Source organism: Variovorax sp. GW821-FHT09A10, from assembly GCF_059418385.1.
Genome location: NZ_JBWKPT010000009.1, coordinates 1 through 114,806, shown reverse-complemented (window position 1 = coordinate 114,806; position 114,806 = coordinate 1). Strand labels below are relative to the sequence as shown.

The 114,806-nt window shown below is 68.4% G+C and carries 99 protein-coding genes, 2 tRNA genes and 2 pseudogenes (1 of these 103 running past the window's edge); 41 read left to right on the top strand and 62 right to left on the bottom strand.

The annotated features are described in order from the left end of the window. The 9 genes in view from AC07Q9_RS26335 to AC07Q9_RS26295 are tightly spaced (at most 54 nt apart) and all read left to right on the top strand, a layout consistent with a single transcriptional unit that may run on beyond the window. On the top strand, positions 1-187 hold the 3' end of the coding sequence (locus AC07Q9_RS26335) for a DMT family transporter (RefSeq protein ID WP_495312329.1). The gene continues 764 nt to the left of window position 1, outside the view; only the last 187 of its 951 coding nucleotides appear in the window; its start codon lies off the left edge, out of view; it ends in the stop codon at positions 185-187. 11 nt (positions 188-198) lie between these two features. Beyond that, positions 199-606: a VOC family protein gene (locus AC07Q9_RS26330; RefSeq protein WP_492679788.1), complete on the top strand. Its 408-nt coding sequence runs from the start codon at positions 199-201 to the stop codon at positions 604-606. 54 nt (positions 607-660) lie between these two features. Beyond that, on the top strand, positions 661-1,848 hold the full coding sequence (locus tag AC07Q9_RS26325) for an aminotransferase-like domain-containing protein (RefSeq protein WP_489060957.1): 1,188 nt from the start codon (positions 661-663) through the stop codon (positions 1,846-1,848). Between the two features lie 14 nt (positions 1,849-1,862). Further along, a complete protein-coding gene (locus AC07Q9_RS26320) occupies positions 1,863-2,498 on the top strand; it encodes a DJ-1/PfpI family protein (RefSeq protein ID WP_495312328.1) in 636 nt (211 codons plus the stop codon). A 4-nt stretch (positions 2,499-2,502) separates the two neighbouring features. Beyond that, complete coding sequence (locus tag AC07Q9_RS26315) at positions 2,503-3,144, top strand: glutathione S-transferase family protein (RefSeq protein ID WP_095949485.1); 642 nt, start codon at positions 2,503-2,505, stop codon at positions 3,142-3,144. A 5-nt stretch (positions 3,145-3,149) separates the two neighbouring features. Beyond that, complete coding sequence (locus AC07Q9_RS26310) at positions 3,150-4,073, top strand: PhzF family phenazine biosynthesis protein (RefSeq protein WP_172438398.1); 924 nt, start codon at positions 3,150-3,152, stop codon at positions 4,071-4,073. Between the two features lie 14 nt (positions 4,074-4,087). Next, positions 4,088-4,783: a VOC family protein gene (locus tag AC07Q9_RS26305; protein WP_495312327.1), complete on the top strand. Its 696-nt coding sequence runs from the start codon at positions 4,088-4,090 to the stop codon at positions 4,781-4,783. Between the two features lie 4 nt (positions 4,784-4,787). Beyond that, positions 4,788-5,420: a LysE family translocator gene (locus AC07Q9_RS26300; protein ID WP_495312326.1), complete on the top strand. Its 633-nt coding sequence runs from the start codon at positions 4,788-4,790 to the stop codon at positions 5,418-5,420. Positions 5,421-5,438: 18 nt separating this feature from the next. Then, positions 5,439-6,407, top strand: a complete 969-nt coding sequence (locus AC07Q9_RS26295) for a threonine dehydratase (RefSeq protein WP_492679009.1) — start codon at positions 5,439-5,441, stop codon at positions 6,405-6,407. A gap of 7 nt (positions 6,408-6,414) precedes the next feature. Here AC07Q9_RS26295 and AC07Q9_RS26290 read toward each other — a convergent pair whose 3' ends face one another. Beyond that, positions 6,415-7,242: a creatininase family protein gene (locus AC07Q9_RS26290; protein ID WP_495312325.1), complete on the bottom strand. Its 828-nt coding sequence runs from the start codon at positions 7,240-7,242 to the stop codon at positions 6,415-6,417. Positions 7,243-7,657: 415 nt separating this feature from the next. On the opposite strand from AC07Q9_RS26290, the gene pgaA reads away from it, so the two are divergent. The 5 genes from pgaA to AC07Q9_RS26265 all read left to right on the top strand — a co-directional run bounded on the left by pgaA (position 7,658) and on the right by AC07Q9_RS26265 (position 14,924). Continuing rightward, positions 7,658-10,096 (top strand): poly-beta-1,6 N-acetyl-D-glucosamine export porin PgaA, encoded by a 2,439-nt coding sequence (gene pgaA / locus AC07Q9_RS26285; RefSeq protein ID WP_495312324.1) that lies wholly within the window; start codon positions 7,658-7,660, stop codon positions 10,094-10,096. Between the two features lie 8 nt (positions 10,097-10,104). Further along, the gene (gene pgaB / locus AC07Q9_RS26280; protein ID WP_495312323.1) at positions 10,105-12,171 is read left to right on the top strand and encodes a poly-beta-1,6-N-acetyl-D-glucosamine N-deacetylase PgaB; all 2,067 of its coding nucleotides are present in this window, start codon (positions 10,105-10,107) and stop codon (positions 12,169-12,171) included. After that, positions 12,168-13,448 (top strand): poly-beta-1,6-N-acetyl-D-glucosamine synthase, encoded by a 1,281-nt coding sequence (gene pgaC / locus AC07Q9_RS26275; RefSeq protein ID WP_082818283.1) that lies wholly within the window; start codon positions 12,168-12,170, stop codon positions 13,446-13,448. Before pgaB ends, pgaC begins: the two co-directional genes overlap by 4 nt. Further along, positions 13,438-14,004, top strand: coding sequence for a poly-beta-1,6-N-acetyl-D-glucosamine biosynthesis protein PgaD (gene pgaD / locus AC07Q9_RS26270; protein WP_495312322.1), 567 nt, complete (start codon positions 13,438-13,440; stop codon positions 14,002-14,004). Before pgaC ends, pgaD begins: the two co-directional genes overlap by 11 nt. Positions 14,005-14,126: 122 nt before the next feature. Then, positions 14,127-14,924 (top strand): SDR family oxidoreductase, encoded by a 798-nt coding sequence (locus tag AC07Q9_RS26265; RefSeq protein WP_095743489.1) that lies wholly within the window; start codon positions 14,127-14,129, stop codon positions 14,922-14,924. A 76-nt stretch (positions 14,925-15,000) separates the two neighbouring features. Here the strand turns inward: AC07Q9_RS26265 and AC07Q9_RS26260 are convergent, their stop codons facing one another. The 6 genes from AC07Q9_RS26260 to AC07Q9_RS26235 form a co-directional block, all read right to left on the bottom strand. Next, positions 15,001-15,288, bottom strand: coding sequence for a hypothetical protein (locus tag AC07Q9_RS26260; protein WP_495312321.1), 288 nt, complete (start codon positions 15,286-15,288; stop codon positions 15,001-15,003). A 26-nt stretch (positions 15,289-15,314) separates the two neighbouring features. Continuing rightward, the gene (locus AC07Q9_RS26255; protein ID WP_495312320.1) at positions 15,315-17,018 is read right to left on the bottom strand and encodes a PA0049 C-terminal domain-containing protein; all 1,704 of its coding nucleotides are present in this window, start codon (positions 17,016-17,018) and stop codon (positions 15,315-15,317) included. Positions 17,019-17,143: 125 nt separating this feature from the next. After that, the gene (locus AC07Q9_RS26250) at positions 17,144-18,457 is read right to left on the bottom strand and encodes a TRAP transporter large permease (protein ID WP_495312319.1); all 1,314 of its coding nucleotides are present in this window, start codon (positions 18,455-18,457) and stop codon (positions 17,144-17,146) included. A 9-nt stretch (positions 18,458-18,466) separates the two neighbouring features. After that, positions 18,467-19,000: a TRAP transporter small permease gene (locus tag AC07Q9_RS26245; RefSeq protein ID WP_095747225.1), complete on the bottom strand. Its 534-nt coding sequence runs from the start codon at positions 18,998-19,000 to the stop codon at positions 18,467-18,469. Between the two features lie 3 nt (positions 19,001-19,003). Continuing rightward, complete coding sequence (locus AC07Q9_RS26240; RefSeq protein WP_495312318.1) at positions 19,004-19,972, bottom strand: TRAP transporter substrate-binding protein; 969 nt, start codon at positions 19,970-19,972, stop codon at positions 19,004-19,006. Between the two features lie 257 nt (positions 19,973-20,229). Next, positions 20,230-21,135, bottom strand: a complete 906-nt coding sequence (locus AC07Q9_RS26235; RefSeq protein WP_495312317.1) for a LysR family transcriptional regulator — start codon at positions 21,133-21,135, stop codon at positions 20,230-20,232. Positions 21,136-21,224: 89 nt separating this feature from the next. Between AC07Q9_RS26235 and AC07Q9_RS26230 the strand changes: the two genes are divergently transcribed. Next, the gene (locus AC07Q9_RS26230; RefSeq protein ID WP_495312316.1) at positions 21,225-22,235 is read left to right on the top strand and encodes a zinc-binding alcohol dehydrogenase family protein; all 1,011 of its coding nucleotides are present in this window, start codon (positions 21,225-21,227) and stop codon (positions 22,233-22,235) included. 19 nt (positions 22,236-22,254) lie between these two features. Further along, positions 22,255-22,854 (top strand): GNAT family N-acetyltransferase, encoded by a 600-nt coding sequence (locus AC07Q9_RS26225; RefSeq protein ID WP_495312315.1) that lies wholly within the window; start codon positions 22,255-22,257, stop codon positions 22,852-22,854. Here the strand turns inward: AC07Q9_RS26225 and AC07Q9_RS26220 are convergent. Genes AC07Q9_RS26220 through AC07Q9_RS26210 form a run of 3 tightly spaced genes read right to left on the bottom strand, consistent with a single transcriptional unit; the run spans position 22,846 to position 26,383 of the window. Further along, positions 22,846-23,559 (bottom strand): sulfite exporter TauE/SafE family protein, encoded by a 714-nt coding sequence (locus tag AC07Q9_RS26220; RefSeq protein ID WP_062480617.1) that lies wholly within the window; start codon positions 23,557-23,559, stop codon positions 22,846-22,848. The two genes, AC07Q9_RS26225 and AC07Q9_RS26220, sit on opposite strands and share 9 nt — an antisense overlap. Beyond that, a complete protein-coding gene (locus AC07Q9_RS26215) occupies positions 23,556-24,968 on the bottom strand; it encodes an amidohydrolase family protein (protein WP_495312314.1) in 1,413 nt (470 codons plus the stop codon). Before AC07Q9_RS26215 ends, AC07Q9_RS26220 begins: the two co-directional genes overlap by 4 nt. Positions 24,969-25,006: 38 nt before the next feature. After that, positions 25,007-26,383, bottom strand: a complete 1,377-nt coding sequence (locus AC07Q9_RS26210) for a uracil-xanthine permease family protein (RefSeq protein ID WP_495312313.1) — start codon at positions 26,381-26,383, stop codon at positions 25,007-25,009. A 147-nt stretch (positions 26,384-26,530) separates the two neighbouring features. Between AC07Q9_RS26210 and AC07Q9_RS26205 the strand changes: the two genes are divergently transcribed. Next, the gene (locus tag AC07Q9_RS26205; protein ID WP_495312312.1) at positions 26,531-27,571 is read left to right on the top strand and encodes a LacI family DNA-binding transcriptional regulator; all 1,041 of its coding nucleotides are present in this window, start codon (positions 26,531-26,533) and stop codon (positions 27,569-27,571) included. Positions 27,572-27,578: 7 nt separating this feature from the next. Here AC07Q9_RS26205 and AC07Q9_RS26200 read toward each other — a convergent pair whose 3' ends face one another. Beyond that, the gene (locus AC07Q9_RS26200; protein ID WP_495312311.1) at positions 27,579-28,937 is read right to left on the bottom strand and encodes a PQQ-dependent sugar dehydrogenase; all 1,359 of its coding nucleotides are present in this window, start codon (positions 28,935-28,937) and stop codon (positions 27,579-27,581) included. Positions 28,938-29,067: 130 nt separating this feature from the next. On the opposite strand from AC07Q9_RS26200, the gene AC07Q9_RS26195 reads away from it, so the two are divergent. The 5 genes from AC07Q9_RS26195 (at position 29,068) to AC07Q9_RS26175 (ending at position 35,519) form a co-directional block, all read left to right on the top strand. Then, positions 29,068-29,841, top strand: a complete 774-nt coding sequence (locus AC07Q9_RS26195; RefSeq protein WP_495312310.1) for an alanyl-tRNA editing protein — start codon at positions 29,068-29,070, stop codon at positions 29,839-29,841. A gap of 61 nt (positions 29,842-29,902) precedes the next feature. After that, a complete protein-coding gene (locus tag AC07Q9_RS26190) occupies positions 29,903-32,131 on the top strand; it encodes a protein-disulfide reductase DsbD family protein (protein WP_495312309.1) in 2,229 nt (742 codons plus the stop codon). A 126-nt stretch (positions 32,132-32,257) separates the two neighbouring features. Further along, positions 32,258-32,950: a redoxin domain-containing protein gene (locus tag AC07Q9_RS26185; protein ID WP_495312308.1), complete on the top strand. Its 693-nt coding sequence runs from the start codon at positions 32,258-32,260 to the stop codon at positions 32,948-32,950. A 128-nt stretch (positions 32,951-33,078) separates the two neighbouring features. Beyond that, positions 33,079-34,386, top strand: coding sequence for an MFS transporter (locus tag AC07Q9_RS26180; RefSeq protein WP_495312307.1), 1,308 nt, complete (start codon positions 33,079-33,081; stop codon positions 34,384-34,386). A gap of 152 nt (positions 34,387-34,538) precedes the next feature. Then, positions 34,539-35,519, top strand: coding sequence for an AraC-like ligand-binding domain-containing protein (locus AC07Q9_RS26175; RefSeq protein WP_492678977.1), 981 nt, complete (start codon positions 34,539-34,541; stop codon positions 35,517-35,519). A 63-nt stretch (positions 35,520-35,582) separates the two neighbouring features. Here the strand turns inward: AC07Q9_RS26175 and AC07Q9_RS26170 are convergent, their stop codons facing one another. From AC07Q9_RS26170 to AC07Q9_RS26115, 12 genes are all read right to left on the bottom strand, one after another. After that, a complete protein-coding gene (locus AC07Q9_RS26170) occupies positions 35,583-36,881 on the bottom strand; it encodes an amidohydrolase (protein ID WP_495312398.1) in 1,299 nt (432 codons plus the stop codon). A gap of 148 nt (positions 36,882-37,029) precedes the next feature. Beyond that, positions 37,030-38,439: an amino acid permease gene (locus tag AC07Q9_RS26165; protein WP_495312306.1), complete on the bottom strand. Its 1,410-nt coding sequence runs from the start codon at positions 38,437-38,439 to the stop codon at positions 37,030-37,032. 77 nt (positions 38,440-38,516) lie between these two features. Next, complete coding sequence (locus AC07Q9_RS26160) at positions 38,517-39,275, bottom strand: maleate cis-trans isomerase family protein (protein ID WP_495312305.1); 759 nt, start codon at positions 39,273-39,275, stop codon at positions 38,517-38,519. Continuing rightward, the gene (locus AC07Q9_RS26155) at positions 39,272-40,318 is read right to left on the bottom strand and encodes a carbon-nitrogen hydrolase family protein (protein WP_495312304.1); all 1,047 of its coding nucleotides are present in this window, start codon (positions 40,316-40,318) and stop codon (positions 39,272-39,274) included. The genes AC07Q9_RS26160 and AC07Q9_RS26155 overlap by 4 nt, the downstream gene beginning before the upstream one ends. A 72-nt stretch (positions 40,319-40,390) precedes the next feature. Further along, a complete protein-coding gene (locus AC07Q9_RS26150; RefSeq protein ID WP_495312303.1) occupies positions 40,391-41,785 on the bottom strand; it encodes an FAD-binding oxidoreductase in 1,395 nt (464 codons plus the stop codon). Continuing rightward, entirely contained in the window at positions 41,782-42,768 is a 987-nt protein-coding gene (locus tag AC07Q9_RS26145; protein ID WP_495312302.1) for a tripartite tricarboxylate transporter substrate-binding protein, read from the bottom strand. Before AC07Q9_RS26145 ends, AC07Q9_RS26150 begins: the two co-directional genes overlap by 4 nt. Positions 42,769-42,838: 70 nt before the next feature. Continuing rightward, on the bottom strand, positions 42,839-44,032 hold the full coding sequence (locus AC07Q9_RS26140; protein WP_495312301.1) for an amino acid aminotransferase: 1,194 nt from the start codon (positions 44,030-44,032) through the stop codon (positions 42,839-42,841). Between the two features lie 21 nt (positions 44,033-44,053). Next, positions 44,054-44,965: a fumarylacetoacetate hydrolase family protein gene (locus AC07Q9_RS26135; protein WP_495312300.1), complete on the bottom strand. Its 912-nt coding sequence runs from the start codon at positions 44,963-44,965 to the stop codon at positions 44,054-44,056. A gap of 109 nt (positions 44,966-45,074) precedes the next feature. After that, a complete protein-coding gene (locus AC07Q9_RS26130) occupies positions 45,075-46,196 on the bottom strand; it encodes a cupin domain-containing protein (RefSeq protein WP_495312299.1) in 1,122 nt (373 codons plus the stop codon). Between the two features lie 41 nt (positions 46,197-46,237). Beyond that, positions 46,238-47,467 carry a kynureninase gene (gene kynU / locus AC07Q9_RS26125; protein WP_495312298.1) on the bottom strand — a complete coding sequence of 410 codons (1,230 nt, stop codon included), beginning with the start codon at positions 47,465-47,467 and terminating at the stop codon, positions 46,238-46,240. Between the two features lie 3 nt (positions 47,468-47,470). Next, complete coding sequence (locus AC07Q9_RS26120; protein ID WP_495312297.1) at positions 47,471-48,412, bottom strand: tryptophan 2,3-dioxygenase; 942 nt, start codon at positions 48,410-48,412, stop codon at positions 47,471-47,473. Beyond that, positions 48,409-49,248: an alpha/beta hydrolase gene (locus AC07Q9_RS26115; protein WP_495312296.1), complete on the bottom strand. Its 840-nt coding sequence runs from the start codon at positions 49,246-49,248 to the stop codon at positions 48,409-48,411. The genes AC07Q9_RS26120 and AC07Q9_RS26115 overlap by 4 nt, the downstream gene beginning before the upstream one ends. 153 nt (positions 49,249-49,401) lie before the next feature. Between AC07Q9_RS26115 and AC07Q9_RS26110 the strand changes: the two genes are divergently transcribed. Next, on the top strand, positions 49,402-49,893 hold the full coding sequence (locus AC07Q9_RS26110) for an Lrp/AsnC family transcriptional regulator (RefSeq protein WP_495312295.1): 492 nt from the start codon (positions 49,402-49,404) through the stop codon (positions 49,891-49,893). Positions 49,894-49,914: 21 nt separating this feature from the next. On the opposite strand, the gene AC07Q9_RS26105 is transcribed toward AC07Q9_RS26110, so the two are convergent. Next, positions 49,915-51,207 (bottom strand): hypothetical protein, encoded by a 1,293-nt coding sequence (locus AC07Q9_RS26105; RefSeq protein WP_495312294.1) that lies wholly within the window; start codon positions 51,205-51,207, stop codon positions 49,915-49,917. A gap of 4 nt (positions 51,208-51,211) precedes the next feature. Beyond that, a complete protein-coding gene (locus AC07Q9_RS26100; RefSeq protein WP_495312293.1) occupies positions 51,212-52,201 on the bottom strand; it encodes a tripartite tricarboxylate transporter substrate binding protein in 990 nt (329 codons plus the stop codon). 155 nt (positions 52,202-52,356) lie between these two features. On the opposite strand from AC07Q9_RS26100, the gene AC07Q9_RS26095 reads away from it, so the two are divergent. Further along, positions 52,357-53,280 carry a LysR substrate-binding domain-containing protein gene (locus AC07Q9_RS26095; protein WP_495312292.1) on the top strand — a complete coding sequence of 308 codons (924 nt, stop codon included), beginning with the start codon at positions 52,357-52,359 and terminating at the stop codon, positions 53,278-53,280. On the opposite strand, the gene AC07Q9_RS26090 is transcribed toward AC07Q9_RS26095, so the two are convergent. Continuing rightward, positions 53,277-54,191, bottom strand: coding sequence for a LysR family transcriptional regulator (locus tag AC07Q9_RS26090; RefSeq protein WP_495312291.1), 915 nt, complete (start codon positions 54,189-54,191; stop codon positions 53,277-53,279). The two genes, AC07Q9_RS26095 and AC07Q9_RS26090, sit on opposite strands and share 4 nt — an antisense overlap. 73 nt (positions 54,192-54,264) lie before the next feature. On the opposite strand from AC07Q9_RS26090, the gene AC07Q9_RS26085 reads away from it, so the two are divergent. After that, entirely contained in the window at positions 54,265-54,702 is a 438-nt protein-coding gene (locus tag AC07Q9_RS26085; protein ID WP_495312290.1) for a RidA family protein, read from the top strand. A gap of 7 nt (positions 54,703-54,709) precedes the next feature. Then, entirely contained in the window at positions 54,710-55,618 is a 909-nt protein-coding gene (locus AC07Q9_RS26080; protein WP_495312289.1) for a PhzF family isomerase, read from the top strand. A 31-nt stretch (positions 55,619-55,649) separates the two neighbouring features. Here the strand turns inward: AC07Q9_RS26080 and AC07Q9_RS26075 are convergent, their stop codons facing one another. The 10 genes and pseudogenes from AC07Q9_RS26075 to AC07Q9_RS26030 all read right to left on the bottom strand — a co-directional run. Further along, on the bottom strand, positions 55,650-56,357 hold the full coding sequence (locus AC07Q9_RS26075; protein WP_489060913.1) for an ABC transporter ATP-binding protein: 708 nt from the start codon (positions 56,355-56,357) through the stop codon (positions 55,650-55,652). A 7-nt stretch (positions 56,358-56,364) separates the two neighbouring features. Further along, a complete protein-coding gene (locus tag AC07Q9_RS26070) occupies positions 56,365-57,072 on the bottom strand; it encodes an ABC transporter ATP-binding protein (RefSeq protein WP_495312288.1) in 708 nt (235 codons plus the stop codon). After that, on the bottom strand, positions 57,069-58,139 hold the full coding sequence (locus AC07Q9_RS26065; RefSeq protein WP_495312287.1) for a branched-chain amino acid ABC transporter permease: 1,071 nt from the start codon (positions 58,137-58,139) through the stop codon (positions 57,069-57,071). The genes AC07Q9_RS26070 and AC07Q9_RS26065 overlap by 4 nt, the downstream gene beginning before the upstream one ends. Then, positions 58,136-59,005: a branched-chain amino acid ABC transporter permease gene (locus AC07Q9_RS26060; RefSeq protein ID WP_062476232.1), complete on the bottom strand. Its 870-nt coding sequence runs from the start codon at positions 59,003-59,005 to the stop codon at positions 58,136-58,138. The genes AC07Q9_RS26065 and AC07Q9_RS26060 overlap by 4 nt, the downstream gene beginning before the upstream one ends. A 12-nt stretch (positions 59,006-59,017) precedes the next feature. Continuing rightward, positions 59,018-60,283, bottom strand: coding sequence for an ABC transporter substrate-binding protein (locus AC07Q9_RS26055; protein ID WP_495312286.1), 1,266 nt, complete (start codon positions 60,281-60,283; stop codon positions 59,018-59,020). A 42-nt stretch (positions 60,284-60,325) separates the two neighbouring features. Then, complete coding sequence (locus AC07Q9_RS26050; protein WP_495312285.1) at positions 60,326-61,828, bottom strand: aldehyde dehydrogenase family protein; 1,503 nt, start codon at positions 61,826-61,828, stop codon at positions 60,326-60,328. A 37-nt stretch (positions 61,829-61,865) separates the two neighbouring features. Continuing rightward, positions 61,866-62,258, bottom strand: a complete 393-nt coding sequence (locus AC07Q9_RS26045) for a nuclear transport factor 2 family protein (protein WP_099794882.1) — start codon at positions 62,256-62,258, stop codon at positions 61,866-61,868. A gap of 26 nt (positions 62,259-62,284) precedes the next feature. Further along, positions 62,285-63,085, bottom strand: a complete 801-nt coding sequence (locus tag AC07Q9_RS26040) for a MoaF C-terminal domain-containing protein (RefSeq protein WP_495312284.1) — start codon at positions 63,083-63,085, stop codon at positions 62,285-62,287. A gap of 15 nt (positions 63,086-63,100) precedes the next feature. Then, positions 63,101-63,907 (bottom strand): SDR family NAD(P)-dependent oxidoreductase, encoded by an 807-nt coding sequence (locus AC07Q9_RS26035; RefSeq protein ID WP_495312283.1) that lies wholly within the window; start codon positions 63,905-63,907, stop codon positions 63,101-63,103. A gap of 79 nt (positions 63,908-63,986) precedes the next feature. Further along, a pseudogene (locus tag AC07Q9_RS26030) lies at positions 63,987-65,579 on the bottom strand (GMC family oxidoreductase); the annotation flags it as partial. A gap of 143 nt (positions 65,580-65,722) precedes the next feature. On the opposite strand from AC07Q9_RS26030, the gene hemE reads away from it, so the two are divergent. Next, complete coding sequence (gene hemE / locus AC07Q9_RS26025; protein WP_495312282.1) at positions 65,723-66,832, top strand: uroporphyrinogen decarboxylase; 1,110 nt, start codon at positions 65,723-65,725, stop codon at positions 66,830-66,832. Between the two features lie 509 nt (positions 66,833-67,341). Then, positions 67,342-69,393 (top strand): replication restart helicase PriA, encoded by a 2,052-nt coding sequence (gene priA, locus AC07Q9_RS26020; protein ID WP_495312397.1) that lies wholly within the window; start codon positions 67,342-67,344, stop codon positions 69,391-69,393. A gap of 26 nt (positions 69,394-69,419) precedes the next feature. Here the strand turns inward: priA and AC07Q9_RS26015 are convergent, their stop codons facing one another. Then, positions 69,420-71,057, bottom strand: coding sequence for a S41 family peptidase (locus AC07Q9_RS26015; RefSeq protein WP_495312281.1), 1,638 nt, complete (start codon positions 71,055-71,057; stop codon positions 69,420-69,422). A 106-nt stretch (positions 71,058-71,163) separates the two neighbouring features. Then, positions 71,164-71,373 (bottom strand): hypothetical protein, encoded by a 210-nt coding sequence (locus tag AC07Q9_RS26010; protein WP_489060899.1) that lies wholly within the window; start codon positions 71,371-71,373, stop codon positions 71,164-71,166. Positions 71,374-71,607: 234 nt separating this feature from the next. On the opposite strand from AC07Q9_RS26010, the gene AC07Q9_RS26005 reads away from it, so the two are divergent. Continuing rightward, the gene (locus tag AC07Q9_RS26005) at positions 71,608-72,297 is read left to right on the top strand and encodes a hypothetical protein (protein WP_489060897.1); all 690 of its coding nucleotides are present in this window, start codon (positions 71,608-71,610) and stop codon (positions 72,295-72,297) included. A gap of 9 nt (positions 72,298-72,306) precedes the next feature. Here AC07Q9_RS26005 and AC07Q9_RS26000 read toward each other — a convergent pair whose 3' ends face one another. Then, positions 72,307-73,326, bottom strand: coding sequence for an AEC family transporter (locus AC07Q9_RS26000; RefSeq protein ID WP_495312280.1), 1,020 nt, complete (start codon positions 73,324-73,326; stop codon positions 72,307-72,309). 149 nt (positions 73,327-73,475) lie between these two features. Here AC07Q9_RS26000 and AC07Q9_RS25995 point away from each other — a divergent pair, with 149 nt between their 5' ends. From AC07Q9_RS25995 to AC07Q9_RS25965, 7 genes are all read left to right on the top strand, one after another. Beyond that, complete coding sequence (locus AC07Q9_RS25995) at positions 73,476-75,572, top strand: ATP-dependent helicase (RefSeq protein ID WP_489060894.1); 2,097 nt, start codon at positions 73,476-73,478, stop codon at positions 75,570-75,572. Then, a complete protein-coding gene (locus tag AC07Q9_RS25990) occupies positions 75,569-76,027 on the top strand; it encodes a hypothetical protein (protein WP_369631110.1) in 459 nt (152 codons plus the stop codon). The genes AC07Q9_RS25995 and AC07Q9_RS25990 overlap by 4 nt, the downstream gene beginning before the upstream one ends. After that, positions 76,024-77,205, top strand: coding sequence for a phospholipase A (locus AC07Q9_RS25985; RefSeq protein WP_495312279.1), 1,182 nt, complete (start codon positions 76,024-76,026; stop codon positions 77,203-77,205). The genes AC07Q9_RS25990 and AC07Q9_RS25985 overlap by 4 nt, the downstream gene beginning before the upstream one ends. 26 nt (positions 77,206-77,231) lie before the next feature. Continuing rightward, positions 77,232-78,080, top strand: coding sequence for an NAD(+) synthase (nadE, locus tag AC07Q9_RS25980; RefSeq protein ID WP_495312278.1), 849 nt, complete (start codon positions 77,232-77,234; stop codon positions 78,078-78,080). Between the two features lie 198 nt (positions 78,081-78,278). After that, positions 78,279-79,016, top strand: coding sequence for a response regulator (locus AC07Q9_RS25975; protein WP_495312277.1), 738 nt, complete (start codon positions 78,279-78,281; stop codon positions 79,014-79,016). Between the two features lie 22 nt (positions 79,017-79,038). Beyond that, the gene (locus AC07Q9_RS25970; protein WP_495312276.1) at positions 79,039-81,651 is read left to right on the top strand and encodes a hybrid sensor histidine kinase/response regulator; all 2,613 of its coding nucleotides are present in this window, start codon (positions 79,039-79,041) and stop codon (positions 81,649-81,651) included. Positions 81,652-81,966: 315 nt separating this feature from the next. Beyond that, on the top strand, positions 81,967-82,944 hold the full coding sequence (locus AC07Q9_RS25965; protein ID WP_495312275.1) for a cupin domain-containing protein: 978 nt from the start codon (positions 81,967-81,969) through the stop codon (positions 82,942-82,944). Here the strand turns inward: AC07Q9_RS25965 and AC07Q9_RS25960 are convergent. The 5 genes from AC07Q9_RS25960 to AC07Q9_RS25940 form a co-directional block, all read right to left on the bottom strand. Then, positions 82,935-83,390: a hypothetical protein gene (locus AC07Q9_RS25960; RefSeq protein ID WP_495312274.1), complete on the bottom strand. Its 456-nt coding sequence runs from the start codon at positions 83,388-83,390 to the stop codon at positions 82,935-82,937. The two genes, AC07Q9_RS25965 and AC07Q9_RS25960, sit on opposite strands and share 10 nt — an antisense overlap. Positions 83,391-83,593: 203 nt before the next feature. After that, on the bottom strand, positions 83,594-84,742 hold the full coding sequence (locus AC07Q9_RS25955; protein WP_495312273.1) for a fimbrial protein: 1,149 nt from the start codon (positions 84,740-84,742) through the stop codon (positions 83,594-83,596). 49 nt (positions 84,743-84,791) lie between these two features. After that, complete coding sequence (locus AC07Q9_RS25950; protein WP_495312272.1) at positions 84,792-87,416, bottom strand: fimbria/pilus outer membrane usher protein; 2,625 nt, start codon at positions 87,414-87,416, stop codon at positions 84,792-84,794. 13 nt (positions 87,417-87,429) lie between these two features. Continuing rightward, positions 87,430-88,200: a fimbrial biogenesis chaperone gene (locus AC07Q9_RS25945; RefSeq protein WP_495312271.1), complete on the bottom strand. Its 771-nt coding sequence runs from the start codon at positions 88,198-88,200 to the stop codon at positions 87,430-87,432. Between the two features lie 65 nt (positions 88,201-88,265). After that, on the bottom strand, positions 88,266-88,802 hold the full coding sequence (locus tag AC07Q9_RS25940) for a fimbrial protein (RefSeq protein WP_495312270.1): 537 nt from the start codon (positions 88,800-88,802) through the stop codon (positions 88,266-88,268). Positions 88,803-89,385: 583 nt separating this feature from the next. On the opposite strand from AC07Q9_RS25940, the gene AC07Q9_RS25935 reads away from it, so the two are divergent. The 5 genes from AC07Q9_RS25935 (at position 89,386) to AC07Q9_RS25915 (ending at position 95,593) form a co-directional block, all read left to right on the top strand. Then, the gene (locus AC07Q9_RS25935) at positions 89,386-89,943 is read left to right on the top strand and encodes a fimbrial protein (RefSeq protein ID WP_495312269.1); all 558 of its coding nucleotides are present in this window, start codon (positions 89,386-89,388) and stop codon (positions 89,941-89,943) included. A gap of 219 nt (positions 89,944-90,162) precedes the next feature. Further along, positions 90,163-90,948 carry a fimbrial biogenesis chaperone gene (locus tag AC07Q9_RS25930; protein WP_495312268.1) on the top strand — a complete coding sequence of 262 codons (786 nt, stop codon included), beginning with the start codon at positions 90,163-90,165 and terminating at the stop codon, positions 90,946-90,948. A gap of 77 nt (positions 90,949-91,025) precedes the next feature. Beyond that, positions 91,026-93,638 carry a fimbria/pilus outer membrane usher protein gene (locus AC07Q9_RS25925; RefSeq protein WP_495312267.1) on the top strand — a complete coding sequence of 871 codons (2,613 nt, stop codon included), beginning with the start codon at positions 91,026-91,028 and terminating at the stop codon, positions 93,636-93,638. Further along, on the top strand, positions 93,635-94,630 hold the full coding sequence (locus AC07Q9_RS25920) for a fimbrial protein (RefSeq protein ID WP_495312266.1): 996 nt from the start codon (positions 93,635-93,637) through the stop codon (positions 94,628-94,630). The genes AC07Q9_RS25925 and AC07Q9_RS25920 overlap by 4 nt, the downstream gene beginning before the upstream one ends. A 210-nt stretch (positions 94,631-94,840) precedes the next feature. Then, positions 94,841-95,593, top strand: a complete 753-nt coding sequence (locus tag AC07Q9_RS25915; RefSeq protein WP_492678901.1) for a winged helix-turn-helix domain-containing protein — start codon at positions 94,841-94,843, stop codon at positions 95,591-95,593. 26 nt (positions 95,594-95,619) lie between these two features. Here AC07Q9_RS25915 and AC07Q9_RS25910 read toward each other — a convergent pair whose 3' ends face one another. From AC07Q9_RS25910 to AC07Q9_RS25825, 18 genes and pseudogenes are all read right to left on the bottom strand, one after another. Continuing rightward, a complete protein-coding gene (locus AC07Q9_RS25910; protein WP_495312265.1) occupies positions 95,620-95,844 on the bottom strand; it encodes a hypothetical protein in 225 nt (74 codons plus the stop codon). Next, positions 95,832-96,017 (bottom strand): annotated as a pseudogene (locus tag AC07Q9_RS25905) (electron transfer flavoprotein subunit beta/FixA family protein); the annotation flags it as partial. The gene AC07Q9_RS25910 and the pseudogene AC07Q9_RS25905, both read right to left, overlap by 13 nt. A 281-nt stretch (positions 96,018-96,298) precedes the next feature. Beyond that, a tRNA-Phe gene (locus AC07Q9_RS25900) sits at positions 96,299-96,374 on the bottom strand. Positions 96,375-96,392: 18 nt separating this feature from the next. After that, complete coding sequence (locus AC07Q9_RS25895; protein WP_062480363.1) at positions 96,393-97,094, bottom strand: response regulator; 702 nt, start codon at positions 97,092-97,094, stop codon at positions 96,393-96,395. Positions 97,095-97,171: 77 nt separating this feature from the next. Beyond that, positions 97,172-99,502, bottom strand: coding sequence for a sensor histidine kinase (locus tag AC07Q9_RS25890; protein ID WP_495312264.1), 2,331 nt, complete (start codon positions 99,500-99,502; stop codon positions 97,172-97,174). Further along, a complete protein-coding gene (locus AC07Q9_RS25885; RefSeq protein WP_489060766.1) occupies positions 99,499-100,143 on the bottom strand; it encodes a DUF4390 domain-containing protein in 645 nt (214 codons plus the stop codon). Before AC07Q9_RS25885 ends, AC07Q9_RS25890 begins: the two co-directional genes overlap by 4 nt. Further along, on the bottom strand, positions 100,121-101,509 hold the full coding sequence (rsmB, locus tag AC07Q9_RS25880) for a 16S rRNA (cytosine(967)-C(5))-methyltransferase RsmB (RefSeq protein ID WP_495312263.1): 1,389 nt from the start codon (positions 101,507-101,509) through the stop codon (positions 100,121-100,123). The genes AC07Q9_RS25885 and rsmB overlap by 23 nt, the downstream gene beginning before the upstream one ends. 94 nt (positions 101,510-101,603) lie before the next feature. After that, positions 101,604-102,203, bottom strand: coding sequence for a LemA family protein (locus AC07Q9_RS25875; protein ID WP_139701540.1), 600 nt, complete (start codon positions 102,201-102,203; stop codon positions 101,604-101,606). 115 nt (positions 102,204-102,318) lie between these two features. Continuing rightward, entirely contained in the window at positions 102,319-106,554 is a 4,236-nt protein-coding gene (gene rpoC / locus AC07Q9_RS25870) for a DNA-directed RNA polymerase subunit beta' (RefSeq protein WP_489060759.1), read from the bottom strand. A gap of 21 nt (positions 106,555-106,575) precedes the next feature. Next, the gene (gene rpoB, locus AC07Q9_RS25865; protein ID WP_489060757.1) at positions 106,576-110,700 is read right to left on the bottom strand and encodes a DNA-directed RNA polymerase subunit beta; all 4,125 of its coding nucleotides are present in this window, start codon (positions 110,698-110,700) and stop codon (positions 106,576-106,578) included. A 301-nt stretch (positions 110,701-111,001) separates the two neighbouring features. Beyond that, positions 111,002-111,376, bottom strand: coding sequence for a 50S ribosomal protein L7/L12 (gene rplL, locus AC07Q9_RS25860; RefSeq protein ID WP_489060755.1), 375 nt, complete (start codon positions 111,374-111,376; stop codon positions 111,002-111,004). Positions 111,377-111,423: 47 nt separating this feature from the next. Then, positions 111,424-111,963, bottom strand: a complete 540-nt coding sequence (gene rplJ / locus AC07Q9_RS25855) for a 50S ribosomal protein L10 (RefSeq protein WP_056584633.1) — start codon at positions 111,961-111,963, stop codon at positions 111,424-111,426. A gap of 246 nt (positions 111,964-112,209) precedes the next feature. After that, positions 112,210-112,908: a 50S ribosomal protein L1 gene (gene rplA, locus AC07Q9_RS25850; RefSeq protein WP_056584630.1), complete on the bottom strand. Its 699-nt coding sequence runs from the start codon at positions 112,906-112,908 to the stop codon at positions 112,210-112,212. Continuing rightward, positions 112,909-113,340: a 50S ribosomal protein L11 gene (gene rplK, locus AC07Q9_RS25845; protein ID WP_056584627.1), complete on the bottom strand. Its 432-nt coding sequence runs from the start codon at positions 113,338-113,340 to the stop codon at positions 112,909-112,911. It abuts the gene before it with no gap. Between the two features lie 141 nt (positions 113,341-113,481). Continuing rightward, positions 113,482-114,102: a transcription termination/antitermination protein NusG gene (gene nusG, locus AC07Q9_RS25840; protein WP_495312262.1), complete on the bottom strand. Its 621-nt coding sequence runs from the start codon at positions 114,100-114,102 to the stop codon at positions 113,482-113,484. Then, complete coding sequence (secE, locus tag AC07Q9_RS25835; RefSeq protein WP_062479313.1) at positions 114,102-114,485, bottom strand: preprotein translocase subunit SecE; 384 nt, start codon at positions 114,483-114,485, stop codon at positions 114,102-114,104. The genes nusG and secE overlap by 1 nt, the downstream gene beginning before the upstream one ends. Before the next feature lie 101 nt (positions 114,486-114,586). Continuing rightward, a tRNA-Trp gene (locus tag AC07Q9_RS25830) sits at positions 114,587-114,662 on the bottom strand. A gap of 21 nt (positions 114,663-114,683) precedes the next feature. After that, a partial coding sequence (locus AC07Q9_RS25825; protein WP_455342413.1) for an EF-Tu C-terminal domain-related protein occupies positions 114,684-114,806 on the bottom strand: 123 nt, incomplete at its 5' end.

Below are 114,806 nucleotides of genomic sequence, written 5' to 3'. Positions count from 1 at the left end.
GACGCAGCTGCTGCAGCCCTTTTTGTCGATCCTCGCGTCGATCCCGCTGCTGGGCGAACCGCTCGACCTCGTGACGCTGGGCTTCGCCGCCGCCGTGGTCGCCACGGTGGTCGTGGGCAAGCGGCTGTCGCAACCGCAGGCCGCGCCTGCCGTTCCGCGCGGCGCCGAGCCGCAGGCCAGGAGCTGACGACCATGACGCTGTTCAGCCATGTCACCGTCGGCTGCACCGACCTGTCGCGCGCCGCCGCCTTCTACGACGCGGTGCTGGCGCCGCTCGGCCTGATCCGCCGCCCCGTGACGCCCGACGGCGGCCCCGACGCCGCCTGCTGGATCGTGCCGGGCCAGACGCTGCCGCGCTTCTACGTGTACATCCCGCTGGACGGCGAACCCGCCAGCGCCGGCAACGGCAGCATGGTCGCGTTCTGCGCGCCCTCGCCGCAGGCCGTTCATGCCGCCCACGAGGCGGCCCTGCGCCACGGTGGCCGCGACGAAGGCGCGCCCGGTCCCCGCCCCCGCTACGGGCAGGGCTATTACGGCGCCTACCTGCGCGACCCGGACGGCAACAAAATCCATGTCGTGCACCGTGGCGACATCCCGCCGCCCTGACCCCACACTCAGACTCACCTCACCTCTCATCCGCCAGAAAGAAGAAAGCCTCCCATGAACTGGAAACTCGCCGCCCGCGCCGCCAAGATGAACCCTTCGGTGCTGCGTGAAATCCTCAAGGTCACCGAGCGCCCCGGCATCATCAGCCTGGCCGGCGGCCTGCCTTCGCCCAAGACCTTCCCGATCCAGGAATTCGCCGACGCCTGCGCCGAAGTGCTGCACAACGACGGTGCCGCCGCGCTGCAGTACGCCGCCAGCGAAGGCTATGCGCCGCTGCGCCAGGCCGTGGCCGACATGCTGCCCTGGGACGTCGACGCGTCGCAGGTGCTCATCACCACCGGCTCGCAGCAGGGCCTCGACCTCGTGGCCAAGGTGCTGATCGATCCGGGCAGCAAGGTGCTCGTCGAGACGCCCACCTACCTGGGCGCGCTGCAGGCCTTCGGCCCGATGGAGCCGCACCCCGTGGGCGTGGCCAGTGACGACGACGGCGTGATCGTCGACGACCTCGTGGCCAAGGCGGCCGACGCGCGCTTCGTCTACCTGCTGCCCAACTTCCAGAACCCCACCGGCCGCACCATGACCGAGGCGCGCCGCGCCGCCGTGTCGGCCGCCGCAGCCGCCGCCAACCTGCCGATCGTCGAAGACAACCCCTACGGCGAACTCTGGTTCGACGAAGCCCCGCCGCTGCCGCTGGCCGCGCGCAACCCCGAGGGCGTGATCTACCTGGGCTCGTTCTCCAAGGTGCTGGCCCCGGGCCTGCGCCTGGGCTTCCTGGTGGCGCCGAAGGCCATCTTCCCCAAGCTGCTGCAGGCCAAGCAGGCGGTCGACCTGCACACGCCGATCTTCACGCAGCGCATGGTCTCGGCCGTGATGAAGGACGGCTTCCTGGACCGCCACGTGCCCACCATCCGCGCGCTGTACAAGCGCCAGCGCGACGCCATGATGGCCGCGCTCACGCGCGAGATGGCCGGCCTGGACGTGAAGTTCAACGCGCCCAAGGGCGGCATGTTCCTGTGGGCGCGCCTGCCCGAGGGCATCGACACCGTGACCCTGCTGCCCAAGGCGGTCGAGCGCAACGTGGCCTTCGTGCCCGGCGCGCCGTTCTACGCGGGCGAAGGCGATCCGCGCACGCTGCGCCTGTCGTTCGTGACCGCCAGCGTCGAAGAGATCGACACCGCCATCGCCGCGCTGGCCGTCACGCTGCGCGAAGAGCTGGCGCTGCTGGCCCCCGCCCACGCCTGACAGGGCCGACGACGATGCACATCGCCATCCTCACCTTCGACGGCTTCAACGAGCTCGACTCGCTGGTCGCGCTCGGTGTGCTCAACCGCGTGAAGAAGCCGGGCTGGCGCGTGACGCTGGCCTCGCCCAGCGCCACCGTGACCTCGATGAACGGCGTCACGGTGCATGCCACCGCGACGCTCGAGGCGGCCTGCGAGGCGGGCGCGGTGATCGTCGGCAGCGGCATCCGCACGCGCGAGATCGCCGCCGACGCGGGCCTGATGGGCGTGCTGCGCGGGCTCGACCCGTCGCGCCAGCTCATCGGCGCGCAATGCTCGGGCACGCTGCTGCTGGCCAAGCTCGGCCTGCTGGGCACCGTGCCGGCCTGCACCGACCTCACGACCAAGCCCTGGGTGCAGGAGGCCGGCGTCGAGGTGCTCAACCAGCCCTTCTTCGCGCAGGGCAACGTGGCCACCGCGGGCGGCTGCTTCTCGGCGCCCTACCTCGCGGCCTGGCTCATCGCGCGCACCGAGGGCCTCGAGGCCGCGAAGAGCGCGCTGCACTACGTCGCGCCGGTCGGTGAAAAAGACGACTACGTGGCGCGCGCGCTGCGCAACATCGAACCGTACTTGCAGGCCACGGCCGACGCCCTCTCCGCACAAGGACACTGAACACATGCTCAACATCTGGGGCCGCATCAGTTCGATCAACGTGCGCAAGGTCGTGTGGTGCGCGCAGGAGCTCGGGCTCGACTTCCAGCGCACCGAGGCTGGCGGCAAGTTCGGCGTGGTGCAGACGCCCGAGTACCGCGCGCTCAACCCGAACGCCATGGTGCCCACCATCGACGACGGCGAAGGCGCCGAGCGCGTCACGCTGTGGGAGTCGAACGTCATCGTGCGCTACCTGTGCGCCCGCTACTCGCACGGCACGCTCTACCCGAGCGAGCTGCCCGCGCGCTTCGACGCCGAGCGCTGGATGGACTGGCAGCAGACCACGCTCAACCGCGCCAGCCGCGACGCCTTCGTGCAATGGGTGCGCACGGCGCCCTCGGAGCGCCAGCCCGCGCTGATCGCCGCGTCGGTGCGCGAGAGCGAGGCGCTGTTCGCCATGCTCGACGCGCACCTCGCGCAGCGCCCCTACATGGCCGGCGAGCGCTTCACCATGGCCGACATCCCGATCGGCTGCGAGGCGCACCGCTGGTTCGGCCTGCCCGGCGCCGAGTACCGCCGGCCGACCTGGCCGAACGTCGAGCGCTGGTATTCGGAACTGCTTTCCCGCCCGGGCACGCGTGGCGTGCTTGATTTATCCCTCGAATGACCCTGATGAAATCCCGCCCCTTCAAGCAAGTCGACGTCTTCACCGCCACCGCCTACTACGGCAACCCGCTCGCGGTGGTGATCGACGGCCAGGACCTGGACGACGCCGCCATGCAGCGCTTCGCGCAGTGGACCAACCTGTCGGAGACCACCTTCCTGCTGCCGCCGACCGACCCGGGCGCCGACTACCGCGTGCGCATCTTCACGCCCGGCGGCGAGCTGCCCTTTGCCGGCCACCCGACCATCGGCAGCTGCCATGCGTGGCTGCAGGCCGGCGGCAAGCCCAAGGTGGCGGGCCGCGTGGTGCAGCAGTGCGGCGCGGGCCTGGTGCCGCTGCGGCGCGACGGCGAGCGCCTGGCCTTTGCCGCGCCGCCGCTCAAGCGCAGCGCCCCGAGCCCCGCGCTGCTGGCCAAGGTGGCCGGCGCGCTGGGCCTGAAGGCGCAGCAGGTCATCGCGGCGCAGGTGCTCGACAACGGCCCGGTCTGGTTCGGCCTGCTGCTGAACGACGCCGACGCCGTGCTGGCGCTGCAGCCCGACCACCGCGCGCTGAAGGAACTGGGCGTGAAGGCCGGCGTGGCCGGCGTGCCCTCGGCGCACGACACCTCGCTGCTCATCGGCCGCTCGAACCGCGAGGCGCGCGCCTTCGGCAACCGCCCCGCCACGCCGAACGACGACGGCGCCAAGATCGACCTCGAGGTGCGCGCCTTCGCCGAGCCCATCGGCGTGCAGGAAGACCCGGTCACCGGCAGCCTCAACGCCAGCCTGGCCGAATGGCTGATCGCCGACGGCCACATGCCCGAGCGCTACCTGGCCGCGCAAGGCCAGTGCCTGGGCCGCGCGGGCCGCGTGCACATCGAGCGCGACAGCGACGGCACGATCTGGGTCGGCGGCGATGCCGTGACCTGCGTCGACGGCCACGTCACGCTCTGAACGAAAGCCACACCATGCACCCCGCCGAAGTCGACCACCTGGTGATCGCCGCCGCCTCGCTGGCCGAGGGCGTGGCATGGTGCGAGGCCACGCTCGGCGTCACGCCCGCGCCGGGCGGCGTGCACCCGCTGATGGGCACGCACAACCAGCTGCTGAACATCGCGAGCGCCGCGTTCCCGCGCGCCTATGCCGAGATCATCGCGATCGAGCCCGGCAAGGCGCCGTCGCGGCCGAAGACGCGCCGCTGGTTCGACCTGGACGACGCCGCGCTGCAGGCCGCGCTCGCGCAGCGCGGCCCGCGGCTCATTCACTTCGTGGCGCGCGTGCCCGATGCACACGCCGCCACGCAGGCACTCGCGCGCGAGGAGCATGCGCACATCGACCGCGGCCACCTGCTCGAAGCCTCGCGCGACACACCGGCCGGCCGGCTCGAATGGCAGATCACGGTGCGCGACGACGGCCAGCGCCTGTTCTACGGCGCGCTGCCCACGCTGATCCAGTGGGGCGCGGTGCACCCCACCGACGCCATGCCCGCCTCGGGCCTGGCGCTGCGTTCGCTGCGCGTGGCGCATCCGCGCGCGCCGGCGCTGTCGGCCGCGCTCACGGCCATCGGCATGGGCGGCCTGCCGGTCGATGCCGGGCCGCCCAACCTCGTCGCCGTGCTCGACACGCCGCGCGGCCCCGTCACCCTCGAATCGCAAGGACTCTGACCCCATGCTCACCCTGACCGAAATCGCCTGGTTCGCCCTCGCCTCGCTGCTGCTGGCGCTCACGCCGGGACCGAACATGATCTATTGCGTGTCGCGCACGCTGATCCAGGGCCGCCGCGCGGGGATGATCTCGCTGGGCGGCGTGCTGATGGCGTTCCTGGTGCACCTGTTCGCCGCGGCGCTGGGCCTCACGGCGCTGCTGCTGGCGGTGCCGGTCGCGTTCGACGCGATCCGCTTCGCCGGCGCGGCCTACCTGATGTGGCTCGCGTGGCAGGCGGTCAAGCCCGGCGGCACCGCGCCCTTCGAGGCCCGCGCGCTGCCGGCCGATCCGCCGGCCAAGCTGTTCCGCATGGGCTTTCTCACGAACCTGCTGAACCCGAAGGTGGCGATGTTCTACCTGTCGTTCTTCCCGCAGTTCATCCACCCCGAGCGCGGCTCCGTGCTGCTGCAGAGCCTGCAGCTGGGCATGGCGCAGATGGCGAGCAGCGCGCTGGTCAACACCGTGATGATCGTCGGCGCCGCGAGCATCACGGCCGTGCTGTCGCAAAGCGCAGGCTGGCTGCGTGCGCAGCGCTACATCATGGGCAGCGTGCTGGCCGCGCTGGCCGTGCGCGTGGCGCTCACCGAACGCAAGTAAGCAACCCGAAGGACGTCGATGCGATTCACCCGCGAAGAGATCGAAGCCGCGCAGCGCACCGTGCATGCGGCCATGCCGCCCACGCCCCAGTACACCTGGCCGCAGCTGTCGCAGCGCCTGGGCGCCACGGTCTGGGCCAAGCACGAGAACCACACGCCGGTCGGCGCCTTCAAGATCCGCGGCGGCCTGACCTACTTCGAGACCCTCGCGCGCGAGCAGCCCGCCGTGCGCCACGTGATCAGCGCCACGCGCGGCAACCACGGCCAGTCGGTCGGCTTCGCGGCGCAGCGCCACGGGCTGGCCGCGACCATCGTGGTGCCGCACGGCAATTCGCGCGAGAAGAACGCGGCGATGCGCGCGCTCGGCGTGACGCTGGTCGAGCACGGCGACGACTTCCAGGCGGCCTCCGAACACGCGGCGGTGCTGGCCGAGCGCGACGCACTGCACCGCGTGCCCTCGTTCCATCGCGAGTTGGTGCGCGGCGTGTCGACCGCGTACGTCGAGTTCTTCAGCGCCTTGAAAGCTTCACCGCCCGACGTGCTGTTCGTGCCCATCGGCCTGGGCTCCGGCTTTGCCGGCGCGGCGGCGGCGCGTGCGCATTGCGGCGTGTCGACGAAGCTCATCGGCGTGGTGTCGGCGCATGCCACGGCCTACCGCGATTCCTTCCGCGCGCGCCGCGCCATCGAATCGCCCGTCACGACATGGCTGGCCGACGGCATGGCCTGTCGCACGCCGGTGCCTGCGTCGCTGGACGTGATCCTGCAGGAAGCCGATGACGTGATCACCGTGACCGACGACGAGGTGGCCGAAGCCATGCGCGTGCTCTTCAGCGACACGCACAACGTGGCCGAAGGTGCGGGCGCTGCCGCCTTGGCGGGGGCGCTTCAGCAGAAGGAACGCTGGCGCGGGCAGACGGTGGGCATCGCGCTGAGCGGCGGCAATGTCGATGCCGACATGTTCGCCGGCGTGCTGGGACGCAGCGCCTGATTCGATCTCAGGGCAGCGGTTGGGTATTCGCCGTGCTCAACGGCAGCCGCGACACCTCGGCCAGCAGCAGCGCCAACTGCTGCGCAGCCGCATCGATCACCGCCTGCCCCTTCGCGGCCGTGGCCGCCGCGGCATTGCCCGCCGCACCCTGCGCGTTGTAGTCCTCCATCGCCCAGCCGAGCTTGGCGCTCTTGCCGTTGCCGAGGATCGCGTAGTCCGCCGCGCGCTGCTGCGAGGTGGAACTGAAATCCTTCGCCTCGCCCATGCGCACGAACGCGGGCGTCAGCGCCAGCATCATCGAGGTCTCGACCTCGCCCGCGTGCACGCCGAAGCGGTGCTCCTGCGCGCTGAACTGCGCGTTCGCATCGCCCAGCGGCAGGTTGAACCAGCTCACGCTGTAGACGATCAGGCCGTGCGCGGCGCGCAGCTCGCGCGCCACGATGTCCATCGCACCGACGTGGCCGCCGTGGGCGTTGAACAGCACCAGCTTCTTCACGCCGGCGCGCGCCACGCCCGCGCCGATCTCGTTCCACATGCGGATCAACGTCTCGGCCGAGAAGGTGAGCGTGCCCGCGAAACGCGCGTGCTCGGGGCTCAGGCCGATCTGCTGGGTGGGCAGGAACAGCGCCGGCAGTTCCGGCGGCAGCAGCGGCAGCGCCGCTGCCACGATGCCGTCGGCCAGCACGGTGTCCACGCCCAGCGGCAGGTGCGGGCCGTGCTGCTCGGTCGCGCCCAGCGGCAGCACCGCCACGGTGGTCGCCGCGTCGAGCGCGGCGAAGTCGCGCGTCGTCAATTGGGACCAGAAACGGGGCAAAGAAACCGGAAGTGCGTTCATGCCGCGATCTTAGGACGGGGCCATGGGCGGCGCATGGGGCAACACTTGCATACAACTTGCCAACATCGGATGAATTGATCGCGAATCTGTTCACGATTAGTTCTCATCTTTCCCGATATTCGGTCCTATTGTTTACAAATTGACCTAGAGTCACTTTTCACGAACTTTCCGCCACGGCTTGTCACGGCCCAGGAGAGTTCACGCAAAAGGGAGTAGCGTGTCCATCCATCCACAAAAAAATGGAGGCACCGTCGTTGCCGGGCGCAAAGTCGCGCCCTTCAAGGCATTGCCTCACCATCTCGCACGTGCCGTGCGAGGTTTGCCGCCGATCGTGTGCGTGCTGGTCTTCGGAAGCAGCACCGCGTACGCGGATTCCACTGTCACGCCCCCACCTGTCGCCACCCTTGGCGGCGCGGTGGCATATGACGCCTCGCAGCACGACGCCCTGATCGTCGCGCGCCGCGCCGGTCGCATCGCGCCGGCCCAGGCCCTGCAGCAGCTGCGCCAATGGCTGGCGGCCCCCTTGGCCGACGACCAGCGCCGCCGCGTGGCGTCCGACGCCATCGCGATCGCGGTGGCCGACGGCCAGTTCGCCGACGCGGTGGCCGTGGGCCACCAGGTGCCGCCGGACGCGTTGAGCGACTACGCGCTCGGCCCGCTGGCCGGCGCCGCGCGACGCACGGGCGACATCGCCTTGCAAGGCGACACCGTCAAGGTCTGGCGCGCGCGCCAGCCAGCGGCCCGCGAACCGCGCCTCCACGAAGCCTTCTGGCGCCTGGCCAGCGGCGACACGGCGGGCGCGCAAACCATCTACCGCGCACTCGCACAGCCTGCGCCCACAGCGGTCGCCGACCGCGTCGCGCTGCTCGATCTGCGCGCCGCGCTGGCGCGCGCCCAAGGTCAGCCCTTCCAGGCGCTCACGGCCTACGGCGAGATCACCGCACTGCAGCCCGCGCGCCGCGATGCGCAGCGCGATGCCGACTTCCTGCTGGCCGAGTACGGTGGCGCCACCGCTGCGTTCGAGGACGCGCAGGCGGCCGAACGCAAGCAGCCCGGCAGCCTTGCGCCGCTGACGCTCGCGCTGCTCGAACAGCAGGCGCTGGCGCAGCAGCTGCGCTGGGCCGTGAAGGCGCGCGACCAGCGCCTGGGCGCGGCGCGCGTCGCCGACCTCGACAAGGTGCTGGCCGCCCAGAGTGGCGCGCTGGCCCGCGTCGACGCCGCGCTCGCGCAGCCCGCCCCGCCCGACGCCGACACCTGGCGCACGCTGCGCATGCGACTGCAGTCGGACCGCATGGCGGCGCTGCTGGAGCGTGGCCGTCCCGCCGACACCATCGCGCTGTACGACAGCCTGCGTGCCGACGGCACCGCGTTGCCGCCCTACGCGCTGGGCACCGCCGCCCGCGCGCTGGCGCAGGAGCGCCGCTCGGCCGATGCCGTGCCGCTGTTCGAAAAGGCGGTCGTCGACCTGCCGATGCCCGACAGCCTGCATTTCGGCCTGGTCTACGCCTACCTAGACACCGGCCGCTTCGACGAGGCCGAGGCGCTGCTGCAGCGCATCGAAGGCGCCACGCCCGTGCTGATGCGGCTGGCGCCCGAAGCCGGCCGCCCCAACGACCAGTTCTCCGAGGTGAGCGGCCTGGGTGCGCTGCTGCAGCTCTACGGCGACCGCCCGAAGATCGCGCAGCCGCGCTTCGACACGCTCACGCAGGAAGCCCCGCTCAACGCGGGCTACGCCTACGGCGCCGCGCTCACCGAGCGGCTGCGCGAGCACCCCGAGGCGGCCGTGGCGCGCTTCGAGGCGCTGAGCGCCGACCACCCCGACGACCTGAGCGTGCGCACCGGCCATGTCGAAGCGCTGCTCGACGCCGACGAATTCCGCGCCGCGCGGCTGCGCGCCGAGGCGCTCGAGACCGATGCGCCCGACGCCGCCGAAGTGCGCGAGATGGCACGCAAGCGCCGCTCGCTGGTCGGCCCGCAGCTCGAGATCGATGCCGAAGGTTCGCGCGGCGGCGGCACGCTGGCCAGCCGCGAATGGCGCGTCGACAGCCGGCTCAGCTCCGGCCTCATCGGCGACGCATGGCGCGTGTTCTACGCGCAGACGCTGGGCCGCGGCTACACCTCCGAAGGCACGGCCCAGTGGGCACGCGGCGGCCTCGGCGCGAGCTGGCAACAAGGCCGCTGGCTGGCCGAAGGCGTGCTGCAGCATGCGAACAGCGGGCGCTACCGCAACAGCGTGGCCGGCCGCGTCGACTACCGCGCCAGCGATGCCTGGCGCCTGTCGGCCACCTACGACGGCGACAGCAAGGAGCTGCCCTGGAAAGCCCGCGCCGTGCCCTTCGGCGCGCAGGCCATCGGCGCGCGCGAGTTCGGCGCCAGCGCGGCCTACGTCGTCAACGAGTCGCGCCGCTTCGACCTGCAATGGCGCCGGCTCGACTTCAGCGACGGCAACCTGCGCGACGGCCTCGACTTCGGCTGGCGCGAGCGCTGGGTCAGCACGCCGCGCTTCCAGATCGAGACGCGGCTGGGCGTCGATGCCAGCCGCAGCCGCCTGCAGGACGTGCGCTACTTCAGCCCCTCGCGCGATGCCAGCGCGCAGCTGTCGGTGCGCGGCCAGTGGCTCACCTGGAAAAGCGACGACCGCCAGTTCTTCCAGGTGCTGGAGCTCGGCGGCGGCAGCTACCAGCAGGCCGGCTTCGGCAGCGGCCCGCTGTGGAACGTGCGCTACGAGCACCGCTGGGCCCTGGGCCAGAAGCTCACGCTGCGCTACGGCCTGACCTTCGGCAGCCACCCCTACGACGGCGTGCGCGAAAAACAGCGCGGCGTGTTCCTGAACCTTTCGATGCCCCTGCAGTGATGTCCGTGATGCAAGCCCCCACCTTCTTCCTCCGGCTGCGCGCGGCCCTGCTCGGGCTGCTGCTGGCGGCGTCGTTGCCTGCGCTGGCGGCGCCGGTGCTGCCCGCCGACCCCGACAACGGCGTCGACTTCCGCGTGATCTCGTTCCACGACGTGCGCCCCAACGTGCGCGCCAGCTTCGAGACCTCGCCCGACGAAACCGCCATCGACGAGCGCACGCTCGCCGAAGTGTTCGCCTGGCTGCGCCACAACGGCTACCACCCGGTCAGCCTGCAGCAGATCATCGATGCGCGCAGCGGCGGCAAGCCGCTGCCCTCGCAGCCCGTGCTGCTGACCTTCGACGACGGCTACCGCAGTGCCTACACGCACGTGTTCCCGCTGCTGCAGCGCTTCAACTACCCCGCGCTGTTCGCGCTCGTGACGAGCTGGCTCGAGGTGCCCGAAGGCCAGCCCGTGCACTGGGGCGACAAGCCCGCGCCGCGCGAGAACTTCCTGCTGTGGCGCGAAGCCGCCGAGATGGCGCGCTCGCCGCTGGTCGAGTTCGCCAGCCACACCGACGCGATGCACACCGGCATCCAGGCCAACCCGCAAGGCAACATGCTGCCCGCCGCGGCCACGCACCGCTACGACCCGAAGACCGGCCGCTACGAGGACGACGCCGCCTACCTGCGCCGCATCGAGACCGACCTGCGCCGCAGCCGCGAACTGATCGAGAAGCGCACCGGCGCCAAGGTGCGCGCCACCGTGTGGCCCTACGGCGCCTACAACACGCCCGCGCTGGAAGCCTCGGCGCGCGTGGGCATGCCGATCACCTTCACGCTCGACGACGGCGCGAACACGAAGGAGATTCCGCTCAGCCGCATCCGCCGCGCGCTGGCCGCCTACGACAACGAGGCGCCCGACTACGTGCAGATGCTGCGCAGCCCGGTGGGCGGCGAGGTGCGCCCGATCAACCGCGTGATGCACGTCGACCTGGACTACGTGTACGACGCCGACCCGGCCCAGCAGGAGCGCAACCTCTCGGCGCTGATCGAGCGCGTGGCCGCCGTGCGCCCGCGCTCGGTTTTCCTGCAGGCCTATGCCGACCCCGACGGCGACGGCGTGGCCGACGCGCTGTACTTTCCCAACCGCCACCTGCCGATGCGCGCCGACCTGTTCGCCCGCGCCGCCTGGCAGTTGCGCAGCCGCACCGGCGTGAAGGTCTACGCCTGGATGCCCGTCACCGCCTACCGGCTGCCGGCGTCGAACCCGCTGGCCACGCACACGGTGCGCACGCTGAAGGGCGACGCGCCGGCCGACCGCTACCACCGGCTCTCGCCCTTCGACCCGGCCGTGCGCACGCTGGTCGGCGACCTGTACGAAGACCTGGGTCGCCACACCTTCTTCGAGGGCCTGCTGTTCCACGACGACGCCATGCTCTCGGACGACGAGGACGCCAGCCCCGCCGCGCTCGACACCTACCGCCGCTGGGGCCTGCCGGCCGACGTGGCCGCGCTGCGCGCCGACCCCGCGCTCATGGCCCGCTGGACCGCCGCCAAGACCCGCTACCTGATCGACTTCACGCACGAACTCGCGGCGCGCGTCGGCACCTGGCGCCCCGCGCTGGAAACGGCGCGCAACCTCTACGCGCGTCCGGTGCTGGAGCCGCAGGCCGAGCAGTGGTTCGCGCAGAACTACGAAGCCTCGCTCGCCGCCTACGACTACGTCGGCCTGATGGCCATGCCGCGCATGGAGCAGGAGGCCCGCACCCCGGCCGACAGCGACGCCTGGCTGGGCCGCCTCGCCCAGCGCGCGGCCGCCACGCCGCACGGCCTGGACCGCACCGTGTTCGAGCTGCAGGCGCGCGACTGGCGCACCGGGAAACCCGTGGCCGACGCCGAGCTCACGCGCCAGTGGACCCTGCTGCAGCGCGCCGGCGTGCGCCACCTGGGCTACTACCCCGACGACTTCCTGAACAACCAGCCCTCGCTGGAGACCGTGCGCCGCGCGATCTCGGTGCGTTCGCTGCTGTCGCGCGCCCCCCGGCGCAACCACGACGCCGCCACGCTGCCGCCTGAAGGAGGGAAGCCCCGATGAACACGCTCCAGATGCTGGTGGACCTGATTCCACCGGTGCTCTTCGGCTTCGTCTTCTACTACCCGTTCTTCATGGCGTGGGTGTGGATCGCGGGCGGCCTCTCGCACGCGTGGTCGTTCGAGCGCAAGCGCGACGTCGAGGCCGATCCGCTCGAGGCCCTGCCCTCGCAGCCGCTTGTGACCGTGGTGGTGCCCTGCTTCAACGAGGCGCCGCACCTGCGCGAAGTGATCGAGCAGCTGATGCGCACGCGCTACCCGAACTACGAGGTGATCGCCGTCAACGACGGCAGCACCGACGGCACCGGCGAGCTGCTCGACGAGATGACGCTGGAGTTCAGCCGCCTGCGCGTGATCCACAACGCCAGCAACCAGGGCAAGGCCGTGGGCCTGAACACCGCCTGCCAGCTGGCGCGCGGCGAGTACATCCTGGGCATCGACGGCGACGCGCTGGTCGACCCCAACGCCATCGCCTGGATGCTCAAGCGCATGCTGGCTTCGGATCGCATCGGCGCCGTCACCGGCAACCCGCGCATCCGCACGCGCACCACGCTGCTGGGGCGCATGCAGGTGGGCGAGTTCTCGTCGATCATCGGCCTCATCAAGCGCTCGCAGCAGCTCATCGGCACGCTGTTCACGGTGTCGGGCGTGCTGGCCATGTTCCGCCGCCGCGCCGTGCTCGAGGTGGGCTTCTGGAGCCCCGACGTGCTCACCGAGGACATCGACATGAGCTGGAAGCTCCAGCTCGCCGGCTGGCGCCTGCGCTTCGAGCCGCGCGCGCTGTGCTGGATCCTCATGCCCGAGACCCTGCGCGGCCTGTGGAAGCAGCGCCTGCGCTGGGCCGTCGGCGGCATCCAGACCATGCTGCGCATCACGCCGTCCATCCTGCGCCTGCGCAGCTGGCGCCTGTGGCTCATCTACAGCGAGTACATGGTGAGCGTGGTGTGGGCCTATGCGATGGCGCTGGTGCTGGTGATCAGCTTCATCCGCCCCTTCCTGCCGCACGAGTCGGCCTGGCATTCGGCGCTGTTGCCGCACTGGCAGGGCACGCTGCTGGCCATGACCTGCATCCTGCAGATGCTGCTGAGCCTGTGGATCGACCGTCGCTACGACCGCGACCTCATGCGCTATTTCGCCGGAACGATCTGGTACCCGATCGCGTTCTGGACGATCACGATGGCCACCACGGTGGTCGCCCTTCCCAACGCTCTGATGCGTCGTCGCGGCAAGCGCGCGGTGTGGACGAGCCCTGACCGAGGAGTTTCTTCCGATGCATCCTGAGAACCCGCTCTCTTCGCCGGCGCTGCACGAAGCCCCGCCGCCTCGCACCCGTTCGTGGGGCCAGCCCGCGGTGGACGAACCCATCATCGACGCCGCGCGCATCCCGCTGCACGCCTTCGGCAACGGCCGTTCGCCGGCACGCACTTTGGCCATGTTCCTGTGGCTGCGCGCGTTGCGCCCGGCGATCACCGTCGCGATCTGGTTCTGCGCCATCTGGTACGCCTGGCCCTACGTGATGGGCGCGCGCTCCCAGCCCGAAGTGCTGCAGCTGCTGGGCCTGTACGCCATCGTCATCGGCGTGATCCTCGCCTCGATGCTGGTCATGGGCCCGCTGCGCCGACGCCAGCACCGGCGCGAAACGCCGCCGGAAAAAGAGCAGTCGTCGCTGTTCGCGCTGGCGTCGTACATCGAGGTCGCGCCCGCGCGCCTGTCGACCTGGCAGCGCACGCGCCAGCTGCTGGCGCACCACGACAACCAGGGCCATCTGCGCGACGCCACCGACACCGCGCCGGCCGCGCTGGAAGAAGAAGCACCAGCGAAGCGCCGCAAGGCCTGACGCGCAGAGACAACCGACGCGGCCTTTTCGGCCGCGTCGCTGCAGGGGTTTCGGGGCGGTGATTCAATCGCGCGGCGACGGCAGCGCCGCAGACAGATTCACCTTCTTCCAAGGACCCCGACATGGACCTCCAGCTCCAGGACCAGCACGTTCTCATCACCGGCGGCAGCAAGGGCATCGGCCTGGCCTGCGCGCTGGGCTTCTTGCGCGAAGGCGCGCGCGTGAGCCTGGTCTCGCGCGACCTGCAGAACCTGCAGCAGGGCCAGCAGTCGCTGCTCGCCGCGTTCCCGCAAGCCGAAGGCCGCGTCAGCCTGCACGCCGCCGACCTCAAGAACCCCGCCAGTGCCGTGGCCGCCCTCGACGCCGCCGAGCAGGCCTTCGGCCCCGTCGACGTGCTCGTCAATTCGGCAGGCGCCGCGCGCCGCACCCCGCCCGACGAGCTCACGCCCGCCGCGTGGCACGACGCGATGGACGCCAAGTACTTCACCTACATCCACATGATCGACCCCGTCGTGAAGCGCATGGGCACGCGCGGCCGCGGCGCCATCGTCAACGTCATCGGCCAGGGCGGCAAGGTCGCCAGCCCCGTGCACATGGCCGGCGGTGCCGCCAACGCCGCGCTGATGCTGGTGAGTGCCGGCATGGCCGCGGCCTATGCGGCCAAGGGCGTGCGCGTGAACGCCGTGAACCCCGGCCTCACGCTGACCGCGCGGCTGCAGGAAGGCATGAAGGCCGACGCCAAGCTGCAGGGCATCGACACCGACGAAGCGCTGGAGCGCGCCACCGCACGCTTGCCGCTGGGCCGCATCGCGACGCCCGAGGAAGTCGCCAACACCGTGCTCTTCCTGGCGTCGCCGAAGGCGAGTTATGTGACGGGGGCCATCGTGGCGATGGATGGCGCAGTGACGCCGATGATCTGAAGGCCGCGACCCCTGCAAGGCCTCGGTCGTTCGGCGTCCGGTGCGAGGCGTGCAGACAACCCCCTCCTCCAGCGCATCACCGCTTGGGAGCGGCCAGATCCAGGGGGTTTTCCGGCAGGGACGCCCGCTTCTTTTGTTGCTCGGCGGACGCCGGCCGTTCGGGCACCTTGCATTCCTGGTCCGCAAAAGGGCCTGCTTGCTTGACCCACTCCGGGCTCATCTGCCATTGCAGGCACATGCTCTGACCGGTTTGATGGTTCTTGAAAAGGTAGAAGCCTCCCGATGGCTGGGCCACCACCGCAGCAGCAGCGAAAAGGAACCCGACCGGAAGAAGGCCGACGCGAAACGGAGATGGGAACTTCATGGCTGCACTCCTGAATATGAAGGGGATCATGGCGCTGTACTGCCAGTCAGGGTGTCAGCGAGGGCAAACACCAGATTGCGAGATTGCGCGACGATGGCGTCCCGGTAGCCCTCGAATGTGGCATCGGTGATCGCGCCACCGCTGCCTTCTCCGAAGATGGTCATGATCGGCGTGTGAATGTGGCCCGCGGGTATCCGGAGCCTGAAAAAGTCCCGCAGCAACGTGTTTCGATAGGCGCTCTCGTTCGACAAGTGGCTCCCGCCGCCCCCGAGCAACGCGCAATTGGTTTCAAGCGGGCTGATCTCCGCGACAACAGGAAGATGGAGTGCATCAACAGCCTTCGAATGGTCTTCCATGATCCTCATCAGCTCGCTCACCGTCGTCGCCGCCGCCAAAGCCGCTGTGAGCGCTTCCCGGAGCGGCCTCATGCGCCGGTCGTTCTCATCCTGCTGCGCTTGCGAATCGGCCGCGGCCTTGGTGCAAAGCGTGACCGTGTACTGGTCATTGCGTCGAACGCTCCACCCGTCCGGTTTTTTCGTGACGGGATTGACAACACCCAGTCCCGTCTGGGCATCGATCAACTTCTGGAACGGCAAGGATGCTTGCGTGAATTGCGATGGACTGTCACGCATCCAGGGCTTGGACTCATAACCTGTCCAGCGGGCGGGTGGATGAATGTCGCAGTCCGCCGCGGCGGGATGCCTGCCTGCCTCCTCGCAAGGCGGGCTCATGTCGTCGTTTCCAGGCAGTGCTGCCAGGTGATAGCGGCCATTGAAATGCTCGAGATCGAACGAATCGCGTCCCTGGCTCATGGTGATCGAGGCATCGACGCGCTTGGACCCTGGTTTGAACCAGGGCCCCAGAGTGTCTTCCTGCATGCCGTCCATGAACGGCCCATAGTTGACCGGCAGGATGAAGGTGCGAATGACCGCCTTGGAGCCATCGGGCAATGTACGGGTGGTGCCATCCAGCGCGAGGACGGTGGCGCCGGATGGATTGCCGATGCGGATGCTGGCGCTGTTGTTGGAACCTGGTGTCCCCAAAGTGAAGGGATCGAATCCACTGACGAGAATGCGCTTGACGCCCGGGCCTTCCGGAAAGTCGATGGCGTATTGCCCGCGGGAGGCACGCTCGAACTCGCGTTCGAGCGCAGCGCGCTGCCCCTCGTCCAGCGTGAAGTCGGGCACCCATTGGCGCAAGGCCTTCGTCATGGTGAGCCTGGCCCAGTACAGCATGCGATCGTCGCTCTTGGACAGCGGGCCTTCCACCACGCGCCCCTGCACACGGTCCAGCGCGGCCTGCCACAGTTTCTGCCCCTCGCGCCGGAGCAAGACGGCGGCCTCGTCGTAGCTGGCGGCACCGGACAAGCCGTCCTTGCACAGCGTCTGGGCAAATGCCGGACCGAACTTGTCGAAGCCACTGGCCTTCAGCAATTGCTCCGAGAAGCTCAGCGCATCGCTGGCCCGGAGCTTGTTGGGCAGGCGCCGCTCTTCGTAGGAAGCCTGCACGGTGGTGTCGACGGCGCAGCGAGCAGTGCGCGATGGCCCCGGAACCTCCGGGTCCACGACAGGAGGCGGCGCAGGATCGGCGGTCACGGGCGCAACGGTGGGCTGCGGAAGGATCGGGGACTGGCCCCCACCTCCGTCGCCCCCGCCGCAGCCGGCGACAACGGCCCCGACGAGACCGGAGATCGCGAGCAGTTTGAGTGGCGTGTGAATTTTTCTCTTCATGATGTGAACAGCATGTGTGGATTCATGGATGCGCAAATGCGGCGAGCGAAGACGTCGTTTTTCTCCCTGAAAGGATCGACATCGCTCTTGCAGGAGTAAGAGAAACAAACACGTCGGGCACACGGTCACTGCTCCTTGCCCATGACGAGATCCGGGAGCATCGTCACGATGCCGGGGAACAGCGTGATCAGCGCGATGCACAGCACGAGGCAGAAGAAGAACGGAATGGCCGCCTTGGCGATCACGTTGCTGTCCTTGCCCGTCATGTTCTGCAACACGAACAGGTTGAAGCCCACGGGCGGCGTGACCTCGGCGATCTCGACCAGCAGCACGATGAAGATGCCGAACCAGACCAGGTCGAAGCCCGCCTTCTGGATCATCGGCAGCACCACCGCGCTGGTCAGCACGATCATCGAGATGCCGTCCAGCGCCGTGCCCAGCACCAGGTACACCACCACCAGCGCGCCGATCAGCGCATAGGGCGACAGCTGCATGCTGTCGACCCACTCGGCCAGCTCGCGCGGGATGCCGGTGAAGGCCATGGTCTTGGTGAGGAATGCGGCGCCGGCCAGGATGAACATGATCATGCAGCTGGTGCGCGTGGCGCCCATGATCCCGTCCTTGAAGTTCTTCCAGGTCAGGCTCTTGCCGTAGGCGGCGATGGCCAATGAGCCCAGCACCCCGAAGGCCGCGCACTCAGTGGCCGTGGCCCAGCCGGCCACCAGCACCCAGACGATGAACACGATCAGCAGCGCGCAGGGAATGAGGTTGCCCGACAGCCGGATCTTCTGCATGAAGGTGGTGGGCGGGTCGGCCGGCGGCACCTTGTCGGGATGGCGCAGGCTCCACCATGCGATGTAGCCCGAGAACAGCAGCATCAGCAAGAAACCTGGAAGGAAGCCGGCCAGGAAGATGCGGATGATGGAAGCGTCGGCCGCCACGGCGTACACCACCATGGTGATCGACGGCGGGATCAGGATGCCCAGCGTGCCGGCGGTGGCCAGCGAGCCGATGGCCAGCTTCTCGTCGTAGCCGCGGCGCTTGAGCTCGGGCAGCGCCACCTTGGCGATGGTGGCGCAGGTGGCGGCCGACGAACCCGAGACCGAGCCGAACACGCCGCAGCCGAGGATGGTGGTGTGCATGAGCCGGCCGGGCACGCGGTTGAGCCACGGGCGCAGGCCTTCGAACATCTCCTCGCTGAGCTTGGTTCTGAAGAGAATTTCTCCCATCCAGATGAACAGCGGCAACGCCGCCAGCTCCCAGCTCGCATTGCTTTCCCAGAAGGCCGAGAACAGGTTCTTGCCGGGCAGCGTATTCGTGAAGAAGGCCTGGCCGACCCAGCCGACGATGGCCAGGGTCATGGCGATCCAGACGCCGCCGGCGAGCAGGAGAAGCATGATGGCGAGCAAGAGCGCGCCCATGAGCAGTGTTTCGAGCATGGCGTGCGTTCAGACGTCGGAGGAAAAATCGCCGGCTGCGTGCCGCTCTTCGATGGCGCGCTGGTAGCTGGGCTTTTCGCCGCGCACCACGCCCACCAGCTCATCGAGCATGGCGATCAAGAGCAGCCAACAGCCGATCACGAAGGCGGACTGCGGAATCCAGATCGGAATGACCACCAACCCTGTGGCCATCTCCGCGAACTCGTAGCTTTCGTACGTGAAGCTGGTGGCCCAGTAGGTCAGGTAAGCCACCGACACCGCCGCGATCAGCAGGCACATCACGTCCAGCACACGCCGCACCTTCAGCGGCACCGCGTCCAGCAGCAGCGTCACGCGAACGAAGTCACCATGCCGGAACGCATGCGCCATCGCAAAGAAGGCCGCAGCGGCGCACAGCCAGGAGACGATGTCGTTGAGCCCGCTCACGTGCCAGTTCATCTGTCGGCCCACGCCCGCCACGATCATCAGCACGAAGATCAGGAAGACGCAGAACGCACCCAGGGCGCCTGCACCGTCATACAGGCGGTCGAGGAAGCGGCGCACGGCTTACTTCTTCTTGTAGCTGTCGACGATGGCCGCGCCGTCCGCACCCGCAGCCTTGAGCCAGTCGGCCTGCATGATGCCGCCGACCTGGCGCATGTCGGTGTCCAACTTGGGCGAGGGCTTGTGCACCTTCATGCCGCGCTCGGCGAGCAGGCGCTTGTACTCGTCGTTCTTCTCCTGCGCCACCTTCCAGCCGCGCACCTCGGCGTCGGCTGCGGCCTTGGTCACCGCTGCCTTGGTGGTCGCATCGAGCGCATCGAAGGCCTTGGCGTTCACGAGGATCGCGTTCTTCGGAATCCACGCCTGCGTGTCGTAGAAGTTCTTGATGTGCTCGAAGGTCTTGGTGTCGTAGCCGGTGGAGCCCGAGCTCATGTAGCTCTCGATCACGCCGGTGGCCATCGCCGCACTCAGTTCGGCCTGCTGGATCTGCACGGGCTGCGCGCCGATGAGTTCGGCGATCTTGGCCGTGGCCGGGCTGTAGGCGCGCCACTTGATGCCGCGCAGGTCGGCCACCGAGCCGATCTCCTTCTTCGTGTAGATGCCTTGAGGCGCCCATGGCACCACGAACAGCACCTTGATGCCTTGCGCGGCGAGCAGCTTGTCCATCGCGGGCTTGGACGCGTCGTAGAGCTTGCGGGCCTCGGGATAGGTCGTCGCCAGGAAGGGCACGCCGTCCAGCGCGTAGATCGGGTTTTCGTTGGCGTAGTTGGCCAGCAGGATCTCGCCGGCCTGGGCCTGGCCGCTTTGCACGGCGCGCTTGATCTCGGGCGCCTTGAACAGCGACGCGTTGGCGTGCACCGTGATCTTCAGCTTGCCGCCGGTGGCCGCGTCCACGTCTTTGGCGAACTGCGTGATGTTCTCGGTGTGGTAGTTGGTCGCGGGGTAGGCGGTGGGCAGGTCCCACTTGGTCTGGGCCACCGCGAGCGTTGCGGCGCATGACAGCGCGGCGGCGATGAAAGACGTTCTGAGCATGGGAGGAATCCCTTCCAACGGAATGAAGCTGCCAAGTGACGCGACACGGCGATGGGCCTTGTCGATGTGCAATCCTCGAATCCGAACCGGATTTGATCGAAAAATTGTTGAACAATTATTCTTCGATCGAAGGGCAATACAACCTGTTGAATACCCCGAACCGTGAAGGTATGGGAGTACACGGGACGTACAGGAAAGTACATCTCGGAGACTGGCCCGTGCGATAGGGCCTGGTCGATCGGAGGCGAGAAACTGGCCTATCCGGCCAGCAGCCCCTCGAACTTCAAAGCCAGAAAATCCACAAACGCCCGAACCCGAGCCGGCACAAAGCGCCCACTGGGCAACAGCGCATGCAAGGGATAAGGCTCGGTGTCCCAATCCGGCAGCAACCGCACAAGACGACCTTCCCGAATGTCGTTACGCACATCCAGCGCAGACTTCAGCGAAATCCCATACCCCGCCACAGTCCACTCCCGCGCCAGCGAAGCATCATCCACACTCCGATCCCCATTCACCCGCACCTCCGTCCACTGCCCCAACTGCGCAAACCGCCACACCCGGTGCCTTCGCCCACTCCGGTTGAACGTCAGACAGTTGTGCTGCAGCAGATCCTGCGGAACCCGAGGCAAGGGATGCCGACGCAGATAGTCCGGTGAAGCCGTCAGCACCGGGTTCGTCAGCGCAAACGCCCGCGCCACCAACCGCGAATCGGCCAGCGCCCCGTAGCGCAGCGCGACGTCCACCTCGTCGCGCATCACGTCCAGCGGCCGGTCCCCGACGGAGAGCGACAACTGCACCCCCGGATGCAGCGCCAGGAACTCGTCGAACCAGGGCAGCAAGGTGCTGCGCGTGAGGTCCGACGGCGAGGCCACCCGCAAGGTGCCGACGAGTTCGCCGCGATCCGCAGTGACCAGCGACTCCCCTTCGTCCAACAGTTCAAAAGCACGCACCGCATAGTCAAGCAGCGTCTGCCCCTGCGGCGTCAGCCGCATCGCCCGCGTCGAGCGCTCGAACAGCCGCGCCCCCAACTGCGCCTCCAGCCGCTTCAACGTCGCACTGGCCGCGGCGGGCGTGATCCCCAGCGCATGCCCCGCCGCCGTCAACGTGCCGCCACGCGCCGTCTGCACGAGCACCTGCAGGTCCGATATATTTTCAATCTTCATTTGAAAGTGTTGGTGATTCAGGCCACCTTATCAAACAGCCGTTGTCATCCTACAGTCCAGCCATCGTTCAATAAAGAAGGTCTCTCCCCATGAAAGCCGTCGGCTACCACCAGCCCCTCCCCATCGACCACCCCGAATCGCTGCAGGACATCGAGCTCCCCGCTCCGGTGCCCGGCGCGCGCGACCTGCTGGTGCGCGTGAAGGCCGTGTCGGTCAACCCGGTCGACACCAAGGTCCGCAAGAACGCCGCCCCCGAGGCCGGCCAGGCCAAGGTGCTGGGCTGGGACGCAGTCGGCATCGTCGAAGCCATCGGCAGCGGCGTGCAAAACTTCAAGGTCGGCGACCGCGTCTACTACGCTGGCTCGATCATTCGCCCCGGCGCCAATTCGGAGCTGCACGCGGTCGACGAGCGCATCGCCGCCCTCGCCCCGAAGAGCCTCGACGACGCGCAAGCCGCCGCCTTGCCGCTGACCACCATCACCGCCTACGAGCTGCTCTTCGACCGCCTCCAGGTGCCCAAGGACGGCGGCGAAGGCCAGACGCTGCTGATCACCGGCGGCGCGGGCGGCGTGGGCTCCATCCTCATCCAGCTCGCACGCCAGCTCACGAAGCTGCGCGTGGTCGCCACCGCCTCGCGCGCCGAAACGCGCGCCTGGTGCCTGGCACTGGGCGCGCACGTCGTCATCGACCACTCGAAGCCGCTCGCCGCCGAACTGAAAGCCGCTGGTATCGATGAAGTCGACATGGTCGCCAGCCTCACGCAGACCGACCAGCACTACGCGCAGCTCATCGAAAGCCTCAAGCCCCAGGGCCAGCTCGCGGTGATCGACGACATGAAGGTGCTCGACGCGATGCCGCTGAAGACCAAGTGCATCTCGCTGCACTGGGAAATGATGTTCACGCGCTCGCGCTTCACCACGCCCGACATCGCCGAGCAAGGCAAGCTGCTGGCCGAGGTGGCCGCGCTGGTCGACGCGGGCCGCATCCGCACCACGGCGAATGCGAGCTTCGGCACCATCAACGCCGCGAACCTGCGCAAGGCGCATGCGCTCATCGAGAGCGGCAAGGCGCAGGGCAAGGTGGTGCTGGCCGGGTTCTGATTTGCGCACAATCGGTCGCATGACCGACGAAAGCACACCCACCCCGCCCCACCTCATCGAATTCGAGACCCCGCGCCTGCGGGTGCGCCAATGGCGCGAGAGCGATCTCGCGCCATTTTTCGCGCTGGCCTGCGACCCGCAGGTGATGGAGTTCCTGCTGCCCTTGCCCACGCGCGCCGAGAGCAACGCCGCGGCCCACCGTACCCAGGCGCTCATCGCGCAGAAGGGCTGGGGCTTCTGGGCCGTCGAGCGCAAGGACACGCGCGAGTTCATCGGCTTCACGGGCCTGAACGTGCCGCTGGCCACGCTGCCTTTCTCGCCCTGCGTGGAGATCGGCTGGCGCCTGTCGCGCGCCAGCTGGGGCCAGGGCTTCGCGACCGAGGCGGCGCGCGGCGCGCTGCAGGTCGGCTTCGAACGGCTCGGGCTCGACGAGATCGTGGCGTTCACCGCCAACGGCAACCTGCGCTCGGCCGCCGTGATGGCGCGCCTGGGCATGCACGAGGACGTGGCCGGTGCCTTCGAGCATCCGGCAGTGCCCGAAGGCGATGCGCTGCGCGGCCACCGGCTGTTTCGCATCGACCGCGCGGCATGGCAGGCCGCGCAGCGCGCCTCAGAATGAATGCAGCAGCAGGGCGGCGCCCGACACGATCGCGAAGACCTGCACGAAGATGCGCAGCACGCGGCCGTTGATGCGCCGATGCACCACGCGGCTGAGCACCGCGCCCACGACGAGCGCGGGCAACAGCAGGGCCGCGGCATAGAGCTGTGAGCCGTCGATGCGCCCCGCCGCCATCAGCGTGGCCAGCGACACCAGCTCGCCGACCAGGAAGCACAGCGCGATGGTCGAGCGCATGGTGGGCGCCGGCTGGTGCTGGTAGACCAGCGCCAGCGGCGGCCCGCCGATGCCGGTCGCGGTTTCGGTGACGCCGGTCACGAGCCCCGCCGCCACGAACGCGGTGCGGCCCGGCGAGAAGGCCGGCATCATCAACGTGACCAGGGCCGCCGCGATGGTCGAGGCGCCAACGAACAGCGACAGGTGGCTCGCGCTCAGCGCCGCCAGCACCCACAGGCCGCCGACGGTGCCGAGCAGGCGCCCGCCGGTGATCCAGCTGGCACCGGTGCGGTCGATGGCACCGCGCTCGCGCCACATCACGTAGAAGTTCAGCGGCAGCATCAGCACCAGCACGCACACGGGCAGCAGGTCGGGGCGCACGATGCCGATCACCGGCGCGGCGATGAGCGCAAAGCCGACGCCGGTCGCGCCCTGCACGAAGGCGGCGAACAGCACGGCGAGCGAGACGAGGACAAGGTGTTGCGCGCTCACTGCGAGTGCCGCTCCGAGGCCAGGCGGCGGTGCGCGGCAGCCGGGGGATGCAGGCGCACGATGGGCGCGCGGTCCATGGCCGCGTGGGCGACGCGCGCCAGCTGCCGCTGCAGCGCGCGCGCATCCCAGTCGGGCGGCCAGCCTTCCCACAGGCGCAGGCGTCCGTCGACGAACACGGCCACGATCTGGTCGCGGTTGCCCAGGCGCACGAGGTCCCACGTGAGGTCGACCGAGGTGCACATCTCGGGCGTGTCGACATCGACGATGAGGAAGTCGGCCGCCTTGCCCACGGCGATCTCGCCCGTGAGGTGGCCCAGGCCCACGGCGCGCGCGCCTTCGTGCGTGGCGTGGTCGAACCAGGTCCAGCCACCGCCGCTGGAGGCGTCGCCGATGGCCATGCCGAAGGCCAGCTTCTGCGCGGCCTCGGCGGCGTCCATCAGGCGGAAGGCGTCGCTGCGCGTGGCGTCGGTGCCCAGGCCGAAGCGGATGCCCAGCGCGGCCATCAGGTTCGCGGGCGCCACGGCATTGCCCTTCCACTGGCTGGCGACCGGGTTGTAGCTCACGGCGGTGTCGGTGTCGCGCAGCACCATGAGTTCCGAGGGCGTGACCAGCGTGCCGTGCGCGATGAGCACCTGCGGGCCGAGCGCGCCCAGGTGCGCCAGCAGCTCCAGCGGCCGCCTGCCGCGCTGCACGACCGAGCGCTCGACCGAGGCCAGGTGCTCGTTGACGTGCGTCTGGAACACGGTGCGCGCCTCGGCGCACAGGGCCGACACGGCGACCAGCATCTCGTCGGACGCCGCTTCGGGCACCGAGATGGCGAGCGAGGGATGCACCAGCGGCGCGTCCAACCACTGCCGCAGGAACTGCGCGGCATGCGACCGGATGGCCTGCCGGTCGGCGGCGCTGCTGTCGTTGCCGCCGTCGTTGCAGATCAGGCCCAGCACGCAGCGCAGCCCAGCCTCCTGCACGGCGGCGGCCACGGCGCCGATGTCGCCCGGCGCGCGCGTGCCCGCGTCGCACACGGTGGTGAAGCCGCCGCGCAGCGATTCGAGCGCCGCGAGCTTGGAGGCCATGTAGACGAACTCGTCGTCCAGGCTCGACTCGAGCGGCACCCACACGCGCCGGAAGATTTCCGACGGCTCGCCGTAGGCCAGCGACTTGCCGAAGGACTGCGTGAGGTGGTGGTGCGCGTCGATCATGCCCGGCATCAGCAGCTTGCCGGGCAGGTGCAGCGGCGTGAGCTGCGGGTGGCGGGCGATGAGCGCGTCGGCGGGGCCGACCTCGCAAAAGCGCCCGCCTTCGATCCGCACGGCATGGCCGGTGGCGGGGCCGTCGCGCAGCATCAGGTGGTCGGGAACGAGCAGCAGCTCGTCGGCCGCGAAGTGCGCGGCATCGAGTTCAGGAGACATGGTCAAAGGAGAGAACGGGAAAAGAATTGGAGAGGCGCTCATTGCGGCGCCGGTGCGATGGCCGGGCTGTCGGCCTGCACGCGGTTGAACACCAGGTTGAGCACCACCGCCGTGAGCGAGCCCATGGCCAGGCCGTTGCCCAGCACCAGTTGCAGCGTGTCGGGGAAGCGGCTGTACAGGCCCGGCACGACGATGGGCAGCAGGCCCATGGTCAGCGCGCCGGCCAGCACGAACATGTTGCCGCGCTCGTGCAGGTCGACCTTGCGCAGCATGTCGATGCCCATGGTGCCGATGATCGCGAACACCACCATCGCGGTGCCGCCGACCACGGCCGACGGAATGGCGCTGGCCAGCCGGCCCAGCGGCGCCGACAGCGCGATGAGGATCAGGATCACGCCGGCCGCGGCCGTCACGTAGCGCGAGCGCACGTTGGTGGCGCGCACGATGCCGATGTTCTCGCCACTGGTGATGATCATCGAGGTGCCGAAGAAGCCGCCCGCCAGCGACACCAGCGCGTCGCCGCGGATGGTGCGCGGCACCACGTCGCGCGCATCGATCTTGCGGCCCACCACCTCGGCCACCGCCACGGTCTGCCCCGTGGCCTCGACCATCGAGATGATGCTGAAGATCAAGAGCGGCACGGCCGCCACCAGGTCGAAGCGCGGCATGCCGAAGGGCAGCAGCGTCGGCGCGCTCCAGAAGGGGCCGGCCGCCACGCTGCTGAAGTCCATCAGCCCGCAGGCCGCGGCCAGCACCGTGCCGGCCAGCAGGCCCAGCAGCACCGCGAGCTGGCCGAGCGTGCCCTTGAACACGCGCGCGAACAGCACCGTGAAGCCGATGGTCGCGAGCGCCAGCCCGATGTTCACCGGGTCGGCAAAGGTGGACGTGCCGGCCTTGCCCGCGATGATGCCGCCGTACACCTTCACGAGGTTGATCGACACCAGCAGCAGCAAGGTGCCGATGACGATCTTCGGAAAGTAGCGCAGGCAGCGCGCGAACACCGGCAGCACCAGGAAGTAGAAGAGCGCCGTGAGGATCACCGCGCCCGAGGCCGTCTGCAGGTCGCGCTGCTGGGCGATGGTCACGAACATCACGATCGGCGCGCCGCCCGGCACCATCACGAAGGGCAGGCGCGCGCCGAACTTCCACGGCCCGAACGACTGCAACAAGGTGCCCACGCCGCACAGCAGGAAGGTGGCGCTGATCAGGTTGACCGTGAGCGCGGACTCCAGCCCCAGCGCCTTGGCCACGAGGAACACCGAGGTGATCGGCACGGCCGCCATCACCAGCACGTGCTGCAGGCCGAACAGCAGCAGTTGCGACAGGGGCAGCACCGCATCGACCGGGGCGATGGCGGAAGGCGCGCCGACAGGCACGACAGGGGGCACAGCAGAGGCATCGGGCACACGGGACATCATGGAATCCTTGAACCGGGACCGCGCCCAAATCGATTTGGGCGCACTGGCAAAAAAAGCCGCCGAAGCGGGTGAAGTACATTCCGTGGCATGGCGCCCCAAAACGATTTGGGAATTGAATCACCGCTTTTCGAAAAGGTCAACGGGATGAGCACCAATCCATCGCCGCGGGCAAACATCAAGGACGTGGCACGCGAAGCGGGCGTGTCGCCGACCACCGTGTCGCACGCGCTCAACGCCCGGGGCCAGGTCGACGCCGAAACGCGCGCGCGCGTCGAGCAGGCGGCGCTGAAGCTGGGCTACCGGCCCAACCGCAATGCGCAGCGGCTGCGCACGGGCGAGGCGCACATGATCGTGCTGCTGTCGTCGATGCCCTTCGCGGTGGCCGGCGGCCCGTCGCGCCTGGGTTTCCTGATGGAGGTGGCGGCGGTGGCGGCGGCGGCGGCGCTGGACCGCCGCCTGGCGCTGGTGCTGGCGCCGCCGATGGAAACCGGGCGGGTGCCCATGGAACTGCTCGACGTGGACGGCGCGCTGGTCATCGAGCCTTCGGCCGGCGACCCCAACCTGGCGTACCTGCTGCGGCGCGGCCTGCCGGTGGTGGCCATCGGCAAGCCGGCCGAGGAAGCGGCCGACGGGCCGGCGATGCCGCCCTATGTCGACATCCACTCGGGCCAGACCACGCGCCTGCTGCTCGAGCACCTGCACGACCAGGGCGCGCGCAAGGTCGCGATGATCCTCGGCTCGGCCGCGCGCAATTCCTATGTGGAAGGCCAGGCGGCCTACCAGGCCTTCGCCGCCGCGCGCGGACAGGGGCCGCTGCTGTCGCTGGTCGACGAGGCCGAGGGCGAGAACGGCGGGCGGCAGGCCGCGCTGGCGCTGCTGGCGGCACACCCCGACATCGACGCCTTCTGCGTGCCGGTCGACGCGTTCGCCTCCGGCGCGGTGACGGCCGTGCGCGAATCGGGCCGGCGCATTCCCGAGGACGTGATGGTCGCCACGCGCTACGACGGCCTGCGCGCGCGCACCTGCGTGCCGCCGCTCACGGCCGTCGACCTGCACCTGGACGAGGTGGCGCAGCAGGCGATTGCGCTGCTGTTCGACCACCTGCGCGGCGACACCAGCCGGCGCCGCGTCGACGGGCCGGCGGCGCAGCTGGTGCCGCGCCTGTCGTCGGCACGCCGGGGCTGACCGCGCCTCAGTTGGGCTTGCTGCGCGACACGCGCCACACCGCGTTGCCCACGTCGTCCGCCACCAGCAGCGCGCCGTTCTTGTCGAGCGCCACGCCGACCGGCCGGCCATGCGCCTTTTCATCGGCGCTCAAAAAGCCCGTGAGGACGTCGACCGGCGGCCCGCTCGGCTTGCCGCCGATGAAGGGCACGAACACCACCTTGTAGCCCGACTTGGGCTTGCGGTTCCACGAGCCGTGCTCGCCGATGAAGGCGCCGTTCGCGAACTCGGGCGGCATGCCGCGCGCGTGCGAGAACACCAGCCCCAGCGGCGCGACGTGCGCGCCCAGCGCGTAGTCGGGCGCCAGCGCCTTGGCCACGCGCTCGGGCTGTTGCGGCGTGACGCGCGCATCGACCACGCCGCCCCAGTAGCTCCAGGGCCAGCCGTAGAAGGCGCCCTCTTTCACCGAGGTGAGGTAGTCGGGCACGAGGTCGCTGCCGATCTCGTCGCGCTCGTTCACCACGGTCCACAGCACGTTCGTCTCGGGCTCCCAGCCCAGGCCGTTGGGGTTGCGCAGGCCGCTGGCGAACAGGCGCTTCTCGCCGCTCTTCGCATCGACCTCCCAGATCGCGGCGCGGCCCTCTTCGGCCGCCATGCCGTTCTCGCCGATGTTGCTGTTGGAGCCGACCGTGACGTACAGCTTGCTGCCGTCGGCGCTGGCGATGACGTTCTTGGTCCAGTGGTGGTTGATGCCCGCGGGCAGCGCCGTCACCACGGTGGGCGTGGCGCTGACCGAGGTCTGGCCCTCGGTGTAGGGCACCTTCACGAGCGCGTCGGCGTTGGCGATGAAGAGCTCGTTGCCGACCAGCGCCATGCCGTAGGGCGATGTCAGGTTCGCCAGGAACACCTGCTTCACCTCGGCCAGGCCGTCGCCGTCGGCGTCGCGCAGCAAGGTGATGCGGTTGGCGCTGGGCACGCCCGCGCCCGCGCGGCCCATGACCTTGCCCATGACCCAGTTGCGCACCGCGGCGACCGGGCCGCTGGCGCCACTGCCTTCTGGCTTGGGCGGCTTGTTGCTCTCGGCCACCAGCACGTCGCCGTTGGGCAGGGTGTAGACCCAGCGCGGGTGGTCCAGCCCGCGCGCCAGCGCCGTCACGCGCAGGCCTTCTGCGGGCGTGGGCGCGGCGGTGTCGGTCCAGCCGACGGCGGGCGCCACGTTGACAGTGGGGATCAGCGTCTTGTTCGGATCGGCCAGTTGCGGCCGCGGGCCGGTCGTGAGTTCGGGCGCGAGCTTGGCGGCCTCGCCGCAGCCGGCGACGAGCAGCACGGCGGCCACGGCCGCGGCAGACAGGGCGAGGCGGACGGGAAGGTGCGGCGATGCGTTCATGCGGATTCCTTGCGCGGCAGGCGGCCGCAGACCGCCGGATCATGCGCAATCGCACGGCGCGGGCGTGTCGGTCGTGGGCGCTTTCCGGCGTGCGCGCACCTCCTTCGCGCATCGTCGCTACCATCGCCGCATGACCGACGACCTGTTCCGCGCCGACGCCTACCTGCGCACCTGTGAAGCCCGCATCCTGCGCCTCGACGACACCGGCATCGTGCTGGACCGCACCGTGTTCTATCCGCTGGGCGGCGGGCAGGCCGGCGACGCCGGCGTGCTGGTGCTCGCCGACGGCCGCGAGATCGCCATCGCCGACACCCGCAAGGCCAAGGACGCCGAAGGCCAGCCGACCGCCGAATTCGTCCACGTGCCCGCGCCCGACCAGGCCGAACTGCTGGCCGCGCTGGCGCCCGGCGACACCGTCACCGCCCGCCTCGACTGGGAGCGCCGCCACCGGCTGATGCGCTTTCACACCGCCAGCCACCTGCTGTGCCACCTCGTGCCGGTGCCGGTGAACGGCTGCTCGATCACGCCCGAGTACGCGCGCATCGACTTCCACATCACCGACCCGCTCGACAAGGAGACGCTCACCGCGGGCCTCGCGAAGCTGGTCGAGGCCGCCCACCCGCTGACCGTGGGCGCCATCACCGACGCCGAGCTCGACGCCAACCCCGCGCTGGTCAAGAGCATGAGCGTGCAGCCGCCGCGCGGCACGGGCACGGTGCGCACCATCCGCATCGGCGGCACGGGCGAAGACGGCGGCGCGCCGTCGATCGACTTCCAGCCCTGCGGCGGCACGCACGTGGCCAACACGGCGGAAATCGGCGCCATGGTCGTCACCAAGATCGAGAAGAAGAGCGCGACCACCCGGCGCGTGGTCCTGGGCTGGCCCGCGGCCACCGCCGTCTGAGCCCCCGGAAAGACCCGGCCCCCAGGAACTTCGCCCCGCCCTCTGGCTCCGACTGACCGGCATGACCTTTTCGCGCATCTCTTTCGCTACTTTTCTGATAGCTACCGCCGCAGCCTGCATGCCGGTTGCGGCCCAGCTGGCCCCGAAGACCGGGGCCGTGGTCACCACCCCCCACGTGCGCGCCGAACTGGTCGCCCATGCGCCCGAGGGCGTGGCGCCCGGCGCGCCGGTCTGGGTCGGGCTGCAGATCACCCACCAGCCCGAGTGGCACACCTACTGGAAGAACGCCGGCGACTCGGGCCTTCCGACCGAATTGAAGTGGACGCTGCCCGCCGGCGTCTCGACCGGCGAGATCGCCTGGCCGGTGCCCAAGAAGATCCCGGTCGGCACGCTGGCCAACTACGGCTACGAGAACACCGTGCTGCTGCCGGTGCCGCTCGAGGTTTCGACGCTCTACAAGCCCGACGTGGCGCTCACCGGCGGCTCGCCGGCCATGGACATCAAGCTGCAGGCCTCCTGGCTGGTCTGCCGCAAGGAATGCATTCCCGAAGAGGGCGAGTTCACGCTCTCGCTGCCCACGCGCGGCTCGACCGCGCTGAACAAGGCGGCCTTCGACACCGCGCAGGCCGCGCAGCCGCAGCCGCTGGGCGCGCCTGGCACCATCGCCGTCGAGGGCCAGCAGCTGAAGGTGCGCCTCGAAGGCCTGCCCGCCGCCGTGCGCGGCAAGACGCTCGAGTTCTTCCCCGAAACGCCCGAGGTGATCCGCACCGCGGCCGTCTCCGGCAAGGACTGGACGCAGGCCTGGGACGGCGCGACCTGGACCGCCACCGTGCCGCTGGCCGACCAGCGCAGCGAAAGCCCCACCGCCATGCCCGTGGTGGTGGCGCTGGCCGAGGCCGACCGCCAGGCCGGCCAGCCCGTGGCCTGGCGCGCCGAGGCGCCGGTGTCGGGCACCTGGCCCGCCGCCACCGCCGCACCGCGCGCCGCCGAGGTGTCGCCCGCGCTGCAGGCGGCGCTGGCCGCCAACGCGGCCCAGGCGGCGGCCCCCGCTGCCGCTGCGCAGGCTCAGCCCGCCGGCACCTTCATGGTCGCCCTGCTCGGCGCGCTGCTCGGCGGCCTGCTGCTCAACCTCATGCCCTGCGTGTTCCCGATCCTCGCGATCAAGGTGCTGGGCTTCGCGCGCCAGGCCGGCAACGCCAGCGCGCACCGCAAGGCGGGCCTGGCCTACACGGGCGGCGTGATGCTGTCGTTCCTCGCGCTGGGCGGCGCCATGCTGGCGCTGCGCGCGGCCGGCGCGCAGCTCGGCTGGGGCTTCCAGCTGCAGTCGCCCGCCGTGGTGGCGGCGCTGGCGGCGCTCTTCACCCTGCTCGGGCTGAACCTGGCCGGCGTGTTCGAGTTCGGCCGCGCCGCGCCGCAATCGGTGTGCAGCGCGCAGGCCAAGCATCCGCTGGCCAACGACTTCCTTTCCGGCGTGCTCGCCGTGGTGATCGCCTCGCCCTGCACCGCGCCGTTCATGGGCGCCTCGCTGGGCTTTGCCATCGGCCTGCCGGCGGCCCAGGCGCTGCTGCTGTTCGCCGCGCTGGGCCTGGGCCTGGCGCTGCCCTACCTGGTGGCGGGCTTCGTGCCGGCCGTGGCGCGCCTGCTGCCCAAGCCGGGCCCGTGGATGCACACGCTGCGCCGCCTGCTCGCCTTCCCGATGTTCGCGACCGTGGCCTGGCTGGTCTGGGTGCTGGGCCAGCAAAGCGGCATCGACGGCGCGGGCACGCTGCTCGCTTTGCTGGTGTGCCTGGCCGCCGTGGTCTGGGCGCTCACGCTGACCGGACGCACGCGCGTCGTCATCGCCACCCTGATGATCGCCTTCACCGCCGTGCTGGCCGGCACCATCGGCCGCAACATCGTGCAGGTGCCCGAGCCGACGGCCAAGCTGGCCTCGGCAGCACCGAACGACGGCGAGCGCTGGCAGCCGTGGTCGGCCCAGCGCGTGAGCGACATGGCGGCCGCGGGCCGGCCCGTGTTCATCGACTTCACCGCCGCCTGGTGCGTGACCTGCCAGTACAACAAGAAGAGCACGCTGGCCGACGCCGAGGTGCTCGCCGACTTCGACACGAAGCAGGTCGCCATGCTGCGCGCCGACTGGACCCGTCGCGACCCCGCCATCACCGCCGCGCTCACCGCGCTGGGCCGCAGCGGCGTGCCGGTGTACGTCTTGCAGGCACCGGGCAAGGCGCCGGTGGTGCTGACCGAAATCCTCAGCAAAGACGAGGTGCGCGCCGCGTTGGCAGCGCTTTGAGCGCCGATGCGGTGAATTGAAACGAGATGACAACGCCGCTGTCATGGGTTGTCACACGCACTTGAAGAAACCGTTCTAAGCTGCAGTTGTTGTTTGGAATTTTGTTTTTTGGAGTTCAAGCTGGCCATGACGCTCTCGCCCACTGTCGACTCACGCTCCCTTCGCGCCGCGCGCCAGGCGCGCGCCGCCCTCAGCCGCGCTTCCCGCCGCGCCGTCGTGGCCGCCGCCGTCGCGCTGGGCGCCACCTTCCTCATGGGCACCAATGCTTTTGCCGCGCCCGCCGTGGGCCAGCAGGCGCCCGATTTCGTCGCCGTCGACACCAGCGGCGCCAAGCACAAGCTGTCTGACTTCGCGGGCAAGTTCGTGGTGCTCGAATGGACCAACCCCGGCTGCCCCTTCGTGCGCAAGCACTACGGCAGCGGCAACATGCCGGCCACGCAGAAGGCGGCCACCGACAAGGGCGTGGTCTGGCTCGCGATCAACTCCACCGAACGCGCCGCCAGCGACTACCTGAAGGCCGACGCACTCGACGCCTGGATGAAGTCGCAGAAGGCCGCGCCCACCGCCGTGCTGATGGACGAAGACGGCGTGATCGGCCAGGTCTACGGCGCGCGCACCACGCCCCACATCTTCATCATCGACCCCAAGGGCACGCTGGTGTATGCCGGCGGCATCGACAGCATCGCCTCGGCGCGCGTGGACGACATCAAGACTGCCACCAACTACGTGACCCAGGCACTGGGGGAAGTGACCGGCGGAAAACCGGTGTCGATGGCGAGCACGCGGCCGTACGGGTGCTCGATCAAGTACAAGAGTTGAGCGTGCCGCACGCGCGCCGCCCGCTGCGCGGCGCGCCGCATTGACAGCTACCTGACTCCCATCGTCAGGTGCAGGTCGGGAACCCCGACCTACCCTTGGGCCCACAACACCGCCCCAGGGGACACACCATGACTTCCGCGCCTGCCAACGCGCATTCCTCCTCGAAATTCGCCACCGTCCTGCGCGTGACCGGCGGCAACTTCATGGAGATGTTCGACTTCTTCCTGTTCGGCTTCTACGCCACGCAGATCTCGAAGGCCTTCTTCCCTGCGGGCAACGAGTTCGCGTCGCTGATGCTGACCTTCATGACCTTCGGCGCGGGCTTCCTGATGCGACCGCTGGGCGCCATCTTTCTCGGCGCGTACGTCGACCGCGTGGGCCGCCGCCAGGGGCTGATCGTCACCCTCGCGCTGATGGCCGTCGGCACGCTGCTCATCGCCTGCGTGCCGAGCTACGCGACCATCGGCGTGATCGCGCCGCTGCTGGTGCTGGTCGGACGGCTGCTGCAGGGCTTCTCGGCCGGCGTGGAACTGGGCGGCGTGTCGGTGTACCTGTCGGAGATGGCCACGCCGGGCCGCAAGGGCTTCTACGTGAGCTGGCAGTCGGCCAGCCAGCAGGTGGCCATCGTCGTCGCCGCCGCGCTCGGCTACTGGCTCAACGTGACCTTCACGCCCCAGGAGATCGGCGACTTCTACTGGCGCATTCCCTTCTTCGTCGGCTGCCTGATCGTGCCGGTGCTGTTCATCATCCGCCGCTCGCTGCAGGAGACCGAGGAGTTCATGGCGCGCAAGCACCGCCCCGACGCGCGCGAGATCTTCCGCTCGATGGTGGCCAACTGGGGCCTCGTGGTCGCCGGGATGATGCTGGTGTCGATGACCACCGTGTCGTTCTACCTGATCACCGTCTACACGCCCACCTTCGGCAAGGCCGTGCTGCACCTGAGCACGACCGACGCGCTCATCGTCACGCTGTGCGTGGCCATTTCCAACTTCATCTGGCTGCCGATCATGGGCTCGCTGTCGGACCGCGTGGGGCGCAAGCCGCTGCTCGTGCTGTTCACCGTGCTGACCATCCTCACGGCCTACCCGTCGCTCAAGTGGCTGGTCGCTGCGCCGAGCTTCGCGCGCATGCTCGAGGTGGAGCTGTGGCTGTCGTTCCTGTACGCCAGCTACAACGGCGCGATGGTGGTGGCGCTCACCGAGGTGATGCCGGTCAGCGTGCGCACCGCGGGCTTCTCGCTGGCCTACAGCCTCGCCACGGCACTGTTCGGCGGCTTCACGCCGGCGATTGCCACGGGGCTGATCGAGATGACCGGCGACAAGGGCGCGCCCGGCCTGTGGATGACGGCCGCCGCGGCCTGCGGGCTGATCGCGACGCTCGTGCTGTACCGGCGCAATGTCGACCCGGCCGACGCGGGCCGCGTGCCCGTCGTCTGAGAAGGTGTGAACCGCGGGCATTGACCCAGCGCGCACCGGCCGTTGACCGGGAGCGCACCGCCCCTGCCGCTCCGGGTGGAAGTACCGATGATGGCGCGCGCCGACCTGCCTATCCTGCACCAGCGCTTCCGGCGCCCCCAGGGAACCACGGCATGAACGCACACCACTTCAGCACCCGGCTCGAACACCCGGCCGACCGGCAGGCCTGCTGGGGCCGCATCAACGAGTCGTACTTCGGCGCGCTGCGCGTGCAGTGCCTCGACCCCGGCCCGTTCGACGCGCGCATGGACGCCTACGAACTCGGGCCGCTGGGCATGTTCATGATCGAGGCGCCTTCGCACCGCGTGGCGCGGCCCGACACGCACCGCGAGATCGCGCTCGACGAGCACTACAAGCTGGTGCTGCAGCTGGAAGGCCACGGCCACATCTCGCAGCGCGACCGCGAGTTCCACCTGCACCCGGGCGACTGGAGCCTGTACGACCCGCGCGTGCCCTACGCCATCACCAACCCCGAGCGCTCGCGCCTGCTGGCCATCACGATCCCGCGCCAGCAGTTCAAGGGCATGAAGATGCCCGACCTGCACACCTGCGAAGCCCACACGCCGGCCATGCAGGGGCTGTACGCGGTGCTCGGCTCCTTCCTCACCTCGCTGGCCGACCAGCTGCCCTCGCTGCCCAACGCCGTCGGCCGCTCGGTCAGCGACACCGTGCTGGGCCTGCTGGCCTCCACGCTCGCCACGCATGCCGACGAGCAGTTCGGCGCGCAGCCGCTGCCCGGCGTGCTGAAGGCGCGCGTGAAGCAGTTCGTGCACGCGCACCTGGCCGACCCGGCCCTGTCGCTGGACCTCATCGCGCAACAGCTGCGCTGCTCCAAGCGCTACCTGCACCGCGTGTTCGAGGACGAAGACCAGACGCTCGACCGCTTCATCTGGCAGATGCGCCTGGAGCGCTGCAGCGAAGCGCTGCGCCAGGCCGCGGGCGGGCGCACCTCGGTGTCGGAGATCGCCTTCGCCTGGGGCTTCAACAGCAGCGCGCATTTCTGCCGCGTGTTCAAGGCGCAGTACGGCGTGTCGCCGCGCGAGTTCCAGCGGCGCGAGGCGCAGCGGGCGGCGTCGCCGGCGCTGACGCACTGAGCAGGTCCAAGACGTCTTCACGAACGCCGCGCCGGGGGCGCCGCCACGCCCCCTCACCCGCGCCTACCGCGCACCCAGCACACTGAGCGCCGCGAGGCTCATGGCTTTCACGCCCGTGGTGATCGAAGGCTCGGGAACCGGCGCGAAGTACGGCGAGTGATTGAACACCAGCGGCTTGCCGCCAGGCCTGCGCGACTCGGCGACCTCCTTCGGGTCGAGCACACCGACCAGGAAGAACATCGAGGGCACGCCCTCGTTGCCGTACTCGGCAAAGTCCTCGCTGGTCGTCAGCGGTCGCGTGCGTTCGACCTTGCCCGCGCCGAGGCCGGCCTGCAGTGCCGCCTCGACGCGCAGGACCAGGGCTTCGTCGTTGACCACGCCGGCGCCGGCGTCGGGGAACTTCACCTCCGGCTCCGGCGCGCCGGCCGCGGCGGCCGACGCGAGCGCGACGCGGCGCACGCCCTCCAGCAACTGCGCCCGCACCGCGGGATCGTACGAACGAATGGTGCCCCGCACGAGGGCCGCGTCGGGGATGATGTTGCCCGAGGTCCCCGCCTGCAAGGCGCCGATCGTGACCACGCCGAACGCCATCGGGTCTTTCTCCCGGCTCACCACGGCCTGCACGTCCACGATGAAACGCGCGGCGATCATGACCGGGTCGAGCGCCTTGTGGGGCGCCGAACCGTGGCCGCCACGGCCCTTGAAGACGATCTCGAGCGAGTTGGCCGCCGAGGTCATCGGGCCCACGCTGTAGCTGACCGTTCCGTAGGGACGCGGATCGGTGTGCAGCGCCAGCACCGTGTCGGGCTTCGGAAAGCGCTTGAACAGGCCGTCCGCCAGCATGGCCTTGGCGCCCGCGCCGATTTCCTCGGCCGGCTGGGCCACGAACATCAGCGTGCCCTGCCATTGGCCCTTCATCGCCACCAGCGCGCGCGCCGTGCCCACCCAGCTCGCCATGTGCACGTCGTGGCCGCAGCTGTGCGCAACGAACGTCTCACGGCCCTGCCAGATTGCCTGGGTCTTGCTGGCATAGGGCAGGCCCGTTTTCTCCTCCATGGGAAGGCCATCGAGGTCGGTGCGGACCATGACCGTCGGTCCTGCACCATTGCGGTACAGCGCGACCAAACCGGTCTTTCCAACGCCTTCCTTCACCTCGAAGCCAAGGGCCCGCATCTCGGCGGCCAGACGCGCCGCCGTGCGGACTTCGGCAAAACTCAGTTCCGGGTGCGCATGCAAGTCCTTGTACAGCGCATCCAGTTGCGGATACATCTGCGCCACCAGGGTGTCCAGCGATGCGGCAAGCGTTCCTCCGGAAGAGGCCTGCTCGCCGTCACTCACGAGGCCGCGCTTCGCGGGCGGCATCGCCTGGCGACCCCCGATGTCGGCGCCGACGTCCACCGCCAGAAGAGAAGCGGCTGCCGCCAGCGACAGAGCCCACGCATTTCGCTTGAAATCAGACATGTCAGGATTCCTGGTGGGTTGGTGTTGAAACAGGAGATGGCGCATCCCGTCAGTTCGCGAACTGCTTCGACATTTCCGGGCGTCGCCACCGTGCACACCGGTAGGCGGCCCACACGGTTCCCACCCAGATCGGCATCGCAAGCGCCGAGGCACGAATCGCCGGTGTCAGAAGCATCACGGCGACGACCAGCACGAGGAACCCGAGGCACAACCCGTTGCTCACGGGGCTGCCCGGTGCCGGAAAACCCGTGGCGATGCCCCGCGCGCGCATCCTTCGCCGGAACTTCAGGTGCGTCAGCACGATGACGAACCAGGTCAGCACCAGGCACGCCACGGCCAGCGAGATCAGCAGCTCGACGGCCCCGTTCGGCATGACGTAGTTCAGCACCACGCACGAGCCCGTGAAGAACGCCGGCAGCAGGATGGCGGCCGAAGGCACGCCGCGCCGGCTGACCTTCGCCAGCCCCTTCGGCGCATGCCCCCGCTGTGCCATGCCGTACAGCAGCCGGCTGTTGCCGTACACCATGCCGTTGTAGACCGACAGCGCCGCCGTCAGGATGATGAAGTTCAGGGCATCGGCCGTGAAGCGGTTGCCCAGCGCGGAAAAGATCCTGACGAAGGGGCTGCTGCCGTAGGTGTCACCGCCCGCCTGCAACGACGCCAGCAACTGGGTCCAGGGCGCCAGGCTCAGCAGCACCAGCATCGAGCCGATGTAGAAGATCAGCACCCGCAAGATGACCTGGTTGATGGCCTTCGGAATCGTCCACCCCGGCTCGGCCGCCTCCGCGGCGGTGAAGCCCAGCATCTCCAGGCCGCCGAACGAAAAGAGGATCAGGGCCATCGCCATCACCAGGCCGTGCACGCCGTTCGCAAAGAACCCGCCGTGGCGCCACAGGTTGCCGACGCCGGCCTGCGGCCCGCCGTCCCCGGAGATCAGCAGGTAGCCCCCCAGCGCGATCATGCCGACCACTGCCGCGACCTTGACCATGGCGAACCAGAACTCCGTCTCGCCGTAGACCCGCACGCTGACGAAGTTCATGGCGTTGATGAGAACGAAGCAGACCGCGGCCGTGACCCAGGTCGGAACCCCGGGCCACCAGAACTGCACGAACTTTCCCGCCGCCGTCAGCTCCAGCATGCCGACGAGCACGTACATCACGACGCAGTTCCAGCCCGCGAAGAAGCCAGCGAAATCGCCCCAGTGCTCGCTCGCGAAATGGCTGAACGACGACGACGTCGGCGTCTCGACCAGCATCTCGCCGAGAAAACGCATGATCATGAAGGCCACGATGCCGCCGATGCCGTAGCCGAGGATCATCGAGGGGCCGGCCAGCTCGAGCACGCCCGCCGAACCCAGGAAGAGGCCCGTGCCGATCGTGCCGCCCAGAGCGATCATTTGGATGTGCCGGTTGCTCAGCCGGCGCTGCAGATGGCCCGCGGGGGACTCGTTGGCTTGCATGGATTTGTCTTCCTTTTTTCTTGTGGCCGATGGGCCTGGTTTTCTTGAGCGCGCGCGCCGGTGGCGCTTCAGGTCGGCTAGTAACTGCCGCCGAGCAGCGACCCGGCCCCGGGCGCATGCGTGCGCAGGCCCAGGCGCTTGAGCATCATGAAAGTCGTCGACACCGCCGACGACACCACCGGCAGTCCGGTCCGCTGCTCGATGAGATCGACCGATGCCAGCGACGGCATCTGCACGCAGGCCGATGCCACGATGGCATCCACACCCGCGGTCTTCAGGCGCTTCGTGATCTGCGCCGGGGCCAGGGGGTCCTGGCGCCCCACTTCCAGGTTGTCGGGAATCTCCAGCGAGATGCTGTCGACGACCTCGATGCCTTCGTGCTCGATGTAGTCGATCACCAGCTGCGTCAGCGGCTTCATGTACGGCGCCAGGATCGAGACCTTCTTCGCACCGATCGCATGCAGGCCGTCGACCAGCGCGCCCGCGCTGGTCACGACAGGCGCGGGCGCCGCGTTGTCCACGGTCCGCTGATGCAGCCGTTGCTCGGAGATGCGGTGATACCCCTTGCCCATGCTCATGATGGCCACCAGGCAGGCGTAGCCGAGCACGTCCACGCGTGCATCGGACAGCTCCAGCGCGCAGCGGTCGCTGTCGCCGTCCATCGCGGCCAGCTCTTCGCGCGTGACCTTCTTCATGCGCATGCGGCTCGCGTGGAAGCTGAAGCGCTCGGGCGCCACCGCTTCGCGCGCCCGCAGGATCGCGGGGATCTCGGTTTCCATGGTCGTGTTGGACGACGGCACGATCTGCCCGATGCGAAACACACGGCCTGGCGTCATGGCGCGCCCTCCCCGGCCTGGCCGGCGGCCAGCGCCATCGGGAACACCGCACCACCGCCATCGCCCGGGTCGGGAGCGTCCTCGTCGCGGAACCGCGCCGGTGCCCGTGCCCGGCGATCGACGCGCAGGTCGAAGATGTCGAAACGGTTGTAGTGCCCCGTGATGTCGTGCATCTGCCGCGGCTGGATGCAACGCGACAGGTCGATGTCGGCATAGACGATGCCTTCTTCGTCGATCAGCGGCTTGCCGATCACGCGGCCGTCGGGCCCCAGGATGCCCGAGAAGGCGCTGCTGCGCCGCGACAGCAACGCGCGCGACGCCGGATGCGTGGCGGCCATGGCCTCGACGATGTCTTCGGAGACCGTCGAGCACGAGACCACGGTGAACACCTTGCCTTCGAAGGAATGCGCAGCGGCCCGAAGGCGGATGGCCTCGGCCATGTCGTAGTCCGGCGGCGCGACCGGCAGCGAGATGTAGCTGGCCACGTGCACGAGCTCGCCCTGGGCGAGCAGGCTGAACCGGGCCAGCGTGTTGGTGTTCTCGCCGCAGGCCAGCGACCCCAGCGGACCCACCGCGGTCTGGTGCACGCGCAGCGACGAGGCATCGCCGTTCGCCCAGGTGAGCTTCTCGGCCCAGGTCGGCACCAGCTTGCGGTGGCGGCCCAGCAAGGCGCCATCGGGGCCGATCGTCAGCAAGGTGTTGTAGAGGGTGCCGACGCCGGTCGGGCTGCGCTCGTTGACGCCGATCACGACATGAACGCCGTGGCTGCGCGCGGCCTGCTGCAGGCGCTGCACCTGCGGCCCGGGCACCTCGATGGCCGAGCGGCACAGCCGTTCGAACCACGGGCTGCCCTCGATCGGGTTCATGACCCAGTTCCAGTACGGATAGCCGGCCACGAAGACTTCGGGAAAGGCGATGAGGGTGGCCCCGTGCGACGCGGCTTCGGCGATGAGCGCGCAGGCCTTGTCGAGGGTCGCATCGGTATCGAGGTACACCGGCGCGGCCTGCACGGCCGCGGCCTTGAACGTGGGCAGATCAAGCATGTGTCTGTTTCCTGTGGTTCGGGATTGCAATGAAAGGAAGAAAAAGAAAAAGTGCGCCGATGCGGCGGACCGTCAGTGCGCGGCATCGACCGTCGCGCCCACGACCCGCCCGGGATTGAGAAGCCCCAGGGGGTCGAGCGACTGCTTGAGCCGCCGCATCAGGTCGATCTCCTGCGCCGTTCGCGTGACGGACAGCCACGGCCGCTTCGCCATGCCGATGCCGTGTTCGGCGGACACCGCGCCGCGGCAGCGCGCCAGCGGTTCGTAGACGAGTGCTTCGACGATCCGCTGGATTCCGGGTTCGTGCGAAGCGGGTGCCACGGAGACATGCAGGTTGCCGTCCCCGATGTGCCCGAAGACCCAGCAGCGTCCACCCGCCCAGCGGCGCCGCACCTCGGCCTGCAGCTGACGGACGTAGGCATCCATCTCCACGATGGGCAGCGACACGTCGAAATGAAAGGCCGGGGAGAAAGCGTGCAGCGCCTCGACGCTGTCGCGGATGCGCCAGAACGCATCGCGGTGTTCGACGCTCTGGGCCATGGCGGCATCGACCGCCCAGCCTGCCGCCATGGCGGCCTCCAGTGCATCGGCGAAGCGCGCGGCGTCCGATTCGCCCGCAGACCCTTCGCACTCGACCAGCACACAGAGCGCAGGCTCGCGCGCGAAGGGCGAGCGCCCCTTTGCCGGCGAGGTCGTGGCCAGGTGGAAGTAGTCTTGCCACATCACCTCGAAAGCCGCCAGCTCCCCGGCCAGATGGCGTCCCATGTGCTGGAGCAGGCGCTGCACGCTGTCGAAGTCGTCGCACGCGACCAGGGCCGTGCATTGGCGGGTCGGCATTTCGTGCAGACGCAGCACGGCGCGCGTGACGACGCCCAGTGTTCCTTCGCTGCCGATGAACAACTGCTTGAGGTCATAGCCGGTGTTGTTCTTCAGCATGGCGTTCATCGACGAGATCACCGTGCCGTCGGCCAGCACCGCCTCGAGCCCGAGCACCGACGCACGCGTCATGCCGTAGCGGATGACGCGGTTGCCTCCGGCGTTGGTGGCGATGCTCCCGCCGACGGTCGCGCTGCCGCGCGCGCCGAAGTCGACTCCGTAGCACAGGCCTTCTTCTTGCACGGCTTCCTGCAGCGCCTGCAGCACCACGCCCGCCTGCACGGTGACGGTGCGCCCGACGGCATCGATCCCTTCGATGCGGTTCATGCGTTCGGTCGAGAGCACCAGCTCGCCCGGCCCGGCCTCGCAACCGCGGACCAGCCCGGTGCGCCCGCCCTGGGCGACGACGGGTTGCCGCGCGTCCTTGCACAGGGCCAGCACGGCCGAGACTTCCTGCGTGCTGCGAGGGCGGACGATGGCCAGGGCCGAGACATCGACGCCCGTCAGCACACCGGCCTCGCCCGTCACCGCGCGCAGCGCTTGCAGCAGCGCGCCCGGCGCCGCCTGCGATCCTGATGCGCCTGTCGTCATTGCGGAACGTAGCCGGCGTTGCGAACCATCACCGACCACGACCGGGTCGTCGCGGCCATGCGCTGCGCCAGCTCGGCCGGCGTGCTGGCGCTGGGAACGATGCCCAGCTTGTTGAGCTTGTCGGCAAAGCTCGCGGAATCGACGATGCGCGCGATGGCCGCGTTGTAGCGCTGCACCAGTTCGCGCGGCGTGCCCGCCGGCGCGAACATGGCGGTGAAGATCACCTCCTCGTAGCCCTCGATGCCCAGCTCGGCATAGGTCGGCACCTCCGGCAGCAGGGGAAGCCGCTTCGTGCCGTTGACGGCGACGATCCGTATCTTTCCGGTCTTCGCGTGCTGCAGCATGGTCCCGACCGAGCCGATGCCGCCGGACAGTTGCGCGCCGACCAGGTCCAGCGCGATGGGACTGTCGCCCCGGTAAGGCACCGACTGCAAAGGGGCGCCCAGGGCCCGGCCGACGAGGCCCACCGCGAAGTCGGGCGCGCTGGCCTGTGCCGGCACACCGACATTGCCCTGGCCCGGGTGCGCCTTCGCCCACTGGGCGTATTCGCGCAGGCCGGCATTCGCAACGTCCACCGCCGTGGTGCTGATGGCGAAGACGTCGGGGTTGATCGCGACCAGCCCCACCGGCGCGAAGTCCTTGACCGGGTCGAAGCCCGGCTTGCGCATGGTCAGCGGAATCATCGACACGGTGTTGCTGTTGGCCAGGTAGAGCGTGGCCCCGTCCGCCGCGGCAGCCTTCAGCGCCAGCGCCGCCACCTGCCCGCCGGCCCCCGCACGGTTCTCCACGATCACGTTGCGCCCCAGTTCGCGCTGCATTCCCTCCGCCAGGACGCGGGCGATGGCGTCGGTGCTGCCGCCGGCGGCATAGCCGACCAGCATTCGGATCGGCCCCTCCTCCGCAGCCGACGGCTGCGCCGTGCACGCGCTGCCGATCAGCAGCACCGCGTGGAGGAAACCGAGAACGATCTGCCTGGATCTCATGATGAAGACTCCTTCGAAGGGGATGAAGCGTGGAAAAGAAGAAAGAGGAAGCGCGTCGGGCGGCACAGCTTCAGCCGATGACGCGTGCGATCGCATCGGCCACGCGATCCACGTTGCCGCCGTTCAGGCCCGACAGGCACATGCGCCCGGAGCGCACCAGGTAGACCGCGTGCGACGCCCGCAACGCATCCACCTGCGCAGGCGAGAGGCCCGTGAAACTGAACATGCCGCGTTGGCGCAGCAGGTAGTCGGCGTCGTACCCGGGCAGACGCTGGCGCAGCGCCTCATGCAGCGCGGCGCGCATGGCGTTCGTGCGAAGGCGCATGCCCCCGACCTCGCGCGCCCATGCCTCGCGCAAGGCGGCGTCGTTCAGCACCTCGGCCACCAGCCGTCCGGCGTGCATCGGCGGGCTGGAATAGTTCTGTCGAACGATCGCCTTCAGCTGCCCCAGGACGAGCGCCGCCTGCGCGGCATCGGGACAGACCACGCTGAGCGCACCGCAGCGTTCGCCGTACACGCCCATGTTCTTGGAAAAGGAGTTCGCGACCAGCAGGCCGAGCCCTGCATCCGCCAGCAGGCGCACGGGTGCCGCGTCGGCCTCCAGCCCTTCGCAGAACCCCTGGTAGGCCAGGTCGACGAAAGGAATCAACGCGCGCCGGGCCATCAACGCCGCGAGCTGCGTCCATTCGGCGTGCGTCATGTCCGCGCCGGTCGGGTTGTGGCCGCAGGCATGCAGCAGCACCACGCTGTGCGCGGGCAGCGCGCCGATGGCCTCGCACAGGGCCTCGAAGCGCAAGCGCCCCGTGCCGTGGTCGAAGTACGGGTACGCGTGCACGGCCATGCCGGCACTGTGGAAGATGGCGCGGTGGTTCTCCCAGGTGGGGTCGCTCACCCAGACGGCGCTGCCGGGAAAGGCCTGCCGAAGGAGCTCGGCGCCGACGCGCAGCGCGCCACAGGAGCCGACCGTCTGGAGCGTGGCCGTGCGGCCCGCAGCGACGGCCTCGTGGGCGGGGCCGAACAGCAGCGCACGCACGGCCTGCGAGAAATCCGGCTGGCCCTCGATGGGCAGGTAGGGCTTCGCGCCGGCGCGCGCGGCCAGCCTTCGCTCGGCTTCGCGGATGACATCGAGCACTGGCAGCGCGCCGCTTGCGTCGAAGTACATGCCGATCGACAGGTTGACCTTGTGCGTCCTGGCGTCGCGCATGAACGCCTCGTTGAGCGCCAGGATCGGATCGTCGGGACTGGCCGCGAGGTGGCTGAACATGGGGCGAGCCTCGTGGCGAACTCAGACGGCGACCACGGGGTGGCGCAAGGTGCCGATGCCTTCGACGCCGGCCTCCACCACATCGCCCGGCCACAGCCACTCCTGCGGCGTGCGGCCCGCGCCCACGCCTTCGGGCGTGCCCGTGGCGATGATGTCGCCAGGCTCCAGCGAGATGCCCGCGCTGATGTCCGCGATCAGGTGCGGCACATCGAACAGCAGATGGCGCGTGTTGGACGACTGCTTCATCTGGCCGTTGACGGTGAGCCAGAGGTTCAGGCCGTGCGGGTCGGGGATCTCGTCGGCGGTGACGATGCAGGGACCGAACGGGCCGTAGGTGTCCTGCCCCTTGGAGTAGATCCATTGCCCCGCGCGGCGGCAGTCGCGGGCGCTCACGTCGATCATCACGCTGTAGCCGAAGACGTGCGACAGCGCCGCCTCCTTGGTCACGCGGCTGGCGCGCGTGCCCATGACCACCGCGAGCTCGACCTCCCAGTCGAGCTGTTGCGTCAGCCTGGCGTTGTGCGCAATCGCTTCGCCGGGGCCGATCACCGTGGTCGGCGGCTTGGAGAAGATGACCGGTTGCTTAGGCAACTCCTTGGCGGTGTCGAGCGTGCGGCTCGATTCGGCCACGTGCTCCACGTAGTTGAGCCCGATGCCGAAGATGTTCTTGCGCGGCCTGGGAATCGGCGCCAGCAGCCGCACGTTGGCCAGCGGCAGCGCCGACGCCAGGGGCCAGCGCCCGGCGTGTTCCTTCAACAGGTCGCCGGCGATGCGCACGGCCTGCGGCCCCAGGTCGATGAAGGCCAGCATGTCGTCGGGCAGGGCCACGCCGGCGGCGGCGCCCAGGGTGGCCAGGTCGACGACCTGTTCGTCCACCCGCGCGCCCAGTCGGGCGGCGGCGGCAGGATGGGCGCGGTAGGTGACGAGACGCATGGATCGGTTCTCCGAGAGAAAAAAGACGGCAAGACACCTCCCCGCGCTCGGCGAGGCGCACATGCAAGCGGGACGGTGGGGAAAAGAAAAAAGGGCGCGCGGCGCGCGGTCAGCCCACGGGCTGGTGGCCTGCGTTCTCGGCCAGCGCCTCTTCGCGATACAGGCCCAGCGACTGCATCACCGGCAGGTCGCTGAAGCAGAACAGGCAGGCGTCTTCGGTCGCAGAAAGGTTGGCATGTTCATGGAACATCCACGACGGCACGCAGAAGATGTCGCGCTCCTGCCAGTCGAAGCGCTGGCCATTGACGACACTGAAGCCGCGGCCCTTGGCCACCTGGTACAGGAAGCTGCCGGTGTGGCGATGGGCTTTCGTGTGTTCGCCGGGGCGCAGCAACTGCATGCTCGCGCCGATGGTGGGCATCACCGGGCCGCCCGTCACGGGGTTGACGTAGTGCATGAGGATGCCGTCGAACGGGCTGCCGTCGCTCACGCTTGCGCGCTTGCGCAGCGCCTCGTAGGTGGGGCCCCACTCGTACTTGAACAGCGGCGAGTAGTTCTTCTGCCAGGCCACGTCGTGCGGCCGCAGGGCCACGCCGCCCCAGGTGGCGGTGGCGTCGTCGACCGCGTGCGTCACGGCCTGCGACAGGTCGGGATGCACCACGTAGAAGCCCGCTTCCAGCGCGTTGATCAGCGGAATGTCGAGCCCGTCCTGCCAGATGCAGGTGGTGCCTTCGGCGCCGACGCCGTGTTCATGCCAGGTGCCGTTGGGCGTGAGCACGAAGTCGTTGGCACCCAGCGTCATCTTGTGGCCGTCGACGACGGTGTAGGCCCCCGTGCCCTCCATGATGAAGCGCAGCGCCGACGCGGAATGCGCGTGCGCAGAGGCGGCTTCGCCCGGGTGCATGACCTGCAGGCCCGCATAGAGCCAACCGACGGCCGCCGCCACGTCGCGGCGGCCCGGGTTGTTCAGGTAGATCACGCGGCGGCCGGCCTTCTCCGGTGTCACCAGGTCGATCGAACGCAGCACGTGCGCACGCAGGTCGCGGTAGCGCCAGAGCACCGGCACCGAAGCCGATTGCGGCTGCCAGGGTTCGATCTTGTTGGCCACGGTCCACAGCGCGCCGGTGTCGAGCCGTTCCAGCTCCTCGTAGTACGCCAGCAGCTGCGGTGTGTCGGCCACGTCGGCCCGGCCGGCCACGCTTTCGCGAAAAGCATCATGAACTTTGACCATGGGGTGTCTCTCTTTGTTCTGGCAACGGGGAGGGGAAGGCGTCAGGTGAAGGCGTGCCGGACCCGGTGTGCGTCGCTGTTCCACGAGGCATCGCGCATGATCTGGTCGATGGCATCGATCAACGCCTGCACGTCGTCGAAGGTGTTGTAGAGCGGCGCGAAGCCGAAGCGCATGAAGTCCGGCATGCGGAAGTCGCCGATCAGCTGGCGCTGCGCGAGTGCCTGCATCACGCCATAGCCCTCGGCATGCCGCAGCGAGACATGGCTGCCGCGCTGTCGCCTGTCGCGGGGCGAGGCAAGCGTGAAGCCATGGCGGGCCAGCCGGGTGTCCACGCCGTGGATGAAGGCATCGGTGAGCGCCAGGCTCTGCGCCTGCAGCGCCTCCATCGACGTGCCGTCGAAGGCATCGAGCGCCGCATGCAGCGCGGTCAACGCCAGCACCGGGCTGGTGCCGCACTGGAACCGGTCCACGCCCGGCGCCGGGGCATAGCCGGGCGAGAACTCGAACGGCCGCGCGTGGCCGAACCAGCCCGCCAGCGGCTGGTCGCAGGCCGCCTGGTGGCGATGCGCCACATACAGGTAGCCCGGTGCGCCCGGCCCGCCGTTCAGGTACTTGTAGCCGCACCCCACGGCGAAGTCCGCGCCGCTGGCGTCCAGTGCGCAGGGCACCGCGCCCGCGGTGTGCGAGAGGTCCCAGACCATCAGGGCGCCCGCCGCGTGGGCGGCCTCGTTGTATTTCCCCATGTCGTGGACCTGCGCCGTGCGGTAGTCCACGTGGGTCAGCACGACCGCCGCGACGTCCGCATCCAGGCTGGACGGAATGTCCGCCGCGCGCACCTGCTGCACGCCCAGCCCGAACTGCCGGGTGACCTCGTCGATGATGTACAGGTCGGTCGGGAACGAGTCCACGTCGGTGACGATGCGCGCGCGGCCGGCGCGCAGCCGCACCGCGCTGACGAGCACCTTGTAGAGGTTGACCGACGTCGAGTCGCAGGCGATGACCTGTCCGGGCTCGGCGCCGACCAGGCGGGCGATCTTGTCGCCCGCGCGCTGCGCCAGCGTGCGCCAGCCCGCGCCGTTCCACGAACGGATGAGGCCGTCCGCCCATTCGTGCGACACCGCGTTGGAGACCGCCTGTGCGACGGCGCTGGGCATCAGCCCCAGCGAATTGCCGTCGAAGTAGCGCAGCCCCGGCGGCATGTGGAAGCGGTGCCTGAAGCGGCCGGGCGCCGCGTCTGCCGAAGAACCCGGATGCATGTCGATGACGCTCACGACTCAGGCCCCCATCACGGTGCGAATGGCCCACAGCTCGGGAAAGAACCGGTGCTCCACCACGTGCTTGAGCCAGCCGACGCCGGCCGACCCGCCGGTGCCGGGCTTGAAGCCCAGGATGCGCTCCACCGACGTGAAATGCTTGAAGCGGAACTGCGAGAACAGGTCGGCAATTTCGATCAGCGCTTCGCCCAGTTGGTAGAGCGGGTTCTCCGGCCAGGGCTGCGCATACACCGCGAGCCAGGCCTGCTCGACCGCGGGGTTGGACTGGTAGGTTTCGCTCCAGTCGCGCTGCAGCGCGCGCTCGGGCACCGCAAAACCGCGCCGGTGCAGCAAGGCCAGGGCCTCGTCGTAGAGGCTCGGGGACTCGAGCGACTGCAGCAGGTACGGATAGACATCGGGATTGTTCTCGTGCGCCTGCGCCAGCCTGCGCGACTTGTTGCCCAGCACGAACTCGACATGGCGGTACATGTACGACTGCTGCCCCGATGAAACGCCCAGGCAGTCCCTGAACTCGTTGAAGCCGCTCGTGGTGATGGTCGACAGCACGTCCCAGGTCTTGGTGAGGTACTCGAACAGGCGCTTGATGCGCGGCGCCAGCGCCAGCGCGCCCGCCAGGTCGTCGTCGCGCAGGCGCAGCTGCATGTTGAAGGCTTCGTAGTGGATGGCCTTGAAGATCAGCTCCTTGCACTGCGTCATCAGGATGAACACCATCTCGTCGTGCCCCTCGCTGCGCATGTGCTGCGTGCTGAGCAGCAGGTCGTTGCGGTGGTAGTCGATGAACGGATTGCTCTTGCCGGCGAACTCGATCATCGGCTGGCCGTCGGTGGCCTTGACGGCCTCGTCGCGGCTGTCGTGGGTGGAGATGTCCACCGCCCGGACGAGCGACAGTTCCAGGGCCGGGTCTCTCACCGTCGGGATGACACGGGGTGTTGGCTTTCTCATGGGGTTCCTCGCAGCAGTTGGAAGGTGTCGCGGCCCAGGCGGGTGGCCGGATCGCACAGGTCGAAAACAATGTCGAAGTGGTTGCGGCCCGCGACCTCGTAGACGCTCGCCGTGCGGCCGTTCGCGCCGATGCGGGCGGCGTAGTCACGGCTCTGGCGCTTGAAGGCGTCGGTCTCGTTTTCTCCCCAGCAGACGACGGCGGGCACCCGGGCCGTCACCGGCAGGAACAACGGGCTGAGGCGCAACGCCGCGGGCGCATCGAGCCCCAGCTTGTCGTTGATGTAGGTGCCGACCAGGGGCTGCAGGTCGTACACGCCCGACAGCAGCACGGCCCCCTGGAGCGGCGCGTCGATGTCGTCCAGCGCCGCCAGCAGCATCGCCGCCAGGTGCGCGCCGGCCGAGCTGCCGGCGATCACGATGCGGGCACCGGGATGCCGGCGCCGGTAGAAGGCGCCCAGCGTGCGCACCGCCCGGATGCACTGGCGCACGATGCTCCCCAGCGACGCATGCGGCGCCAGCGTGTAGTCGATCGCGGCATAGGAGATGCCTTCGTCCACGCATTGCAGGGCGGGAAAACATGAAACCCGCGCGGACAATTCCTGCCAATAACCGCCGTGGATGAATACCAGCAATGGCGGTGATGCTGCAGATTTCGCCTCGAAAAGAATGGCTTTTTCGTCCGGCGAATCGCCATAGCCAATTTCACGCGAAGGATGTCGCTTCGACGCGAGCGCGCTGAGGCTTTCGTATTCGGCAATTGTTTTTGCAAAATCCGGCGCCACCGAGCTTGGCGAATACGCTTTCGCCCTTGCTTCTGAATTGATTGAATCCTGCATTCGTGGTGCTCTTTGAATGCATGAATTATGGTTAATTCATTCTGGAAATTCTTGCCTGTATGGCCACCTCAAAGACCGCAAACAGGCATGAATTTTCTCCGTCGATTGATAAACTGGAAAAACATCCCCATCCAGAGAATCACGGAGCAAAACATGAGCGAAACAGCGCTGACACCGGTCGACCTTGCCCTGCTGGCGCAGCTTCAGCAGAACCCGCGCATCTCGATGGCCGAGCTGGCGGAAAAAACGAACAGCTCCGTCTCTCCCTGCTGGCGGCGCGTGAAACGCCTGGAAGAGACGAAGGTCATTGAAGGCTATGGAATTTCACTGAACCGGAAAGCGCTGGGCTTCGGCATCGAGGCTTTTGTCTTCGTGAAGATCTCCTCGCATTCGGAAGAACAGGCGGTCCAATTCGAAGCGGCGTTGAAACCGGTCAGGAATATTCTTTCCTGCCATATTCTTTCCGGGCAGGACGACTACCTTTTGCGCGTCGTGGCCCGCGACATCGACGACTTCGCGGAATTCGGACGCAAGGTGCTCGCGGTCTTGCCGCATGTGCGCGAGGTGCGCAGTGCCTTCGTGCTGCACACGATCAAGAGTTCGTCGCACCTTCCGTTCGACGCACCGGGCGCCAGCGGCGGCTGAGCCGGCCGTGGCCCCCGGGTCTCATCGCACGATATCGGAGACGTCCACGATGTACATCTGCCGCTGCGATTCGTGCACGGAGTCGATGCACACCTGCAGCCCATCGCGGCGCCAGCGCGGGTGCAGGTCACACCGGTTCTCCTTGCTCAGCGCCGGCGAGGCGTAGAAGCTGCCCAGGTCGTGGCGACGGCCGGTTTCCATGTCGAACAGGAACAGCACCCGCTCGTGCGTGCGTGCGTCGGGGTAGGTGTCGCTCAGCAGCCAGCGCGTGTTGACCGGTGAGAAGGTCATGTGGCCGTTTTCCACCAGCACGCCGTCGCCGATCACGCGGACCTCCCCGCCCTCCCGGTCGTGGTACAGGTGGTAGTGGATCTTTCCGGCGTGCGGGCCCCACACGATGATGTGTTCGTCGTCCTGCCACAGCGGGTGCGAGATCTGGTACTCGGACTTCTCGTAGTCGAAGGTGCCCACGGCCGTCGGGTCGAAGTCGTCGGCGAGCTGCGGCAGCGGGTGGTCGGAGCACTCCAGCAGGCGCAGGTCGGAGCCGTCGGGGTTCATCGTGAGCAGGCGGTGCAGGAAGCAGGTCTCGTCCTCGACGCGCTCGGTCCAGCGGTGCAGGAACAGCACGCGCGACGACGACGGGTTGACCTCGATGTGGCTCACCCAGTGGATCGCCTTGTCCATCGACGCGCGCGGATGAAACCGGCGCAGGTCCTGGTAGCTCAGCAGCAGCCGCGCCGTGCCGGTGGCCAGGTCGGTCGCGTGGATGCCGTCGTCGGCCGGTGCGCGCGGCAGCTCGAACGGCCCGCCGGCCTCGCTGTAGCCGATGGTCCGGTGCGTGATGTACAGGCGCCGGTAGTCCACGCTCAGGGCCCAGCGGCTGTCGGGCGCCACCACGTAGATCGGCAAGGGCAGCAGGCGTTTCGCGCCGGTGTCGACGTCGAGCACCGTGGCGCCGAAGCCAGGGTAGAACGCATCGGCATCGCCGGTGCGGCTGTTGTAGACCAGCTGGCGGCCCGGCGCGCCGTCGAGCCACTGCAGCTGGCTGCCCATCTGCCAGTTCCATGCGGTGGTGTCGCCGACTGCATGGAAGCAGTCGTTGTCCTGGAGGTCGAAGTAGCCGATGCGTGCTGCCGCCGTCGGCGTGAGTTCGGCGTCCATCCAGGGCACCTGCTGTGCCAGCAAATAGCGCCCGCTGCGGTCCCAGGCGCTCTTGTTGTAGTAGCCGAAGAAATGGTGCTGCGCGCCATCGCCCACGCGGCGGCAGGGTGCAGGCGCCAGGCGAGGTTGCTCAAGAAGTGGGTTCGACGACATGGGCTCACTCCGCGGCGATGCGGCCTTGCTGGATCACCTGGTCCCAGCGCAGCTTCTCGGCCGCGATGAACTTCGTCGCGACATCTCGCGTGTTCGCCACCGGCGTCATGCCCTGCTCCGACAGTCCCTTGCGGAACTCCGGCGCCGCAACGATCTTGCGAATGTCGGCATTGAGCTTGTCGGCGATGGCGTCGGGCACCTTGGCGCTCACCGCCACCGTGGTCCACGAGGTGGCCTCGAAGGCCGGAAAGCCCGACTCGATCGCGGTCGGCACCTCGGGCAGTGCCGGCAGGCGGGTCTTGCCCGTCACGGCCAGCGCCTTGAGCTTTCCGCCGCGGATGTGGGCCAGCGTGGTCGGCGGGTTCTCGAACATCAGCTGGATCTGCCCGGCCAGCAGGTCGTTCAGTGCGGCCGTGCTGCCCTTGTAGGGCACGTGCACGATCGGTGCGTTGGCCGTGAGCTTGAACAGCTCGCCGATCATGTGCACCGACGAGCCCACGCCGGCCGAACCGAAGTTGATCGTGTCCGGCTGCTTGCGCGCCAGTGCCACCAGCTGCTTCAGGTCGTTGGCCGGCAAGGCGGGGTTGGCGACCACGACATGCGGCATCTCGGCCAGCACCGTGACCACCTTCAGGTCGGTCGCGGGGTCGTAGCTCAGTTTCTTGAACACGCCGTAGGTCGCGTGCAGCCCGATCGAGCCGAGCAGCAGCGTGTAGCCGTCGGCCGGCGCATCGGCCACGAACTTGCCGCCGATGTGCCCGCCCGCGCCGGGCTTGTTGTCGACCACCACCGACTGCTTGTACAGCTTGCCCAGCCGGTCGGCCAGCATGCGGGCCTGCACGTCGGAACTGCCGCCGGCGGTGAAGGGCACCACGAGCCGGATCATCCGGTCGGGGTAGGCCTGCGGCGGCGATGCCTGAGACGTCGAAGCGACGCCCAGGGCCAGTGCGAGAAGGCCGAGGCCGGCGGCCCTGCGGGGCCAGTGCTGTGTCATGCGTCTTCCTTGCTGTGCGCCGCGACGGCGCGATGGAGAGGGTGGATAGGGCGCAGTCTAGGAACGCAGCATCATTCTGAAAAATTCATTTTCATTCACAGGCTATGCAGAAAAGATATGTCATGCTTTGCGCCGTACAGCCCAGGAGCCTCCGCATGTCGCGACCGTTGAACTTCCGCCAGATCGAGGCCTTCCGCGCCGTGATGCAGACCGGCACCACCACCGCCGCGGCGGCGCTGCTGCACACCACGCAGCCCTCCGTGAGCCGCCTGCTCTCGCAGATCCAGCATGCCACCGGGCTCAAGCTGTTCGACATCCACAAGGGGCGGCTGCGCCCCACGCACGAGGCGCGCCAGCTGTTCGACACGGTGCAGCGCCACTTCCTGGGCCTGGACCGCATCGAGCAGAGCGTGGCGGTGCTGCGCAAGTCGGGCGCGGGCTCGCTGCGCGTGGGCTGCACGCCGGCGCTCGGGCTCGGTGTGATGCCGCAGGTGATCCATGCGTTCTCGCGGCTGCACCCCGAGGTGCACGTCAACCTGCAGACCGTCGGCACGCACGCCTTGCGCGAAGGCCTGCTCTACGGCCTGTACGACGTCGCGCTCAGCACCGCCGCCTTCCACGAGCCGCAGCTCGACGCGGTCAGCCTGCACAAGGCCAGCGCGGTGTGCGTCGTGCATCCCGGGCATGCGCTGGCGCACCGCGACGCCGTCCACGTGCGCGACCTGAAGCACCAGGTGCTGCTCACGCTGAATGCCGACGACGAGATCCACCAGCAGTTCCAGCGCACGCTGCAGCAGCACCGCATCGAATGCGCCGCCACGGTCGAGACCACCTACTCGGTCACCATCTGCATGATGGCGGCGCAGGGCACCGGCGTCGGCATCGTCAACCCCTACGTGGCCTCCGTGTTCGCGCGCGACCTGAAGATCCTTCCGCTGTCGCCACGCTGCCCGGTGGAGGTGTCGATGGCGTTCTCGCCGCAGTCGGCGCCTTCGGCCATCGCCGAGGAGTTCACCGCGCGGCTGCGGGACTACTTCCAGGGCTTCGTGATGCCCACCGCACGGAAGGCGCGCGCCTAGGCCGCAGACGGCGGCTCGAGCAGGTCGACCAGGAAGTCGACCAGCACGCGCACCTTCGGGTTCAGCAGCGGGTCGACCCGGAAGACCGCATGCACGCCGGCGTCCGCGCCACCGTGCTTCGGCAGCACGCGCACCAGCGATTTGTCTGCCAGCGCATCGCGCACCAGCACCTGCGAAAGGAACGCGATGCCGCGCCCCGCCTTGGCGAACTCGAGCACCGCGTCGCCGTTGTTGGCCCGCAGCACGCCTTTCGGCTTGACGGAGAACTCCTGGCCCTGAACATCGGAGAAGCGCCATTGCTCGCCATCGCGGTTGACCGTGAGGACGATGCAGCTGTGCTGCTTCAGGTCTTCGATCGTCTTCGGCGACCCGCGCCGCCGCACGTAGCCGGGGCTGGCCACCAGCACCCGGCGGTTCGCCGCGAGCTTGCGCGCCCGCAGCGCCGAGTCTTCGAGCCGGCCGATGCGAACGGCCACGTCGACGCCCTCGCCCGCCAGGTCCACGAAGCTGTCCGTCATCACCAGGTCCAGCGACAGCTGCGGATGCCGGTCCATGAACGCCGGCAGCGCCGGCACGAGGTAGCGGCGTCCGAACGCCACGGGTGCGCTGATCCGCAACTCGCCCCGCACCTCGTCGCGCATGCGGCCCAGCGCCTGGCCCGCGGCGTCGAGCTTGTCGAAGGCTTCGCGCGCTGCGGCAAGGTAGGTCGCGCCCGCCTCGGTGAGCGACATCGTGCGGGTCGTGCGCAAGAACAGCTGCACGCCAAGGGTCTGCTCGAGCAGCTTGATCTGCCGGCTGACGGCGGAAGGCGTGATGCGCAGATCGTGCGCGGCACGCGCAAAGCTCTGGTGCGCGGCCACCCGCACGAAGGCGCGTACCAGCTCCAGCGGCAGATCGGATGTTGCGGCCATTCATTCCTCCTGGGAACGAGTGTATTTCTTTCATGCCAATCCTTGGCGCCGCGGCACCGGCAAGCTTGGCGCCATGACAAAGCAAGCATGCGAGGCGGCCATCACGGCCGTCACCTCTTCGACAGCACCGGCCCCGCTGGGCCACTATGCGCAGGGCATCGTGCACCAAGGCGTGCTGCATGTCGCCGGCCAACTGCCGGTCGATCCGCGCGCACCCGGGCGTGTCGGTGCGCACAGTGCCTTCGCCCACCAGATGCAGCAGCTGCTCGCCAACTGCGAGGCGGTTCTCGAGGCGGCAGGCAGCGGCCGGGCCCTGGTGCTTTCACTGACGCTGTACCTCACCGACCTGGACCACTGGGAAGAGGCGGACCGCCTGTGCGCCACCTTCTTCGGCGCGCATCGCCCCGCGCGCACGGTGCTCGGCGTCGCCGCGATCCGCAAGGGCTACGCGGTGCAGGCCGCCATGGTGGCCGCACTCGCGGCGCAGCCCCAGCCCATCCCCCACTGCTGAAACGACGATGACCCCACGCACCCTTTTCCATGTCGATGCATTCACCCGCACGCCGTTTCGCGGCAACCCCGCGGGCGTCGTGCTGAACGCGGACGGCATGTCCGACGAAGCCATGCAGGACCTGGCGCGCGAGCTCAAGCATTCCGAAACCGCCTTCGTGTGGCGCGCCGACGCGGACGACCACGACCTGCGCATCCGCTACTTCACGCCGACCACCGAGGTCCCGCTGTGCGGCCACGCCACCATTGCCGCGCATTTCGCGCGAGCCACGGCATTGCAGCTCGGCGAGGTGACGCTGCGGCAGAAGACGGGCGCCGGCATCCAGACCGTGGGCCTCTCGCGAAGCGCCACGGGCGGGTACCGGATCGTCATGCACCAGGGCGCGCCGGTGTTCGAAGCACCGCTGGAAGGCGCGCTGCGCGAACGCATCGTGGCCGCGCTCGGGCTCGCACCGGGCGATGTGCCTGCCGCACTTCCGGTGCAGGTCGTCTCGACCGGGCACAGCAAGGTCGTCGTGCCGCTGGCGCCGCGGGTCGATCTCGATGCGCTGCGGCCCGACATGCCCGCGCTCTCGCAGCTGAGCCGGGAGATCGGCTGCAACGGCTACTTCGTGTTCCAGCAGCCGGCCGGGGAAGACGCCGTGACCGACGGGCGCATGTTCGCGCCGGCCATCGGCATCATGGAAGACCCCGTGACCGGCAACGCCAACGGTCCGCTCGGCGCCTACCTGGTGCGCCACAAGCTCATGGCCCACGACGGGCGGGCGTTGCGCTTCCAGGGCCGCCAGGGCCGCGCGTTGCGGCGCGACGGCATCGTGCATGTCGAGGTCGTGATCGCGAACGGCGAGCCGGCGGCCGTGTCCATCGCGGGCGATGCCTGCATTCTTTTCTCGGCCTCGCTCGACGGCGTGGCGTGACACCACCGCACTCGCGGCGCCTCGACTGACGTCAGGCCGCCGCGAGATAGCTGCTGTGCAGGATCTCCGGCCGCTCGCGCAGCGCCTGCGAGGTGCCCGCAAAGGCCATGCGCCCCCGCTCCAGCACATAGGCGCGGCTCGACACGGCCAGCGCCACCGTCGTGAACTGCTCGATCAGCAGCACGCCCACGCCCTCGCGCGCGACCTGCTGCACCACCTCGACCAGCCGCTTGACCACCGCGGGGGCGAGCCCCAGTGAGAGCTCGTCGATCGCGAGGTAGCGCGGCTTGCCGATGAGCGCCTGCGCGATGCAGACCATCTGCTTCTGTCCACCCGACAGCGAACGCGCGGGCAGCGCGAGCTTCACGCGCAGCTCGGGGAACACGCCGAGCACGCGCTCGACCGCATCGGCCACGCCGGCCGCAGGCAGCGCAGTCGCGGCGGCGCGCAGGTTGTCGAGCACCGACAGCTCGCCGAGCACGCGATGCCCCTCGGGCACCACCGCCACGCCAAGAGCGCGCACGCGCTCGGGCCGCTGGCCGTGCAGCGCGTGGCCCTCGACCTCGATGCGCCCGCCCGCGAGCGGCAGCACGCCGCCGATGGCCATCACGGTGCTCGACTTGCCCGCACCGTTGGCGCCCAGCAGCGCCGTGACCTCGCCGGGCGGCACCTGCAGGTCGATGCCGTGCAGCACGGCCTTGCCGCCGCGCTGCAGGCGCAGATCGGTCACGTTCAGCATGGGGTGGTCACTCCGTTCCCAGGTAGGCCTTGCGCACGGCAGGATCGTCGAGCACCTCGCGCGTCGGGCCGAGCGCGAGGCGGCGGCCGAAGTCGAGCACCAGCGTCTGCGTGCAGGTCGCGGCGATCAGGTCGACGTCGTGGTCGATGAGCAGCACCTGCGCACCGCAGAACGCATGCACCGCACCGATCGTGCGGCGCAGCACGCCGGCCTCCTGCTCGGTGAGGCCCGCGCCGGGCTCGTCGAGCAGCAGCAGCTTGGGCGCGCCGACCAGCGATTTCGCAAGCTCGAGCATGCGGCGCTGGAACAGGTTGAGGCGGTGCCCCATGACGGTCGCCACGTCGAGCAGGCCGGTGTGCGACAGCGCACGCGCCACCTGCGCCGCGGCCTCGCCGCGCGCGTGCGGCACGTGGTCGAGCAGCGCGCGCACGTTGTCCCACACGCTGAGGTCTTCCACCACCTGCTCGGTCTGGAACGAGCGGCGCAGGCCGAAGCGCACGCGCGCGATGGGCTTCAGGCCCAGCAGGTCGGCGCCGTCCACCGCCACGCGGCCGGCGCTGGGCGACACGAGGCCGCTGAGCACATTGACCAGCGTGGTCTTGCCCGCGCCGTTCGGCCCGATGAGGCCGCACACGGGCGCGTCGAGCTGCGCCGTGAGCGCGTCGATGGCCTTGACGCCGCCGAAGGCGACGGTGAGATCGTCGATGCGGATCATGGCGCGGCGTCCTTGTCCTTCGGTGCGGCGAAGCGCTGGCGCACCGCCTCGAACACGCCCGCCAGCTGCCCCGCGATGCCGCTCGGCGCGGTGATGAGCGCATGCAGCAGCGCCACGCCGAAGAAGATCATCGCGAGGTAGCCGTTGACGCCGAAGTCGGTCAGCAGCGCCGGCACCGCGCGCAGCAGCAGCCCCGCGATGAGCGCGCCGGCCCAGTGGTACACGCCGCCCACCACCGTGAGCGCGAACAGCATCACCGATTCGCCGGCCGTGAAGGCGCGCCCGTCGAGCTGCCCCACGCCGCCCGCGAGCAGCGCGCCGGCCACGCCCGCGCAGAAGCCCGCGAGCCCGAAGGCCCAGGTCTGGTAGCGCAGGATGTTCACGCCGGCCGCCACGGCCGCCGCCTCGCCGCGACGGATCAGCGCCCACGAGCGGCCCGCGCGCGTGCGCCGGTGCAGCTCGATCAGCGCCAGCACCGCGGCCAGCCACACGGCCACGTAGCGGAAGTACGCCGCGTCGGACAGCGCCAGCGCGGGGCGCGGCATCATCAACCGCTCGCTGCCGAACACACGGCCCAGCCAGCCCGCGCCGCCGTCGGGAAAGCCCGTCACGTTGACGACCACCTGGAAGCCGCCCGCCATCATCATCGTGACGAGCGCCAGGTACAGCCCCTTGAGCCGCAGCGCCGGCAGCCCCGCGAGCATGCCCACGACGCACGACAGCAGCCCGCCCGCGAGCACCGACAGCTCGAAGGGCCAGCCCAGCCCGTGCCCCGCGCGCAGCGCGACCCAGCCGCCCGCGCCGAGCAGCGCGTACTGGCACAGCGACACCAGCCCGAGCTGGCCATAGAGCAGCGCCACGCCCGCCGCCGCGACCGACAGCGCGAGCGACGACGTGAGCGTCTTGATCCAGTACGCGTTCGCGAACCACGGCACGGCCCAGCCGATCAGCAGCACGCAAGCCACCATCAAGATGAGCGAGCGGCGGGCGCGGCGCGTGGCCTGCGCGAGCGCGGCGGGTGCGGCGTCGGACGTGGGCATGGCGCCTTCGAGGATCGACGCGTTCATGCCGAGCGCGTCCCCGCGCGGTAGAAGACGATCATCGCCAGCGCGATGAGGAAGGGCGTCGCCGTGCGAAAGGCCGCGAAGCCCGGCACCGTGATTGCCAGCGCCTCCAGCACGCCGATGGCGATGCCGCCCGCCACGGTCGCCGGCAGCGAATGCAGGCGGCCGATGATGGCGGCAGCGAACGCCGGAATCACGAGAAAGGTCAGCAGCGTGGCCTGCAGCCGCACGATGTTGGCCAGCAGCAGCCCGCACACGCCCGCGAAGGCGCCGCTCAATATCCACGCCACCGTGTCGACGCCGAGCACGCGGATGCCGAGCAGCGCGCTCAGGTCGCGGTCGTTGGCCAGCGCGCGCATCTTCAAGCCCACGCGCGTCTTCGACAGCAGCAGGCCGACGCCGCCCATCATCAGCACCGCCAGCGCCAGGCCAAGCGCACGCGTGTGCGTGAGCCGCACCTCGACTTCGCCCAGCACGAATTCGAGCGCGCCGCCGTCGGTCGGCAGCACCAGGCGGCGCGGCTGCTCGCCCCAGGTCCATTCGGTGAAGCCCACCACCACGAGCGCGAAGCCCAGCGTGGCGATGCTGCGGATGGTCGGGTCGCGGTGCGACAGGCGCGGCGCCAAGAGGCGCCCGTAGGCCAGCGACAGCGCCATGGCCGCGAGCACCGCCGCGCACCACGCCAGGCCCTGCGGCCAGTCGGCTTCGAGCAGCGTCCAGGCCACGTAGGCGCCGAGCGCGCCGATGGCCCCGAAGGCGAAGTTCAGCACGCCCGACGAGCGATAGAGCACCACCAGCCCCACGCCCGAGAGCGCGTACACCGCGCCCAGGCCCAGGCCCGAGATGACGAAAGGCAGGTAGTCCTCCATGGCCCGGCGCGCTTACTTCAAGCCCATCTTCTGCTCGTCGGCACGGATGTCGACCAGCTCCGGGTCGTCCGCCGTGAGGCAGCCGCCGGGCGCAAAGCGCCAGCCGTTGCCGTCGGGGCTGGCCATGGGCCCGCTGTTGTTCGCGTTGTGGCGGTTGCCGCTGCCCACGTAGAAGGGCTTGCACAGGATGTCGCTGCGGAAGTCGCTCACCTTGCGCAGCGCGTCGGTCACGCCGGCACGGTCGAGCTTCTTCGGGTCCATCTTCAGCATCGCCTGCGTGGCCAGGCGCGCGGCCAGGTAGCCGGCCTGCGAGAAGGTGTCGCGCGGGTCGCTCTTGGCACCGTGCTTGTCCATCACCGCGAGCCAGTTCTTGTTGTCGGGCCCGGCCGATTCGAGCGGGTTGAATTCGAGGTTGACGTCGAAGTTGCCCTTCCAGTACGGCCCGATGGCCTTGGGCACGTCGACGTTGTAGGCCGGTGCGGCCGACACGAAGTGGATCTTCTTGCCCAGGTTCTGCTGCTCGGCAGCGGCCAGCATCGGCACGAGGATGCCCTTGGGCACGTTCATGATGATGGTGTCGGGCTTCTTCGCGGCGGCCTGCAGCATGGTCGAGGTGGCGTCGGCCGAGCCGGGGTCGATGGTGAGGGTCTCGACCGTCACGCCGTTCTTCCTGCCCCACTCCTTCGGTCCCTCGCAGGCCCAGTTGCCCAGGCTCGGGATGTTCGGAATGATGCAGACCATCTTCTTGGCCTTGTACTTCTGCGCGGCGTACATCGCGGCGATGGTGGCCGACACGCGCGGCCCCGCATTCACCGGCACGTAGTTGCGCGCGTTGAAGCATTCGCGCGGCACGCCGGTGCCGGCGATGACCATCACGCCCTCGTCGGCGTACATCTTGGCGTTGGCGCCGCACTCCACGAAGCTGGTGCTGCCCACGAGCGCGACCACCTTGCGGTCCTTCACGAGCTTGGAGGCCACCTGCGCGGCGGTCTCGGGGTTCCACTGGTCGTCGAGCACGAGGTAGTCGACCGGCCGGCCGTTAATGCCGCCGTTGGCGTTGACGCACTTGAAGTACGCCGCCGCCGCCTGACCCGAGGCGCTGAAGTCGTCGGGGCCGGTCTTGCCGACCACGGCGCCGATGGGAATGGGCTCGCCCGTGGCGGGCTTGCCGGTGTTGAGGCCGCAGTCGGGGCTGGCCTGCGCCCAGGCACCGCTGAAGCCGGCCAGGCCCAGCGCGCCCGCAACGGCCGACAGCGCGATTCGTCTTTTGCTTTGCATGAGGTGTCTCCTTCTTTCTGGGTGATCGAAACCGGGGCGGGGCTACACCGCCATGCACACGCTCTTGAGTTCGGTGAAGCTCTCCACCGCCGCACGCCCCAGGTCGCGCCCGCTGCCCGACTGCTTCACGCCGCCCAGCGGCAGCGCGTTGTCGAGCACGTTGTGCGCGTTGACCCAGACCACGCCCGCCTGCAGGCGCGGCACGATGCGGTGCACAGCCGAGAGGTCGTTCGACCAGACGCTGGCCGCCAGGCCGTAGGCGCTGTCGTTGGCCAGGCGCACGGCGTCGTCCACGTCGTCGAAGGGGACGACCGTCGCGACGGGGCCGAACACTTCCTCGCGCGCGATGCGCATCGACGGCTGCGCGTCGACGAACACGGTGGGCTGCACGAAGCAGCCGCCGTCGAAGGCCTGGCGCCCGCCCGTGACCAGCGTGGCGCCTTCGGCCACGGCACCGTCGATGTGCGCCATCACGCGCGCCAGGTGGCGCTTGGACACGAGCGGCCCGAACTGCGCCTTCGGGTCGAAGCCCGAGCCGATGTGCAGGCCCTCGGCGGCCTGCGCGAGCCGGCGCACCACCTCATCGAACAGGTTGCGCTGCACGTACACGCGCGAGCCTGCCGTGCACACCTGGCCCTGGTGAAAGAAGATGCCGTTGGCCGCGCCCTGCGCCGCCGCCACCGGGTCGGCGTCGCCGAGCACGATGAGCGGCGACTTGCCGCCCAGCTCCAGCGTGAAGCGCGCCATGCTGTCGACGGCCGCGTGGCCGATGTGACGGCCCACCGCCGTCGAACCGGTGAAGCTGATCTTGCGGACGTCCGGGTGCGCGGCCAGCGCCGCGCCGGCCGTGGCGCCGCGCCCGCACACCACGTTCAGCGCGCCCGGCGGAAAGCCCGCCTCCAGCGCCAGCTCGGCCAGCCGCAGCGCGGTGAGCGGCGTTTCTTCGGACGGCTTGAGCACCACGGTGCAGCCGGCCGCCAGCGCGGGCGCCACCTTCCACAGTGCGATGGCGAGCGGAAAGTTCCACGGCACGATGGCCGCGACCACGCCCACCGGCTCGCGCCGCGTGTACGTGACCCACTGCGCGCCGGGGATGCCGATGGAGTTGTCGAGCGTCTGGCCTTCGAGCTTGGTGGCCCAGCCCGCCATGTAGCGCACGAACTCCGCGCCCGCGCCCACGTCGACCATGCGCGCGATGCCGCGCAGCTTGCCGCTTTGCAGGGTTTCGAGCGCGCTGAGTTCGTCGGCGTGCGACTCGATGAGCGTCGAGAGCGTGTACAGCATGCGCTCGCGGTCGGCCGGGCGCAGCGACTTCCACGCGGCGCTCTCGAAGGTGCGGCGCGCGCCGGCGACCGCCGCGTGCACGTCCTCCGCGTCGCTGTCGGGCGCCTCGGCCACGGTCATTTCGGTGGCCGGGTCGACCACCGGCAGGTACTGCCCGTTGCGGGGCACGACCTCGTGGCCGTCGATGTGGTTGCCGCGGCGGCGCTGCGCCAGCAGGCCCACCTGGCCGAGGTGTTCGATCGACAGGTCGCGCAGATTCATGGGCGGGCTCCGGGAAGGGATGCGAAAGAAAGAGGCATCACGGCTGCATGGCACGGGCCACGAGCAGCGTGTCGGTGAACTGCTCGAAGCGCCGCACCTGGCCGCCCTGCACCTGCCACACGTGCGTGACGCGGGCCTGCATCGGCTTGCCCGTGGTGCGGTGGCGCGCGTGGTAGTCGCCGATGCCGACCACGGTGTCGCCGCCGTCGACCAGCCGTTCGAGCACGAAGCGGTAGCCCTCCCACTCGGCGCCGAGCACCTGGAAGACCTTCTCGACCACCTGCGCGGGGCCGACGTGCGTGCCGGCGCAGGGAAAGCCGGCCATCTCGGTCCACTGCACGTCGTTGGCGACGTCGGCGAACATCGCGGCGAGGTCGTGGCGGTCGGAGGCGGCGTAGTGGTCGGCCACGATCTGGTAAGGGGTGCGCATGAAAAAGCTCCTGGACAACGATGAGGTCAGACGGGCCCGAACTCGGGCGGATAGAAGGTCTGCGAGGCCTTGCGCATGAAGGCGCCCGCGGGGTTGTTGGCGATCGCGCCGGTGCCGGTGAGCCCGAGGAACTTGCCGGTCGAGCGGCCGTTCGCGAAGTCGAAGAAGAACACCGAGGCGACCGGAATCAAAAACTCGCGGAAGGTGAAGACGTACTGGTCGTCGTCGAACTTCCAGTAGCTCGCCAGGTCGACGTCGCCGTGGCCGCGCTGCACGCCCACGAGGCACTGCCAGGCGTAGCGCTCGGCGCTCAGGTAGGTGTGCTCGTAGGTGTGGTTGGGGCTGTAGGTCTGCCAGGTGCGCAGGCCGATGAGGTCGCGCGTGGCGTGCGGTGCGCTGCCCGTTGCAGTGCCGCCTTCGAGCGTCCCAGGCCAGAAGTCCTGCGGCACGCGCGGCTGGCCCGCGGCCTCGTCGGCGCCGATGATGCGGCAGCGAATCGCGAGCACGCGGCGCGTGCGCGTGTTGACGACGACGGTCAGCGCCTCGCTCGGGCGGCTGGCCTGCGTGATGTCGAGGAAGAAGGTATCGGGCGCGACCTTGATGGCCTCGTACCAGTCGCCCTGGCCTTGGCCGCCGCGTGCGCCGTCTTCATGCCAGTCGAGCGTGTGCTGCGCGCGCGGCTGCAGCGTGAGCTGGAAGCCGGGCAGCGCGAGCCTCAGCGTCTGGCCGGCGAGCGCGTCGGTGGCGGGCAGGCGGTTGGTTGCGATGCCGAGGGCGAACTGGTCGTAGGTCTTCCAGTCGGCAGGTTTCGTGGTGTCGGTGCTCATGGCGTCTTTCCTTCTTCAGGCGTCGTGCGCAAAGGCGATGGTGGGCAGGTCGACCGCGGACGCGCCGCCATCGACCATCAGCGAACTGCCGCTGACCATCGCGGCCAGCGGCGAGGCGAGGAACAGCACGGCGTTCGCCACGTCGTCGGGACTCGCGGCGCGGCCCATGGGCACGTCGCGCGTGACGAGGGCGTAGGCCGCGTCGGCATCGGGCAGGCGGTATTTGTCGACGAGCACCTGCATCTGTTCGTCAGCCATCTCGGTGCGCACCCAGCCGGGGCACACGGCGTTCACGCGCACGCCCTGTTGGCCGTAGTCGCGCGCCAGCGAACGCACGAGGCCGATGAGCGCGTGCTTCATGGTCACGTAGCCGACCACGCCCGGCCCCGCGAAGTGGCCCGCGAGCGACGAGAGCACGACGATGTTGCCGCGCCGCGCGATGAGCTCGGGCAGCAGCTCGCGTGCGCAGACGAAGGCGGTGTCGAGGTTCAGGCGCGTGGACAGCGCCCACGAGGCGTCGTCGGTCGAAAGCGCATCGCCCACGCCGTGACCGCCCGCGTTGGCGACCAGCACGTCGACACCGCCGAAGCGTTCGCGCGCGGCGGCCAGGGCGCGCTGCACGTCGGCAGTGTTCGCTGCATCGCCCGCCACCGCGAGCCCGCCGAGCGTCGACGCCACCGCTTCGAGCTGCGCGAGGCGTCGCCCCATCAGCACCACGCGGCCGCCCGCCGCGACGAACTGCGCGGCCACCGCCGCACCGATGCCGGTGCCGCCGCCGGTGATGAAGGCGACCTTGCCGGCCATGGAATCTGTAGCACTCATTCGCTCTGTCTCCTTGTTGGGAAGGACTCTAGGTTTCGGTGCGCTTCGGCGATTGACCGAGCGCGCAGCTTCAGTTGCCCGACAGCGCGAAGTCCGCGCAGCGTTCGGCCAGCATCACGGTCGGCGCGTTGGTGTTGCCGCTGACGAGCGAAGGCATCACCGAGGCATCGCACACGCGCAGCTTCGCCACGCCGTGCACGCGCATGCGCGCATCGACCACGGCCATGGGGTCGCGGCCCATGCGGCAGGTGCCGCTGGGGTGGTAGACGGTCTTGGCGCGCTCGCGCACGTAGGCCTCGAGGGCCTCGTCGGACATGTCGTCGGCGGCCGACGGCGCCAGCTCTTCGGACACCACCTCGCGCAGCGCCGGCGCGCGCAGGATGCGGCGCGCCAGCTTCACGCCGCGCACCAGCGTGTCGACGTCGGCCTGCGCCTGCAGGTAGCCGCCGTCGAACAGGATCGGCGCCATCGGGTCGGGGCTGCGCAGCGCCACGCGCCCGCGCGACTGCGGACGCAGGAAGCAGGGGTTGATCGACAGGCCGTGGCCGGCCAGCGGTTCGCGGTCGACGTCGCCCACGAGCACGGGCAGCACATGGAACTGCAGGTCGGGCCGGCCCTCGCCGGTGGTGTCGACGAAACCGCCGCTCTCGACCACGTTCGAGGTGAGCAGGCCGGAGCCGAACATCATCCATTGCAGGCCGTGCTTCAGCGCCGCCAGGCCGCGGTCGTTGCCCAGCAGGCTCACGGGCTCGCGCGTGCGGCCGTAGACCGACACCTCCAGGTGGTCCTGGAAGTTCTCGCCCACGCCGGGCAGGTCTTTCACCACCGGCAGGCCCAGCGCCTGCAGCTGCGCGCCGGGGCCGATGCCCGACAGCAGCAGCAACTTGGGCGAAGCGAGCGCGCCGGCCGAGAGGATCACTTCATCGCGCGCGGTGGCCACCACCTCTTCGCCGCTGTCGTTGCGGCCCGTGCGGTAGACCACGCCGGTGGCCGCGCCGTCCTGTGTGAGCACGCGCAGCACGTGCGCGCCCGTCACCACGGTGAGCTTCGGGTCGTCGCGCACGGCCGCGAGGTAGGTGGCGGCGGTGCTGGCGCGCCGGCCTTCGAAGGTGGTGGTCTGGTAGAAGCCCACGCCGGCCTGGGCGGCGCCGTTGAAGTCGTCGTTGTAGGCCAGGCCGCTTTGCTGCGCGGCGCGCAGGAAGGCCAGGCTCAGCGGATGGCGAAAGCGCGTGTCGCTCACCTTCAGCGGCCCGTTCGTGCCGTGCAGCTCGCAGGCGAAGCGCGCGTTGCCCTCGGCCTTGCGGAACCACGGCAGCACGTCGCGCCAGCCCCAGCCTTCGCAGCCGTGCGCCTCCCAGCCGTCGTAGTCGGCGGGCGTGCCGCGCACGTAGACCATGGCGTTGACCGAGCTGCCGCCGCCCAGCGTGCGGCCCTGCGGCACGAACATCTTGCGGCCGGCGGCGGCGGGCTGCGGCTCGCTCTCGTAGGCCCAGGTGCGCTCGGTGCCGATCACGCGCACGAAGGTGGCGGGCATGTGGATGAAGCGGTCGTCGTCGGGCGGGCCCGCCTCCAGCAGCAGCACGCGGCGCCCGGCGCGCACCAGCCGGTGCGCCAGCACGCAACCGGCCGAGCCGGCGCCCACCACCACCACATCGAAAACCTGCTGCGCCATGTCTGTTCCAGACCGAAGTTGTTGTCGGGAACGGATGCTCGCGGCTGGCGCGCGCCGTGGCGCAGCGGGGCGGGTTGATGCAACGCAAAGTGCGCTGTCGGTCAACTGACGGCGAACGCGGGGGGCCCTGCGACAATCGGGCCATGCCTTTCGCCCCTTTGCAAAACGACACCTTCCTGCGGGCCTGCTGGCGCCAGGCCACCGATCACACGCCCGTCTGGCTCATGCGCCAGGCCGGCCGCTACCTTCCTGAATACGTTGCCACGCGCGCCAAGGCCGGCAGCTTCATGGGGCTGGCCACCAACACCGACTACGCCACCGAGGTCACGCTGCAGCCGCTGGCGCGCTACCCGCTCGACGCGGCCATCCTCTTTTCGGACATCCTCACGGTGCCCGACGCGATGGGCCTCGGCCTGTCGTTCGAGGCCGGCGAAGGCCCGCGCTTTGCGCGCCCGGTGCGCGACGAAGCGGCCGTGGCCGCGCTCGAAGTGCCCGACCTGAACAAGCTGCGCTACGTGTTCGACGCCGTGGGCTCGATCCGCAAGGCGCTGAACGGCCGCGTGCCGCTGATCGGCTTCTCGGGCAGCCCGTGGACGCTGGCCTGCTACATGGTCGAAGGCGCGGGCTCGAGCGACTACCGCCTCGTGAAGAGCATGCTGTACGGCCGCCCCGACCTGATGCACCGCATCCTCGCGGTCAATGCCGATTCCGTGGCCGCCTACCTCAACGCGCAGATCGACGCCGGCGCGCAGGCCGTGATGATCTTCGACAGCTGGGGCGGCGTGCTGGCCGACGGCGCGTTCCACGAATTCAGCCTGGCCTACACCGCGCGCGTGCTCGCCGGCCTGAAGCGCCACGGCCCCGACGGCCAGCCGGTGCCGCGCATCGTCTTCACCAAGGGCGGCGGCCTGTGGCTGGGCGCCATGCGCGCGCTCGACTGCGAAGTGCTCGGCGTCGACTGGACCGTGAACCTGGCCGCCGCGCGCCGCCTCGTGGCCGAAGGTGCCGAGGACAAGGCCAAGGCGATCCAGGGCAACATCGACCCGAACGTGCTGTTCGCCCCGCCCGCGGCCATCGAGGCCGAGGTCGGCAAGGTGCTGCAGGCCTTCGGCAAGCCCCACACCGACCGCACCACCACGGGCCCGACGCACATCTTCAACCTGGGCCACGGCATCAGCCAGTTCACCCCGCCCGACCACGTCGCGGCGCTGGTCCAGGCGGTGCACGACCAGTCGCGCGCGCTGCGCGCCTGAGCTAACAAATGTGAACTGCCGACCGCCCGGTTGGCAGACTCAGCGCCCCCTGAAAGCCAGTCGCCCGGCGTTTGTCAAGCCCTAAAACGGCCCCGGACGCCCGACTTATGCACAAAACGCGTGTTGCACTGCGCAAGATTATCTGAGGGGCCGTTGGTTCTGCTCCTAAACCAATAGCGACGCTAAGTGGTTGATTTATATAGGTTTTGATTTTTGCTTTTTTTACAGGCATTCCAGCGGAAGCCTTGAAAATCAAGGCTTCGGCGACTATCCAGCCGTCTTGTCAACAAAGTTATCCACAGAAACTCTGGATGACCGCCAAAGCGCTGTGAAATCAACAACTTAAGCGGTCTTGCTCCAAAACGCATTAACAAACCTTGCCAAAAAGGACGCCCAGCCCCTCCGCCGAATCGCCGCCCGAAGCCGGCGCGCCAACGGTCACATCCGCCACAAACGTCTCCTGCCCCTGGCGACTCGACGTCGCGGTACAGACGCCCGCGCATGCCGCGCTGGGTGACCTGCTGAGCTACGCCGGCGCCGAACCGCTGGTGCCGGGCACGCTGGTGCGGGTGCCGCTGGGCAAGCGCGAGGTGCTGGGCGTGGTCTGGAACGAGCCGACCTCGCTGGAGGGCGCCGAGCCCGACATGGCGCTCAAACCCGTGGGTGCGGCGCTCGACGCGCTGGCGCCGCTGGGCGAGGCCTGGCGCGACCTGGTGGCGTTTGCCGGGCGCTACTACCAGCGCTCGATCGGCGAGATCGCGCTGGCCGCCCTGCCGCCGCAGCTGCGCGACCTGAGCACGACGCAACTGGCGCGCCGCCTCAAGCGCAAGACCACGGTCGGGCCGGTGGCCGAGACGGCCGAATCCGCGAACCTGATCGCCCTCTCCGAAGAACAGACGGCCGCGCTGGCCCGCATCGAGGCCGGCACCGGCACCTTCCTGCTGGTGGGCAGCACCGGCAGCGGCAAGACCGAGGTCTACCTGCGCTGCGTGGCCAACCTGCTGGCGCGCGACCCCGAGGCGCAGGCGCTGGTGATGGTGCCCGAGATCAACCTCACGCCGCAGCTCGAGGCCCGCTTCAAGGCGCGCTTCGGCGACGAGGCCGTGGTGTCGCTGCACAGCGGCATGACCAACCCGCAGCGGCTGGCGAGCTGGCTGGCGGCGCACAGCGGCGCCGCGCGCATCGTGCTGGGCACGCGCATGGCGGTGTTCGCGTCGATCCCGGGGCTGAAGCTCATCGTGGTCGACGAGGAGCACGACCCGAGCTACAAGCAGCAGGAAGGCGCGCGCTACTCGGCGCGCGACCTCGCCGTGTGGCGCGGCCAGCGCGAAAAAGCCAAGGTGATCCTGGGCTCGGCCACGCCCTCGCTCGAGAGCTGGCACCAGAGCCGGCCGCCCGAGGGCGACGACCCGGGCGGGCGCTATGTGCGGCTGGCCATGCCGTCGCGCATCGGCGCGGGCGCGCTGCCGGCGGTGCGGCTCGTGGACATGAACCTGCAGCCGCCGAAGACGGTGATTTCGGGCGCGCTGCTCGACGCCATCGGCCAGCGCATCGCGCGCGGCGAGCAGAGCATGATCTTCCTGAACCGGCGCGGCTATGCGCCGGTGCTGGCCTGCGGCGACTGCGGCTGGAAGAGCGAATGCCCGCACTGCAGCGCCTACCGCGTGTTCCACAAGATCGACCGCACGCTGCGCTGCCACCACTGCGGTTTCACCGAGCGTGTGCCGCGCGCCTGCCCGGCCTGCGGCAACCCCGACATCGCGCCCGTGGGCCGCGGCACCGAGCGGCTCGAAGAGCACCTGGCCGAGCTGTTCGCGGGCGTGAAGCATGCGGACGGCAGCGCGGTGCGCATCGCGCGCATCGACGCCGACAGCACGAAGAAACAGGGCGCGCTCGAATCGCAGCTCGCGGCCGTGCACGCGGGCGAGGTCGACGTGCTCGTCGGCACGCAGATGATCGCCAAGGGCCACGACTTCCGCCGCATCACGCTGGTGGCCGCCGTGAACCCCGACGGCGCGCTGTTCTCCAGCGACTTCCGCGCGCCCGAGCGTCTGTTCAGCCTGTTGATGCAGTCCGCCGGCCGCGCGGGCCGCGACGCCGCCTACCTCGCGGCGCAAGGCGCCAAGGCCGAGATGTGGATCCAGACGCACCACGCGCCGCACCCGCTGTTCGCGGCGCTGCGCCGGCACGACTACGAAGCCTTCGCCAAGCAGCAGCTGGAGGAACGCCAGGCCGCCGCCATGCCGCCGTTCGCGTTCCAGGCGCTGGTGCGCGCCGACGCGCGCGAGCAGGCGGTGGCGCAGGGCTTCCTGAACCTCGCGGCCGACCAGGCCGAGGCGCTGCCCGGCGCCGACCTGGTCACGCGCTACCCGGCGGTGCCGCTGGCGATCCAGCGCGTGGCCAACGTGGAGCGCGCGCAGATGCTCATCGAAAGCCCCTCACGCGCCGCGCTGCAGCGCCTGCTGGCCGCCTGGCAGCCGCTGCTGCACGAGCTGCGGCGCACGCCCGAAGGCAAGGGCGTGATCCGCTGGCTGGTGGACGTGGACCCGCACAGCATCTGAGCGCGGTGCGTGTGCCTGCGCCTGCTTCAGCGCGGACGCAGGATGCGGTTGCGCAGGCCTTCGGGCTTGTGCAGAAGGGGCGCGGCGGGGCCGGTGGCAACACGCCTGGCGAGGCGACCGCCGGGCACGGCAGGGCAGACGCCCGTGACCTGATGCGAGAGCGCGGCGGCCAGGCGCGCCTCCGCCGGATCGCCGAGCGCATGGCCGAAATCGTCGGGCATGGCGCAGGTGGGAGCGATGCCGTCCGGGTAGTCGCCGAAGCCCTTGGCGTTCACGCCCTGGAACTGCACACCGAAATAGGTGGTGCCGCAGTTGTCCCGGGGATAGAAGCCGTAAGGCTTGCCGCAGGTGGTGCCACCGATCTGGATCACGTCGATGTCGATGCCGCGCAGGCCGTTGATGAACGCCTCGCTGGCCGAGCAGGTGTCGGGGCCCGTGAGCACGTAGACGCGTCGCAGGTCGAGGCTGGGCAGGGGCTCGTTGGCTGGAGAAAGAAAGCCCAGGGTGGTGGGCCAGAACGGCGTGGGCGCGAGCGCGTCGCCGGTCACCGGATTGCGCTCGGTGTGCTTGTGGTTGAACCGCATGGTCTCGAAGGTCTTGCCACGCGTCTGCGTCTCGCCGGCGACCATGAAGCCCAGTTGGCTGGCCAGGTCCAGATAGCCGCCGCCGTTGTAGCGCAGGTCGACGACCAGCTCGGTGGCCCGCTGCGTGCGCAGATGCTCGATGGCCGCCTTCAGTTGCAGCTCCGCAGTCCCGATGTGGTCGTTGAACTGCAGGTAGCCGACCGTGCGGCCCCCGTGCGGGAAGGTCTTGATGTTCTGGACAGGCACCGAGGTCACGGCGGTGGCCTTCAGCGTGACCTCGCGCTCGATGCCGCTGACGACATCGCGGACGGTGAAACGCGTGAGCGTCCCCGGCGCGGCGGGAAAAAGCCCCGCGTTGATGATGTCGATGCCTTCGTCCGTGTTGTTGTTCACGAAATCGACGTCGTTGACCATGAGCACCTGGTCGCCGCGCCGCAGGCCGCCAGCCGGCGCAGCTGCGGGGGAGCCGGGCTCCACATAGGCCACGAGCAGATCGCGTGGCGGGCTGACGGCAAACATCGCCCACTGCGCCCCATAGCCGACGGACGTGCCAGCGCGCACGAGCGCATCCCACTCCTCGGTGGTGTAGGTGAAATGGAACTGGTCCTTGTCCCTGCCCGAGGGCGTCACGGCGTGGGTCTTGAGCAGGTCGAAATAGTCGGCCGTGGCGTAGCGCGCGGGGTCCAGGTCCGGGACCTCGTCGTACCAGAGGTAGGTGTCGTTGACCCATGCGCGCAGCCAGTTGTTCTCGTCGAGCGTGCGGCCGGTCTTGTCGGCGAAGGGCTGGCCGTCGTAGTCGGTGCCGGTGCGCGGCGCCGCGCAGCGGTCCTTATAGAGGCTCGCGGTCCGAAACACGCCCTCGACCCACGGCGCGTTGCGCAAGGCATCGCCGTCGTCGGGCACGTCGGGCGGCGTCGCGGGCGGGGTGGTGACAGGCGGCGGGGTGGTCGTGCCGCTGTTCGGCCAGAAGCTGACGCCCGAGCCCCCGTCTCCTCCACCACCGCAGGCGACGAGCACGGCCGTCGGAACGGCCAGCAGCAGAAGACGGGCGAAACGAAAACGCAGAGGGAAAAGAGACACGGCGAAGTTCCTGGAGGGCGGTAAGGCGCCGCCATCCTAGGAAGCTCTGCGCTGCAGCGCATTGGACCAAAGTCCTATGCGCGGCACGAACGCGCCGTATCGATCGTCAGTGGTAGCCGGTGGGCTCCTTGCCCATGTCGACGTAGCGCAGCTCGTTGTGCCGTCGCCGCGCGACGCTGATCGGCCAGGCGAACACGACGAGGCTCAGCGCGGCGAGCGCGAGCGCGGCAGCGGTGCCGAGCGTGCCGGCATGCCAGAACCAGCCCACCGCAGCGAGCCAGGCCAACCACATCAGGATGCGAACCAGTATTGCCATCGAGCGCCCCATTCACACCTTGGACTCGGAACCACTGTAGCAGCGCAACTGCATACGCAAGCATTCATCTGAAGAGATAACGCACGCTATGCCTTAAGACATGCCCTGGGATTACCCCGAAATAATCTGCAAAAAGAGTTGACGGTACCCCCGGCCTTGCACAAGCTGTGCCTGTGCGGTTCCATCGCCGGGTCCGCGTTGTTTCGTGCCCGTTCGCTTGATGCAAAGGTCGCCGTGAAATCGTCGTCTCTTCTGGCTGGGGTCGTTGTTGCTGTCGCCGTGTCGCTGTCGTGCCTTGCTGTTGCAGGGTCCGCGGGCGCGGCGGAGCTCGAACTGCAGGGTCGTCGGCTGGTGGTGTCGGGCACGCTCGACGGCAGCAAGGTCAAGGCCTTCACCGAACACCTGGGCAGCGGCACGGTGCGCACCGTGGTCTTCGAAGACTCGTTCGGCGGCACCGCCGAAGCGGCCGGTGCGTATGCCGACGCGATCCGCGAGAGCGGCGTGCAGACCGAGGTGCGCGGCCATTGCATGGCGGCCTGTGCCTACGCGTTCCTGGCCGGCAAGACGCACCGCTTCGGACGCGGCCTGCAGGTCAACGGCATCCTGGTGCCGGTGGCGACCCGCCCCACGGCGGCCGAGCTGGCGGTGCGTTGGCGCGGCGAGGAGGCCCGCAAGACACTGGCCGACTTCACGCCCGCCCCTGCCACCACCGACGCGGCACGCCCGATCGAAACCAGCGCCGCGGCGCCCGCGCCCAAGGACAACTGGCAGCCCGACCACGGCGTGCTCTTCACGGCCAGCCCGACGCTGTTCGGCCGCGTCTACAACACGTATTACTGCGACGGCACGCAGGGCCGCGACTTCTCGAAGTGCGAGCGGCTGTCGGATGCCGATCCGTACAAGCTCGGCGTGCTGACCGAGTGACGCCCCCGGTCAGCGCAGCGCGCCGACCGCCACCGGAAAGGTGAAGAACGCCGCCACCGTCGTCCACAGGATGATGCGGGCGATGCGGCCGTTGTCGGCGCCGAAGCGCTCGGCCAGCATCGACACGTTGCTCGCGCTCGGCAGCGCCGCAACCAGCACGATCACGGCCAGCGCCGACGGTGCCAGCGGCAGCCCCAGCGCGATGGCGCCGAGCCCCAGCGCCCAGACCGCCAGCGGATGCAGCACCAGCTTCACGAGCACCACGGGCAGCACGTCGGCCAGCGGCGCTTTCGGCGCGGGCCCGGCGCCGGTGCCCATCGCCGCCGCCACCATGGCGCTGGCACCGTGCTCGCGCGCCAGCAGCGCCGAGCGCGCCAGCACCGCGCCGATGGTGAAGAGCGCCACCGGCGAGGCCGCGTCGGCCAGCATGGCGATCGTGCGCTCGACCGGCCCGGGCAGCGGCCAGCGCACGGCCGACAGCAGCACGCCCAGCAGGATCGACCACGGCATCGGGTTCACGAGGATGCCGCGCAGCGCCTTGCGCGCGGCCAGCGTGGCGCCGTGTCGGCCCGCGCTGCCGGCGCCGTCGAGCCGCGACAGCGCGATGCACAGCGACGAGGTCACGACCAGGTCGAACGCGATGGTGATGATGATCGGCCCGGCCGCCTGCGCGCCCAGCAGTGCCACCAGCAGCGGCACGCCCATGAAGCCGGTGTTCGGAAAGGCCGCCACCAGCGCGCCGAAGGCCGCGTCGTTCCAGCCGATGCGCGCATTGCGCGTGAACAGCACCACGCCCGCCACCACGGCCAGCGCGCAGATGCCCCAAATCAGTGCAACGCTGCCGTCCAGCAGCTGCGCGATGGGCGTGCCGGCGCCGAAGCGCAGCAGCATGCAGGGCAGCGCGAAATACAGCACGAAGGTGTTGAGCCCCGGAATCGCCTCCAGCGGCAGGATGCGGGTGCGGGCGGCGGCGTAGCCGGCCGCGATCAGGGCGAAGAAAGGAAAAGTAACAAGGAAAACAGGCAGCACGCCGGCATTGTCGTCCTCCTTCGTCGCGCGATGCCCGCTGACACAGGCGGCCACAGCCGGGCCCGTATCATTGCCCGCTTTGCGACGGTCGCGCCCTGCGGCCCCCTCCTGCGTTTTCGCGTTCCCGCTTTCCCGGTCCCCCCTCCCCCATGTCCCACGGTCTCAATCTCGCCCAGCAAGAAGCGGTCAACTACATGCACGGTCCCTGTCTGGTGCTCGCTGGCGCGGGCTCGGGCAAGACGCGCGTGATCACGCACAAGATCGGCCGGCTGATCCAGTCGGGCCTGAAGCCCGAGCGCATCGCGGCCATCACCTTCACGAACAAGGCGGCCGCCGAAATGCGCGAGCGCGCCAAGGACCTGATCGGGCGCGACGCGCGCAAGGTGGTGGTGTGCACCTTCCACGCACTGGGCGTGCGCATGATGCGCGAGGACGGCCACGTGCTGGGCCTGAAGAAGGCCTTCAGCATCCTGGACGCCGACGACGTCACCAAGATCTTGAAAGACTGCGGCGGCACCGTCGACATCGCCACCGCCCGCATCTGGCAGTGGACGATCAGCAAGTGGAAGAACATGGGCCTGAACGCTGCGCAGGCCGCGGCCGCCGCGGTGGACGACAACGAGCGCATCACGGCCGAGATCATGGTCCAGTACGAAGAGCGGCTGCAGGCCTACCAGAGCGTGGACTTCGACGACCTCATCGGCATGCCGCTGAAGCTGCTGTACGAGTTCCCCGAGGTGCGCGCCAAGTGGCAGGCCATGCTGGGCCACATCCTCGTCGACGAATACCAGGACACCAACGCCACGCAGTACGAAGTGCTCAAGGCACTGGCCGGCGAGCGCGGCCAGTTCACGGCCGTGGGCGACGACGACCAGTCGATCTACGGCTGGCGCGGCGCCACGCTGGACAACCTGAAGAAGCTGCCGGTCGACTACCCGACGCTCAAGGTCATCAAGCTGGAGCAGAACTACCGCTCCACCAGCGCCATTCTTCGCGCGGCCAACAACGTGATCGGCCCCAACCCCAAGCTGTTTCCGAAGACGCTGTTCTCCGAGCTCGGCGAAGGCGAGCCGGTGCGCATCGTCGATGCCGACACCGAGCTGCACGAGGCCGAGCGCACGGTGGCGCGCATCATCAGCCTGCGCGCGGGCGACACGGTGTCGCAGGGCAAGCAGTACAAGGAGTTCCGCGACTTCGCGATCCTGTACCGCGCCAACCACCAGGCGCGCATCTTCGAACAGGCGCTGCGCAAGGCGCAGATTCCCTACAAGGTGTCGGGCGGCCAGAGCTTCTTCGACCGCGCCGAAATCAAGGACCTGTGCGGCTGGTTCCGCCTGTGGGTCAACAACGACGACGACCCGGCGTTCCTGCGCGCCATCACCACGCCCAAGCGCGGCATCGGCCACACCACGCTGGCCAGCCTGGGCAGCTTTGCGAGCCAGTACAAGCTGAGCCTGTTCGCGGCGCTGTTCAGCCCCTCGCTGCCGAGCGTGATTCCCAAGCGCACGCTCGACGGCGTGCACGAGTTCGGCCGCTACATCAACGACCTGGAATACCGCGCGCGCCGCACCATGGGCGCCGAAGCCTCTCGGGCCTTCATGCTCGAGTGGCTCAAGGAGATCGACTACGAGCGCCATCTCTACGAAGGCGAAGACAGCGAGGCCGCAGCCGCCACGCGCTGGACCAACGTGCTGGAGTTCGTCGACTGGATGTCGCAGCGCGCCGGCGGTTCGCTCGACGACGCCTCGGGCGCCGACGACACGAACCCGAACGAGCACAAGAGCCTGCTCGAAGTGGCGCAGACCATCTCGCTGCTGTCGACCATCAGCGAGCGCGAGCAGGACCAGAACGTGGTCACGCTCTCGACGTTGCATGCATCGAAGGGCCTCGAATGGCCGCACGTGATGCTCATCGGCGTGACCGAAGGCCTGCTGCCCTTCAAGCTCGACGACGACAACGGCCGCCAGAAGGTGGTGAGCGACGAGACCACGCAGCGCCTGCAGGAAGAACGCCGCCTGATGTACGTGGGCATCACGCGCGCCCAGCGCAGCCTGGCCGTGAGCTGGACCAAGAAGCGCAAGCAGGGCCGCGACATGGTGCCCTGCATGCCGAGCCGCTTCATCGCCGAGATGGGCCTGGACAAGGCCACGACCAAGGAAGACCCGCGCGAGAAACTGAAGGCGCTGCGCGCCGAGTTCGCACGCAAGGCGCAAGACAGCGCGGCCAAGGCCGCCGCCACGCCATGAGGACGACGGCGACGGTCGCAGTCGCGCTGCTCGCCGCTGCCCTCGCGGCCGGTTGCGCAACGCCCCGCGACCCCAACTGCCCCGCCGATGCACGCGAGCTGCCGCTGCAGGCGCTGTACGGCCAGTGGGACGCCCGCTTCGACGACCTGCCCGGCACGGCCGTCGTGCAGCTGGGCAAGCACCCCGAGTACGCCGGCGTGCGCGGCACCATCACGCGCCGCGCCGATGCCTCCACGAAGACCACCGTCGCGCAGCTCGCGGGCGACGTCGACGACGAGGGCGCGCTGTCCATCGACGAATCGCTGGACGGCCGCGCCATCAGCGGCGTCTGGTCGGGCACGCTGCAGCCCGGAGCCTGCGGCCGCGAGTTCCGCGGCACGTGGCGCGACGCCGCGACCGAGCGCACGCACCCGTTCGTGCTGCGCAAGACCGTCGCACAGGAAGGAAAGCCATGAAGACGACACGACGACACCCTGCTTCTTTGTTCGATCTGCGCACCGTCGCCGCCGTGGCCGCCTGCCTCGGTGCCGCATCTGTCGCACAAGCACAAGCCGTCGACAAGCCCGCCAGTCCGCTGGCCGATGCACAACTCACCTGGCAGCAGTGCGCCGCGCTCGGCGCGAACAACGAAGCGCGCCTGGCCTGCTACGACCGCTGGTCGCAACAACAGACGCTGCCCTCGGTGTCGGTGCCCGTGGCGCCGCCGGTGCTCGCGAGCACGCAGCCGCCGGTGGACGGCACGATCCCGGCCACGCGCGTGGTCTCGGTCGCCACCACCGAAGGCTGCCGCGACCGCCAGTACTCGACGCTGTCGCGCTTCTGGGAACTCGAGAACGCCACCGACTGCGGCACCTTCGGCTTCCGCGGCTACCGCCCGCTCACCGTGTCGGCTTCGGCCGCCACCGACAGGCCCCAGCCGCCCACCTCGCCGTCGGCCGGCCACACGGCCGAGCCCGTGGCCTACCAGGCCAACGAAATGCGCATCGGCCTGTCGGTGCGCACCAAGCTCGCGCAGGGCATGCTCACGCAGAACGACCCGGTCAAGAAAGACTCGCTGTGGTTCGCGTACTCGCAGCAGTCGACCTGGCAGCTGTTCAACGGCGCGATCTCGCGGCCCTTCCGCACCACCGACCACGAACCCGAGCTGATGTATGTCTACCCGACCGACTTCAAGCTGCCCGGCGGATGGCGCTGGCGCTATGCGGGCGTGGGCATCGTGCACCAGTCGAACGGCCAGAGCCTGCCGCTGTCGCGCAGCTGGAACCGCGTGTACCTGATGGGCGGCGTGGAGCTGGACGACCGCTTCACCATCACCGGCCGCGTCTGGAAGCGCATGTCCGAAAGCGCCGCGAAGGACGACAACCCCGACATCGCCGACTACATCGGCCGCGCCGAAGTCACGGGCCGCTGGAACCTCAACCGCGACAACCAGCTGGGCATCACGGTGCGCAACAACCTGCGCGACAGCGGCCGGGGTTCGGTGCGCCTCGAATGGCTGAAGGCCATCGGCGACCCGACCAAGAGCAACCTGCGCTTCCACACGCAGCTGTTCCATGGCTACGGCGACACGCTGGTGGACTACAACCGCAAGCGCACGGTGCTGAGCATCGGCCTCAGCCTCGTCGATTTCTGATCTTCCTCACTTCCCGAGCCCCACAGATGAGTGCAGACCTCTCCCCCGTCGATGCCACGCAGCGCGAGATCATCGCGGCCCTGCACGTGGCGCCCGTCTTCGATGCCGCCGCCGAACTCGGGCGGCGCACCGACTTCCTTGCCGACTACCTGCGCAGCACCGGCCTGAAGACGCTGGTGCTGGGCATCAGCGGCGGCGTCGATTCGCTGACCGCCGGCTGCCTTGCGCAGCGCGCGGTCGAGACGCTGCGCGCCGAAGGCCGCGACGCCACCTTCATCGCGATGCGCCTGCCCTACGGCGTGCAGCGCGACGAAGCCGAGGCGCAGGCGGGGCTGGCGGTGATCCGCCCCGACCGCCTGCTGACGGTGGACATCCGCCCCGCCGCCGATGCGATGCTGGCCGCACTGCACGCCGGCGGGCTCGCGTTTCGCGACGCGGCGCACGAGGACTTCGTGCTCGGCAACATCAAGGCACGCCAGCGCATGATTGCGCAGTTCGCGGTGGCCGGCGCGCACGACGGGCTCGTGATCGGCACCGACCACGCGGCCGAAGCGCTGATGGGCTTCTTCACCAAGTTCGGCGACGGCGCGGCCGACATCACGCCGCTCACCGGCCTCAACAAGCGCCGCGTGCGCGCGGTGGCGCAGCTGCTGGGCGCGCCCGATGCGCTGGTCTACAAGGTGCCCACGGCCGACCTGGAGTCGCTGGTGCCGGGCAAGCCCGACGAAGACGCCTTCGGCGTGAGCTACGAGCAGATCGACGATTTCCTCGAAGGCAAGCCGGTGTCGGCCGCGGCGCGCGCGGTGATCTTGTCGACGCACCGCAAGAGCGCCCACAAGCGGGCACTGCCGGTCGAGCCGCCCGTACCGAAGTGACGCATTCCGCGTGACAAACGGATCACATTGAAGTCCCCGAAAGGGATGCTTCGATGCATGTGTAAAGCATCGGACGAAAAAAAGTCGCGAAATGCCAGCCTGAGAGGGAGTTGATTAACCTTTAGGTATCAATTGGTGTGCTTTTGTCTGCAAGAATTTTGGACGACCGGACACACAGTCCGGCCTTCTGGAACCTTCATGCTTGACGTAGTGAAACCCGAAATCCTGGTGGTCGACGACGATCCCGAAGTCTGCGAGACGCTGGTCGACCTGCTGGAGTCGTCGGGCTTTCGCGCACAGGCCGTGCCGGACGGCCTGGCCATGGCAGCCCGGCTCGACCAGCGCGCGTTCTCGCTCGTGATCATCGACCTGCGGCTGAAGAAGGAAGACGGCATCGAGCTCGCGCGCCAGCTGCGCACGCGCTCGCGCATCCCCATCATCATCCTCACCGGCCAGGGTACGGCGGCCGATCGCATCCTGGGCCTCGAAACGGCCGTCGACGATTTCATCGCCAAGCCCTTCGACAACCGCGAACTGGTCGCGCGCATCCGCGCCCTGCTGCGTCGCTCGGCCGAGACCGGCATGCCGCGCTCGCTGCGCACCGACCGCCTGAGCCACGAGCGCTACCTGTTCGGCGACTGGTCGCTCAACATCACCGCGCGCGAGCTGCTGCACAGCGACGGCACGCCCTGCGAGCTGACGCACGGCGAGTTCGCCCCGCTCGAGGTCTTCGTGCTGCATGCGAACCGCGTCATCGACCGCGAGCAGCTGCTGCTCAAGACGCGCAGCGCCCAGTCGGATGCGGTGAGCCGCACGATCGACGTGCTGGTGTCGCGCCTGCGCCGCAAGATCGAGGACGACCCGGACCATCCGCGCTTCATCTGCACGGAACGCGGCGCGGGCTACCGCTTTGCCGCGAACGTGGTGCGCTGCTGAAACAGCAGCACCCGCACGCCCCATGACAGGCCCCCCCGCCCCCTCGCACGCGCCTGCGCGCACCCGCTCGCGCTCATGCAGCCTGCGCGGGCAGTGGATCTTCACCTTCGGCGTGCTGGCCATCACCACGCTGGTGCTGGCCGCCGTGGCGATGGTGGCGCTGTTCAACGCCAAGGCCGCGATCCAGGGCTTCGACGAGCGCATCCTGCCGTCGGTGGCGAAGTCGCTCGCGCTGTCGGAACGCGTCACGCACCTGGCGGCGGCTGCGCCTTACGTGGCGGAGGTTTCGATCTCGGCGCGCCTCAACCAGGAGAAGGCCGAGCTGCTGAAACGGCAGGACGAGGCGCGCGCGCTCGCGGCGCAGCTGCCGCCGGCCAGCGGATCGGCCACCGGTATCCCGCAGGTGCTCGGCGCAATGCAGGGGGTGCTGGAAGACCTGATCGAGTTCAAGCGCCGCGACCTCGCGCTGCGGGAAGAAGGCCGCGGGCGCATCCACGCGCTGAGCCAGATGGAGCACCGGATCGCCGACCTGCCCGAGCGCACCCGGTACGCGGCCGACCACGCGCTGCAGCTGCTGCGCGTGGCCCTGTACGCCCACAACACGCTCGACCTGGACGAGGCCGAGCGGGTCTATCGCGCCCACGCCGCTTCCGGCAACGCCTTGCGCATCGACGCGGCGGTCCGCGCGCAGATCGCCGCGCAGGCCGACAGCATCTTCGCGCTGCGCAGGCAGCACCTCGCACTGCGCGACCGCAAGACCCTGTTGCTCACCTCCACACGCATGCTCTCGGAAGACCTCACGCGCTCGGTCGACCGCCATGTGGCGGCGCTCAGTGCCGAGGTGTCGTCGCGCGAGCATTCGGTGGGCCTGATCGTGCGTTCGGGACTCATCGCAGTCACGCTCGCGCTGCTGGTGGCGGGCGCCGCGCTGATGCTCGGGTTCTGGAGCCTGCGCGATTCGATGCGCGACCTCACGCGCGTCACCTCCGCCATCACCGAGCTGTCGCACGGCAACGCCGGCGCACCGCCCGATGTCCCGCGGCGCGACGACGAGGTCGGCGCACTCATCCGCGCCTTCAACGTGTTCCGCGACAACACGCTGTCGATGCGGCGGATGGGCGCGGACATCTCGGAGCAGCGGCGCCTGCTGCGCACGGTGCTCGACAGCATCGACGACGGCCTGGGCGCGTTCGACGCCGAAGGCCGCCTGGTGGCCTGGAACCCGCGCTTCGCCGCGCTGCTGCGCCTGCCCGCGCAGGCGATCCATACCGGCGCGACGCTCGACGCGCTGCGCACGGCGCTGCCGGCGCTGGCCGACGGCCGCCCCGGCGTCGACCTGCTGGGGCCGCCCGATGCGCAGCGGCGGCGCGACGACTACCTGCTCGACAACGGGCAGGTGCTGGCCGTGCGCAACCACCCCATGCCGGCGGGCGGCTTCGTCACGCTGTACAGCGACCAGAGCGAGAGTCGCGCGCTCGAACGTCAGGTGCGCCAGGCGCAGAAGATGGAAGTGCTGGGCCAGCTCACCGGCGGCGTGGCGCACGACTTCAACAACCTGCTGGCGGCGGTCTTCAGCAACCTGCAGCTGCTGCAGGCGCGCGACGACCTGTCGCCCGACATGCGCCGGATCGTCGACCGCGCGTTCCGGGCCTCGGAGCGCGGCGCGGTGCTCACGACGCGCTTGCTGGCCTTCGCGCGTCGGCAGACGCTGCGCGCTGAAGTGCTCGACGTGGACCAGATGCTCACCGGGCTGCAGGACCTGGTCGCGTACTCGCTGGGCAAGGACATCCGCGTCGAACTCGACCTGCAGGCCAACGGGGCCTGCGTGCTGGTCGATGGCGGGCAGCTCGAGAACGCGATCCTCAACCTGGCGCTGAACGGCGGGGCCGCGATGCCCCGGGGCGGTGTGCTCACGCTGCACAGCGCATGGCATCCCGCCGGCGCGGGTGCTGCAGCCCAGGGAGCCCTGGTGGAGATCCGCGTCAGCGACACGGGCAGCGGCATGCCGCCCGGCGTGCTGGAGCACATCTTCGAGCCCTTCTTCTCGACCAAGAAGAACGAAGGCAGCGGACTGGGCCTGAGCATCGTCTACGGCTTCGTCAAGCAGTCCGGCGGCGACATCCGGGTCCGCAGCGCGGTGGGGCAAGGCACCGCCTTCACGCTGGTGCTGCCGCAGGCGCCCCCGCATTCGGCACCGGCATGTGCGCCGCCGCCGCCTGCGTTGTCGCTCGCACGGATGCGCGTGCTGCTGGTGGACGACGACACCGATGTCCGCGATGCCACCTTCGAATTCCTGAAAGGGCGCGGCGCGCGGGTGCAGGCCGCCGCCTGCTCGACAGAAGCGGCCTCGGCACTCGAGGCCCAGGTCTTCGACCTGGTGCTGTCCGACGTCGACCTGGGCCCCGGCGGCGACGGCCTGCAGCTGAAGGAAGATGTGCGCCGCCTCTACCCCGGCACCGCCGTGGTGTTGTTCTCGGGGCTTCCCTCCGACCTGCTCGCGCGCCGCTACGCGGTGCCGCCGCACACGCGCATCCTGCGCAAGCCGTTCCTGACAGGCGAGCTGCTCCAGGCCATTGCGCAGGCACTGGCGCCAGCACGCACCGACTCGCCGGCCTCCGACGCGCTCCCGGCCTGAACCGCAGCCTTGCTGCGACCCGGAGGTCGCGCGCGAACGGAACACTTGTTTGCATTGCGAGTGTTTCGTCATCTCTTTTCACTGTTTACTTTTTATTTACCAAGCTCCGCCCCAATAGCGTCTTGACGGTCAGCCGCTCGCTCTGGCGATGCCGGAAGGCCTGCCACCCGACACAAGACATGCAAAAAGGGAGCGTCCGATGCCAGGACTGGAGACCAAGACCGCACAGTGCGCCGCCACGGCGCGTTTGCAGTGAGAAGCGCGACGCCACAGGGCGTGCGCCGCAATCCCGCGCCGGAAATCGAGCACAGCTTCATGCGTTCGCCGCAGAGCGGCCCCGCGCCTTCGAGCCAGCGCGGCTTCCTGCATTGCCTTCAGCACGGCAGCCCGTCGCCGCTGGAACGCTGGCACTGCCACGACGAGTACGAACTGCACCTGATCGCCGACACGCGCGGCTGGGCCTTCATCGGCGACCACGTGGGGCGCTTCGAGCCCGGGCACCTCGTGCTCACGGGACCGCGGCTGCCGCACAACTGGGTCTCGCACAACCTCCCGCGCGAAGGCGTGGAACTGCGCAGCCAGGTGCTCCAGTTTGCAGACGCACCGCTGCGCAAGGGCATGGAGGTGTTCCGCGAACTCAAGGAAGCGGAACCCCTGCTGGAGAAGGCGCGCTACGGCGTCGAATTCTTCGGCATCACCGACAGCGTGCGCGAGCACTTCGAGCGCATGCAAGACTGCGAGGGGCCGGAGCGGTTCGCCGAGTTTCTCCGCCTGCTGAGCCGACTCACGCGCTGCAAGAACCACCGCGCGCTCTCTTCGGGCTGGCTGCCGATCAAGGGCAACGTGGAGACAGTCGATGCGATCGGCAAGGCCGTTGCCTATATCCGGCTGCACCTGGACCAACCACTGTCGGCCCCGAGCGTTTGCGAACACGCGGGCGTCAGCCCCGGCAGTTTCTCCCGCCTGTTCGGCCAGTCGACGGGCGTCTCGTTCACCGATTTCGTGAACCGGCTGCGCGTGGGCGAGGCGTGCCGGCTGCTGATGGAAAGCGACCAGCAGATCTCGAACATCTGCTATGCCGCCGGGTACAACAACATCGCCAACTTCAACCGGCGCTTCCTGGAGATCAAGGGCATGACGCCCAAGGAGTTCCGCCTGCGAATGGCCATGCGCCACAGCCAGGGCCAGACGCTGCCGATCTCGCGGCTGGACATGGCAGGCATCGGCGTCGGCGCGATGGCCGCCGCCGGCACGGTTCACGTCAGCGCCGCGATATCGCAGCGTCAGTCGTAGGCGACCGTCACCAGTGCGGCCGACGGGCCGCCTGACTGCGGCTGCGCCGACGCAAGCAGCGACAGCGTGCCGCCCTGCTGGCCGATCGCATGCCACTGCGCGGGGTCGATGGCCTGCGTCCGCCCGCGGCTGTCCATGAAGCGCGCCGACACCGCCTGCGTGCGCGCCATCTCGACCTTCATTCGTGCACTGGGGCGGTCCACGGTGTCACGGGAAAAAACCAGCTCGGCCTGGCGTTCGCCCGTCGATGTGGCCTTCATCCGCTGCGGTTGTTGTCGTTGAGTTTGCTGGGGTGGCACCAGGGCCACCTGGTAGGGCGCTGCGACGATGGCGCCGGTGAAATGGATGGTGCCGTCCCCGGCATGGCTGCCAAGCGCCAGTCCGCCCAGCCAGGAAATGCCGGCCATCGCGGCGAGCCGACGAAGAAAAACCGCGCGTCGTTCCATGGTGCTCCCTCCTTGCGATCCGCCGTCGAAGCGGCGCGTTCAAGAGCGCCTTGGGCAAGGCGGCCGGAGCGATGTTAAGCGTGCAATGTGACGCGCTTCTCAGTGCAATCACTTCACCTGACGGCGCTGTCTGGGTGCAAGATGGCGTGTTGTGCCGCGCGCGTGCGGCACCGAGGCGCGAGGTGGACCATCGAGGGGTGCGGCTATTGGTAGTCCAACGTGAAGGTCACCACGGCATTCGCCGTACCAGGACTGACTGTTGCGCCCGTCTGGTAATACGCGGCCTGCAGCGGGATCGCCAGGGTGCTGCCCGTCTTGTAGTTGTAGCCTTGCAGCGTGTAGCGCTTCCCGAACTGCAACGGGACCGCTGCACCGTCCTTCAACTGCAAGCCGACGCCCGTGGCCGTCGACCCGGAAGACAGCGCAACCACCCCTTGGGCCGGCACACTCAGGCCGGCCGGCGCGGAGAACAGATAGCCGATGTTCACGGAGGTGCCGCCAACCCCTGCAATGGCCCCGCGCATCTCCGGCGGGCACGTGACCGAGATCGCGAAGGTCTTCACCAGTGCCGATGCGGTTCCGATGCCGGTGAACGCTGAGCTCTTGTGCTTTCCCATGTCCACGGTCAGATCCTGTGCCGTGCAGGTCGGGTGGCCCTGAAGGTTCAGCGGCCAGGCATTGAACCCCCAGTTGGCGCGAGTCATGGCGCCATTGATGCTGTGGCGCAGCTCGATCAGCGGCTGGCCGAAGGTCGCCACCCCGGCATTGGTAGGACCTGTCTTGATGTAGCGCATCCAGGCAGAGGCCCTCAGGAAGACCGGATTGGCTTCGGTCGCCTGAACAACGCCCGTGCATTCGAGCCATTGGCCATTCGCGGGGGACCACTTCGAGACCGCCGCACCCGATGAGGCCCCTGGGCCGCCGAGGTCCACATTGCTCAACCTGCAGCTGCCGGCTTCGATTCGCCCTTCGAATGCAACGCCGACCCCGGGCAGATCGGTGCCGAAGACAGTGACCATGCCTCCCCCGGTCCCTGCGGTCTGCATGCCCGCAGCCGACAACCCCGCCACCTTGAGCGCCAGGCCGAAGGTGCCGGTCCCGGTGCACCGATAGACATGGTCACCGGTGGGTGGCGCCGACCAGGCCGAGAGCGCACCACCGATCGGCAGATCACGAGGTGCAAGCAAGTAGGACGGTTGGTACATGTTTTTGACAGAACTCGACGTCAGTTCGCACTTCGGCTGCGCATCGGCAGCGGCCGGCCACCACAGCAACAGCAGCAACGTCAGCGCAACGACCCACCGGCACGCAGGCTTGCCAAGACGATTCAACGGCCAGTGATTGCTGTTCATCGCACGGTTCTCCCTTTTTCCTTGATTGCGCAGATGCCGTGTCCGGCCCTCAGATCGCGCATCGGGCCTCGATCACCCGCCACGCTGGCGAACGGCCAGACCCCGAGTCATCGGCAGGGCTGTCATGCAGCGCGAGCGGCAAGCTGCAACGCTGATCCGCGGCTTCGCCCCATGCCAACTCGTAGCGCGCGGTATCGACCATCACGCTGCGCAGCAGAAGCCGCCCGTCCTGCGCCACCGTGCCGACCTCCTGCCCCGCCGCATCCGTCACCCGCGCACCGAACGGCACCGGCGTGCCGTCGGCCAGGGTGACGCGCACCAGCACCGAACGCCCGCCGCCCGAGGTTTCGAACTTCAGCTTGACCACGGCGCCCGCCGTAGGTGCAACGCGCTGCGTGCTCGACTTCAACTCCACGCTCATCGGCAGGCCCTTGGGGTCGAGCTCGACTTCATTGCTCGCAAAGGGCGCGAGGTTCGACACCACGGCCTGCCCGCCCGGCCCCACGCGCAACCCGCTCGCGTTGGCAACGCGCGCGCCGTTGGCGCCCTTCGCCTCGACGATGGCGAGCGTTTCGCCCATCGCAGGCGCGAACACCACGCCACCGCCGTGGGCCACCACGCCGCCCGACACGCCCACGCCCAGCTGCGAATAGCCTTCGCCGGCCGACGCGCTGGCGCGCCAGGTGGCGACGGGCGAGGCATGGGCCAGCGTGGCGCCGCCGCCGGTGCGTGACGACGTCGACGCCCCTTCGCCCCCGCGGCCGTGGCTCGCGTTGAGGCTGTAGCTCCACGCGTTGTCTTCGCCGAACACGCCGCCTGCGGAGGTGCGCATGTCGATCGCGCCGCTGGAATCGCGCTGCACGCTCGACGTGGTGTAGACCTGGCGCGACCCGGTGTCCAGCGGAATGCCGACGGTCAGCATGACCGTGTTGTTCCAGCGCTTGCGCAAGGGGTCGAACTGCCGGGCGGCCGAGAGCCCGAGGTTCACGCGGCCGAGGCTCTTGCTGTAGCCGGCCTGGAACTGCGTGTCCCGGCCCTCGCGGTTCCAGTAGTCCTGGGTCGAGCCGCTCAGGTAGAAGGACCCCATGTCGCGCGGCAGGTTCTGGTTGAGCATGAGCTGCAGGCGGCCGCGCAGGTGTCCGCCCGGCAGGCCACTCCCGTCGCCGCGCGAAGGCCCCGGTGCCTCGCCCAGCGCCACGGCCTCGCGCAGGCCCAGGTAGCCCTTGCTCGAATAGCGGTAGGCCGCGAGCGTGACGTGGGTGTCGGTGGGCGCCAGGATCTTGGTGTAGGCCAGCCGCACGCTGTGGCCGCTTCGGCGCTCCTGCCCGGGAAGGCTGGCCGAGGTGCCCGTCAGGTCGACGCCGAAGGCGCCCCAGCCGGTGTTGAGCGCGGCCCCGCCCACCAGGGCGCGATAGCCGCGTGCGAGCAGCACGCCGCCGTAGCCCGTGAGCGCGTTCGTGAAGCCGTGCTGTACCGTGCCCTGGAACAGCGCGGGCCGGCTGTGCAGCTGTGAATCGCGCAGCTGGCCCGCCGTCACGCGGTAGCGCGTGATGCCGGGGCGCAGCGCGTTCACCGCGGCGGCATAAGGCACCTTCGACACCTGCACGCTGCCGTCGGCTTCGGTGACTTCGACGTCGAGGTCGCCGCCGTAGCCCGTGGGGTACAGGTCGTCGATCACGAAGGCGCCGGCCGCCACCGTGGTCTCGCGCAGCAGGTTGCCGTTCTGCCTCACGCGCACCACCGCATTGCCTCGGGCGATGCCCGTGATGCGCGGCGCGTAGCCGCGCTGGGACTCCGGCACCATGCGGTCATCGGTGGCCAGCTGCACGCCGCGAAAGCCGAAGCTGTCGAACAACGCGCCCTCGGTGAAGGCATCGCCCACCACCAGCTGGCTGCCCCAGGGTTCGATGGCGCGCTGCACGTAGGTCTGCGTGCCCTGGTAGTGGGTGCCGCGTGCCGAGCCGGTCGTGAGGCTGCCGTGGTGCCGCAGCCGCCAGGGGCCGATGTTGCCGCCCGCCACCAGGCCCACATAGCCCTGGCTGTCCGAGCGTCCTGCGGACTTCGAGCGGTAGTAATTGGCGTCGTACTGCAGCAAGGCGGCGGGCACGCCGTCGTCCCACTGGCTCGGGTCCACATGGCCGCGCGCCTGGCGCCGAAGCGCCGCCTGCGGCACGCCGATGTCGAGCCGCTGTTCGCCGTTGTCGAAGAACGCGGTCGCGTCGGGCACCAGCTGGGCCAGCGCCACGCAGTCTTGCTGCGATGGCGATGGCGCAGCGCCCGGCAGCAGGGCTGTGGCCTCGGGCGACAGGCGCTGCAGATCGACACCGACACGCTCAAGCAGGTCGCGGTCGAAGCAGGTGGCGACATCGCCGCTGCGCGCGCCCACCGCCTTCAGCGTGACGGTGGCGCGCCCGAGCCAGACCTGGTTGACGTAGAGGTCGGCGCGATAGCGCCCCGCCTCAGCGGGGTTGCCCTTGTTGTAGCGGCTCAGGTCCAACGGCACGCCGTTGCCCAGCCGCAGGAAGTCTTCGTTGAAGCGCACTTCCGCAGGCTGCGTTGCGGCAGCCTGCGTGTTGGCCCCGACCTGCGTGCTGGCCGCCATCGCCAGAAGCGCCGCCCATGCGCAGGGGGACAACCGCCGCACAGTGCACACGGCGTTCTTCGAGGCCTTCATGAATCGCCATCCGCTAGCGTGCGGTGCCCTTGGGGAGCACGGCGTTGCCTGGCACGGCGCCGCCATAGTCGTTCAGCGTCTGATAGCGAAGCTGGAGGTCTGCGGCCCCACGGCCATCGAGCGAACCCTTCAGCGGGAGCTCCCTGGTTTCGCCCGGCGCCACCATCACGCCGTCGTCGAACCCCGCGCGCTTGCCGTCGCCCTCGAGCTCCACCGAGACGAGGTTCAGGTGATAGGGCGTCGGGTTGCGCACCTCGACCGCCGGCGCGCCCTCGCGCCCGACCAGTCGCCAGACCGCCTGGGCCGCAGCCCCCTCGGACTTGCCCGCCAGCCCGGCCGGACGAAAGAACAGCTTGATGCGCGAACGGAACGCCAGCTGCAGCTTGTTCGCGTCGGCCATGGCCCCCTCGGGACGGGGCGGCACTTCGAGCATGTTGAGCCAGAACACCGACTCGCGGTCGGAAGGCAGCGGCTCGCCCGTGTAGGCGATGCGCAGGGTCTGGCTGCGCGTGGGATCGATGCGGGACACCGGCGGCGTGACCAGGAACGGCGCGCCCTTCGCGGCAGGACCGGCTTCGGCATTGCCGTCGTCGGTCCAGACCTGCACCAGGGCGGGCGACGCCCCCTCGTTCGAGAGCCTCAGCGTGACCTCGGTTTCTTTCGCGGGATAGATGACGCGGGTGGCGGCCATCACCACGGCCGCCTGCACCCCGCCACACAGGACGAGCGCGCCGACGGCCGCCATCACGATCCGCATCGCAGCCGATGCATGGGCAGTCTTCATGGGTTCTCCCGAAGCGGTCATGCCGGACACGGGCGGCCGCTGGCCGCGGCCGCCCGTGCAACCGGTCACTGGTAGGCGATCGAATACACGACGCTCGTCGTGACCTTGCCGACGGTGGCGGCACCGCCGCTGGCCACGTACTCGGCGGTGTAGCGAAGCGAGGCCGCGCCGTTGACGATGTCGGCGGCCCTGGAGTTCTGCGCCGACAGCGCCAGGCCGAGCTTGATGGGGCTGGCGTCGTCTGCGTTGCTCAGGCCGACCTGCACGTTGGTGGCCCCGCCCGAGCCGGGAATGAGGCGGCCGGTCGTGCTGTCCACGGTGGCGCCCGGTTCGAACTGGACCAGCACCTTGGCGGGCGTGGCGGCGCAGCCGGTCAGGTCGATGCTGAACGGCGTCTTGCCGGCCGTCTTGCCGGCTGCGTCGAGCGTGCTGGCGGCGACGGTCGGCAAGGTCACGACGATGTCTTTGTTGCCGCCGTTGATCACGCAGGTCTGGCCCGTGATCTCGCCGTTGAAAGAGATGTTCCCGTCCGCCGCCGAGGCGGATTGCGAGAGGGCGAGTGCGCCAGCGAAAGCAACGGCGGCAATGAAGTGGGTACGCATATCGAGTGAACTCCTGACAGATGAAGACGTGAATTTGGAAGTTGTGCGTGCGGGTTCGTCTTCGAAGGCCCTGTACGCCGGTGCTCCTGCGCCGGTCGCGTGGGAGTCGGGTCAATTTATGAACGGCATGTGTCCCGCAGGCATACGCGTTTGGCGTCGCGTGATATTCCAGTGACCTGCGGACATTCAAAGGTGAACTAAATCACTGGAAAATTAACCGTTTGACCCGTGACTGCTGTTGCCGACGCGGATCGAGCGAACCTTTGTGAAGACTCAACCTTTGGCCCGGCCTGCATTTCCAATTAACAATTTGGACGCAATTTTTCATGTGCCATCAGCCCTCCATCGGCGATCTCCCCTTAACTCCCTGCATTCTTACTTCTACACGCAGCGAGTTTTTCAATTTCGCCAATCCGCATTGCGCATGAAATATGTCACCATTTCTTCACAAGAACGAACAACCAAACACAACCAAAGTTAATTACTGAAAATTCCGCATTTCATCCAGAAGATTTAAGAAATAGACTCCGCCCGCCTTACAAAGGTAAAGCGTTGTTCATTCTTAAAAATTCAGGGAAATCAAATGCAAAAGGGTAGTTTTTTCAAGGCCGCGGCAGTCGCGGTCACCGTGGTTCTCTCGCAAGGCGCGCTGGCCGCCGACGGCACCGTGAACTTCACCGGCGAAATCGTCGACACGCTGTGCTCGATCGCACCGAGCAGCCAGAACCTGACCGTGCCGCTGGGCAAGGTGTCGCGCACCGTGTTCGACGGTGCCACCGCCGGCACCGCGGTCGTCGGCAAGAAGGCCACGCCGGCCAAGTTCAACATCGACCTGCTGGGTTGCGGCGCCACCGCCAAGGGCGCGACGGTGACCTTCAGCGGCACCGCCGACCTCGACGACGCCAGCAACCTGCGCCTGGCCAACGCCGGGCAGGTCGGCATCGGCGCCGCCAGCGGTGTCGCGATCGAACTGGGCGACTCCGCCGGCACCAAGCTTCCGCTGGGCTCGCCGTCGGCGGTCTACCTGCTGGGCCAGGGCGACAACGCCCTCAAGTTCCAGGCTGCGTACGTGGCCACCCGGTCGGCCGTCACGGCGGGCCCGGCCAACTCGGTCGCGCAGTTCACGATCGCCTACAAGTAATCGCCGCACCCGCGGTCTTCGCACGCCGACCGACGCCCTTCGCATCGCGTCGGCGCGATACCGCCCAGGCCTCACGGCACCACCGCCCGATCGACACACGGCGGCAGGCGCCACCTCCCGTTTTCTTTTCTGCCCGCACGCCGGGCGCACCTCGTGGTGCGTCGGCGCGGTCGGGTGCGCGCGGTTCATGTGTCGGAAACGCGCCGAGGAATTTCTTCTATGTGCAGCAAGAACCGCTTCCGATGGACCCTTGCCGTCCTGCTGGCGCTGTGCCTTCCGTGGCCGGCCGGCGCGGGCATCACGCTCAGCGGCACGCGCGTGATCCTGGGCGAGAAGGACCGCGAAGCCTCCATCCCGGTGAAGAACACCAGCACCTCGCCCTATGTGGTCCAGACCTGGATCGACGCCGGCGAAGGCCAGAACAAGACCCCGCTGCTCGTCACGCCGCCGTTGTCGCGGCTCGATCCGGGCACGGAAAACATCCTGCGCATCATGCGCGTGGCCGGCGATCTGCCGGCCGACCGCGAGTCGGTGTTCTGGCTCAACGTCAAGGAGATCCCTGAGCGGTCGAAGGAGGAGAACGTGCTCCAGATCGCGGTGCGCAGCCGCATCAAGCTGTTCTACCGGCCGGCGCGGCTGGCGGGCAAGCCGGAAGAAGCGCGCACCCAATTGCAGTGGGTGGTGAGCCCCGGCCCCGAGGGGCACGGCGCGGTGCTGCGGGTGGCCAATCCGTCGGCCTATCACGTGACGTTCACGGCGCTGGAAATCAACGACGGCCAGCAGAAGATCAACGCGGACATGGTGCCGCCCTTCGGCGAAGCCAGCTATCCGCTGACCGCGGTGAAAACGCCCGAAGCGATCCGGGTGAGCTTCACCACGCTCAACGACTACGGCGGCGAGACGCCCGGAGAGCAGGTTCGCGTTCCCCAGGGCACCACGCCTGTGGCGGTGAAGGCCGAGCTGCTGCCGCCCGCCGCCCCGGCGGACGGCAGCAAGCCGCGCTGACGCCGCACCCGGGACGAATCGCCATGCGTCACTCCTGCGTCTTTCGCGCACCAGCCCGATCGGCACTCCACGCCGCGATGCTCGGTGCGCTCGGCATGCTTAGCGTGCCCGCCCTCGCACAGCAACCAGCGCCACGGCCGCCATCGGGCGGTGCCGACTTCAATGCGGAATTTCTCAGCATCGGCGGCGACCAGCCGCATGCGGACCTGTCCCTGTTCTCCACGGGCAACCGCGTGCTGGCCGGGACGTACCTCGTCGATGTCTCGCTCAACGAGCGCAGCACCGGCCAGACCGACATCCGCTTCGCCGCGGCAGAGGGCCAGCTCGACGCCACCCCGTGCCTCACACGCGGCATGCTCGACGGCTGGGGCCTCAACGTGCCGGTGTTTCCCGGCCTGGCGAACCTTGCGGACGACGCCTGCGTCGACCTGGCCTCGGCCATTCCCGAGTCCGCCGTCACCTACGACGGCAGCAAGCAGCGCCTGACGCTCAGCATCCCGCAAGCGGCCTTGAAGCGGTCGGCACGCGGGGCCGTCGGCCCCGAAAAATGGGACCGCGGCATCACCGCCGCGATGCTGGACTACCAGCTGAACTTCGCGCGCTACAGCGGCAACAGCACGCGCGACGCTGCGCCGCTGCCGACGGCGTCGCAGAACATCTTCGACGGCAACCCGTTCGCCGACAACACGCGCAAGCCGCAGCGCAACACGCTCTTCGCCGGACTGCGCGCGGGCTTCAATGTCGGCGACTGGCGCCTGCGTCATTTCTCGACCTACAACCGCGGCCTCGGCGGCCAGGGCCGCTGGCAAGGCGTCAACACGTATGCGCAACGCGACCTGGCGTCGGTGAACGGCTACCTGCGCATCGGCGACGGTAACACGCCCGGCAACTTCTTCGACAGCCTGCCGTTCCGGGGTGTGCAGCTGGCCTCCGACGACGCGATGCTGCCCGACAGCCAGCAGGGCTACGCCCCCACCATCCGCGGCGTCGCCCAGACCAACGCGCGGGTGACGGTGCGCCAGAACGGCTACATCATCTACAGCACCTACGTGGCGCCCGGCCCGTTCGTCATCGACGACCTCTACCCCACGTCATCGAGCGGCGACCTGGAAGTGAGCATCGCCGAGGCCGACGGTCGGCAGACGCGCTACACGCAGGCCTTCTCGGCCGTGCCCACGCTGCTGCGCGAAGGCACGTGGCGCTTCTCGGCCGCCGTCGGCAGGTACCGCCGCGGAGAAAGCGAAGAGACATCGTCGGCCACATCGTCGATCGCGCGGCCGGCCTTCCTGCAAGGCACACTCGCGCGCGGCATGGGCAACGAGCTCTCGCTGTATGGCGGCCTCATGGTGGCCTCCATGTACCAGTCGCTGCTCGTGGGCGCCGGCAAGAACCTGCGCGATTTCGGCGCCTTCTCGGTCGACCTGACCCACGCGCGGACCACCGATCGCACGCCCCTGAACGGCACGTCGGTCTACAGCGGGCAGTCGCTGCGCTTCCTGTATTCGAAATCCTTCCTCGACACGGGCACGAGCTTTCGCGTGGCGGGCTACCGCTACTCGACGAGCGGCTACCGCACCTTCCAGGAGGCAGTGCAGATGCAGGACCCGCAGCCGCAGGCGTCGTTCCACAGCCGGCGCAACGAGCTGCGCTTCGAACTGTCGCAGCAGCTCGGCGAGGCGGGGTCGGTGTATGCGTCGGCGCGCCAGCAGAGCTACTGGGGCACCTCCGCCCAGGACCGGCTGGTGCAGGTCGGCTACTCGGGCAGCTACAGGCAGTTCGGCTACAGCGTCTTCTACAACCACAGCACCAGCCTGAACCGCGCGCCCAACCGGCAGATCATGTTCACGCTGACCATTCCCCTGGGCGACACGCGCGCCCATGCGCAGTACGCCGCCACGCGGGAGATCGGCGGGCGGCTGGTCCAGCAGGCGAGCCTCTACGGCGCGGCACTCGACGACAGCCGCCTCACCTACAACCTGACCGCGGCGCACGCCAACCAGGGCGGCGACAGCAGCGGCAGCGCGAGCGCCAGTTATCTCTCGCCCGTGGGCCGCTTCGACCTCGGGCATTCGCGCGGCCCGGGTTACGGCCAGACCACGGTCGGCGTGGCCGGCGGCCTGCTGGCGCATGCCGGCGGCGTGACGCTGTCGCAACCCCTGGGCGAAACCGTGGCCTTGGTGCAGGCGCCCAGGGCGCAAGGCGTCGGCCTCGAATCGCGCCCCGGCGTGAGCACCGACTGGGCAGGCGACGCCGTCATTCCCAACCTCAGCCCGTACCGGCTCAACCGCGTCGCGCTTCGCACCGGCGACCTGGGCGACACCGTGGAAGTCAAGAACGCCGCCATGGACGTGGTGCCCACGCGCGGCGCCGTGGTGGCCGCGCGCTTCGAGACCTCGGTGGGCTACCGGCTGCTGATCACGCTGACCAACGGCAAGGGACGCGCACTGCCGCTGGGCGCACGGATCGAAAACGAGAGCGGCCAGGAAGTCGGCGTCGTCGGACCGGACGGCCAGGCCTTCGTCACGGGCGCGGGCGACAGCGGCCGCCTCACCGTGCGCTGGGGCCAGGACGCGGCGGACCAGTGCGAGGTGCCCTACCGCCTGCCGGTCGACCCCAGCCCCCCGCCCATCCGCGAACTGACCGCGCAATGCCGGACGCCGGACAGCGCGCCACCGAAGGGAATGAAATGAGCAGACCCATCCTGTTGAATGCATGCACCGCCGCCTCGGCCCTGGGCCTGCTGCTGTGCGCCTTCCCGGCGCAGGCCGCGTGCTACGTGACCAAGGGCTACGTGGAAAAAATCGTCAACATGAACATCGGTCGCGTCGTCATTCCCAACGACGCCACGGTGGGCACGGTGTTCAAGCAGCAGCTCTTTCCCCTGCCGCTGTCCGGCTCGACCAACAAGCCATGGACGTGCACGAAAGGCGGCGTCGTGAAAGGCGTGATGCTGCAGGGCACCCCCGTGCCGGGCTACGACTACGTGTTCACCACCAGCGTTCCCGGGGTGGGCATCCGCCTGTCGCGCTACTTCAACCAGGCAGAGGTCAGCTACTACCCGCACGAACGCACGACCAATGACGACTTCAGCAGTTTCAATGCGGCGTCGCGCTTCCAGGTGGAACTGTTCAAGACCGCACCCGTCACCGGCAACGGCCCTCTCGCACAGGGTACCTACACCCAGTACTACAGCGTCGCCGACACGCAGTCGGTTCTCACGACGAACCTGCTGGGCGAAGGCATCACGATCATCACGCCCTCGTGTTCGGTCGACCTGGGCTCGCGCAACATCCTGGTGCAGTTCGGCAAGGTGCCGAAGGACGGCTTCAAGGGCCGCGGCAGCACCACGGCCGAACGCAAGTTCAGCATCAAGCTCAACTGCAAGGCCGGGCAGAACGCGCAGAACACGGTGTATCTGCGCATGGATGCGCCACAGGACCCGTCGAACGAACAGGGCGTGCTGCAACCCACGCGAGGCGCGCCGAACCTGGCGACCGGCGTGGGCATCCAGGTGATCGACGAGAAGAACGTGCCCGTGAAGTTCGGGGAAGAGACGCTGGTCGGCACCTCGCGCAACGGCGACTACGTGCTGAACTACACGGCCCGCTATTTCCAGACCGGCAACCAGGTGACACCGGGCCGGGCGGATGGCACCGCCACGTTCAGCATCGACTACAAGTAGAGGCGAGCGAAGGCCGATGCGTTGCCATGTCAGGAGCTGGTCAAGGAAGCATCATTCAGCGACGCGATCGGATCAATAAAGAAGCGCCCTCTGCCCAGAATCAAGACTCCTCGCACATTGCGGAAGCAGCCCCGGCGCCTTGCGGCAGACCCAAGGTCGCAGGCACGCTCCGCAGTGGGTGCTCGCAGCCCTTTGAAATAGACCAACCAGATGACCCTCGAGGGAAAACTGTCCCTGGCCCTGCTGGACAACCGCAGCTCGCGCAGCAACTTGCTCCAGGACCGCCTGCGCACCATGGGCCACCGGCCCGTCATGTTCAGCAGCATCGGAGAACTGCTGAACACCCTGAGCCGCGGCAGCCGTTTCGACCTGCTGCTCGCCGCCCCGGATGCCATGGGCAGCGAGAGCCTGCTCACCGTGTGCTGGGTGCTGGGCATGCCGGCCCTTCCCATCACCGCGCAGGGCGAACCGGATGTGGTCGCACTGCCTTCTTATTTCGAAGACATGCCCCTGCTGGGCAGTGGTACCAACTTCGACCTGCGCCGCATCTCGAACGACGCACTGGTGCAGCACATGCAGACGCTCTACACGGAGCAGGACGCGGGCATCACCCCGCGCCAGACCACACCAGACCGCTGGACCTGGGGCGAGTACCGCTTCGTCGACGGCAACAACACCGTGCTGCATCGCGACCGCGAGATCGCACTCCAGCCGCGGCAGTTTTCCTTTGCGCTCGAGCTGTTCCGCAACCTCGGCAACGTGCTGACGCGCTCCTGGCTCATGAGTTCGGTGTGGAAGCTCCCCCCCGAGCGCCCCGTCACGCGCTCGCTCGACGCCTGCGCCACGAACGTGCGGCGCAAGCTGTCGCTGCAGCGCGAGAATGGGTTCGTGCTGCGCGCGGTCTACGGGCAGGGTTACCAGCTGGTCTCGGTCAGCACGCCCGCACCGCCTTACCGGATGTGAAACCAGGGCCACGGCGCCCTGCTCCTTCAGCCATGGAAAACAAAAGCGACCTCTTCCGAAGGTCGTTTTTTTGGGGATTCCATTGCCGATCCAACGACCAGCGACAGCGAACCCGATGGCGCCTGGTATTCGTCGCCCTGGATCACCTCTTCGCTGCGACGCCGCTCGATCTGCCCCGCGTCGAGCCCCAACAATGTCGCCCGCACGTCGTCGCACGGAATGCAGACGGCACTCAAGCGCTCAGGCAGCATGCCGGGGTGCGGTGGCGAATCTCCTTCAGCCGAACCGCTTCTTCGGCAGCGATCTCGTCGAAGAGGTTCATGCTCATCTTGACGTTGGCCAACTCGATGTCGAAACCGTCCGACTTGACCTGCGCCTTCACGTTGGCGTCGACGACGCGCTTGATTGCCTCCAGTGCTTTCACTTTCCGCATCCATCCGTTCGATGCTCTGCAATAGATCGGGCACGGTGGCCGGAATCCCTCCCCGCGTTGGGTAGTTCCGCCGCCTGGCCGCGAGACCACGCGAGAGGACGGCTGACAGGGTCGCGACGGCCCGCGGCTCGCGGGCGTTCTTTCGGGGAGGTCAATGGGAGAACTTCTCGCGAAGCTCCCCGCCTTGCAGGCAAAAGGCGGTGTGGGTGCGTGAGCTGGGCCCACAAACTGAAAAGCCCCTGATTCCGTTCGGAATCAGGGGCTTCGAAGAGTGGTGGCCTGGGGCGGAATCGAACCACCGACACGCGGATTTTCAATCCGCTGCTCTACCAACTGAGCTACCGGGCCTTGGTGTGCAGCCTCAAATTATACAGCGCTTCTGCGGCCTCGCGAAAGGTCCACGCCAAGTTGTTTGAGTTTTCTATAAAGATGGGTGCGCTCGAGGCCGGTTTTCTCCGCCACGCGGGTCATCGAACCGTTTTCCATCGCGAGGTGGAACTCGAAGTAGGCCTTCTCGAAACCATCGCGCGCATCGCGCAGCGGGCGGTCGAGGTCGAAGCTCTGGGTCGACTGCGGGCCCGCATCGGCCACCGGCACGGCCGCCAGCGACGCCATCAACAGGCTGTCGCCCGTGGTGGTGATTGCGGCAGCCTGGTGGGCGCCGGTGGGCGGCGGCACCACGCCGGCGGCGGTGCGGCGGGCGCTCTCGCGCGCCAGCCCCTGCTCCACCGCCTTGAGCAGCTTCTGCAGCGTGATGGGTTTTTCGAGGAACGCGAAGGCGCCGATGCGCGTGGCATCGACCGCGGTGTCGATGGTGGCGTGCCCGCTCATCATGATGACGGGCATGCTCAGCAGGCCCGCGGTGGACCACTCCTTGAGCAAGGTGACGCCGTCGGTGTCCGGCATCCAGATATCGAGCAGCACGAGATCGGGCCGGGCGCGTTGTCGGGCCGCGCGGGCTTCGGCGGCGTTTTCCGCGAGCTCCACGTTGTGGCCTTCGTCATTGAGAATTTCGAAGAGCAGGTCCCTGATGCCCAGCTCGTCATCGACCACGAGAATGTTTGCCATGAGTGCTGCTTGTTGTATGCGCTGGTGTGTATTGATCCGCTCCCGATCCAGCCCCTATGCGCTGGATTCGCCGGTACTCAGGCGGACGAAGATTTCGAATCTTCGGTGTGAGCGACCGCTGCCCGCGGTTCGCCTGCCAGCGCGAATGATAGCGAGACTTGCGCCCCTGCCACAGCCCCGTCGACGACACGGTTGGAAAGCTCGATGCGCGCGCCATGCTCGTCGGCGATCTTCTTGACGACGGCCAGGCCCAAACCGGTACCTTTTGTTTTCGTCGTGACGTAGGGCTCGAAGGCGCGCTTGAGAATATTTTCGGCAAAGCCGGGCCCGCTGTCCTGCACGGTGAGGCGCACGCGCTGGCCCGAATCGCCCAGGCGGGTGCGGATGACGACCTCGCCCACCCGGCCCGTGCCGCTGGCGGCGGCCTCGGCGGCGTCCTGTGCGTTCTGCAGCAGGTTGTGCACGACCTGGCGGATCTGCTGCTCATCGCCGCGCACGGGCGGGCAGCGCTCGTCGAGCTCCGAGCGCAACGTGATCGGCAGGTTCTCGGCGTGGTACAGCTGCAGCACGTCGGCCAGCAGCGCATTGAGGTCGACCGGTTTGAGGTCGGCAGCGGGCAGCCGTGCGTAGTCGCGGAATTCGTTCACCAGCCGCTTCATCGCATCGACCTGGTCGACGATGGTCTTGACCGACTTCACCAGGATGGCCTGCTCGGGGGCCGCCACCTTGCCCGAAAGCTTCATCTCCAGCCGCTCGGCCGACAGCTGGATCGGCGTGAGCGGGTTCTTGATCTCGTGCGCCAGGCGCCGCGCCACCTCGCCCCAGGCCTGTGCGCGCTGGGCCGAGACAATTTCCGAGATGTCGTCGAACACCAGCAGCCGCGCATCGCCCGGCAACTCGGCGCCGCGCGCCACGATGTTGATGGCGTCGTCCTGCTGCGGCAGGTCGTGGCCCGTGGCGTGCAGCTCGAAGGCGTGCTGCCAGTGGTCCAGGCCGTGCTGCATGCGCTCGACCAGGAACTCGTCGAACTGCTGCTGCACCTTGGCGCCGAAGTCGGCCAGCCCCGGCACCTCGACCAGCGCCTTGCCTTCATAGGCGGCGAGCGGCGCGCGCAGCACGCGGGTGGCGCCCGGATTGGTGGACAGCACGGTGCCCTTGGCGTCGAGCACGATCACGCCCGAGGTCAGGTTGTCGAGGATGGTCTGCAGGTTGCCGCGGGCGGCATCGAGCTGGTCCATGGTCTTCTCGACCGCGCCGCGCGCATCGGCCAATTGCTGCGTCATGACGGCGAAGGAGCGCGTGAGGCCGCCCAGCTCGTCCTTGCCTTGCAGCACGGCGGTGGGCCGCAGGTCGCCGGCGGCCACCTGGCGCACGCCGTCGGCCAGCACGAGCAGCGGGCGCGCCAGCTGGTTGCCGAAGAGCACGGCCAGCAGCACGGCGCCGAACACCGCGAGGAACAGGCTCAGCGTGAGCGTGCCGATGTACATGCGGCGCAGCCCCTCGCGCGCGAGCGCGCGCTCCTGGTACTCGCGGTTGGCCTCCTGCACGGCCAGGGCGTTGGCGACCACGGCCGGCGGCAGCGGCCGCGTGACCTGCAGGTAGCGCGGTGCGGTGTCGAAGTCGAAGCCCGGACGCTGCACCATGGCCAGCGCGCGCACGCTGGCGCTCGGCGGCGTGGCACTGGGCAGTGCGGTTTCTTCCAGGCCCTCGACATGCGCGACGGCGCGGTCGGGCCGCACCTGGCGGAACTGCTGCGCCGTTGGCCGCTCGGGGTTGAGCTGGAAGCGCGACGCCCCGGCGCTGGCCACCAGCTGGCCCGAGCCGGTCCAGAGGATCACGTCGCTGGCTTCGAGCTGGTCGCGGATGCGCTCCAGCAGCAGCCCCGCGCTCGCGTCAGGCACCTGCGCCAGCTGGGCGCTGGCGGTGCGGGTTTTCGCAGCGAGGTCGTCGGAGAGCGAATCGAGCGTGGCGCGGCCCAGGTTCAGGCCGGCATCGAGCGCGCCTTCGACCTTGACGTCGAACCAGCTCTCGATCGAGCGCGCGACGAACTGGTAGGACACCACGTAGACCAGCGCCCCCGGCACCACGCCCACGAGCGCGAAGATGGCGGCGAGCTTGATCAGCAGCCGGCTGCCGAACTTGCCCTGGCGCAGCCGCCGCAGCAGCCGGAACGCGACCCAGCCGATCACCAGCACCAGCAGCACGGCCACCACCACGTTGATGCCGAACAGGCGCACGTAGTAGCGCTCGTACAGCGCGCGGTTGTTGGTGGCCTGCGCGAGCAGGAACATCAGCACCAGGCCGATGGCGGTGACCATCGCGGCGCCGACGCCCACGGCCCAGCGCAACGCGCGCGAGCGGCGGGCGGCAGGCGTGGCCGCGGCGCCGCTGCGCGGCTTGGTGCTCACCGCTGCTTCTCCAGCGGCAGCCGGGCGGTGCGCTCGGCGGCGATGTTCCATTCGGCCTGCCCGACCATGCCGATCTGGAAGGGACGCGGCAGCTGCGAGGTGTCGAGCCGGAAGCGGAAGGTGACCTGGTGCAGCGGCTCGTCGCCGATCTCGGCGGCGTCGCCCAGCCGCAGCCGGCCGATGCGCTTGATGGCCTCGAGCGCGTCGCCGAGGCTGTCGAAGTTCTGGTTCAGCGAGATGCCGAAGCCGGCGGCGCCGGTAATGGGCACCGGCGACACGTTCAGCCGCCAGCGGCGCGTGAGGGGCTGGTAGGCCAGCCGCATGTGGCGTGCCACCTGGGCGACCTTGCGGTCGGTCCAGTACCAGCGCTCCTGGAAGACCTCGGCTTCGGCCACGAAGTAGATGGCGATGCCCTTGTCGAGCACGTCTTCCACCAAGGTGGGCAGCTCGAACTGCACGGCGGCGCTCAGGTACACGCCGTCGTCGGCCTGCTCCAGCCGCATCTGGGTGATGGTGGCGCCACCGGCGCGGGCCTGGGCGGTGGCGGCGGCCGGGAACAGGGCCATCCACAGGGCCCAGACCAGCAGCAGGCCGGCCAGCAGGATCGACCGGCGGCCGTCAGTGCGGCGCGGGTTTTTCAAGCAGGGCGTAGAAGAAGCCGTCGTGGTCACCAGGGGGATTGTCCGGGACGCCACGGGCATTCGCCCCACTTTGAGGCAGCAAGTGTCCCGGGGACGGCAGCAATCGGGCATCGGTGTTGCGTACAAGAAACGCATCAATTTGTTGCGAGCCTTCTTCGCGGAACACGGAACAGGTGCAGTAAAGCAGCCGGCCGCCGGGCCGCACGAGCGGCCAGAGCGCGGCCAAGAGCGTCGCCTGCTGGGTCGCCAGCTGGGCGGTGTCGCTCTCGCGGCGCAGCCAGCGCACATCGGGATGGCGCCGCACGATGCCCGAGGCGGTGCACGGCGCGTCCAGCAGGATGGCGTCGAACAGGGCGCCGTCCCACCAGTCGGTGGGGCGGCCGGCATCGGCCACCACCACCTTGGCCTTCAGGCCGAGGCGGGCGAGCGTCTCGTCGATGCGGCGGCTGCGCATGGCATCGACCTCCAGCGCGGTCACCTCGATGGCGTGGGCGCCGGCCCGTTCGATCAGGTGCGCGGTCTTGCCGCCGGGGGCGGCGCAGGCGTCGAGCACGCGCAGCGGCACGGCGCCGGGCTTGGCGGGCAGCAGGCCGTCGAGCAGCAAGGGGGCCGCGAGCTGCGCGGCGGCGTCCTGCACGGAGCAGGCGCCGTCGGCGAAACCGGGCAGCTGCTGCACCGGGCGGGCCCGTGTGAGCTGCAGGCCGTCGACGCCGACGCGCGTGGCGCCGAGGCCCACGGCCTCCAACTCCAGCAGGTACGCGGCCGGTGTCGATTGCAGGGCGTTCACGCGCAAGGTCATCGGCGCCTGGGCGTTGTCGGCCGACAGCACGCGCTGCCAGTCGCGCGGGTGGTCGCGCTTGAGGCGCTCGATCCACCAGCGCGGATGGTTCCACTGCGCGACCGGTTCGGTGTCGGTGGCGGCCACGAGTTCGTCGCGCTCACGCAGGAAGCGGCGCAGGCAGGCGTTGATGAAGCTGGCCTGCGCCCGCGTCGCCGGGTTGCGCTTGGCGGCTTCCACGGCCTGATCGACCAGCGTGAAGGGTTCGTAGGGGGCGTGGTCGCTGTGCCAGGCCAGCGCGAGCGCGGTGCACAGCAGGGCGTCGGGCAGTGGCGGCGGCGTGCGCTTGGCCAGGTGGCGGCGCAGCGCCTCGGCGCGGCCGAGCCAGCGCAGCACCTGGAAGCCCAGGGCCTGCACGCCGGGGCGCAGCGCGGGCTCGACGGCCTCGAACGCGACGGTGCCCGAGGTGCCGGCGCGAATCGACGCCAGCGCCCCTGCGGTCAGTTGCAGTTGGCGCCAGAGCGGCGGTTGTTGCGGCGCCGAGGAGGCGCTGCCCGAAGAGGGGTCGAAGGAGAGATCTGCTGGCAAGTTGGAGCCGATGGTAACGGGCGAGAAAGACAGCACGCCGCGCGGTGGGAATGGAAACGAAGGCGTTACCCGCCTGTCGTCGGGTCGAGGCCGGTCAGAGCAAGGGCGCCGCCGGCCGCAGTCGCACGATCCAGGCCACCAGCAGCGCCGGGAACTGGGCGATGCCGGCGTTGTACTGCGCCACGGCCAGGTTGAACTGGCCGCGCGCGATTTCCGCCGCCGCCGACGGCTCGGGCCAGGCGATGGGCGCGGCCGGATCGGACGCGCCACCCAGGCCGGGCATCAGCGGCGCGGGCCGCGACAGCGTGCCGTCCGCGTCGAACACGGTGACCGCGCCCGGGTACTGGCGCCGCCATGCGGCGATGAGCACCTGCAGCGCGGTGGCCAGCGCCGCCATGCTGCCCGGGTCGAGCGGGCGCACCCGCGTCGCGCCGAGCAGGGTCGCGAGTTGCGTCGTGGCGGCCTGCAACGGCGCCACGGTGGGCGCGCCTTCGGGCGGCGTCTCGGGCCGGGGCGCGGCGGTGATGCTGGCCTGGACGAAATCGAGCTGCTTGCGCAGTGCCACGTCGAGCACGGCGTAGGCCTGGAGCACGGCCGCGCGCAGACGCACGAGCCGGTTGTAGGCGCCCACGAACCAGAACAGCAGCAGCGCGGCAACGAGCCATCCGGCCAGCGAATCGGGCAGGACGCTCATCGGAAACAGAACCTCTTGGTCATCGGTCGGAACCCAGGAAACACAAAGAAAAACGCCCCCCGACCAGAGCGGTCGGGGGGCGTGGGCAACCGGTCATGCCGGTGATGCTAACCAGTTATTCGGTCGCGGCGCCTTCGTTGGCGTCCACCGTGCTGGTCGTCGCATCGCTGTCGCTCGAGCCGGCCAGATCGGCGGCTTCCGACTCGGCGATGGCGCGGCGCTCGGCTTCGTCCATGGCGTCCTTGACCTTGCGGGCCTGGTGGTACGCCATGCCGGTGCCCGCGGGAATCAGGCGACCGACGATGACGTTTTCCTTCAGACCGCGCAGCTCGTCGCGCTTGCCCATGATCGCGGCTTCGGTCAGCACGCGCGTCGTTTCCTGGAACGAAGCGGCCGAGATGAACGAGTCGGTCGAGAGCGAGGCCTTCGTGATACCCAGCAGCAGGTTGGTGAACGTCGCGGGGATCTTGCCTTCGGCGCGCAGGGCGTCGTTGGTGTTGAGCATTTCGCTGCGTTCGACCTGTTCGCCGGAGATGTAGCTCGTGTCGCCGATGTTGTCGACCACGACGCGGCGCAGCATCTGGCGAACGATCACCTCGATGTGCTTGTCGTTGATCTTCACACCCTGCAAACGGTACACGTCCTGCACTTCGTCCACGATGTAGCGCGCGAGTTCTTCCGAACCCAGCAGGCGCAGGATGTCCTGCGGGTCCGCCGGACCGTCGACCACGCTTTCGCCCTTGTTCACCACCTGGCCTTCGTGCACCAGGATGTTCTTTTCCTTCGGCACGAGGTCTTCGTAGACGCCGCCTTCGGGATCGGTGATCTGCAGGCGGATCTTGCCCTTGGTCTCCTTGCCGAACGACACGGTACCGGTCATTTCGGCCAGCATGCCCTTGTCCTTCGGCGAACGGGCTTCGAACAGCTCGGCCACGCGCGGCAGACCGCCGGTGATGTCTCGGGTCTTCTGACCTTCGACCGGGATGCGTGCCAGCACTTCGCCGGGGCCCACGTCCTGACCGTCGCGGATCTGCACCAGGGCGCCGATCGGGAAGCCGATCGTCACCGAGTGGTCGGTGCCGGGGATCTTCACTTCGAGGCCTTGGGCGTCGATCAGCTTGACCTGCGGACGCACGACCTTGGCAGCGCCGCGGCGCTTCGGGTCGATCACGACCAGGGTCGACAGACCGGTCACTTCGTCCACCTGCTTGGCGACCGTCAGGCCTTCCTCGACGTTCTCGAACTGCGCCTTGCCGGCGAACTCGGTAATGATCGGGCGGGTCAGCGGGTCCCAGTTGGCGAGCACGTGGCCGGCCTTGATCTGCTGGTCGGCCTTGACCGTCAACGTGGCGCCGTACGGCACCTTGTGACGCTCGCGCTCACGGCCGTGCTCGTCATGGATGACGATCTCGCCCGAACGCGAAATCACGACCAGCTCGCTCTTGCTGTTGGTCACGTAGCGCATCGTGGCGTTGAAGCCGATCGAGCCGTTCGACTTGGCTTCCACGCTCGAGGCGATGGCAGCGCGCGAAGCGGCACCACCGATGTGGAAGGTACGCATCGTCAGCTGCGTGCCGGGTTCGCCGATGGACTGGGCAGCGATCACACCGACGGCTTCGCCGATGTTGATCAGGCCGCCGCGGCCCAGGTCGCGGCCGTAGCAGGTCGCGCAAATGCCGAAACGCGTTTCGCAGGTCAGCGCGGTGCGGACCTTGACTTCGTCGACGCCCTGGGCTTCCAGTGCTTCGATGTTGTCTTCGTCGAACATCTCGCCGGCCTTGAGCAGCACCGAACGGTTTTCCGGGTGCAGCACGTCGTCCGCCGCCGAGCGGCCCAGGATTCGGTCGCGCAGCGACTCGATCACTTCACCGCCTTCGACGATCGCGCGCATCAGGTAGCCGCCGTGCGTGCCGCAGTCCTGCTCGGTCACGACCAGGTCTTGCGTCACGTCGACCAGACGACGGGTCAGGTAACCCGAATTCGCCGTCTTCAGCGCCGTGTCGGCCAGACCCTTACGGGCACCGTGGGTGGAGATGAAGTACTCCAACACGTTCAGGCCTTCGCGGAAGTTCGCGGTAATGGGCGTCTCGATGATCGAGCCGTCCGGCTTGGCCATCAGGCCCCGCATACCGGCCACCTGGCGAATCTGCGCTGCGGAACCGCGGGCGCCGGAGTCGGCCATCATGTAGATGGAGTTGAAGGACTCCTGCTCGACTTCCTTGCCGTGGCGGTCGATGACCTTCTGCTTCGAGAGCTTGGCCATCATGACCTTCGACACTTCGTCGCCAGCCTTGCCCCAGATGTCCACCACCTTGTTGTAGCGCTCACCGGAGGTCACGAGACCGGAGACGTACTGCTGTTCGATCTCCTTCACTTCCTTGGCCGAGCGCTCGATGATGCCGTGCTTTTCAGCGGGCACCAGCATGTCGTCGATCGCGATCGAGATGCCGGCCTTGGTCGCCAGGCGGAAGCCGTTTTGCAGCAGCTTGTCGGCGAACACGACGGTCTCTTTCAGGCCGCACTTGCGGAACGAGACGTTGATGAGCTTGGAGATTTCCTTCTTCTTCAGCGCCTTGTTGATGTTCGAGAACGGCAGGCCCTTCGGCAGGATCTCGGACAGCAGGGCACGGCCCACGGTGGTGTCCACGAGCGAGGTCGACGGCGTGAACACGCCGGTTTCCTTGTCCTTGGTGTACTCCGTGATACGCACCGCGACCTTGGCAGTGAGTTCGACTTCGTTGGCGTCCAGCGCGCGCTGCACTTCACCGATGTCGGAGAAGATCAGGCCCTCGCCCTTGCCGTTGATGCGGTCGCGGGTCGTGTAGTACAGACCCAGCACCACGTCCTGCGAAGGAACGATCGACGGTTCGCCCGAAGCCGGGAACAGCACGTTGTTGGAGGCCAGCATCAGCGTGCGGGCTTCCATCTGCGCTTCCACCGACAGCGGCACGTGGACAGCCATCTGGTCGCCGTCGAAGTCGGCGTTGAAGGCCGCGCAAACGAGCGGGTGCAGCTGGATGGCCTTGCCTTCGATCAGGATCGGCTCGAACGCCTGGATGCCCAAACGGTGCAGCGTAGGCGCACGGTTCAGCATGACCGGGTGTTCCTTGATCACTTCTTCCAGGATGTCCCAGACCACCGGCGTGCCCGATTCGACTTCCTTCTTGGCGGCCTTGATCGTCGTCGCGATGCCCATGGCTTCGAGACGCGAGAAGATGAAGGGCTTGAACAGTTCGAGCGCCATCAGCTTGGGCAGGCCGCACTGGTGCAGCTTGAGCGTCGGGCCCACCACGATGACCGAACGGCCCGAGTAGTCCACGCGCTTGCCCAGCAAGTTCTGGCGGAAACGACCGCTCTTGCCCTTGATCATGTCGGCCAGCGACTTCAGTGCGCGCTTGTTGGCGCCCGTCATGGCCTTGCCGCGACGACCGTTGTCCAGCAGCGAGTCGACAGCCTCTTGCAGCATCCGCTTTTCGTTGCGCGCGATGATTTCCGGAGCCTTCAGCTCCAGCAGGCGGCGCAGACGCGAGTTGCGGTTGATGACTCGGCGATACAGGTCGTTCAGGTCGGAGGTCGCAAAGCGACCGCCGTCCAGCGGCACCAGCGGACGCAGGTCCGGCGGCAGCACGGGCAGCACTTCGAGCACCATCCAGTTGGGCTTGATGCCCGACTTGCGGAAGGCCTCGAGCACCTTCAGGCGCTTGGAGTTCTTCTTGACCTTGACTTCGGAGCCGGTCAGGTCGCCGCGCAGGCGTTCGATCTCGCTGTCGAGTTCGATGCCTTCGAGCAGGTCCTTGATGCCTTCGGCGCCCATCTTGGCGATGAACTCGTCACCGTATTCCTTGCGCTTGGCGTCGTAGTCGTCCTCGGACATGATGCCGAACTTCTTCAGCGGGGTCATGCCGGGGTCGGTGATCACGTACGCTTCGAAGTACAGCACGCGTTCGATGTCGCGCAGCGTCATGTCGAGCACGAGGCCCAGGCGCGACGGCAGCGACTTCAGGAACCAGATGTGGGCGCAGGGCGCGGCCAGGTCGATGTGACCCATGCGCTCGCGACGCACCTTGGTCTGCGTGACTTCAACGCCGCACTTCTCGCAGATCACGCCGCGGTGCTTCAGGCGCTTGTACTTGCCGCACAGGCACTCGTAGTCCTTGATGGGGCCGAAGATCTTGGCGCAGAACAGACCGTCGCGCTCGGGCTTGAACGTGCGGTAGTTGATCGTCTCAGGCTTCTTCACCTCGCCGAAAGACCACGAACGGATCTTCTCGGGCGAAGCCATGCCGATCTTGATGGCATCGAAATGCTCATCGGGCGTGAATTGCTTGAACAGGTCGAGTAGCGATTTCATAAGACTCTTTCCCTTTTCAACTTAGGAACGCTCGAGCTCGATGTCGAGACCCAGCGAACGAATTTCCTTGACCAGCACGTTGAACGATTCCGGCATGCCGGCTTCGATCGAGTGCTCGCCCTTGACGATGCTTTCGTACACCTTGGTACGGCCTTGCACGTCGTCGGACTTCACGGTCAGCATTTCCTGCAGGACGTAGGCGGCGCCGTAAGCTTCCAGCGCCCACACTTCCATTTCACCGAAACGCTGGCCGCCGAACTGCGCCTTGCCGCCCAGCGGTTGCTGCGTGACGAGCGAGTACGGACCGGTCGAACGGGCGTGCATCTTGTCGTCCACCAAGTGGTGCAGCTTCAAGAAGTGCATGTAGCCGACGGTGACGGGACGCTCGAACTGGTCGCCGGTGCGGCCGTCGTACAGGTACGCCTGCGTGCGCGTATCGGTCAGGCCCTTGAGCTTGGCGATGTCGTCCGGGTAGGCGAGCTTCAGCATGCCGCGGATTTCTTCTTCCGAGGCGCCGTCGAACACCGGCGTCGCGAAGGTCGCGCCGCTTTGCAGGTTGGCCGCCATGGCGAGCAGCTCGGTGTCGCTCAGTTGGTCGAGCTCTTCCTTGCGGCCCGAGCCGTTGTACAGCTGCTCCAGGAACTTGCGCAGCTCGGCCACCTTGGCCTCTTGCTGCAGCAGGTCGCCGATGCGCTGGCCGATGCCCTTGCCGGCCCAGCCCAAGTGCACTTCAAGCACCTGGCCCACGTTCATCCGCGAAGGCACGCCCAGCGGGTTCAGGCAGATGTCGCACGGCGTGCCGTCGGCCATGTGAGGCATGTCTTCGACCGGAACGATCTTGGACACCACACCCTTGTTGCCGTGACGGCCGGCCATCTTGTCGCCGGGTTGCAGGCGGCGCTTGACGGCCAGGTAGACCTTGACCATCTTGAGCACGCCCGCGGGCAGCTCGTCGCCTTGCGTGAGCTTCTTGCGCTTTTCTTCGAACGCGAGGTCGAAGCTGTGGCGCGTTTGCTCGAGCGAGTTCTTGATCGACTCGAGCTGCGAAGCCACTTCGTCTTCCGCCGGACGGATGTCGAACCAGTGGAACTTCTCGACCGACGACAGGTAGGCCTTGTCGAGCTTGGTGCCCTTGGCCAGCTTGTTCGGGCCGCCGTTGGCGACCTTGCCGGTCAGCAGCTTCTCGATACGGTCGAACGCGTCGGCTTCGACGATGCGCAGCTGGTCGTTCAGGTCGAGGCGGAAGCGCTTGAGTTCATCGTCGATGATCTGCTGGGCGCGCTTGTCGCGCTGGATGCCTTCACGGGTGAACACCTGCACGTCGATCACGGTGCCTTGCGAGCCCTGGTCCACACGCAGCGAGGTGTCCTTCACGTCGGAAGCCTTCTCGCCGAAGATGGCGCGAAGCAGCTTCTCTTCCGGCGTCAGCGTGGTCTCGCCCTTCGGCGTGACCTTGCCCACCAGCGTGTCGCCCGGCTGCACTTCGGCGCCGACATAGATGATGCCGGATTCGTCGAGGCGATTGAGCTGCTGCTCGGCCAGGTTCGGGATGTCGCGCGTGATTTCTTCGGCGCCCAGCTTCGTGTCGCGGGCCATCACCACCAGTTCCTCGATGTGGATCGAGGTGTAGCGGTCTTCGGCGACGACGCGTTCCGAGATCAGGATCGAGTCTTCGAAGTTGTAGCCGTTCCAGGGCATGAACGCGATCAGCATGTTCTGGCCGAGGGCCAGTTCGCCGAGGTCGGTCGATGCGCCGTCGGCCACCACGTCGCCCTTGGCGATCTTGTCGCCGCGCTTGACGATCGGACGCTGGTGGATGTTGGTGTTCTGGTTCGAACGCTGATACTTGATCAGGTTGTAGATGTCCACACCGACTTCACCGGCAGCCGCTTCGGCGTCGTTCACGCGCACCACGACACGGGTCGCATCGACGTAGTCGACGATACCGCCGCGGGTGGCCGTGACCACGGTGCCCGAATCGACCGCGGAAACGCGCTCGATGCCGGTACCGACCATCGGCTTTTCGGGACGCAGCACAGGCACGGCCTGACGCTGCATGTTGGCGCCCATCAACGCGCGGTTCGCATCGTCGTGCTCCAGGAACGGCACGAGCGAGGCAGCCACCGACACGATCTGCGCAGGCGACACGTCCATGTACTGGATGCGCTCGGCACCGACCAGGATCGATTCGCCGGCTTCACGCGCCGAGACCAGGTCGCCGGTCAGCGTGCCGTCCTTGTCCAGGACCGCATTGGCCTGGGCGATGACGTACTTGCCTTCTTCGATGGCCGACAGGTAGTCGATGTCCATCGTGACCTTGCTGTCGACCACGCGGCGGTACGGCGTCTCGATGAAGCCGTATTCGTTCAGGCGGGCGTACAGGGCCAGCGAGTTGATCAGACCGATGTTCGGGCCTTCAGGCGTTTCGATCGGGCACACGCGGCCGTAGTGGGTCACGTGCACGTCGCGCACTTCGAAGCCTGCACGTTCACGCGTCAGACCACCCGGGCCAAGAGCCGACACGCGGCGCTTGTGGGTGATTTCGGACAGCGGGTTCGTCTGGTCCATGAACTGCGACAGCTGCGACGCACCGAAGAATTCCTTCAGCGCAGCCGAGATCGGCTTGCTGTTGATCAGGTCGTGCGGCATCAGCGGCTCTTGCTCGGCCTGACCCAGACGTTCCTTCACGGCCTTCTCGATACGTGCCAGGCCGGTGCGGTACTGGTTTTCGGCCAGTTCGCCGACGCAACGCACGCGGCGGTTGCCCAGGTGGTCGATGTCGTCGACTTCGCCGTTGCCGTTGCGCAGGTCCACGAGGATCTTGACCACGGCCAGGATGTCTTCGTTGGTCAGCACCATCGGGCCGGTCGATTCGTCGCGGCCGACCTTGGCGTTGAACTTCATGCGGCCCACGCGCGACAGGTCGTACGTGTCCGGGTTGTAGAACAGGCGCTGGAACAGGGCCTGCACCGCGTCTTCCGTCGGCGGCTCGCCGGGGCGCATCATGCGGTAGATGGCCACGCGCGCGGCGAACTCATCGACGGTTTCGTCGATGCGCAGCGTTTGCGAGATGTACGCGCCCTGGTCCAGTTCGTTCGTGTAGATGACCTGGATGTCCTGCACGCCGGCCGTGCGCAGCTTCTTGAGCAGCGCTTCGGTCAGCTCGTCGTTGGCCTTGGCCAGGATTTCGCCGGAGTCGGCGTCGACGATGTTGCGGGCGATCACGCGGCCGATCAGGAAGTCTTCCGGCACGCTGATGTGCGTGGTGCCGCCCTGCTCGAGCTCACGCGTGTGGCGCGCGGTGACGCGCTTGTCCTTGGCGACCACGACCTTGCCCGACTTGTCGGTGATGTCGAAGCGCGCGACTTCGCCGCGCAGGCGCTCGGAGACGAACTCCATCTGCGCGCCGCTGTCCATCAGGCGGAAGTTGTCGTTCACGAAGAAGTTCGCGAGGATCGATTCCGGGTTCAGGCCGATGGCCTTCAGCAGGATCGTGACCGGCATCTTGCGGCGACGGTCCACGCGGAAGTACAGCATGTCCTTCGGGTCGAACTCGAAGTCGAGCCACGAACCGCGGTAGGGAATCACGCGGGCCGAGAACAGCAGCTTGCCCGAGCTGTGCGTCTTGCCCTTGTCGTGTTCGAAGAACACGCCAGGCGAACGGTGCAGCTGCGAGACGATCACGCGCTCGGTGCCGTTGATGATGAACGAACCCTTGTCGGTCATGAGCGGCACTTCGCCCATGTAGACCTCTTGTTCCTTCACTTCCTTGACCACCTTGGACTGCGAGGTCGACGACTCGCGGTCATAGATGATGAGCTGCACCTTGGCGCGCACGGCCGAGGCGAAGGTCAGACCGCGGGTCTGGCACTCACGCACATCGAACGCCGGCTTCGCCAGGTTGTACTCGAGGAACTTCATCTCGACGAAACCGTTGTGCGAGACGATCGGGAAGGCGGCGTCGAACGCGGCCTGCAGGCCTTCGACGGTGCGTTGTTTGGGGGCGATGCCGGCTTGCAGGAACGCGGTGTACGCGTCTTTCTGCATCTGCAGCAGGTAAGGGATTTCGACGACGCTGTCGCGGTTACCGAAACTTTTTCGGATGCGCTTGCGTTCGGTGTAACTGTACGCGGACGATTGGGCCATGAGAGCTCCGGTGCTTGAGATCTTCAGCGACTTGTCAGCAATGCCGGGCGAACGGCACCACTGCTTGGCGGCTGGCCACTACCAGCCGTTGGCGGACGGCGATGCATTGCACATCGCCCGAACCAAGGGGTCTTCTGCAGTCGGGTTCAGAAGACACTCAAAAATCGTCTTGGCTTTTGCTTTTTCATCGACCTTTCGGTCTCTGAGAAAACCGGCGCCAAGCCGGCTTTTGGGTGCGCTCTGAAAGCGGCAAAGGCTGGAGGGCCTTTTCAGGCACCTCCAGCCCTCTAGGGGGTCTGAATTACTTCAGTTCCACCTTGGCGCCGGCATCTTCCAGCTTCTTCTTGGCGGCTTCAGCGTCAGCCTTCGACAGGCCTTCCTTGACAGCCTTGGGAGCGGCTTCCACCAGGTCCTTGGCTTCCTTGAGGCCCAGGCCGGTGATTTCGCGCACGGCCTTGATCGCCGACACCTTGTTCGCGCCAGCATCCATCAGCATGACGTTGAATTCGGTTTGCTCTTCAGCGACTGCAGCAGCAGCGCCACCGCCGGCAGCGGGTGCCGACATGGCTGCGGCGCTCACGCCAAACTTCTCTTCGATGGCTTTCACCAGGTCGTTGAGTTCCAGGACCGTCATGCTGTCGAGCGCGGTCAGAAATGCGTCTTTATCGAATGCCATTTTTGTTTCCTAACAATTGGGTTGAATATTCAAAAACGAGGGCGCGCTCAGGCGGCCTGCGCTTCTTCTGCCGGTGCATCGGCGACGGGTGCAGCTTCGCCACCACCACGCTTCTCGGCCAGCGCCGCGAGCACGCGGGCGGTACGAGAGATCGGGGATTGCATCAAGCCCAGCAGTTGCGCCAGCAGCACTTCCTTGGAAGGGATGTTGGCCAGTTGCTTCACGCCTTCGACGTCCAGGGCCTTGCCACCGAATGCGCCACCGCGAATCACCAACTTGTCGTTGGTCTTCGCGAAATTGGCCACCACCTTAGCGGCAGCCACAGCGTCTTCGGAGAAGCCATAGATCAGCGGACCGGTCATCTGGTCGCCGACGATCTCAAACGGGCTGCCAGCGACAGCACGGCGAGCCAGCGTGTTCTTCAGAACACTCAGGGTCACACCGTTGCTGCGCGCTTCGCTGCGCAGTTTGGTCATATCGGCCACCGTGATGCCACGGTATTCCGCCATCACGAGCGTTTGAGCTTTTGCGGCGAGGCTGGTCACATCACTGATGACCGCTTCTTTCTCACTGCGATTCAGACTCAAGGTCTACTCCTTTTAATGCGACCTTCGGCCGGGGCCTCGGATCGCGCTTCATGCAGCGACCAACTGTTTCGGAACAAAAATCAAATTCCTTGCAGTGGGGTCGCCATCTGCGCTGGATACCGGAAGGATCGATCCGGCCATTAAGTGCAGCGCCCTGCACACCAGCGGTCTTGGATGGCTCGCGGCAACCGAAGCTGCCGCGACCCACCACATCTGCCCTCTCCTTGCGGGAGCGGGCAAATCTCTTTAGCTCGCCGAGATGGTTTGCGTGTCCACGCGGACACCCAGACCCATGGTCGACGACACAGCCACCTTGCGCAGGTACACACCCTTGCTGGTCGCGGGCTTGGCCTTGACCAGAGCGTCGATCAGCGCAGCGAGGTTGCCTTGCAGCTTGTCGTTGTCGAACGAGCGACGGCCGATCGTGCCGTGGATGATGCCGGCCTTGTCGACGCGGAACTGGACCTGGCCAGCCTTGGCGTTCTTGACAGCGGTGGCGACGTCAGGCGTCACGGTGCCAACCTTGGGGTTGGGCATCAGGCCGCGCGGGCCGAGGATCTGACCGAGCGTACCGACGACGCGCATAGCGTCAGGGGCAGCGATCACGACGTCGAAAGGCATGTCGCCAGCCTTGACCATCGCAGCCAGGTCGTCCATACCGACGATGTCGGCGCCGGCGGCCTTGGCTTCTTCAGCCTTGGCGCCTTGGGCGAACACGGCGACGCGCTTGGTCTTGCCGGTGCCGTTCGGCAGCACGACAGCACCGCGAACCACCTGGTCCGACTTCTTCGCGTCGATGCCGAGCTGCACGGCCACGTCGATCGATTCGTCGAACTTGGCGGTGGCGGCGTCCTTGACGATGACGATGGCGTCAGCCAGGGGGTACAGCTTGTTGCTGTCGACCTTGCCTTCGAGCGACTTTTGCTTCTTGGTGATCTTGGACATTTACACGCCCTCCACATTCACGCCCATCGAGCGGGCCGAGCCGGCGATGGTGCGAACTGCTGCGTCGAGGTCGGCGGCAGTCAGGTCCTTCATCTTGGCCTTGGCAATTTCTTCGAGCTGAGCGCGCGTGATCTTGCCGACCTTGTCGGTGTGCGGACGGGCCGAGCCCTTGTCCAGCTTGATGGCCTTCTTGATCAAGGTGATCGCCGGGGGCGTCTTGATGATGAAGGTGAAGCTCTTGTCAGCGAACGCGGTGATGACCACCGGCAGCGGCAGACCCGGCTCGACGCCTTGGGTTTGCGCGTTGAACGCCTTGCAGAACTCCATGATGTTCAGACCGCGCTGACCCAGTGCGGGACCGATCGGCGGGGACGGGTTGGCCTTACCAGCTGGCACTTGCAGCTTGATGAAGCCGACGATTTTTTTCGCCATGCTTTGCTCCTTGCGGGTGATATCGCCTTGGCTTTCGCCGCGGCTCCCCGGGGTTAAACGACTCTTCGATCAAGGCCGCGCGCCGAGTCGGACAACGCGCAGCCGGAAACTGGCAGGCCCACCCGAAGGCAGGCCATGGGATCAGGTCTTCTCGACCTGACCGAATTCGAGCTCCACAGGGGTGGCGCGGCCGAAAATCATGACCGACACACTGACCTTGCTCTTCTCGTAGTTGACGTCTTCCACCGTGCCATTGAAGTCGGTGAACGGGCCTTCCTTGACGCGCACGAACTCACCCACGGTGAACTCGACCTTGTGCCGCGGCTTCTCGGTGCCCTGCTGCATCTGGTTGACGATGTCCTCGACCTCTTTCTGCGAGATCGGGGCCGGACGGTTCTTGGCGCCGCCCACGAAACCCGTCACCTTGTTGGTGTGCTTCACCAGGTGCCAGCTCTCGTCGTCCATGATCATTTCGACCAGCACGTAGCCCGGGAAGAAGCGACGCTCGGTGGTGCGCTTCTGGCCGTTCTTGATCTCGACCACTTCTTCGGTCGGAACCAGGATGCGGCCGAACTTGTCCTGCATGCCGGCGCGGGTGATGCGCTCGGTGATGTTGCGCTCGACAGCCTTCTCCATGCCCGAGTAGGCATGCACCACGTACCAACGCAGATCAGGGTTGGTGGCGGGAGCCAGGAGAGGGTTTTGCTCTTCTTCCGGCGTGCTCGGCGTGGTTTCAACTGCATTCACTGGATCAGCGGTCATTATTTTCTCCAGCCCAGAATGAGGTCAAAGAACACCCATTCGAGCGTCTTGTCGGTGAGCCAGAGGAAGACGGACATGATCGCCACGAAGGCGAACACATAGGCCGTCATCTGCATCGATTCCTTGCGGGTCGGCCACACGACCTTCTTGACCTCGCGCCACGAGTCACGACCGAAAGCCCACAGCTGACGGCCATTCTCGGAGCTGCCGAAGGCGCCCACGGCCGCGGCCAGGCCGACCAGCAGCGCAGCCCATTGCACCAGCGAGCCTTGGCGCGACAGCAGGTAGAACGCGACGATCGCGCCCACTGCCAGCACCACCGCCGCAGCCAGCTTGGCTTTGTCGGCACCCGTGCTCACGGTTTCGATTTGAGAAGTGGCCATGTCGGCTGATTTCCTGTGACCTTGCGGCCTTCAATTCAATGCGTCTCTTGAGACGCCGAAGCCCATCGGATCGCGATGGGCTTGTCGGGGTGCCACCTAGGTGGCAGGGGCAGTAGGAATCGAACCTACAACCTTCGGTTTTGGAGACCGACGCTCTGCCAATTGAGCTATACCCCTCCGGCACTCTTTACGCTTGGCTTAGATGTCGAGGATCTTGGCCACGACGCCCGAACCCACGGTACGACCGCCTTCACGGATGGCGAAGCGCAGGCCTTCTTCCATCGCGATCGGGTTGATCAGCTTGACGGTGATGCTGACGTT

Coding starts and splice junctions, on each gene's coding strand:
- AC07Q9_RS26325 (WP_489060957.1), top strand. CDS start 661: ATGAACTGGAAACTCGCCGCCCGCGCCGCCAAGATGAACCCTTCGGTG.
- AC07Q9_RS26320 (WP_495312328.1), top strand. CDS start 1,863: ATGCACATCGCCATCCTCACCTTCGACGGCTTCAACGAGCTCGACTCG.
- AC07Q9_RS26315 (WP_095949485.1), top strand. CDS start 2,503: ATGCTCAACATCTGGGGCCGCATCAGTTCGATCAACGTGCGCAAGGTC.
- AC07Q9_RS26310 (WP_172438398.1), top strand. CDS start 3,150: ATGAAATCCCGCCCCTTCAAGCAAGTCGACGTCTTCACCGCCACCGCC.
- AC07Q9_RS26305 (WP_495312327.1), top strand. CDS start 4,088: ATGCACCCCGCCGAAGTCGACCACCTGGTGATCGCCGCCGCCTCGCTG.
- AC07Q9_RS26300 (WP_495312326.1), top strand. CDS start 4,788: ATGCTCACCCTGACCGAAATCGCCTGGTTCGCCCTCGCCTCGCTGCTG.
- AC07Q9_RS26295 (WP_492679009.1), top strand. CDS start 5,439: ATGCGATTCACCCGCGAAGAGATCGAAGCCGCGCAGCGCACCGTGCAT.
- AC07Q9_RS26290 (WP_495312325.1), bottom strand. CDS start 7,242: ATGAACGCACTTCCGGTTTCTTTGCCCCGTTTCTGGTCCCAATTGACG.
- pgaB (WP_495312323.1), top strand. CDS start 10,105: ATGCAAGCCCCCACCTTCTTCCTCCGGCTGCGCGCGGCCCTGCTCGGG.
- pgaC (WP_082818283.1), top strand. CDS start 12,168: ATGAACACGCTCCAGATGCTGGTGGACCTGATTCCACCGGTGCTCTTC.
- pgaD (WP_495312322.1), top strand. CDS start 13,438: ATGCATCCTGAGAACCCGCTCTCTTCGCCGGCGCTGCACGAAGCCCCG.
- AC07Q9_RS26265 (WP_095743489.1), top strand. CDS start 14,127: ATGGACCTCCAGCTCCAGGACCAGCACGTTCTCATCACCGGCGGCAGC.
- AC07Q9_RS26260 (WP_495312321.1), bottom strand. CDS start 15,288: ATGAAGTTCCCATCTCCGTTTCGCGTCGGCCTTCTTCCGGTCGGGTTC.
- AC07Q9_RS26255 (WP_495312320.1), bottom strand. CDS start 17,018: ATGAAGAGAAAAATTCACACGCCACTCAAACTGCTCGCGATCTCCGGT.
- AC07Q9_RS26250 (WP_495312319.1), bottom strand. CDS start 18,457: ATGCTCGAAACACTGCTCATGGGCGCGCTCTTGCTCGCCATCATGCTT.
- AC07Q9_RS26240 (WP_495312318.1), bottom strand. CDS start 19,972: ATGCTCAGAACGTCTTTCATCGCCGCCGCGCTGTCATGCGCCGCAACG.
- AC07Q9_RS26235 (WP_495312317.1), bottom strand. CDS start 21,135: ATGAAGATTGAAAATATATCGGACCTGCAGGTGCTCGTGCAGACGGCG.
- AC07Q9_RS26230 (WP_495312316.1), top strand. CDS start 21,225: ATGAAAGCCGTCGGCTACCACCAGCCCCTCCCCATCGACCACCCCGAA.
- AC07Q9_RS26225 (WP_495312315.1), top strand. CDS start 22,255: ATGACCGACGAAAGCACACCCACCCCGCCCCACCTCATCGAATTCGAG.
- AC07Q9_RS26215 (WP_495312314.1), bottom strand. CDS start 24,968: ATGTCTCCTGAACTCGATGCCGCGCACTTCGCGGCCGACGAGCTGCTG.
- AC07Q9_RS26210 (WP_495312313.1), bottom strand. CDS start 26,383: ATGTCCCGTGTGCCCGATGCCTCTGCTGTGCCCCCTGTCGTGCCTGTC.
- AC07Q9_RS26205 (WP_495312312.1), top strand. CDS start 26,531: ATGAGCACCAATCCATCGCCGCGGGCAAACATCAAGGACGTGGCACGC.
- AC07Q9_RS26200 (WP_495312311.1), bottom strand. CDS start 28,937: ATGAACGCATCGCCGCACCTTCCCGTCCGCCTCGCCCTGTCTGCCGCG.
- AC07Q9_RS26195 (WP_495312310.1), top strand. CDS start 29,068: ATGACCGACGACCTGTTCCGCGCCGACGCCTACCTGCGCACCTGTGAA.
- AC07Q9_RS26190 (WP_495312309.1), top strand. CDS start 29,903: ATGACCTTTTCGCGCATCTCTTTCGCTACTTTTCTGATAGCTACCGCC.
- AC07Q9_RS26185 (WP_495312308.1), top strand. CDS start 32,258: ATGACGCTCTCGCCCACTGTCGACTCACGCTCCCTTCGCGCCGCGCGC.
- AC07Q9_RS26180 (WP_495312307.1), top strand. CDS start 33,079: ATGACTTCCGCGCCTGCCAACGCGCATTCCTCCTCGAAATTCGCCACC.
- AC07Q9_RS26175 (WP_492678977.1), top strand. CDS start 34,539: ATGAACGCACACCACTTCAGCACCCGGCTCGAACACCCGGCCGACCGG.
- AC07Q9_RS26170 (WP_495312398.1), bottom strand. CDS start 36,881: ATGCCGCCCGCGAAGCGCGGCCTCGTGAGTGACGGCGAGCAGGCCTCT.
- AC07Q9_RS26165 (WP_495312306.1), bottom strand. CDS start 38,439: ATGCAAGCCAACGAGTCCCCCGCGGGCCATCTGCAGCGCCGGCTGAGC.
- AC07Q9_RS26160 (WP_495312305.1), bottom strand. CDS start 39,275: ATGACGCCAGGCCGTGTGTTTCGCATCGGGCAGATCGTGCCGTCGTCC.
- AC07Q9_RS26155 (WP_495312304.1), bottom strand. CDS start 40,318: ATGCTTGATCTGCCCACGTTCAAGGCCGCGGCCGTGCAGGCCGCGCCG.
- AC07Q9_RS26150 (WP_495312303.1), bottom strand. CDS start 41,785: ATGACGACAGGCGCATCAGGATCGCAGGCGGCGCCGGGCGCGCTGCTG.
- AC07Q9_RS26145 (WP_495312302.1), bottom strand. CDS start 42,768: ATGAGATCCAGGCAGATCGTTCTCGGTTTCCTCCACGCGGTGCTGCTG.
- AC07Q9_RS26140 (WP_495312301.1), bottom strand. CDS start 44,032: ATGTTCAGCCACCTCGCGGCCAGTCCCGACGATCCGATCCTGGCGCTC.
- AC07Q9_RS26135 (WP_495312300.1), bottom strand. CDS start 44,965: ATGCGTCTCGTCACCTACCGCGCCCATCCTGCCGCCGCCGCCCGACTG.
- AC07Q9_RS26130 (WP_495312299.1), bottom strand. CDS start 46,196: ATGGTCAAAGTTCATGATGCTTTTCGCGAAAGCGTGGCCGGCCGGGCC.
- AC07Q9_RS26120 (WP_495312297.1), bottom strand. CDS start 48,412: ATGAGAAAGCCAACACCCCGTGTCATCCCGACGGTGAGAGACCCGGCC.
- AC07Q9_RS26115 (WP_495312296.1), bottom strand. CDS start 49,248: ATGCAGGATTCAATCAATTCAGAAGCAAGGGCGAAAGCGTATTCGCCA.
- AC07Q9_RS26110 (WP_495312295.1), top strand. CDS start 49,402: ATGAGCGAAACAGCGCTGACACCGGTCGACCTTGCCCTGCTGGCGCAG.
- AC07Q9_RS26105 (WP_495312294.1), bottom strand. CDS start 51,207: ATGTCGTCGAACCCACTTCTTGAGCAACCTCGCCTGGCGCCTGCACCC.
- AC07Q9_RS26100 (WP_495312293.1), bottom strand. CDS start 52,201: ATGACACAGCACTGGCCCCGCAGGGCCGCCGGCCTCGGCCTTCTCGCA.
- AC07Q9_RS26095 (WP_495312292.1), top strand. CDS start 52,357: ATGTCGCGACCGTTGAACTTCCGCCAGATCGAGGCCTTCCGCGCCGTG.
- AC07Q9_RS26090 (WP_495312291.1), bottom strand. CDS start 54,191: ATGGCCGCAACATCCGATCTGCCGCTGGAGCTGGTACGCGCCTTCGTG.
- AC07Q9_RS26085 (WP_495312290.1), top strand. CDS start 54,265: ATGACAAAGCAAGCATGCGAGGCGGCCATCACGGCCGTCACCTCTTCG.
- AC07Q9_RS26080 (WP_495312289.1), top strand. CDS start 54,710: ATGACCCCACGCACCCTTTTCCATGTCGATGCATTCACCCGCACGCCG.
- AC07Q9_RS26075 (WP_489060913.1), bottom strand. CDS start 56,357: ATGCTGAACGTGACCGATCTGCGCCTGCAGCGCGGCGGCAAGGCCGTG.
- AC07Q9_RS26070 (WP_495312288.1), bottom strand. CDS start 57,072: ATGATCCGCATCGACGATCTCACCGTCGCCTTCGGCGGCGTCAAGGCC.
- AC07Q9_RS26065 (WP_495312287.1), bottom strand. CDS start 58,139: ATGAACGCGTCGATCCTCGAAGGCGCCATGCCCACGTCCGACGCCGCA.
- AC07Q9_RS26060 (WP_062476232.1), bottom strand. CDS start 59,005: ATGGAGGACTACCTGCCTTTCGTCATCTCGGGCCTGGGCCTGGGCGCG.
- AC07Q9_RS26055 (WP_495312286.1), bottom strand. CDS start 60,283: ATGCAAAGCAAAAGACGAATCGCGCTGTCGGCCGTTGCGGGCGCGCTG.
- AC07Q9_RS26050 (WP_495312285.1), bottom strand. CDS start 61,828: ATGAATCTGCGCGACCTGTCGATCGAACACCTCGGCCAGGTGGGCCTG.
- AC07Q9_RS26045 (WP_099794882.1), bottom strand. CDS start 62,258: ATGCGCACCCCTTACCAGATCGTGGCCGACCACTACGCCGCCTCCGAC.
- AC07Q9_RS26040 (WP_495312284.1), bottom strand. CDS start 63,085: ATGAGCACCGACACCACGAAACCTGCCGACTGGAAGACCTACGACCAG.
- AC07Q9_RS26035 (WP_495312283.1), bottom strand. CDS start 63,907: ATGAGTGCTACAGATTCCATGGCCGGCAAGGTCGCCTTCATCACCGGC.
- hemE (WP_495312282.1), top strand. CDS start 65,723: ATGCCTTTCGCCCCTTTGCAAAACGACACCTTCCTGCGGGCCTGCTGG.
- AC07Q9_RS26010 (WP_489060899.1), bottom strand. CDS start 71,373: ATGGCAATACTGGTTCGCATCCTGATGTGGTTGGCCTGGCTCGCTGCG.
- AC07Q9_RS25995 (WP_489060894.1), top strand. CDS start 73,476: ATGTCCCACGGTCTCAATCTCGCCCAGCAAGAAGCGGTCAACTACATG.
- AC07Q9_RS25990 (WP_369631110.1), top strand. CDS start 75,569: ATGAGGACGACGGCGACGGTCGCAGTCGCGCTGCTCGCCGCTGCCCTC.
- AC07Q9_RS25985 (WP_495312279.1), top strand. CDS start 76,024: ATGAAGACGACACGACGACACCCTGCTTCTTTGTTCGATCTGCGCACC.
- nadE (WP_495312278.1), top strand. CDS start 77,232: ATGAGTGCAGACCTCTCCCCCGTCGATGCCACGCAGCGCGAGATCATC.
- AC07Q9_RS25975 (WP_495312277.1), top strand. CDS start 78,279: ATGCTTGACGTAGTGAAACCCGAAATCCTGGTGGTCGACGACGATCCC.
- AC07Q9_RS25970 (WP_495312276.1), top strand. CDS start 79,039: ATGACAGGCCCCCCCGCCCCCTCGCACGCGCCTGCGCGCACCCGCTCG.
- AC07Q9_RS25965 (WP_495312275.1), top strand. CDS start 81,967: ATGCGTTCGCCGCAGAGCGGCCCCGCGCCTTCGAGCCAGCGCGGCTTC.
- AC07Q9_RS25960 (WP_495312274.1), bottom strand. CDS start 83,390: ATGGAACGACGCGCGGTTTTTCTTCGTCGGCTCGCCGCGATGGCCGGC.
- AC07Q9_RS25955 (WP_495312273.1), bottom strand. CDS start 84,742: ATGAACAGCAATCACTGGCCGTTGAATCGTCTTGGCAAGCCTGCGTGC.
- AC07Q9_RS25950 (WP_495312272.1), bottom strand. CDS start 87,416: ATGAAGGCCTCGAAGAACGCCGTGTGCACTGTGCGGCGGTTGTCCCCC.
- AC07Q9_RS25945 (WP_495312271.1), bottom strand. CDS start 88,200: ATGAAGACTGCCCATGCATCGGCTGCGATGCGGATCGTGATGGCGGCC.
- AC07Q9_RS25940 (WP_495312270.1), bottom strand. CDS start 88,802: ATGCGTACCCACTTCATTGCCGCCGTTGCTTTCGCTGGCGCACTCGCC.
- AC07Q9_RS25935 (WP_495312269.1), top strand. CDS start 89,386: ATGCAAAAGGGTAGTTTTTTCAAGGCCGCGGCAGTCGCGGTCACCGTG.
- AC07Q9_RS25930 (WP_495312268.1), top strand. CDS start 90,163: ATGTGCAGCAAGAACCGCTTCCGATGGACCCTTGCCGTCCTGCTGGCG.
- AC07Q9_RS25925 (WP_495312267.1), top strand. CDS start 91,026: ATGCTCGGTGCGCTCGGCATGCTTAGCGTGCCCGCCCTCGCACAGCAA.
- AC07Q9_RS25920 (WP_495312266.1), top strand. CDS start 93,635: ATGAGCAGACCCATCCTGTTGAATGCATGCACCGCCGCCTCGGCCCTG.
- AC07Q9_RS25915 (WP_492678901.1), top strand. CDS start 94,841: ATGACCCTCGAGGGAAAACTGTCCCTGGCCCTGCTGGACAACCGCAGC.
- AC07Q9_RS25910 (WP_495312265.1), bottom strand. CDS start 95,844: ATGCTGCCTGAGCGCTTGAGTGCCGTCTGCATTCCGTGCGACGACGTG.
- AC07Q9_RS25895 (WP_062480363.1), bottom strand. CDS start 97,094: ATGGCAAACATTCTCGTGGTCGATGACGAGCTGGGCATCAGGGACCTG.
- AC07Q9_RS25875 (WP_139701540.1), bottom strand. CDS start 102,203: ATGAGCGTCCTGCCCGATTCGCTGGCCGGATGGCTCGTTGCCGCGCTG.
- rpoC (WP_489060759.1), bottom strand. CDS start 106,554: ATGAAATCGCTACTCGACCTGTTCAAGCAATTCACGCCCGATGAGCAT.
- rpoB (WP_489060757.1), bottom strand. CDS start 110,700: ATGGCCCAATCGTCCGCGTACAGTTACACCGAACGCAAGCGCATCCGA.
- rplL (WP_489060755.1), bottom strand. CDS start 111,376: ATGGCATTCGATAAAGACGCATTTCTGACCGCGCTCGACAGCATGACG.
- rplA (WP_056584630.1), bottom strand. CDS start 112,908: ATGTCCAAGATCACCAAGAAGCAAAAGTCGCTCGAAGGCAAGGTCGAC.
- rplK (WP_056584627.1), bottom strand. CDS start 113,340: ATGGCGAAAAAAATCGTCGGCTTCATCAAGCTGCAAGTGCCAGCTGGT.
- nusG (WP_495312262.1), bottom strand. CDS start 114,102: ATGACCGCTGATCCAGTGAATGCAGTTGAAACCACGCCGAGCACGCCG.
- secE (WP_062479313.1), bottom strand. CDS start 114,485: ATGGCCACTTCTCAAATCGAAACCGTGAGCACGGGTGCCGACAAAGCC.